The following is a 115,343-nucleotide window of genomic DNA, read 5'->3' as shown; positions in this document are numbered from 1 at the left end:
GCCCTTCTGATTGGTATTGGATTCATGCAGATTGGTCAGGATATGATGCCCCGCCAAAATCATGCACATCAGTTTCAGCTTCGTATTGTTGGGCCGCAGGGTTTGCGTATTGAACGGACTGAAGAACTCACAAAACGGGTAATCAAACAGATAAACGACATTGTTGGTGCCCAAAACGTGGCCATTTCATCGGCTTTCGTTGGCATGACCCCATCCAGTTACGGCACGAGTGCCCTCTATGTCTTCAATGCCGGACCACACGAAGCTGTTTTGCAAATCAATCTTTCCGACGAATACAAGGTAGAATCGCTGGATGCGCTGAAAGAGCAGATTCGCCAGCGGGTTCGCCGGAAAATGCCCAACGTGCGGCTTTCATTCGAACCCATCGACCTGACCGACAAGATTATGAGTCAGGGAGCACAAACACCCATCGAGATTCTGGTGGGGGGTAAAGACCTTATTGAAGGACAGCATTACGCCAATCGGTTGCTGACTCGCCTGCGCGAGATTCCGTACCTGCGCGACCTGCGTATTAATCAGCCACTTAGTTACCCAACCGTAACAATTCATGTAGACCGGGAGCGAGCCGCCCAGCTGGGTCTGAGTACCGACGAGATTTCCAAATCGCTGGTAGCCGCCACGGCGTCCAGTCGCTTTACGGCCAAAAACCTATGGCTCGATCAATCGAAAGGGTTTGCCTATCAGGTGCAAATTCAGCTTGAACAGGATCAAATGAAGTCGGTGGCCGACATACAGGCGATTCCATTGGTAAAAGGGCAACTCCGACCCACGCTTGGCGATGTAGCCACTATTACCCCAACGACAGTGCCGGGCCAGTATGATCGAATCGGCCCACGCCGGATCATCACAGTATCAGCCAACATGGTTAACCAGGATCTGGGCACGGCTACGCGCGATGTGCAGGCCGCCATTGACGCAACTGGCGAGCCACCAAAAGGCTCTGTAGTTGAACTGAGAGGTCTGGCTCAACTGCTCAAAGAAACGCTCAGCAGTTTGCAATTCGGATTAGGGCTGGCCATTGTGGTGATTTTTCTGCTGCTAGCCGCCAACTATCAATCGTTCAAAGTTGCCAGTGTAGTGCTGGTCAGTATACCGGCTGTACTGGCCGGTTCGCTAACACTGCTCTTAATAACTGGCCAGACACTCAACCTGCAATCGTACATGGGTATTATTATGTCGGTGGGTGTATCGGTAGCGAATGCGCTCTTACTGGTTACGAATGCCGAATTTCTGCGGCTTCGGTATCGCGATGCCCGATCGGCCGCCCGAATGGCGGGAGCTGCCCGTTTACGACCTATTTTGATGACGGCGCTGGCGATGATTGCCGGAATGATTCCGATGGCCAGCGGCCTGGGCGAATCGGGTGAGCAAACCGCCCCATTGGGCCGCGCAGTGATTGGTGGATTATTTTTCTCGACAATTGCAGCTTTGCTGGTTTTACCGGTGGTCTTTGCTGCTGTTCAACGGAAAACATCCTTCGATTCGCCCTCGCTCGATCCCGATGATCCCAATAGCCGTGTTTACGATGGACGGCCCTCTCCTCTTGCCGAATCATCTACCTCCACCCTCACCTACTAATCAATCGATCAGCATCATGCATTTATCTTCTAATTTTCGCTCAACAATACGGATAGCCATGCTGGCTGGGCTGGGGTTTCTGCTAACCCAGTGTGGCAGTTCCTCAACTGAAAAAAGCCAGCTAACTGAAACTCCGCCCGACGAAGAGATTCAGTATGAAGCCATCCGGCTTACGGCCTCCCGCCCAACCTCCGAGTTGAATTTACCCGGCGAACTCGAAAGCTATTACGAAACAGACATCTATCCGCGCGTCAGCAGTTATGTCAAAGCACTCTACGTCGACATTGGCGATCAGGTGCGCAAAGGGCAGGTTTTGGCCGAACTGGAAGCCCCGGAACTGACGGCGAACCTGACGGAAGCCTATTCGAAAGTAAAAGCTGCCGAAGCCGTTTTTGGAGCCAGTAAAGGAACCTTTCTGCGCGTATTACGTACCAGCCGCACGCTCGGCGCCATTTCGCCCGTCGATCTGGAAACCTCCCGCACCAAAGCCATATCCGACAGCCTGGCCGTTGTGGCGGCCAATGCGCATTATAGCTCGGTTCAGCAGTTGGTCAGTTACCTGAAAATAACCGCTCCATTTACGGGTGTCATCACCGACCGTCGGCTGTCGCCGGGTGCTTTTGTGGGACCGGGAGGGCAAAACAACGTACCCATGCTGAAAATTAAACAACTCGACCGGCTGCGGCTACGCATTGCGGTTCCCGAAGCTTATCTGGGCGATATTCGGCAGGGCAATCCGGTTCAGTTTTCTGTCCGCAGTTTTCCGCACCAAACCTTCACGGGGCACATCAACCGGATCTCGAACAGTGTACGCCCGGAAACCCGATCGGAGCTCATTGAAATTGATTTCCAGAACAAGGGAGGCAAACTGAAACCCGGTATGTTTGCCTCGGTTCGGCTCCCCGTTAATGCGTCGGGCGAAGGTAGTATTTACGTACCTAAAACGGCAATCATCAGCACGATGGATGGCGCATTCGTTCTGAAAGTTGTAGATGGAAAAGCTGTTCGAACGGTCGTAGAAAAGGGCGATGCCTCTGTTGGGCAAACACAGATTTTTGGTGATTTAAAACCAGGAGATATTATCCTGAAAACAGCCAGCGAAGACCTTGCCGACCGGGCCGAAATTAAAACGCAACTGGTGAAATAATGATTGAATTGTTGAATTGAAAAAATTCATTCAATGTCGTAAAGCACCCGAATTTTGCCGGTTTCACCCCCTATTAACGTTGGTTTTGAGTGGTACATTTGTCTTGTTAGTTAACCAAAACAACAAATACACCATGACACAAATCAGCGCTCAGAACGGCAAAACGACAGCCCCGAAAAAGACTAAAATCACGTACTGGATCTTAACCGGTTTATTTGCTTTCGTTATGATTGGTTCGGCCATTCCCAACATTATGGTCGTACCGATGTCGGTACAGGGATTTCGGGAAATGGGGTATCCGGCCTATATCATTCCCTTTCTGGGCTGGGCCAAACTATTGGGGTCGGTGGCCATTCTGGTTCCGGGGTTTCCGCGACTTAAAGAATGGGCCTATGCTGGCCTTATGTTCGACCTGCTGGGGGCTACATATTCCGTCGCGAATAGCGGTAAAACTGTCGGCGAATGGGCGCCTATTTTTCTCTTTGTGGCGCTGGGTTTTGCTTCGTATATCTTCTATCATAAAAAGCTGAATGCTGAAACGGTAACCATGCAACCCAGCTTTTCGAGCAACAACCCGCTTCAATCCATCATCTGACAAACCGATTCGCCAGTTCATACTTTATTGTCCCCAGAGCTTACAAAGGCTATTTGCTCTTACTCTTTCGTAGCCTCTGTCTACATCTCATAAACAGACAATCCCGAACGCCAGTAGCATTCGGGATTGCTTTTTTCTAACCCACTTATTCTTTCGGTATTCGGTTTATGGTTGCTCCGCAGGGCAGGAGACTAACAGGCGGAGCAACCGTAAATCGAATACCGATCACCCTCCTACTGCAACGGGTCGAACGCACCACCCCATGTATTGTTCTGAATCAGTTTGGGGTTGTTGTCGATGGCCGATTGTGGAATAGCGAAGAAGTAATATTCGGGCTTCCAGGCAATGGCATATTTAGTATCGAGCTGCTTAAAGGTCAGCGTAAAGTAGTTGGTATACGCCGAGTCGAGAGAAATATTGTCGCGATTGGCTGCGAAATCGGCGGGCACGCCCGTTGCGTTCAGGTTGATAATAACGCCCGTCCGACGTGTGCCGTTTAGTGTTTGTTCGATCCGTTTCCAGCGACGCAGGTCCCAAAACCGTTTTCCTTCGAAGGCAAGCTCGATCTGCCGTTCGTAAAGAATGGCACTGAACATTTCGGCACGGGTCATATTGGCTTTCAAACCATACATCCCGTCAGTTCCGGCTTCGATACCCGCCCGTTTCCGAAGCGCTTTCAACTGCGTATAGGCTTCGTCCAGTTTATTAATCCCGGTAGCACTTTCGGCCAGATTCAGCATAACTTCGGCAAACCGAATTTCGATCCAGTCGGTACCCAAATACTGCACATCGCCCGCAGCAACCGATGGGTTGATAGCCTTGCGCGTGTAGAAGCCCGTATTGGTTGCTTTGGGTTCAATGGTTTTACCATTTACAAAATAGGTCCACAATTTGTAGGCCGTATTACCATTCAGGGGCCAGTTAGCGCCATTGTAGGCGATGGTTTTGTCGAAACGTGGATCACGGTTTTTGTAGAATAACTGATCTGAATAGGCGTATTTGGCCGATTCGCCCGGTTTTTTACCATCCAGCATTGGAAAGGCTTTCACCATTTCCCACGATGGCTGATTGGAGCCTCCACCCGTTCCGGCATACGATGGGCGGGTGGCATTGTCGTAGCCGTTATTTTTTCGGAGCTGGTCGCCCGTTTCGGTGTTGTAGCCCGTAACCAGAACAGCCTCCGGGTTATTTACTTCCTGGAACCACAACTGATCGAACGATGCGTGCAAACCATATCCATTGGCCGTTAGCAAATCATAAGCCTGTTTGTTGGCATCATAAGCAGCCTGCCAGTCGCTTTGCTGATCGTTTGGGTTGAACTGCGGACTGGCCGCATACAACAACACCCGACCTTTGAAGGCAGCGGCTGCTCCTTTTGTGATGCGTCCCCAATCGCTCGACGACGGCCACCGACCCGGTACCGATGCAATGGTTGAGTCGAGGTCTCGCACAATCTGCGCAAAACTTTCGGTGGTGCTGTTGCGGGGCAGAAACGCCAGTTGTTTAGCTTCGACACCTACGGCATTCAGCGGGCTGAGCACCAGCGGCACCCCGCCATAAATCCGTACCAGATCGAAATAGCGCCAGGCTCTGAAAAACTGCGCCTGCGCCCGGAGTTTATTTTTCGTGTACTGCGGTAGCGATCCGTTATTGACATCGTTCAGAAACATATTGATGACCCGGATCTTACCGTAGTTGTTGGTTGCACTAAGGGACGTTCCGAAATCGCCAATGTCGTTGATCTGTACGGTACCCTGCAAAATTTTGCTTTCGCCATACGATTCGTCGGATAAGCTGGTGATACTTGACCCTTCCGGTCCAAAACTGCCAATTGGTGTAGGCAGATTCTGGTCGTAGATGTAGTTGAGGTTCATCTGGGTCAGCGTCGAATCGCTGAAGATCAGCGCGCCCGACGTTGCGCTCAGATCGGTTTTATCGAGCACTTTCATGCAGCTTGTGAGTGCAAGCGACGAACAGAAAGCGAGAACTATTTTATTGACGAGTTTCATGCTATCGGAGGGTTTTAGAGGCCGAGGTTGATACCCAGCGAATAGGAACGTAATACCGGATACGAGTCAAAATTGCCCAGGTTCGATTTCCAGCTATAAGGGTTATAGAGATTCAGCGGATTTGTAGCCACCAGATAGGCCCGTACGCTACTTAGTTTCAGCTTGCTGGCAATTGAATTAGGAAGCGAATACGATAGATTCAGGTTCCGGACCGACAGTTGCGTAGAACTCATGAACCAGAAATTCGAATCGACGGTGTAGGTGTCTTTGTAATAGGGGCTTGGATAGGCGGCATTCGTATTATCGGGTGTCCAGTGATCGGCCCAGAATATAGGCCGGTTCGAGGTTAGCGTTCCCTGATTACGAGCCGATCCCTCAACCATTCCCTGTCCACCAAACGAGCCACTAATAACAGCCGCCAGCGAGAGGTTTCGGTACGACACGTTGAAATTGAAGCCCACCGAATAGTGATTACTGGCCTTTCTGGTCAGATAATCCATATCGGCATCCGTGATTTTTCCGTCTGGAGCCGTATACTGCCCCGATGCATCTTTCGGCCCCCGAACGTCCTGGTAATAAAGCATACCGGGTTTGGGAGCAACACCGAAAATGGTATAACCTGGGTTCTTTTCCAGATACTGATCAACATCCTGCTGCGTTCTGAACATACCCAGATAATGATAGCCCAGTACACCCCGATCACTCGATTTGCCGGTTGGGTCCAGATACGTTCCTACTTTACCTTTGTCGACATCGACCAGCACCTGCCGGTTATCGTTCCAGACAAAGAATGTATTGACTTTATACGACCAGTCGCTGCCGACTTTATCGTTCCAGCCCAGCGAAACTTCTGTTCCAAATCCGTTCACCGTTGCATAGTTTTCGGAGGGCAGTGTTGCGCCCACCAGCAGCGGTACCGACGATGTCAGGGTAGTAAGCATGTTGTAGCGATGATCGTAGAACGCGTCGACCGTAAACGACAGTCGGCTTTTCAGGAACTGAGCATCGATACCGATGTTGTATTTGGTGTTGTCGTCCCAGCGAGCCTGCCGGTTAGCCATGGCGTTGTTCGGTGTAACAACCAGTGGTCGACTCGAGTTACCGCCAAATACGGCTCCTTTGCCCTGCTGAATGGAATAGTTCGATAGCCAGTTATAGGCTTTGGTGGCATCACCGCCCAGAAAACCGAGCGAACCCCGCAATTTCAGGAAATCGACCCAGCGAACATTATCCCGAAAAAACCGCTCCTCCGACATTACCCAGCCCAGCGAAAACGATGGGAAAAAGCCCCAGCGGTATTCGGGAGCGAAGTTGGTCGATGCGTCGTACCGAATTGCGGTTTCGAACAGGTATTTGTTGGCGTAGTTGTAGTTAACCCGTCCGGCATACGACAGAAAGCCCGTTTCGCTTTCGGTTTCTGAAGTCGTTTGCGTGCCGGTGGCATAGCGCATATTGTCGAGTCCGCCAATAATCACCCCTTCGGCCATAGCCGCAATCAGGTCGGAATGGCTCTCGGCCTGCTCGAAGAAAGCAATGGCCGTAACAGAATGCTTACCAAACTGACGGTCGTAGTTCAGATAGCCATTGAACTGATAGGTATCCGTATAGCCAGGATTGATACGCACACGGTCGCCGTTGTTGAGCGTGGTGGTTTTGATTACATCGCCCCCGTAAATGTGCTTATGCTCGCCCAACATCGAAAAACTATAGACGTTGTATTTGGTACCATACTGTTTTCCAAAGCTATTATCGAACGTACGGCTGTAGAGTACACGCGCTTTCAGACCTTTTACGAACGGAATCGAGTATTCCAGATTGGCCGTTACGTTCAGCCCCGTGGTTTTGGTCTGGGTGTAGTTGTTGGAGTTCTGTACGGCAAAGAAGTTAAAGGCATCGATGGTGTTGGTGTTGCCCGAAGTTGAGAGCAGAACAGGTAAACCATCAATATAGGGCGGAGCAAACTGCGGAGTATAGAGCAGGCTCTTCATGTCGTTTTCCGGATTTTCGCCCCCCTGTTTCAGGAAGTACATGCGTTTGTTACCCAGATAGCTGCTCAGCGAGATAGACGCCTTCAGGCTCCTGGTCACCTGCATATCGGTGCTGGCCCGGAACGTCCATTTGCCCGTATTGATGTTGTCGAAGTTGGCATTTTGTGCGTTGTAGCTCACACCGGCAAAGTAGGTCGCCTTGTCGTTACCTCCGCTTACGTTCAGCGCATGGCGCACCACCGTCGAAGGTTTCCAGGCAGTTCGCAACCAGTTCGTATTATGCGTCTTAAAATAGTCCAGCTCGTCGGGTGTGTAGATGAGCGGGTCGGTTGCGGCTTTACCAGCAGTCGTATTCAGGTCGTTCAGGTACGTAGCCTGCTGATAGCCATTCATCATGGTAGGCAGCGTAGCGTCCGAAATCCCCGTCGACCCGCTATAGCTGAATTTAGGCGTACCGGCCTTGCCCCGCTTGGTCGTTACGACCACAACGCCCTGGTTCGAGCGGGCACCATAGATCGCAGCGGCTGCATCTTTCAGTACCGAAATGGCTTCTACTTCCGATACGTCGAGCGCATTGAAATCATCGACCGAACGAACCACATTGTCGATTACATACAACGGCTGAAGTGTACCGCCATCTTTCGAGAGCACAACCGGAGTCCGAACCGTAATTGTTGCATTATCGCCCGGACGGCTTGTTCCGCCCGAAACGCCAACGCCCGGTAGCTGGCCAGTCAGCGCTGCCGACAGATTGTTGACCGGCAAATCCTGAACGGCTTTCATATCGACAGCTACAACAGCCCCGGTCAGACTTACTTTTTTCTGAACCCCATACCCTACCACTACTACCTCGCTCAGCGCGGCCGCATCTTCTTCCATCTGAATCTCCAGCGCCGTGCGTCCTCCTACCTGAATTTCCTGCGTTTTAAAACCGATATAACTAAAAATCAGGGTTTCATTTCCTGTCGGCAAATTCAGCCGGAACGTTCCTTTTATGTCGGTTACGGTTCCGGTTTTTGTGCCTTTAAGAAGCACGTTTACCCCCGGAATGGGCTCACCGGTTTTGGCGTCCTTAACCGTTCCGGTGATATTCTGCATAGGTGCCTTGGCGATTGTCGAAACCGCTGTCCTACCGGCGTTTGCTTCGGCAAAACATAGAGTTTCGGAAAGTCCCCCCAGCAAGAGTACACCCAGTAGCCTACTGGTGCCAATGAGGAGGCTCTGATTTCGTAAAACGGTCATCATAGAGTTAAGAGTTGCTTGCGTGAAAAGAGTTTATCAGGACTAGGAACAGGTTATGATTTCTTGAGTTTTTCGGCTTCTTTTTCTTTGGCGATACGTTCTTCCCATTCTTTACTCGCCTTTTTCATGTCGATGCCAGCCGCCGACAGATAATTGTTGATCCGACCTTTATACTTGCCAAACATGGCGTGTTTTTCTTTCGATGAGCCTTCATCCATCGCTCGTTCGCGCGCTTCGGTCAGATAGGCCAGAATTTGTTCTTTTTGCGCATCGGTCAGGTCGGGTAGCATCGCCTGATACCCTTTGTAGGTAATAGGCAGCACCCCATAGGTCATTCCGTCTTTTACCTGCTCCACCTGCTGCGGAGTTAACTCACGGGCTAGCGAAGCCAGATAGGTTTTATGCAGATCGGTCAGCTTGCTGGCAGCATCGGCTTCAATAGCTGCCTTATTGTTGTTGGCATCGGGCGCAGACAAAGCCATTTTCCAGCTTTCGTGAATCGCATTTAAGCCCTGATATTGATTGGCAATAAGGGTCTGAACCCGTGCCAGTTTCTGCGGATCGCTGATGCCTAGTTTTTCTACAATTTTAGCTGCCCGTTCGGTAACGACCCGTATATACGCAGCCTCATTATGACCCCTTGTCGTCTGTTGCCCCAGCACCGGTAAGAGGCTAACTACTGTAATAACTGCATAAATCAGAGCGCTTTTCATAAGTAATTTCATAAGGGACTTTTCTATCAAAAAAACGTTCAACCCCATCCAGTCCGATTGCCTGACGAAAGCCACAAAAAACACGTAGAAAATCAGTGAGAAAGGAGATTTAAACGAGAATTTACAATACTTTTCTACAACCGCATACAAAAATATGGTACATTTTTAGGGTGTAACTGCATTTTTTTGCCAATTTATTATAGGAAATTATCACAGATTAAATATGAATTATTTACGTTGTTTCGTTTAAGTTTGTATAACGATTTCCAGAGCACTTTGGGCTATGCCCAGAAGCGGCAAAAACGAAGAAGAAGTTACTTATAGTATATCAGCAAACAGGCTGGTCAATTCGTATAACACCCAACTGATTCAGGTCTGTAATTATTGCTCAAAAATATGAAGCCCTTATTCCGCAAAGTGACGGCAAAACTGGAGAGTTCATTCACCGTCCGGCACGATGTCTTACCGCATTTCAAGAACATCTGGCATTATCATCCCGAACTTGAATTACACTATATTATCAAGGGAGAAGGCGTTCGGTTTATTGGCGATAAGATCAGCAATTTTTCGCCGGGCGAGATTGTGTTTGTGGGCGAAAATTTACCCCACACCTGGCGTAGCAACGAAGAGTACTTTTATAATGACCCCGACCTGAATATTGAAGTCATTGTCATTCAGTTTTTGCCCGACTGCCTGGGTGAAGATCTGTTAAAACTACCCGAAGCGTATTTGATTCCGAAGCTTTATGAGAAGGCGAAAAGCGGGATGGTTATTAATGGTAAAGCCAACGCGAAGCTTGCTGAACTCATGCACCGGGCGCTGAACGCCAGCAATCTTGATAAAATCATTATCCTGCTCTCGATTCTAAAAACCCTGGCCGAAACGGATGAGTATGAGCCAATTGTAAACGGCCGTACTGTTTTTTATCAATCGAATGAAACCGATTCGCTGCGGCTGAATACCGTATGCAGCTATACATTATCGAATTATAAAAAAGAAATTACGCTGGAGGAGATTTCGGCCATCAGCAACCTGAGCGTTACATCGTTTTGCCGGTACTTTAAGTTGATGACCAACAAAACGTACTATGATTTCCTGATCGAAATCAGAATCAGCCATGCCTGCCGGGCGCTGATCGAAGACAAAACGCCGACCGAGGTTATCTGCTTCGACTGCGGCTTCAACAACGTGTCGAATTTCTACCGTCATTTCAAAAAAGTGACGGGCATGACTCCGCTCGAATACAAGCGCCAGTACCTGAACAAGTCGAAAAACCTGCTGGTCAGGGCCTGATCCTGTTCTGAAATCCCTGTTTCAGTTTTTTCATTTCGGTACCCTTTTCTCAGGAAAAGGGTATTTTTTTGAAAGACAACGCTCCATTCAGAATACGGCCGGTAGGGAGATCACAACGTTTGCTTTTTAGAAAAAGACGGGTTCCTATGCCTACACCTTCTAAAAAAGAGCCGAAAATCTGGCCATTTATCCCATTAAGAGCGTATCCGGGCCGACAGGCCATCAGACTGGCTCTATTGGTTTGGAGTTTAGTGCTCAGTGGTTGTAACATTCGGGCTGGCAACTTACAAAAACCACCCAACATCATTGTTTTTCTGGTCGATGATATGGGCTGGCAAGATACGTCGGTACCATTCTGGACGCAGCCAACGCCATTCAATACCCGCTATCGTACTCCCAACATGGAGCGTCTGGCGCGGGAAGGCATGAAATTTACCAATGCTTACGCCACACCGGTCTGCACCCCCACGCGCGTTAGCCTGCTGACGGGCATGAATGCTACTCGCCACCGGGTAACCAACTGGACATCACCTAACCGAAATACCAATACCGACTATCCCGATTCGAGCCCGAATCCGGTGAACTGGAACATCAATGGCTTTAGCCCAGTAGCCGGTGTTGACCGAACCGTTTATGCTACTCCGCTACCGGCCATCCTTAATGCCAACGGGTACTATACCATCCATTGCGGGAAAGCGCATTTTGGCTCGGCCGGAACGCCGGGTTCCAATCCCATAAATATGGGGTTTCGTGTCAATATTGCCGGCAGTGAAATTGGCCATCCGGCCAGCTATCTGGGAACCGACAATTATGATCGTCCGATAAATGGCAAACCAAATCGCAATGCCGTACCGGGCCTGGATGCCTATCACGGTACCAACACTTTTTTGACCGATGCCCTGACGCGGGAAGCTCTCAAAGCGCTGGAACCGCCCCTGAAACAGGAGCAGCCGTTTTTTCTCTATATGGCACACTATGCGGTTCATACACCAATTATGGCCGATCAACGGTTTGTCGATAAATATCGCCAGATGGGACTCGGCAACACAGAGGCCAATTATGCCTCCCTGGTGGAAGGGATGGATAAGAGCCTGGGCGATATTCTACAGTTTCTGGACGACCACAAGCTTGCCGACAATACCATTATTCTGTTTATGTCGGACAACGGCGGACTGAGTACAAGCCCATTGCGGGGCGGCCAGGCGCACACCCAGAACTTACCTTTACGGGCCGGAAAAGGTTCAGTGTATGAAGGCGGCATTCGCGAGCCCATGCTGGTACGCTGGCCTGGTGTTGTGAAACCCGGAAGCATTGCCAATCAGTACCTGTTGATCGATGATTTTTTCCCGACCATTCTTCAAATGGCGGCTGTTCAATCGCCTAAACTGATTCAGCCGGTGGATGGGAAGTCGTTTATGCCTCTACTCAAAAACCCGAACTGGTCTGATCCATCGCGGTTGCTGATCTGGCATCACCCTAACCGATGGATTGCAGAGGAAGGACCGGCTCTGGCATGGGCCAGTGCCTGCCGACAAGGCGACTGGAAACTGGTTTATCACCATAAAACTGGCAAACTGGAGCTGTATAATCTGAAAAACGACATCGGCGAACAGCACGATCTATCGGCCCGGAAACCCCACCAACTGGCACGACTGGCAATGCTATTTACGGAACAGTTACAGAAACTGGGCGCTCAGATGCCTACTTGTAAGCCAAACGGACAACCTGTTCGCTGGCCCTCGGAGGTATTGTCTATGCCTAAGTAAGGCATTGAGCGAATGATCCGTTAAACATAGTGGCAACCCATACCTGGGTGAATTACCTCAACCACTGCGGCTAATTACTTTAAAACTTCTTCGCTGTAACAGCTTCCAGCCTATTGGCTTTAATCACTTCCCTACCATTCGAAAACACCCGAAAGCCTTTTCCTTTTCCGTAATGTTTCCCGGTTTTGTCATACAGAATGGTCAGTGTTTTGCCGTGGTAGAGCACATTGTCGAGACAAAACCAGTCCCATTTGTTGTCGGGAACGAGCGGATGAATTTCGAGTACGTTATCGGCCCGGGGTTTTAAACCTATCAGATCGCTGATGATAAGATCTGCAAACCCGGAGTGATTATAGAACTTACTTCGTGGGTTGTCGCCTTTCAGCCATTCGCCAGTTTTTTCGTCCTGATATTCACCTACGTATATCTGCCCGTTCATCGTATGCGATCGGGCATATTTCAGCAGTTCATTGAAAAATACCAACTTGGTCATTCGCCCCTGGTGGCGGTAGTTTGTAAGCAGGTTCGACAACCCTTTCAGCGTCTGAGTGGTGGCAAAAGGCCAGACGGCACCGTCCCATTCGCATCCGTGCCCAGAGCCATGCGTACGAAATCCCGGGTGCCGACGTTCGGCCGTTGTAATGCCCCAGGGCGCTTCGAAACCGGTCGTGTCGGTGAGCTGGTCCCACTGGCTGGCATATTCCGGCGTGTCGGTGGGCAGATTAAAATACCAGGGAATAAAACCAATCGCTTCACGGGCGTTGGCGAAGGCTCCATTGGGGTGTTTAACTTCAAAAAAGTGGGCATCCCGGTTCCACAAACTATCCAGCGTCAGTTTTTTTAAGGCCGTTGCCAGTTGCTCATATCGACGCTGTAACGTATCGTTGTTGACAAGTGCCGCCATTGCGGCCAGGGCTTTAGCATTGCCATACATATAGCTATTGATGGTTGGCCGCCGGTTTTTTTCCCTGCGCGATCCACTAATGGATTCTTCCATGGCATCCCGTACGTCAAACTGCCAGAAAAGGCCGCTCGGTAACTGCTTTTCCTGCTGCCATTTCCGATAGTCGGCGTCGAGAGCGGGCAGGTTTTTCTGAATAAACGGCTTGTCGAGGTTGACGAGGTAGCGGTTATACACAGCATCATCGACCCAACTGCTGAAGGCATGAAAACGGGGTGCGCTATGCTTCGGATCGACGTAGAGCCAGAATGAAATGTAGTCATCCACGTACTGTGATTGCCGGAGCCAGCGTCCTTCGTAAATATGATGCCCGAGCGCACTGCTGATGGCATTGTATTTACCGGCATGGTTCATTTTGGTGATAAACTCCGTAAAAATATAACCCTCGGGCGTTTCTTTCAGGTGCTTGCGAAAGGCCCACCACCGGTAGTAATAAATTTCGTTCAGTACAGAATCCGGACAGTCGAATAGGGGAATGTTTTGGGAAAGCCAATCAAATGACTGATCATTGGGCACATAATTTTTGACGGCTTCTTCCTGGTCGATCTGATTGAAGTAAGTGACGTATTCGTTGAGCTTATTTGTCGACAGAACAGCCGCCGGTTGCGCCAGACAAACCGTTGTCTGAAGTAGTCCGATCAGCCAGACAAATGTGATGTTTTTTCTGTAGTTCATTCTTCCGTAGTGAAGTCGGATTCTTTTTTGTGCCGTCAGGTTATTTCTGTGAGGTTGGATTCTTTTCTGTGCGGTCGGATTCTTAAATCCGACCTTGTGAGGTTTCTCAAAACCTCGTGTACGTAGTAGCAGTGTCTCAAAAACCTTCCTCCACATAAACCGTAGCTTCACAAATTTACTCTCTAAATTTGACGGTGATCTCTACTATTTTCTCCTTTAATTATACCATATTAGCCTTGCCACGTACTCCATTTTTTTCCACCCTTCGCCGATTCTTAGCCAGTGCACTCTTCATTAATGCGCTGTATGTTAGTGCTTTGTCGGAAGGTTTTGCTCAGTCTGCTCCGATTGATCGCTATAACGTAGTGTGGAATAGTCAAAGCAAGAATTCATCAGAATCGATGCCTTGTGGCGGTGGCGATATTGGTCTGAACGTATGGGTTGAAAACGGTGATCTGCTGTTTTATGTTGCCAAAAGCGGTACGTTCGATCACAACAATACCGTTCTAAAGCTGGGCCGGGTTCGGCTCAAACTGTCGCCAAATCCCTTCGAAGCGGGGGGCAGTTTTCGGCAGGAGCTGGTATTGAATAAAGGGCATGTTGAAATAAAGGGCGAAAAAGCCGGGCTATCAGCAACCATCACTGTGTGGGTCGACGTGTTCCGGCCAGTTGTTCATGTAGAGGTGATGAGCAACAAAGCCCTCAAGGCAGAGGCTGCCTTTGAAAGCTGGCGCTATCAGGACCACGTAACGAAGGGCAAAGAAAATAACGCCAATTCCTATAAATGGGCGCCCCAGGGCGAAGTCAAAACGCTGAAAGATAGTATTCAATTTGTGGGGAGCGACCTTGTTTTTTTTCATCGAAACGGCTCAGAGCCCTCGGCTTTTGATCTGACGGTGCAGCAGCAGGGGCTGGATAGCGTGAAAAATCAGCTGTTTAATCCGCTCCAGAACCGGACGTTTGGGGGCAGTCTGTCGGGTAAGGGCATGATTCCAGCCGGTACGTATCAGGGCAGCTATTTGAATACCCGTTTCCAGGGCTGGAAATTAGCCAGTACGTCAGCCGCCCGAAATCATTCGCTTATCCTGGCCCTGCATACCGACCAGGCTGACCATATTGACGACTGGAAGCGGGGACTGGACAAGGTACGAAAAGGGGAACGTTTGTCGGTAAAAACAGCACAGGCAAAAACTCAGGCCTGGTGGAGCGATTTCTGGACAAAAAGTTATGTCTACATCACCAATCCGCCAAACTCGCCCGAATGGCAGATTGCCCGAAACTATCAACTGTTTCGCTACATGCTCGGCTGCAACGCCTATGGCAACTACCCGACCAAATTTAACGGTGGCCTCTTTACCTACGACCCCGCTCTGGTGGACACCAGCCTGGCGTTTACGCCCGATTTTCGGAATTGGGGTGGGGGTATTCATACGGCTCAGAACCAACGGCTGGTGTACTGGCCCATGCTAAAAAGTGGCGACTGGCAGCTGATGAAGCCACAGTTCGATTTTTATCTGAATATACTGAAAAACGCCGAACTGAGAACCGCCGTGTATTGGCAGCACAAAGGCGGAAGTTTTACGGAGCAGATCGAAAACTTTGGCTTACCAAACTCCGCCGAATATGGCTGGAAACGGCCCGCCAGTTATGATAAAGGCATGGAATACAACGCCTGGCTCGAATACGAATGGGATACGGTGCTGGAGTTTTGCCTGATGATGCTGGAAACCGAACGCTATGCCGGTCAGGACATTGCGAACTATCTTCCGTTTGTGGAAAGCTGCCTGACATTTTTCGACGAGCATTACCAGTATCTGGCTAAAAAGCGGGGCAGCAAAGTTCTGGATGGCGACAAAAAGATGGTGCTTTATCCCGGATCAGGGGCGGAAACCTACAAGATGGCTTACAACGCAACTTCGACCATTTCGGGCCTGCGTAGCGTACTGACCCGCCTGCTGGAGCTACCCAACACGTATCTGACGAAGGAAAAGCGGGATGCCTGGAAAGCAATGCTTGAGCGCATTCCGCCGATTTCGTTCCGGTCTTTCGACGGTCATCCGACCATTGCACCCGCGAAGGTTTGGGAACGTATCAACAACGTTGAGTCACCCCAGCTATATCCGGTTTTTCCGTGGGGACAATATGGTATTGGTAAACCCGGCCTGGATACGGCGCTCAATACGTACTGGTATGATAAAGATGTCCTGAAATTTCGGAGTCATGTCGGCTGGAAACAGGACAATATTTTTGCGGCCCGGCTGGGGCTAACCGACGAAGCGTCGCGCCTGAGCCTGTTAAAGCTGGGTAATTCAGGCCGTCGTTTTCCTGCCTTCTGGGGACCCGGTTTCGACTGGACACCCGATCATAACTGGGGTGGAGCAGGCATGATCGGGCTTCAGGAAATGCTGTTACAGACCGACAATAAGAAAATTTATCTGTTTCCGGCCTGGCCTAAAACCTGGGATGTGCATGTCAAACTCCATGCGCCTTACAACACCACCGTTGAGGCCATCTTGAAAAACGGCAAGCTGGAATCGCTGAACGTAACGCCCGCATCCCGCCGGGCCGATGTAGTAAATATGCTGAAGTGAGCTGTATTGGTTAAAAGTTCTCTGGCTCTCTATGCTCATCCGCGATACAATCGCGGACGGGCGGCTAATGGCCTACTCCACTACTATAGGTTAGCAGACCAGCTAAGTCGATAAACGCGATCATGGTCATGTATCACACAGTGACTCTTCCGTTTTATGATGTACGGTTGCGCTGCCAGAGCAAGCTGTATGCTGATAGGCAGCGCAACCGTAAACCGTAAACGACAAACCATCCCCCTTACTTCACCGAAAACCGATATACGGTGGTACTAGTAAATGTTTCGCCAGGCCGAAGAACGGTACTGGGAAAATTCGAGTGATTAGGAGAATCGGGGAAATGCTGGGTTTCCAGACAAACGCCAAACCGACGGCTGAGCGCGACCCCATCTTTATTTTGCAGTTTACCATTCAGGTTATTGGCCGTATACACCTGCACAGCCGGTTCGGTCGTGAAGGTTTCCATAAACCGCCCGGTAGTTGGATCGTACAGAGTAGCGCCCAACTTTAATTTCTTCGACTGATCGGTGAATACCCAACAGTGGTCGTAACCTTTGCCGTATTTGATCTGAACGTTGGTGGTGTCGTTGATGTGTTCACCGATGGGTGTTGGCTTCGTAAAATCGAACGGGGTGCCCGCCACCGATACCATTTCGCCGGTTGGAATCTGTTTAGAGTCGGTATCCAGTACTTTATCGGCTGCTACCATCAACACATGATTCATCACATCGTGTTTCATACCGCTCAGATTGAAATACGCATGATTGGTTGGATTAAACACCGTGGGTTTGTCAGTTGTCGCTTTATAGTCGATCCGAAGGCCATTATCCTTTTGAAGCGTGTAGGTAACCGTAACGGCCAGATTGCCCGGATAGCCTTCTTCTCCATCTTTAGCGGTATATTCCAGCACAACAGCAGGCTCTTTACCATCTTTAGGCGTCGCTTTCCAAAGCCGCTTGTCGAAACCGGTAGGGCCACCATGAATGTGATTGCCATTATTGTTCTGAGCCAGTGTATATTCCTGCCCATCCAGTGTAAACTTCCCTTTTGCAATCCGGTTACCGTAGCGACCAATGATCGGCCCCAGGCTTGGCGTTCCTTTTATATAATCGGCAAAGGTCGGTACACCCAGCGTTACGTCGTCCAGCGTTCCCGATTTGTCAGGCGTTGCAATAGAAACAATATAGCCGCCATAGTTTGTAATTTTCACGACCATGCCCGCAGCATTCCGAAGCGTAAACAAGTCGGCTTCCCGTCCGTCGGGGAACGTGCCGAAGTGTGTTTTTTCAATACCGGCTTTAGGTGGATTAGGTGTTGTGTTTTGAGAAAGTTCGGGCGTCATGCTGCTAAAAAAAAGCGATCCAGCTAAAAAAAAGAAAACAGATTTCATGTAAACGGGCGGTTTAGGCAGGGCGGTAAAAAACAGCCCTCATGCCAATAAGCCGAAAAAGGGATTGTTTTACCCGATTGATACCACTGCTCGTCCGCGATTGTATCGCGGACGAGCAGTGGGCTAACTTTTATTTCGTAATCAACTCAATTATAGCCTCCTTTAGCCCTTCAGACGTTGCTTTCAGGACGATCTTTCCTGTCTTTTCGGTTGTCTGGATGATGGCCAGGGCTTTGCCATTATAGGCTTTTCGATAGTTCGCTTTAAACGGTTCCAGACTGGCCTGATAGCCGTTATCGACACCTGCAATGAAACCTTCCCCTTCGATTGTAAACGTAATCAGATGATTGGCGTCGGGGACAGTATTACCCTGTTCATCCAGTACGTTAACCGTGATGAACGACAGGTCTTTCCCATCGGATTTCAGTGCGTTTCGGTCGGCTACCAGTTGAAGTTTAGCGGCTTTGCCGGCCGTTGCAATCGTTTGGGTTAGTACGGATTTTCCATCTTTTCGGGAAACGGCTTTCAACGTGCCGGGCTCGTACGGTACACGCCACATAACATGCAGATCGTCGCCGGATTTCTTTCGGCTACCCAGCGATTTATCGTTCAAAAATAACTCCACTTCGTCGGCCTGATTGTAGTAGGCCCACACATCAACGGTCTTGCCTTTTTGCCAATTCCAGTGCGGAAAAATGTGCAAAACCGGCTTGTTCGTCCATTCCGACTGATACAGGTAATACACGTCTTTCGGGAAACCGGCCAGATCAAGAATACCGAAGTAAGAACTTCGGGCAGGCCACGGATAAGGGTGCGGCTCGCCCAGATAATCGAAGCCCGTCCAGATAAACAGCCCCGCCATATGAGGCAGTTTTTTTATGACTTTCCAGGTCTGCTCGTGGGTAGAACCCCAGTAGGCCGCTTCGTTGTCGTAAGCTGAGGCTGTCCAGTCGGGGTTGCCGTCGGTGAACTTTGCCGGGCCCCCTTTGCCCCACATCCGCACCGAATCCGACGGCATGTCGTAGTGGCCACGTGTTTGCAGGGATGAGCCCGTTTCGGAGGCCAGCACGGACTGCCTGGGAAATGTTTTCGGGAAATCGGCGTACGCTTCGTGTTTGTAATTGAAACCCAGCAGGTCTAAGGCGCCCGAGCGATAGATGAAGTTTTTCTCCGGTATATTTTCGGTTAGCGCCGACGTAACGGGGCGCGTAGTATCCAGCTTTCTGACAATAGACGCTAACTCTTTGGTGATCGTCAGTCCCGTTGAGTCAAACTGCTCACGAATCTCGTTGCCGATACTCCACAGAATAATAGACGGGTGATTTCGGTCGCGACGAACCATATCCTCCAGATCGGTTTTATGCCAGGCATCCCAGTTGAGGCCGTAATCCTGCTTCGACTTTTTCTTTTTCCACATGTCGAAGGCTTCGTCCATCACAATAAAGCCCATTTCGTCGCAGAGGTCCAGCAGTTCTGGCGCGGGCGGGTTATGCGCGGTGCGGATAGCATTGCCACCCATTGCCTTCAGTAGTTCAAGCTGGCGTTGCATAGCCCGTCGATTCACAGCCGCTCCCAAAGCCCCCAGATCATGATGCAGGCAAACGCCCAGAATTTTCAGGGGTTGGCCATTTAGCGAAAAGCCTGTGGCTGGGTCAAACTTGAAATAGCGAATGCCCAGTGGCGTTACGTAGCTGTCTTCCAGTTGATTCTGATTGTAAATCCTCGTGACGATTTTGTACAGATACGGTTTCTCAATCGTCCAGAGCGTTGGATTTTGAAGCGTGAACTGCTGCGCAACGGCAGTGAGCGTATCCGTTAATCGCACGTCATCCAACGTTTGCGAAGCAACCTCTTTGCCAGTCGCATCCAGAATTGTGCTGGTGATTTTAACAGTCTCTGGCTTTCCGTTGAGCTGCCAACTACCCGAATTTCGGATGCGCGTCTGCAATGAAACACTGGCTTTCTCTTTTGAGACACCAGGCGTCGTTACATACGTTCCCCAATGACTAACGGCGATTGACGAGGTAGTTACTAAACGAACATTCCGATAAATACCTGAACCCGTATACCAGCGTGAATTGGGCTGCGCTGAGTTATCGACCCGCACCGCCAATACATTTTTCTCGTTGCCATACTTGAGGTATTTTGTTAGTTCATACCGAAAGGAGCTGTAGCCATAGGGCCTGACGCCCAGCGAATGTCCGTTGATCCAGACTTCGCTATTCCGATAAACGCCATCAAACTCAATAAAGACGTTTTTGCCTTTTGCTGTAGTCGGAACGCTAAACGTTTTTCGATACCAGCCAATACCCGTGGGTAAAGCCCCTTCCTGTGTGGTGGCCATATGATGGTCACTGAATTGTCCTTCAATGCTCCAGTCGTGGGGCAAGGTCAGCGCTCGCCAGTTCACGTCTGCAAAAGCAGGTTCTTTCGCGCTGGCTTCATCACCCTGGTGAAACCGCCAGCCTTTGTTGAAGTCCAGAACAGTACGGGGTTCGGTTTGGGCGAAAGAGACAGTTGTAATGAATGCGATTAGCAAAAAAGTTATTCGACAGGATTTACAGCCGGGCCGACGTTCGGATAAATATGATTGTACGAAAAAAATAAGCCTGTCAATCTTGTAAATCCTGTCAAAAAGAAAATAGTGGAGGTTTCTCATTTCTTCGGAGATGCAGGTACGAAACTCTTCTTGCTCTTCCCCAGATCGACCGACGTAGCGACGGCAATACCCCGCTGATCGGCTTTATTCACTGCGCAATAGAAATGATATACTACACCTTTGTGCTTGACAACGAATGACTTATGCGCATACAAATTGTCGTACGGTTCAGAAGGTTCGATGAGGCTATCCCCCGTCCAGTCGGTCCAGTTGACCAGATCGGTGGAAACGGCAAAGCGGTTGAACGCTCCTTTGCGGTCTTCCCAGAACGCGCCGAAATAGAACATGACGTAGAGATTTCCCATTTTCTGGACAACTGCGTCGCCCGTAATACCCGCCGAGTGCATAAGAACCGGCTCTTTCCCGAACCGCTTCCAGTTCAGCATATCATCGGAAACGGCCATTCCGATCCGTTCGAACCAGCGTGTTTTTGGGACGCCGGTCGTGTCGCCGTTGGCATTGTAGTACATGACAAACCGATGGCCTGTCAGCTTCTGTTTGTCCTCGATGATTGTGCTTTTATACAGCTTCCGGTTTTCCCACCAGCGCGTATCCGGGTCTTTAGCCGTCAGCACCGGCGTCGACTTCCGTTGCCATTCGTGCGGTTTGGTCGGGTCGCCCGTTGTATAAGCAATGCCAATTGACAAATCACCGGCTTCATAGCCTTTGCCGTTGCCGCCAATGTACGACATCCAATACTTGCCATCATACTTATTCAATTCATAGCTGCCACCCCATTGCCTATCCTGCAACGCGTTGTAGCCCGCTTTCTGGTTTGCGTCCCAGCGTGTGGTTTTTGTGGTATCCGAAAAGGACATGATCCGTCCGAGCGTATCCCAGTTCAGGAGGTCTTTGCTTTGCGCCAGCCAGGTTTCGTAACCGCGCCCGTCGTAAATCAGGTAGGTCATATACCATTGACTGCCTTTGCGAAATACCGTTGGACAGTCCATCTTCTGCGAATTGTCTGAAGGAGTCATGATCAGGCCGTACTTAAACGGTGTGCTGACCGCCTGGTATACGTGCTGCATATCCGCATCGGAAACACAGCGCGTTTGGGCAAAAAGCGATGTGGTTAGAAGAGAAAAAAGTAGAATTCGGATGTTCAATACAGTCATGGCAAAAACCGGTTACATCGCTCGACCGGTTAAATGGGTCGAACGGTTATCCCAGAGTACAAAACTATCCGCGATAAAGACTATTGCTATCTATGATTTTCCCGAATGATTGTATGATGTTAGCGAGACGATTTTACCTTCCCGATGCCTGAAGTGTGTCGAAGCAGGAAGGCTATAATAAACTAAAGTTGACTTTACAGCTATTTCGCTTTACAGAGCTACCTGACGACCAAACTGCGGGCTCAATACAGGCCGGTTACTCGACAATCCAGCGGTTCAGGTTGTTGTAGCGACCTTCGAGTACTATTTTATAGAATGAAGACGGGTAACCCGATACATCGAGTGTGGCTTTGGCATCGGTTATAGGAACTTCCTTTAAGAGATAATAAAGATCATGGCCACCCGTCTCGAACTTGTTGGTTGTGCTGATCCAGATTTTTGCAGTGCCTTCTTTATCCTGAGGAACCCAGCTAAGCTCAATTTTAGGCCCACTTTTTTGCAACGCCATATTTGTTAGCGACAGTTTACCCGTAAAAGCAACACCATCCACTTCAAAAGCCTGTTCTTTCGGAATATGAATGCCCAGATGATTAGCTATAGCAGGCATGATATCGACAATAGCCGGATTATTTTTAAAGCTGGTATTCAGGCTCTTGGCATTCGTAACAATCCAGGTACCCCGTTCGCGGTCCGATTGGCCGCCATGCCCCTTTCCAGTCCTGGGATCACGTCCGTGGTCGGTCGTTACTACCATAAGCCAGTCTTCGTTGAGTTCCTTTTCGCGGTATTGAATGGCCTTCCATAAACGACCCATTTGATCATCCATGATGCCTACTGCTTTGTAGAATTGTTCGCTGTCGCCGTATTTATGGCCCATATCATCGGTATATTCCAGATATACCCACGAGAGATCGGGGCCTTGCAAACGAATGAAAGAGGACGCTTCGTTCACCACCAATTCATCAATAGAATGAATATACTCAGCCTGCTTGTCGTGCGGAAACCGAACGGTATCGTGCTCAAATCCATCGAAGTAGTAATCGAGCCGGAGGTGGTTTGTTTGCGGAAGGTCTTCACCAATTAATTTGGTACGATTGTCGAGCCAGGTAGAAAATACCGCGCTTTTTTTCTGAGGATATTGCTCTTCGAAAAACCGGAAAATTGTCCAGTAGTGATAATTGGGGTCTTTAATATCGTTATCCCAAACGTTGTGTTTGTTTACCCATGTCCCGGTGAGCAGGCTGTTATAACCTACAGCCGAGATTGTGGGTGTTTGCGAATAGGTGCCTTTGTCGCCACCTACATGCGCGCGGGTGTAGCCACCTGTTTTGGCAATTTCGTCCAGATTGGGCGTAGCAATTTGCTCTTTGGTATTACTGGAAATACCATCGACGATTACAAAGAGGACTTTTTTGGTTTTCTGCGCCAAAACGGGTGCAGAAAAGGCTAGTGCGAAGCATACTCCGGCAGCTACTACTTTTATGATGTTCATTTTATTGAAAAACGGGATGGATAATAAATCCCATCCGTAGCGATTATGAATTAATTGGTATACGGGCCTTACCAGCCGAAATCTATTTCAGACGTGGTTTCAGAACAACCTGGGTCAGTACTATAGGCCATACTATTCTTTACGTTCTTCACCCTTTCAGATGATTGTTTCGGTAACCAGGGTGCCTCCGCACAAAGTTACGTTTTCGCCAATCGAACCAGCTTTATTATAACCAAGGTCCTCCATAACGAAAGCTATGTGCGTTTATGCTTTTCCTGAAAATTTATGCAAAATTAGTGTGTCATACTATCCCGACTGTCGACCTGCAACCCATGACGGCAAGCCGTATTTTTTCAGGGGCAACCTGAGCGACATATCCTTCCAACGAACTTACCAGCAAACCTACACCGGCTAAAACTGTTTGTTCCAGAAATTACCGACGCAAAAATTCAATCATAATCTATTGGTTTATGGTTTACAGTATTCGATTTATGGTGGGCTGGCGCATGAGGATTGCTGACGCACCAGCCCACATAAATCGTAATCACTTCAAAAGCCAAATTTCGTCGTTGATAGTTTCATTGGTGGTGCCAAACTGCGCCTGAGTGGATGTTTTCACATTATCATTGTTGTTATCGTATTCCGATTGTGGATAAATCCAGCGTTTAGGCACTTTTTTGTCGTTATAGGTGCCAGGGCCTACACTAAGCGTGGGTATACCGGTCCGGCGTTGCTCATAAAACGGCTCCAGCCCCGAATGCAGGAACATGGCTATGTATTTCTGCAACGCGATGTTTGTCAACGCATTATCCGGCGTCAGCTTTACAGCCGTTCCGGCCAGGTAGTCGGTAATGGTGGCATCGGCAATGCCATAAAATTTCATAGAAGCCCGGATGCCATTTTCATAATGTTCACTGGCAGTTCCGGCACTCGTTATCCACCCCCGGCTGATGGCTTCGGCTATCAAAAACTCCTGTTCAGGATAGCCCAGAAAAATCAGAGGTTCATTGATTCGGTCGTCGTAATAGCGTTTTTTGATTTTTGAAGCACTACCGGCCAGTACAATTTGTTCACCAATAGTTAGCCCGGCATCTACCCCTTCATAGTTTTCAAACTTGCCAGCTTCTTTACCTGAAATGGGCTCTCCAAACGCAAAAAGGCGGACATCTTTGGTGTCTTTCAGTAACTTGACAAAGCTTTTTTCGAGCGATACCAATGAGGCTATCGACAAGTTTCCAAAACCCGGATACGCGTTGTTGGCAGCCGAACTATTAAACACAAGCTGCGCATTGTCGGCGGCACTGCTCATCAATGGGTATTTGGTCGGATTGCCCACAATGGCCTGAAACTGGCTTTTGATGTTCAGGTTTGTATTGCTTTCCTTTTTGCTCAGATGAATTAGCAGCCGCAGATGAAGGGCATTGGCCAGTTTTTGCCACTGAGAGGCTTTTCCGTCGAAAATAATATCACCACCAATGGCACCATTGGCATCGCTCAGGATGCTATTGGCCTCTTCCAGTTCCTGCAATATGCCCTTATAAACGGCTTCCTGTGTGTCGTAGGCCGGTTTTACATTACCGCTGCTGGCACCCAGCGCCGATGAATAGGGAATATCGCCAAACTGATCGGTCAACTGGCTGAACAGAATGGCCCGAAACAGTTTGGCCAGTCCTTTGTAGTTTTTCATATCAGGCGTGGCAGCCAGGTCGTCCATTGCCTTTACCTGGCTCAGTGTCTGATAATTACCAAAGGAACCTTCTCGCCAGGCATAGCCTACGTAGTTGTTTACCCGTTCATAATAGGTAAGCTGGCGAACGGCATAGGCTGGTTCCGTAATCAGAAACGATGATGAACGGAAAATGCTGTAACAGATATTGGTCAGCAGCAGAGCCGGAGTAGCCGTAGATGACTGGTTTGGGTTGACCTGAAACTCTTCGTATTTCTTACAGGAGGTTACCAGCAGGCTCCCGACAAGAGTCAGCGCAATCGTTGTTCTGAGGTTACGAACGAATCTATTTTTTCTGAGTAAGTGCATGGTATTAAAATTTCAGGTTGAGGTTGAGACCAATGTTCCGGTAGGTAGGTTCAGACAAGCCCCCATCGCCCGAAAATCCGTCAGGATCGAGGAACGGGGCTTTGGTAAACAGAAGCAGGTTACGACCAATCAGCGATACGCTGGCGGTTTTAAAAAAAGCCGCTTTGCCCCGCAATGCAGGCAACTGATACGCCAACACCACCTCGCGTAGCTTCACAAACGTCCGCTTGTTGATGTTGGCCCCAGGCACACCCGCCACATAGGTTGCATTGACCCAGTCGATATAGTTAACAGCCTGGGCATTGGGCGAAAACGTACGGGTATCACTCACAATTTTTCCCTGCACATCGTACTCAACCAGCCCTCCCGTCACCACTACACCCTGCCCGACATAGGTCTTTTTGCCTTCGTAAGCATCATCGCGGTAGCTGTTGGCCGTACCGGGGTGCATACCGCCTTCGTAGAGTTTTTGCTCCAGGCTGTTATACATCACTCCGCCCACACGCCCATCGAAAGAAAAGCTGAGGTTGAAATTTTTGTACTTCAGGGTGTTGGAAAGGCCAAAAATGAAGTCCGGGTCGGTGAGGCCAATATTGACAGGGTGGTTGACGTATTGCGGAAACCCATTGGAACCGTACACAATCTGCCCATCGGGCGAACGCTCCCAGTCCCAGTCGCGAAGTACATCGGTCCGGTCTCCCACTTTTACGCCGTTCCGATAGGTAGCCCCACCATACCATTCTTTCACATATTGATGCGCTACACTGTAGTTGGCCGACACATCCCACCGGAAATCGCGGGCGATGATGGGTGTTCCAGAAACCATTATTTCGATTCCTTTCCGGCTTTTCCGATCGCCATTAACAAGTAGGTTCGAATAGCCCGAAGCCAGCGAAACCGGAATCCGAAGGGCAAAATCCTTTTCGGTATAGTTAAAATAGGTAACGTCTAAACCGATCCGATTTTTCAGGAAGCGCAGGTCAAGGCCATACTCCTGCGAGATAGTGGTGTTGGGTAAAATACCACTCGAAATGAGCGTTTCGCCCAACTTTAGGGACGAGGTATTACCGTTCCACTTGGGGCCATTCTGATAGGTTGGTAAAGTGGCATACCAGTTTTTGTAATACGATTCGTAACCACTGATTCCATCGCTCTCGCCAGCATACAACGAAATGTTATCGGTTGAAACCTGTGCCCACGAACCCCGCAGTTTCATGTACGAAATCACTTCAGGCAGGGTAAACATGGCCGTTGGCACCACCCCCAGCGATACCGATGGATAGAAGTACGAATTATTGGGTCGTTGCAGCGAGGTTGTCCAGTCGTTACGTCCGGTTATTCCCAGAAAAATCATCCGTTTATAATCGAAGTCAGCGTATCCATACACTGAGTTGATCATTTTTTCGGCAGTTTGATTGGCGGTTAATACAGGATTTATGGAGTTACTGAGTGTATATAATGCCGGCACATTTAATCCCTGTGTTTTCGCTTTGATGTAGTTGCTCGAATTATAGCGGCTGCTTCCCCCTATCGATGCGGTCAAATTAAAATCAGGGCCAAAATTTTTCTTATACGTCAGCAATGCGTCAGTAACGATCTGGAAATTGTTCCGACGGTTTTCCTGATAATTCCCCCTGAACTCGCCATTTCCATAATAAATATAGCTGTATGGGGTCTTGATGGCATCGGCTGACGTGTTGGTGATTACCCCCGACCGCACAAAAGCCGACAAATTTGGCGTAATGTCGTAGGTTCCGTTGACCTGCCCCGTCAGCACATTGTTCGTATAGGCATTGGTGGCTTCATAGGCTATATACCAGGGGTTGTTATACCAGGTATAGTTATAGTTAAACTGCTGCACGTTGGGCTGCCCATACGCTACAAAACCCGCACTGGTCGAACGCCCTCCGCCGGGTTTCCAGTAATCCCGCAAATCGTTGATATCGACATCGGGCCCCATCCAGAGCAGAATATTGTAGAAGAAATTGTTGGCACCATAGCCCGTTTGTGGGTAGTTGGGCGAGTATTGCCGGTTATACGACAGCGTACTCTCGACTCTAAATTTGGGCGTAATTTTGATACCACCGGCCAGGTTCAACGTTGTGGAGTTCAAGCGTGTATTGGGCACCTGTCCTTTCTGATACAGATGGCTCACCGAAATCCGGTAATCAGTATTGTCGCTTTTTCCCGAAATAGTCACATTATTATTGAGCAGCAACTCATTGTTCAGGAAATTGGTCAGGTTGTTTTTGCCGCGTGTAATCCAGGGCAGTGGCTTATAGTGCGACTGGTCGGTATAGCCTGCCTGCGTAAAGGTGTATAACTCGTTTGGATTATAGGGGCTGTTGTATTGCGGGTATTCTTCGTAGCCGCTGGCCGTACCGGGGTTTTTTACGTTCAGTTTTGGCCCCCATACATACCCATAGTCGTCGTTCCAGCCCCCGCCACTTTTCCCGTCGATGAAAGCGTAGTACCCGCCATACCCCATTCCATACTGGTCCTGGGTTTCGGGAACACGCAGGAAACCCGATTGCAACAGGTTGGATGAGTTGACGGTAACTTCCATGCCATTGCTCCCCTGCTTGCCTTTTTTGGTAGTTACCATAATCGCCCCATTGATGCCAGCAGCACCATACAGAGCAGCCGCAGCCGTACCTTTCAGCACATTGATGCTTTCGATGTCGTTGGCATTCAGGTTCCAGAGATCATAGTTCCCACTGGTAGTCGGAACACCATCAACTACCAGTAGCGTGCTGGCACCCCGTAATTGGATTTCGGGCGATTGATACAGGTTGCTACTGTTAAAAACGGTCAGACCCGCTACTTTGCCAGTCAGGTTACCAGCAACGTTGGCATCGGGGGCTTTGTCGAGCACGGCCCCTTTTACCTCCTGAGTAGCATACAGGATTTTCTCCTTCTCCTTTTTAATTCCCAGTGCCGTAACTACCACTTCGGTAAGAGCACGGGCATCTTCGGCCAGCGAAATCGTAAGAACCGATGCATTCACCTTTACCTCCTGGCCTTCGTAGCCTACCGCCGAAAAAACGAGAACTTCAGCCGTTTTGGCTTCGATAGCGAATGCGCCCTGGGCATCCGAAATCGTCCCTCTTGTTGTTCCTTTCACCAGAACACTCACTCCTGGCAATGGCGAGCCATCTGCTTTTGAGATGACCTTCCCTGTAACTAGTTGCGCCTGAGCATAAACAGGGAAGAACAACAAGGAGATTAAAATTAGCTTAAAACAAGTTTGTAGATATTGTGTCTGCATAATGTTAACACTTAAAAAAATAATAATAGAACTTATCCATATAATTATAATTTTTTTATTATTTATCCAAAAGTTTATTATATATTTTTTTATTATTAGTATATTAAAATTCTATATTGATATGGTATATATTGTAAATGCCATAGCGTATGCCCTACTAATAATGAGGAATGTCGTGTCGATTTTACGGCCGGAGAATTCCAACGTTTACTATTTATTATATTGGATGTTTCTAGCTGGCCAGACCTATCGACAAGGGCACATTTCGGGTAAAGACTTCTCACTAAAATACTGATGATGAGATCCTGTTTTTTCATTGTTCTAATCTTACTGGCCACCAGACTGACTTCGTGCGCACAGGTTCCTGCGGTGCCTTCAGTCAGCCAAACCACACCCTTTGTTTTAGGTGTAATTCAGCAAGTTCATTCCGACCAATTGGGAGAAAACAGGCTCCTGAATATTTACCTGCCTGAAGGCTATTCGTCCGATTCAACAACAACGTATCCGGTTATTTACCTGCTGGATGGCTCTGCCAACGAAGACTTTATTCACATCGTCGGCCTTGTTCAGTTTTTAACGATGATCGGGGTTATGCCTAAATCAATTGTAGTTGGGATTGCCAATGTCGATCGAAGACGGGATTTCACCTATCCAACCACCATAGCGAAGGATAAAAAAGACTTTCCTACTACTGGCGGTTCGGCACCATTTATGGCCTTTCTGGAAAAGGAGCTACAGCCTTTCATTCGGTCTGGATACAGAACCAGCGGGGTCAAAACGCTGATTGGGCAGTCGCTTGGCGGATTACTGGCTACTGAAATCCTGCTACATCATCCCGATCTGTTCGATAACTACATCATTGTTAGCCCAAGCCTGTGGTGGGATAATGAGTCACTGCTAACGGCTCTAAAAAGTCAGAACAAACAATCCATCATGAAGCCAACCAATGTATATGTATCGGTCGGTAATGAAGGCAAACAAATGGAAAATGACGCGCAAACGCTGGCCGACCTGCTTCAACGAACCAATCCGTCCAATCTAACAGTGCAGTATGTTTATCTGCCCGACGAAAATCACCTGACCATTTTGCACCGCAGTGTTTATCGGGCTTTTGAACTGTTCTACCCTAAAAAGAAATAAATCAGGCGACCAGTTGGCGTAAGGTCTGGGCATTGCGGACGGCATTACCCGCGCCGTCGTTATTAAAATAAGCATATACATCCTTTCCCAACTTCGTCCATTCCCGAATTCGGTCAGCCCACCAGTTCAAATCAGCATCGGAATATGAACCACCGTATAAATGCTGAAAATCGGGGCCGTGTAAGCGTATGTATACAAAGGGGGCCGTTGTTCGGAGCAAACAGGGTAGTTGAGCCCCACTCATAATGCAATAGGCAACCTGATGATGTTCCAGCAACTGGAAAACCGTTTCGTTATGCCAGCTCTCATGTCTGAACTCAACCGCCGTATCCATCCAGACCGGCAATTGTTCCAGAAAGTAGGCCAGGCGGTCATAATCGTAGGTTTGTTGAGGAGCTAACTGCACCAGCAGCACCGCCCGTTTATGATGCAATTCGTGCCAGCAGCTTTTAATCCGTTCCAGCCACACCTCCGGCGCATATAGTTTTTTACCATGCGTTAAGCCTCTGGGCGCTTTCACCGACAGACGGAAATGATTGGGTAAGCGTTGATACCAGTGAACAAATGTTGTTTGTCTGGGCCAGTGGTAAAAACTACTGTTTAGTTCAACCGTGTCAAATTGTGGGAGATAATAATCCAGGCGGAGATGAACTGGCGTATGTTGCGGATACAAAACGCCCTGCCAATGATCGTAGCTCCAGCCCGAGGTGCCGATATAAATACTCATAACGTGTAAGGCAATAGCCAATAAACGTCTTTATGAGCAACTATGTTAAAAATAGACCGGGCCATTAAGTCTGTAGCAGGCAACTTTTAAGTTGATTTCCCCGAATGATAATATCCTATAAATTGCCGAGAAAATGATATAGATATTGCCCTATTTTTTAGCCTTATTTTGAGCTTGATATACAATCTGATCATTGATCACCGCGATTGTTTGGTTTTGACCGATTGGACCTGACAACTCGCTCACTCAACAGAACCCTCGTCTCATGAAAAAGCTTACTATTCCTATTTTCCTGTCGGCTGCTCTGATTTTCGCCCAGCAGTCTGCATCGGCGCAGTACCCGACCATTCCGGCAGATGTTCAGAAACAAAGCGATGAACTGCTTAAAGAGACCTGGCGGAAGTCGAATATTGCCTGGGAAAAGGCTAAACCCATCATTGAGAAGGAAGCGAAAGAAGGCAAACCGTACGTTCCCTGGGCCGCCCGCCCGGTCGATCTGCCACAGGCCAGCATCCCGGCTTTTCCGGGTGCCGAAGGGGGTGGCGCCTACACATTCGGCGGACGCGGTGGTAAAGTCATTGTGGTAACGAGCCTCGAAGATAGTGGTCCTGGCACACTTCGCGATGCCTGCGAAACAGGTGGCGCACGTACCATTGTGTTCAACGTAGCCGGTATCATCAAATTAAAAAGTCCCCTGATTATCAGAGCCCCTTACATCACCATTGCGGGTCAGACGGCGCCGGGCGATGGGGTTTGTATAGCGGGCGAATCGGTCTGGATCAACACACACGACGTACTGATCCGGTATATGCGGTTCCGGCGGGGCGAAACCTTTGTCGGACGTCGCGACGATTCGATTGGCGGCAACCCAATCGGCAACATCATGATCGACCACGTATCGGCCAGTTGGGGACTGGACGAAAACATGTCGATGTACCGCCATATGTACAATGACAGCACAGGCAAAGCGCTGGAAGAGAAGCTGCCGACCGTCAATATCACGATTCAGAATTCGATTTTCTCGGAAGCGCTCGACACCTGGAACCACGCATTCGGCAGTACGCTGGGTGGTGAAAACTGTACGTTCATGCGTAACCTATGGGCCGATAACGCCGGGCGGAATCCGTCAATTGGCTGGAATGGCATTTTCAACTTTGCCAACAACGTTATATTCAACTGGGTACACCGTTCTACCGATGGGGGCGACTATACGGCTATGTACAATATTATCAATAACTATTACAAGCCAGGGCCGCAAACGCCCAAAGATTCGCCCATTGGGCACCGGATATTAAAACCCGAATCAGGACGTAGCAAGCTGCCGTATCGGGTTTACGGACGGGCGTACGTTCATGGTAATATCGTGGACGGAAATGAGAAGGTTACGAAGGATAACTGGGATGGTGGCGTTCAGGTTGAAGAAATGCCCGATGCCGGTCAATACATGGCGAGCATGAAATGGAATGAGCCGCTTCCTATGCCTAAACTGACGATTCTTCCCGCCAAACAGGCGTATGAGTTTGTGCTGGCCAACGCAGGTGCAACCCTGCCCAAACGTGACCCGGTCGACACTCGCGTTGTTGAGCAGGTACGTACCGGAAAGATCGCCTACAAAGAAGGGGTTAAACTGCCCGAAACGCAGTTCAAACACCGTCGCCTGCCCATCGATTCCTACAAGAATGGTATTATTACTGACCCGATGCAGGTCGGTGGCTATCCAGACTACAAAGGCACGCCTTACGTTGATTCCGATAAAGACGGGATGCCCGATAGCTGGGAAACCAAAAACGGCCTGAACCCGAAAGATCCGTCGGATGCCAGCCAGGATAAAAATAAGGATGGCTACACCAACATCGAAGATTTCCTCAACAGTGTGGTATCGGTTCAGCAGGTTCGGCCAAGAACGTAGTACTCTTTTTGTTATTCGATTTTTGTCAACCCGCTTTTTTGTCATTCCGAGGAACGAGGAATCTCAACGTCGCTTTTAAGTCAAGCTTGAGATCCCTCCTTCGTCGGTATAACAAAACAAAAAATCAATCTTCTCCGAAACCGTGCTCAGACTCAACCATTTTGCCGTCGTACTTTCGCTGGTATTCGCTCTTGGGCGTATCGGGGCTACGTATGCGCAGAAAAATAAGCCGGTTCCTCCAAAACCAGTTTCAGTAGGCGCCGATGGGCATCTGGTCTATAGCCCCGACGAACGCGGCAACCGCATTCCCGATTTTTCGTACTGCGGTTATAAAGCTGGCGAAGAGGCTGTTCCAACCGTTGCGATTAAAGTGGTTATTCCGTTTCGGAAAGGAGATGCCACCCGACGCATACAGGCGGCTCTGGATTACGTAGCCTCCTTACCCTTGGGGAGTGATGGTTTTCGCGGATCGGTTTTGCTCGAAAAAGGCGTATACGAAGTGGCTGGCAGCTTACGAATCAGCGCGTCAGGCGTCGTATTGCGGGGAAGTGGCATGAACGCAGGCGGCACAACCCTGCTCGGAACAGGGTTGTGCCGCGACAATCTGATTAGCATTTCCGGCAGCAACGACCGCCAACTTACTGCTGCTGTACCCATTACGGATGCCTACGTACCGGTCAACGCGTTAAACGTTCGGGTTGCCAATCCAACTGACTTTAAGACTGGCGATTACGTACAGATCCGTCGGCCCGCTACGAAAGAGTGGATTCAGAAGCTCGGTACCGATACGTTCGGTGGCGGCCTTTCAGCGCTGGGCTGGAAACCCGGACAGCGTGATCTTTTCTGGGATCGGCAAATTACAGCGGTCAACGGCGCTGAACTTACCCTCGATGCTCCCCTTACTACAGCCCTGGATTCCGCGTATGGCGGTGGGACCATTGCCCGTTACGCATGGCCGGGCCAGATAGCGCAGTCGGGTGTCGAAAACCTACAGTTGGAGTCAACCATTGACAAAACCAACCCAAAGGACGAAGCCCACAGCTGGATGGCTATCGGCCTCGAAAACATACAGGATGCCTGGATTCGGCAGGTCGTTTTCCGACACTTTGCGGGTTCAGCCGTCTACGTTCATGAAACGGCCCGACGTATTACGGTCGAAGATTGTCAGTCGCTGGAACCCGTTTCCGAAATCGGTGGGGAGCGTCGGAATACGTTCTTTGTCAGGGGCCAGCAGGTACTTTGCCAACGGTTGTATGCTGAGTCGGGTATTCATGATTTTGCGGTTGGATTCTGTGCAACCGGCCCCAATGCCTTTGTGCAGTGCGAATCTCATTTGCCTTACAGTTTCAGCGGCAGCATCGACAGTTGGGCGTCGGGGGTGCTGTTCGACATCGTAAACATCGACGGCAACGCCCTGCGGTTTGCCAACCGGGGACAGGATGAACAGGGCGCTGGCTGGAATGCGGCAAACAGCGTCCTCTGGCAATGCACAGCCGCCCGTGTTGAGAATTATCAGCCACCTACGGCGCAGAACTGGGCATTTGGTACGTGGGCGCAGTTTGCCGGAAATGGCTACTGGGATATGTCCAACGAACACATTCAGCCCCGGAGTTTATATTACGCTCAATTAAAAGACCGGCTCGGCGATAAAATTACCAGTCGCGCCATCCTCCTGCCGGTTGAATCCGAGGCATCGAGCAGCCCTAAAATTGACGTAGCGGCTGCCCTGACAAAGCAGGCGGTTAACCCCGCCCCTACGTTATACGATTTTATCAGCGCGGCTCCTAAACGTCAACCCATTCCCGCTACGTCGAATGCTACGTCCATTGATGCCATTGGTGTACCTAAAGAAACCCCGGTTTCTAAATCGGACCGCCGACCGGCCGAACCGATGCAGATTCTGCACGGAAAGCTGGTGCGAGGAGTCAAACTCATTACGGGACGCAGGCAGGAAGTGCCCTGGTGGAACGGCAGTGCCCGCCCCTACGGCCTGACTGGTGCCAAACCCCACATCACCCGCTTTGTGCCGGGCATGACGGGCCGGGGCCTGACCGATAATCTGGACGCCATGACCGATTCGATGAAGGCTGACAACCTACTCGCCATCGACCACAATTACGGACTCTGGTACGACCGTCGGCGGGACGACCACGAGCGGATTCGCCGGATGGATGGCGAGGTATGGCCTCCGTTTTATGAGTTACCATTTGCCCGCAGCGGAAAAGAAACGGCCTGGGACGGTTTGAGTAAATACGACCTGACGAAATACAATCCCTGGTACTGGAGCCGCCTGAAGCAGTACGCTGATCTGGCTGATCAGAAAGGACTGGTGCTCATTCATGAGAATTATTTTCAGCACAACATCATCGAAGCGGGAGCGCACTATGCTGATTTCCCCTGGCGTCCGGCCAACAACATCAACAATACGGGCTTCCCCGAACCGGTTCCGTATGCGGGCGACAAGCGAATTTTTATGGCCGAACAGTTTTACGACGTATCGCACCCGGTTCGGCGGGCGCTGCATCGGGCCTATATCCGCAAATGCCTTGAGAATTTCGTGGGCAATACGGGCGTCATTCAACTGATTGGAGCCGAGTTTACCGGGCCGCTGCCTTTTGTGCAGTTCTGGATCGATACCATCAGCGAATGGGAGAAGGAAACCGGCAAAAAAGCCATTGTGGGGTTGAGCACGACTAAAGACGTACAGGATGCCATTCTGGCCGACGCCAAACGTGCTTCGCTGGTCAATCTGATCGATATTCGGTACTGGCATTACCAGGCCAATGGTATGGCTTATGAACCCGCTGGCGGGCAAAACCTGGCTCCGCGTCAGCACGCCCGACTGACCCCGCCGAAAAAGACATCGTTCGAACAGGTGTACCGCGCCGTACGGGAATACCGGCAGAAGTTTCCTGAAAAGGCAGTGACCTATGCGGCCGACAGTTATGATTCAATGGGCTGGGCAGTGCTAATGGCGGGCGGCTCCATGCCGAACGTACCACCCGTAGCTGACCCACAGTTTCTGGCCGATGCTGCTCAGATGCAGCCGGTGGAGTTAGCGAAAAAGCAAACTAATCAATGGGCACTCGGCAGCGAAAAAGCAGGCTATATCGTTTACACCGAAGCCAATACGTCCGTTGAACTTGATCTGACTAAATCAGCTGGTTCATTCTCGGTGAGTTACATCAATCCGAAAACAGGGCAGATTACCAAATCGAAAGACGTAGTAAAAGGTGGCAGCGTGGTGAACCTGAAAAAACAGACGGAGGGTGCTGAAGTGATTTGGGTTAAAAAAAGCAAAGGATTATGATCGGGTCTTATTTTACCCCCAACCGACCCGTCGGACCGCCCCTAAAGGGGGCTTCTTGTAAGCGAGCTTTAGCTCCCTTTAGGGGGTTGGGGGTGATTTTATTTTTTTTCTCCCAGCTCCACGCCCAGGACACGGTTCGCTACATCGGCACTACGCTTGCCAACGTCGATTATCACCACGGACAATTGAGCCCGGCTGTGGGGGTACATAATATTCAGGTTTTTCGGGCGAACCGCGAACACCCCGAACTGGCGGGCGGAACCAACTGGACCTACAACCACGCGCCCATGCTGGCGTACTGGAACAATACGTTTTATCTGCAATACCTCAGCAATCCGGTTGGCGAACACGTACCACCGGGACAAACGCTGTTGCTAACCTCGAAAGACGGCTATACCTGGCGGAGTGCCGCCCAGACGAAACCTACCATCCTTTTTCCACCTTATAAAATTCCGGATGGCTGGAAGAAGGAAGGGCGGCCGGAGGTGGCCAAAGACCTGTACGCAGTGATGCACCAGCGCATGGGTTTCTTCGTGGCGAAGAACAAACGGCTGCTAACACTGGGGTTCTACGGCATTGTGATGGGGCCGAAAGACGACCCGAACGACGGGAACGGCATCGGTCGGGTCGTTCGCGAAATTTACCCCGATGGGAAGTTCGGGCCAATTTACTTCATTCGGAATAACTCGTCCTGGGATAAATCACAATCCACCTATCCGTTCTACACCCGTTCAAAAGACAAGGGTTTTGTAGACGCCTGCAACGAACTGCTTGCCAATCCGCTGATGATGCAGCAATGGATTGAAGAAGCCGACCGCAACGACCCATTGATTTCGCTCAAAAAGGACGTAAAAGCCTTCAGTTATTACCATTTGCCCGATAACCGGGTAGTTGGACTCTGGAAACACGCCCTCACCACCATCAGCAAAGACGACGGTAGAACATGGCTGTACAATCCCCTTCGCGCACCGGGCTTTGTCAACAGTAACGCCAAAATCTGGGGGCAGCGCACGTCTGATGGCCAATACGCTATGGTCTATAATCCGTCCGAATTCCGCTGGCCGCTGGCCGTTTCAACCAGCAAAGACGGGCTGAATTATACCAATCTGCTGCTGGTGAACGGCGAAATCACCTCACTGCGCTACGGCGGTGCCTATAAGTCATACGGGCCGCAGTACGTGCGGGGCATTGAAGAAGGCAATGGCACGCCACCCGACGGTAACCTCTGGGTGACGTACAGCATGAACAAAGAAGATATCTGGGTTTCTAAAATTCCGGTACCCATCACCGACGAGGTAAGTGCTCACCCAAACGAAACCTTTGCCCTGATGCCTGCCGGAGAGGAACTGAAATACTGGAACATCTATAGTCCTATGTATGCAACGGCCAAAATCGAAGCAACGGCTGGCACCAAAGCACTGGTGCTGCGCGATAAAGACCCGTTCGATTATGCCAAAGCGGAACGGGTCATTCCCGATTCAAAAAAACTGGCGGTCGAATTTACCGTAGTACCGCAGCAAGCCAATAAGGGCACATTGCAGATTGAATTTCAGGACGCCAAAGGCAACGCGGCCGTCCGGCTGATGTTCGATGCCGACAGTACGTTCAAAGCGAAAGTGGGGTACCGGGATTCGAACATACAGAAATACGAAGCGGGTAAACAATACGATGTGCGCATCGAGCTGGACCGCGACAAACGGATGTTCACCACCTTCGTCAATGGGCAAGCCAAGGGCACCAGGCTGTTTTTTGCGCCGGTGGCTTCCTTCCGTCGGGTTGTCTTCCGAACGGGCGGTGTCCGTCGATTCCCCGATGCCGATACGCCTACCGACCAGAATTATGATCTGCCCAAAGGTGGTGAGCTGGATGCGGAGGCTATATATGTCATTAAGTCTTTTAAAACGAGTGGATTGCAAAGCCGGGCGGAATGATAGGTAAATCCGGGTCATTTCACCCATAAATCCCCTGAAGGGGACTTTGTCTGAGAGTAAGCCAAGTCCCCTTCAGGGGATTTATGGGTAAGACTCAGCTGATAAAAACTCAAGTAATCGAATGCCCAAACACGCTCTGTTAGCTACCTTTCTCATACTTCTTTCATTTCAACTGAAGGCAGCGATTGTATTGCCCCGGATTCTAGGGCATAACATGGTGCTGCAACAGGGTAAACCGCTGGTTATCTGGGGAAAAGCATCGGCTGGCGAAACGGTAAACGTACAGTTTGCCGGACAAAGTCAAACAACCTCGGCGGATGCTGCTGGTAAGTGGAGCGTTACGTTGAAACCGCTGAAAGCGTCGGCTGTTCCGTCGGAGCTGATTATGTCGGGAACGAATACGATTCGACTGCAAAACATTCTGGTGGGTGAAGTCTGGCTGTGTTCGGGTCAATCGAACATGGAGTACACGATGCGAAAAAACAGCAAAGTGAACCCTTCTCTAGCCACGAAATCTGTTGATGGGCACAATCCGGTCGATGAGCTAACCTATGCCAATAACCCGCAGATACGTATTTTTCTGGTCAACCGAAAAGAGCTGAGCAAACCCGATTCGCTGCATCGGGGCTGGGCTATGGCGCAGGATTCGGCACTACGTTCGTTCTCGGCTCCGGCCTATTTCTTCGCCAAAGAACTCTACAAAAACCTGAACGTACCGATTGGTGTCATTTCGTCGGCTATACCGGGCAGCCGGATTGAGCCCTGGATTTCGGAAGCGGCTTTCCGCGACGATACGTACTACGAAAACCAGAAAATCGAGGGCGAACCGGGGAAATTCTACGAGCCCATGATTCGGCCACTGGCTCCCTTTGCGCTGAAAGGTTTCCTGTGGTATCAGGGTGAATCCAACTGCTTCTTGAAAGAAACCATTACGTATTCGCACAAGCTCAAAACACTCATTACTAGCTGGCGAAGTGCGTGGAACGAGCGGGAACTGCCATTTTACTACGTCTCCCTGGCTCCATTCAACTACTCCGAATCGAAAGGGAAAATTATCCTGACAAAAGAAACATTACCCGAATTTCGGGAAGCGCAGGAACTGGTATTGGGCCTGCCACAAACCGGTATGATCGTTACGACGGATCTGGCCAGCGACCTGTCCGACATTCACCCGCCGTTCAAGTGGGAGATCGGTCGGCGGCTGGCGCTGCTGGCACTGGCCAATACGTATGCCAAAAAAGAGATCGTTGGGGAAGGGCCGGTCTTCGAAAAAATGAAAGTAAAAGGCCGGGCCATTGAGCTGCATTTCTCACACACAGGCAGCGGCTTACTCAGCAAAGACGGGCAGCCACTGACTGACTTTTCGATTGCCGGTACTGACGGTGTTTTTGTTCGGGCTCAGGCTCTGATTGAAGGAAAAAAAGTAATCGTTTCAGCCCCCAACGTAGTGAGTCCTGTGGCCGTTCGCTTTGCCTGGGATGAAGCGGCCCAGCCGAACCTCTTCAATAAAGAAGGATTACCGGCTCGTCCCTTCCGCACGGACAATCCCTTAACGAATCAGCTTGCGATAAAACCGGGCTCACCTGCTACCTGGAGCCGCCAGTCTGATCCCGTTTCAGGAACTACAAAATCTGGCATTCCAAACCCAAAATAACCAATGAACAAGATACTCAACCTGTATTTAATCGTAGCTGCCATTGCCGTAACCTCACCCGCTTTCGGCCAGGATCAACCGGCCAAAGCGGTTCCTTCTGCCGAAGCAAAAGTGAAAGCCGATGCTGAGCTTGAGAAGAAAGCAGCCGAATGGATTGCATCCCTGAATCTGAACGATGCCGAAAAGGAAAACCGGTTAACCGACGTAGTGGCAACCCACCTGAAAGCCATCCGCGACTGGCACAATGACCACCCGGCCAGTACGGTTCCGGCCGGTATCAATCCAGTAACTGGCAAGCCGTTGTCGGAGCTTGACCGTCAATTGATTGCTGATTCGGCCATTCCCGCTTTGGTTCATCAGGACTTGATGGCGGGCTTGCAGAAAGATCTGGCGAAAAGTCAGGTCGACGCTATTCTGGATAAATACACCATTGGCAAAGTGGCCTTTACGATGAATGGGTATCGGGCTATCGTACCGAACCTCACCCCAACCGAAGAAGCCACCATTCAGGGCTTTCTGGAACAGGCTCGCGAACAGGCTGTCGACTATAAAAGCATGAAAGAGATCTCGGCCATTTTCGAAATCTACAAGACGAAATCGGAGCAATTTCTGAACGCCAACGGCCGGAACTGGCGCGAGATGTATAACGCCTATACGGCGACCATCAAAGCCAAAAAAGCAGCGGAGAAAAAACAGTAATGGTCATTCAATTTCATTGGGAAGTTTGTCATTTCGACCGTAGGAGGAATCTCGATTTTCCCATTACGCTGGCTTGAGATTCCTCCTACGGTCGGAATGACAAAAGACAGGAATAAAAAAAAAAGAAAATGATAATCAAATCTCTATCTATAACCTTACTCATCAGCCTTACCGCACTCAATCTGTCGTTTGCCCAACTGGCTAAATGGCAATCGGGACTGGTAGTCGATGAGTTTGTGGTCGAGAATCCACCGTTTCCGGAGAGCCATGCTGCCACCATTGCCGAAACGCCGACGGGTCTGGTTTCAGCCTGGTTTGGCGGTACCAAAGAGCGAAACCCGGATGTGTGCATCTGGGTGAGTCGGCAGGAGAAAGGAAAGTGGATAGCTCCGCAAAACGTAGCGAATGGCATCGTCAACGATACGTTGCGGTACGCCTGCTGGAATCCGGTTCTGTATCAGGTTCCGAAGGGAGATCTCATGCTGTTCTATAAAGTTGGGCCAAGTCCGTCGAAGTGGTGGGGGTTACAGAAAACGTCGTCGGACGGCGGACGGACGTGGTCGGCGGCCAAGAAACTACCCGAAGGATATATTGGCCCGGTTAAAAACAAGCCCGTTCTGTTGGCCAATGGTAACTTGATTTGTCCGTCCAGCACGGAAGGTGATGGCTGGAAACTGCATTTTGAAGTAACGCCCGACTTTGGCAAAACCTGGCGGAAAATTGGCCCGATCAGCGATGGAAAGTCCCTCAATGCCATTCAACCGAGTATTCTGACGTATGGCAACGGTAAACTGCAAATTCTGGCCCGTAGTAAAGACCGCGCTATTGTGGAGTCCTGGTCAGCGGATAACGGCGAAACCTGGTCGGCACTGGCTAAAACATCGCTCCCGAATAACAACTCTGGAACCGACGCTGTCACGCTGAAAGATGGTCGGCAGGCACTGGTTTATAACCACGTACTGCCACCGGGCAATCTGGCCAAAGGTCCGCGAACGCCCTTAAATCTGGCCCTATCCAAAGACGGCAAAAACTGGCTGGCCGCCCTTATTCTGGAAGATTCCCCGATCAGCCAGTACTCATACCCCTCGATTATTCAGACCAGCGATGGGATGATTCATGTGATTTATACCTGGCGTCGGCAGAAGATCAAACATGCCGTCGTTGATCCGGCCAAACTGAAATTAAAACCCATTGAAAACGGCATCTGGCCTTCGCTGGACGGCTATACGGCACCGGTAGCGAAGGAAATAACGAAGGACTAGAGAATTTTCCTTTTGTCATTCCCTCTACGGTCGGAATGACAAGATACTAAAAGCAAATGATGCAGAATTTAACCATCCATTTCCCCGGCAAACTGGTCTTCGGTAACGGGTCTCTTGGAAATCTGGCCGACGAGATTAGACAACTCATGCCCAAAAAGGTGTTAATCGTCACGATCAATCCCCTCTTGCCGCAACTGGAAAGGCTGATCGATACGCTGGACGATAACGGAATTGGCGTCTGGGTTGATACCAGCATTGTTCAGGAACCATCGTTTGCCGACTTCAACCGCCTGATGCAAACCGTTATGCCCTTCAATCCGGACGTAGTGCTGGGCATTGGCGGAGGCAGCGTGCTGGATGTGGCCAAATTAATAGCCGCTCAACTGGAAAATGAACAGACCCTGACGGACATGCTCGGCATCGGCAACCTGACAGGGCGCCGGAAGAAACTGATCTGTGTTCCCGCTACGTCGGGAACGGGCAGCGAGGCATCGCCAAACGCCATTTTAGTGGACAATGCCGATAATCAGAAGAAAGGGATCATCAGCCCGTTTCTGGTACCCGACATTGTGTATGTTGACCCGCTGCTGACGTTGAGCGTGCCGCCATCCATCACAGCCGCGACGGGAATTGACGCCCTGACGCACTGCCTGGAAGCGTACACCAACAAGTTTGCGCAGCCGTTCATCGACATGTATGCCTACGAAGGCATTCGGTTGATTGCCAGTCATATCGTGCAGGCGGTACGTAACGGCAACGATGAAGAAGCGCGTACGCAGGTGGCCATGGGGAGTTTGCTGGGCGGTTTTTGTCTGGGGCCGGTCAATACGGCCGGTGTGCATGCGCTCTCCTACCCGCTGGGCAGTATGTTTCATCTGGCACATGGCCTTTCCAATGCACTGCTGCTACCCTATGTGATGGAATTCAATATGCAGGCGGCTGTTTGCAAGTATGCACAGGTGGCCGTGGCGCTGGGCTGCGAACGTAGTGCCGACTGTGCAGAAACAGCGGCCAACGGTATCCGGAAAATCAGAGAACTGATTCGGGACTGCGGTATTCCGGCGCGTTTGCGGGACGTCAATATTCCGAAGGAGGCTATTCCGCAGATGGCCGATGATGCCCTGAAAATAACTCGTTTATTAAAAAATAATCCCCGTGAAATCACTCGCGAGGATGCGATTGCCATTTATACAGCCGCTTTTTAGGTGGTCAACTGGTCATTCGACAAAATGGTCCATACAGATTCTAATGACTACTGACCAGTGACAAGCAAAGGAATTTACGTATGCATATGAAAAAGAAATACCGGGGTGTTGTGGTTCCGCTGGTTACGCCCCTGACCGAAACGTATCGACTGGATGTGGCGGCCGTTGAGAGGATGATGGAAAATTTGCAGGCTGCCGAAGCGATGCCGTTTGTGATGGGGACGACCGGTGAAGCTACGTCGTTGCCCATGTCAGTTAAAAAGGCATACGCCAAAGAAGCCGCCCGGCTGAAATCGGCTAATACGGTGCTGTACGCTGGCATATCGGCAAATTGTCTGGAAGAGTCCATTGAGTTGTCGAACTATTGTTTCGATATGGGTGTCGATGCGGTATGCGCTACGTTGCCCTGCTATTATGCGCTGTCGGAATCCCAGATGAAACGGTATTTCGAGCAACTGGCCGACCAGATCAACGGACCCTTGATCATCTACAACATCTTCGCTACAACGCGCATGTCGATTCCCATACCGGTAATTGACGAGCTGAGTTATCATCCGAATATTGTGGGGATAAAAGACTCGGAACGCAGTACCGAACGGCTGGCTGATTCGGTGGCTCTCTGGTCAGGTCGGCCTGATTTCAGCCACTTTATGGGCTGGGCGGCCCGGTCGGCACACGCGCTGATGGCGGGTAGCGACGGGCTGGTGCCCAGTACCGGAAACCTGTTTCCGGGAATATACCGCGATATGGTTAAGGCCGTTGAGGAAGGTGACGAAGAGAAGGCTTTTTATTATCAGAACCAATCCGATCTGTTCGGGCACGTCTACCAGTCGGGCCGTACGCTGGGCGAATCACTCTGGGCGCTGAAAGTGCTGATGCAGGAGTATAATTTGTGCGGTACCACCATGATGCCTCCCCTGCAATCACTGTCTGAACAGGATGCAATCGATCTGAAAACAGCCTTCGCCGAACTGCTGATGAAGGAGGAAGTACAGTTATAGGGCTCGGGATGGAATTAGTATAGATAGAGAAAGCAAGAAATTTCATTAGCCCCGGAGGGCCGCCGTTACGGTGGCACTCTTTTCCCCCCTTCGGGGCTACAAGTAGGTTGGTATCAACTTTTGCTATAATTATGACACCTCTTCGAGGTTGAAAAGAACAGCTTAGCCACCACCTGAAACATGTTAACCATGAACACAAATCATAAACCGACAGTCGGGATCACGATGGGCGACCCGGCAAGTATTGGCCCCGAAATAGCGGTGAAAGCCTTGCTTAACCCAAACATCTACGACATCTGCAACCCAATTCTGGTAGGCGACGCCGGTGTGTTTCAGGATATAATAGGTCGATTGAACCTTGCCGCCGTTATCCACCCCATTACGTCCGCTCAGGATGCAAAATGTCAACCGGGCACAATCGACGTGTATGATCTGGCTAACGTTGATCTGGCCAATCTGACATTCGGTGAGATTTCGGCGATGGCGGGCGAAGCGGCCTTTGCCTCCGTGAAAACAGTTATCGATCTGGCGCTGGCCGACGAAATCGACGCGACCGTAACGGGGCCGATCAATAAGAAATCGATCAACGAAGCCGGGCATCATTTTGCGGGACATACCGAGATTTATGCGCACTTCACCAATACCAAAAAATATGGTATGCTGCTGGTGGAAGACCAGATGAAGGTCATTCACGTATCGACGCACGTATCTCTGCGGCAAGCCTGTGATCTGGTGAAAAAAGATCGGATTCTGGAAGTCATTGAACTGCTGTATAACGGATTAATTTCATTGGGCGAAACGAATCTGAAAATTGGTGTTGCCGGTCTAAATCCCCATGCCGGTGATTCGGGCCTGTTCGGTACCGAAGATGATGAGGAAATCCTTCCTGCAGTTGACGAAGCGAAACGCCGGGGTTATGACGTAGAGGGACCGGTTCCGGCCGATACCATGTTCTCGAAAGCGGCCACGGGCTACTATGGGGGCGTGGTAGCCATGTATCACGATCAGGGTCATATTCCATTCAAGCTGACTGGCTTTAAATGGAACGCCGACAAAAAGCAGATGGACAGCGTAAAGGGCGTAAATATCACCATGGGGCTGCCCATCATTCGCACCTCGGTCGATCATGGAACGGCTTTTGAAATTGCCGGAAAAGGCATTGCCAGCCCCGACGCGATGGTATTGGCGATTGAATCAGCGGTAAGATTAGCGAAGAACTCTATAATGAGTGAAAGAGTGATTGAGCGAATAGCTAACGTACGTTAAATCACTCTTTAAGTCATTCACTCTTTCGCTCTTTCACTCTTTCACTCTTTCACTCTTTCACTCTCTCACTCTTTCGCTCTTTAACCTATGCTTGCCGTCATTGCTGACGATCTAACGGGGGCCGCCGAACTGGCGGGGATTGGCATTACGTATGGTATGGCCGTAGAACTGGTTATTGGGCGGCATCCCGATTCCATTAATCCGCAGTCAAACGCTGATTTGCTGGTCGTATCGACGGATGCCCGGTCTGTTCCAGAAGCAGAGGCCGTGCAGGAAATGACCGGCGTAAGTGCAGCTATACGAACGATGAAGCCCGATCTGATTTTTAAAAAGGTCGATTCGGTGCTGCGTGGGCACGTCGTAGCGGAAACCAGCGCCCAACTGACGGTTCTTGGTCTGAAACGCGCCCTGATTGTTCCGGCTAATCCAGCCTTGGGTAGAATCCTGATCGATGGTCATTATTACGTCCAGGGGCAGCTTATTCATCAGACCCACTTTTCGAAAGACCCGGAATTTCCGATTACAAAATCGAATGTGCTGAAGCGACTGGCTGTAAACGACGCCCGGGTAATCGTACAATCGCCGACAGCGCCTATGCTTCAGTCGGGAATTATCATCGGTGAAGTAGGCACGCAGGGCGATCTGCTGACCTGGGCCAGCCGTCTCGATGAACATACGCTGCCGGGGGGTGGATCGGGCTTTTTTACGGCTATTCTGGAGTCTCGTTATGCCCTCAAGAAGACGGTCCGTTCGTCGGGTAAGCTGGGTATGTGCAGGCTGTATGTGTGCGGAAGCGCCTTTGGTCACAGCGTTGAGCTGGTGAAAAATGCAGCAATGGCCGGAAATTTCGTTTGCTATATTCCTAACGCGCTAATACGCACTGGCAAAAACGACAGTGCCGCCTTCGCCGACTGGGTGGCCTGCGTGGCGGCTCGTTTTCAGCGGCATGAGCAGGTTATTATGGCAGTCGATGCCGAATCGAAGGTGGATACCCAGGGGCTGGCGGGTCATCTTCGCGCAATCATGGCTAAAGCCGTGAAGCGCGTACTCGACCAGATACCCGTCGATGAACTGATTATTGAAGGTGGCTCAACAGCATCGGCTGTTCTGCACGAAATGGACGTTGCCCGACTGGTTCCAGTGCAGGAACTGGCTGCCGGTGTGGTTCGAAGTGCCGTTATCGGCAACCGTCATTTGCATATTACCGTAAAACCCGGCAGTTATCGCTGGCCAACTGATTTGTGGAAGTTTTGATTTTTCGACAGGATTTACAGCCGGGCCGACGTTTGGATGAACAGGATTGGATTACAGAAATAAAAAATCGTGTCAATCCGAACGTCGGCCCGGCTGTAAATCCTGTCGAAAAGAATAGCTCATAAGCCAAATGTCAAACCCGACCTTAAACGTAATTGATTACCTGATAATCGTCACCGTACTGATTATCAATCTGTATTTTGGGCTCCGGTACGCCAAAAATCAGCGGACAACGGAAACCTATTTTGCGGCCAGAGGCCGGGTACCTGCCTGGGCCATTGGCATGTCGCTGCTGGCAACGCTCATCAGCAGCGTTACGTTTCTGGGCTACCCAAGCGAAGGTTTTTCATCTAACTGGATCTTGCTGGTGCAGGGACTCATGGTGCCAATTGTTCTGCTCGGTACGATCTGGTTTATAGTGCCGCTATATCGAAAAGTGATCGGGCTCAGCACGTATGAATACTTCGAAAAACGCTTTGGCTCTTTTGCCCGCTACTACAGCTCTACCGCGTTCGTTCTCCGGCAGTTTTCCTCCATGGGAACTGTCTTTTTCCTGCTGTCAGTGGCGCTGACCAACATGACGGGTGGCGATACGTTCTACATCATTGTGGTGGTGGGCCTTATCATCATCACGGTCAATTTGCTGGGTGGTATTGAAGCCGTTATCTGGCTGGATGTGTTTCAGGGTTTCATGCTGTTTGCCAGTGGGATTCTGTGCGTGGTGGCGATTCTTCTTTCTGTCAGAGGTGGGTTTTCGGAAGTTATCAGCGTTGCTTCGGCCAACAACCGAACCGGATTCGGACCATATGATCTGGATTTCACGCAGTTAACCTTCGTGGTAATGGTTATCAACGGGGCATTCTACGCCGTGCAGAAATACGGCACCGATCAGACCGTTGTGCAGCGATACCTAACCGCAAAAACCGACAAAGCGGCTATCCGGGCGTCGATTCTGGGCATCTCGCTGACCGTGCCGGTCTGGGCATTGTTTATGTTTATCGGTACGGCCCTGTTCGTATTCTACAAGCAACAGCCCCTACCGGCGGGCATGCGTCCGGATGCGGTTTTTCCGTATTTCATCATGACCAAATTTCCGACGGGTGTGGTGGGGTTCATTCTGGCCGCCATGATTTCAGCCGCCATTTGCAGCCTCAGCGCCGACCTGAATTCACTGGCCGCCGTTGGTTTGGAAGACTTCTATAAAAAATTCCGTCCGGCACGTACCGACCGGGAGTATCTGACTGTCAGCAAGGCCATTGTCGTCATTTCAGGGCTTATTGCCATTGGTATTGGAGCCATCTATTTACAGGCTGGCAATGAGGGCGTTCTGGGCATTGTCTTTACGTTATACGCCATTTTTTCGGGGGGTATCGTCGGTATTTTCCTGCTGGGCATTTTCAGCGCCCGCGCCAACCGACAGGGCGTCAATATTGCCATTGTCGCTTGCGTTCTGTTTACGGCCTATGCTTTTCTGACCTCCACCAAAATTGGCTATGGCGAGGATAAGCAACTGCTGCTGGATTTGGGACCCTACAACTTCACCCACCACAAACTGATGCTGGGTGTATACAGCCACCTGGTTGTTATTGGCGTTGGCTACGTGGCCAGTCTGTTTTTTCCGAAACCGGAACTGGATGCCAATCTGCTGTACAGCGGCTGGCGGAAAAGTTCGAGGGAAACGACTTCAACGCTTAAAGCGGTCGGGAGAGCAGGAAAAGTGGCGGCCGCTTTCCTTCTGCTCAGCAGTTTATCCGTCTACGCCCAAACTGCTGACAACCAATTCAGAAAACCGCTGAAAGACGTCATCAGTCAGATTGAAAGCCGGTATTCGGTGAAGATCCGTTACCCCGAAGAGCTGGTTAAAGACAAATACGTTACGTATGCCGACTGGCGCTTTCGGCCTGCCGACGTAGAGAAAACGATGGCGAATATTCTGGCGTCGCAGGACATCACCTTTGCCAAAGAAGGCGATAAAAAATACAAGCTCCAGCCCTTTCAATACCACCTAAAAACACCCGACGAAGGCAAACAACAGCTTGACTATCTGGCTACCCTCTATTCCGATGCTGCGAGATGGGAAAAACGCAGGGCGGAGCTGAAAAGCTGTATGTGGGAAGCCCTGAAGCTGTCGCACCTGCCCGCAAAACCCAATAGCCAGCCCATTATCACTAACAAACGAACGTTTAATGGGTACACGGTGGAGAACGTAGCGATTGAAACGCTGCCGGGTTTATACGTAACGGGATCACTCTACAAGCCCCTGAATACCAAAGGGCTGATGCCGGTAATTCTCAATCCCGATGGTCATTTCGGGGATGGGCGTTATAGGGCCGATAGTCAGTATCGCTGTGCGATGCAGGCGCGTATGGGGGCGATGGCCTTTAGCTACGATCTGTTTGCCTGGGGCGAATCAGCCCTGCAGTTCAAGCCCGACGATCATCGCCGGAGCCTCGCCCAAACCATTCAGATTTTGAACGGAATGCGAATTCTGGACTGGATGCTTACCCTCAAAAATGCCGACCCCAAACGGGTGGCCATTAGTGGCGGTTCCGGGGGTGGCAGTCAGACGATGCTGCTCACGGCGCTGGACGACCGCATTGCGTTGAGCGTACCCGTGGTGATGTTATCGTCGTATCATAGTGGCGGCTGCCCCTGCGAAAGTGGCATGGGTGTTCATCTGTGTGGCAACGGCACCAACAACGTAGAGATCGCAGCCATGGCTGCTCCCCGCCCCCAACTGGTCATTTCCGACGGCAAAGACTGGACGCAGCACGTACCGGAAACGGAATTTCCCTTTTTGCAGCGTATTTACGGGTTCTACGGCAAAACCGACGTAGTGAAAAACGTGCATCTGCCGCAGGAAGGCCACGATTACGGCAAAAACAAACGATTCGCCTTGTATGATTTTCTGGCGAAAAACTTCTCGCTCGATCTCAGAAAAGTGCAGGATAAAACCGGCGCCATCGACGAGTCGACATGCACGATTGAGCCATACCCGGCCCTGTACGTCTTCGGCGAAAAAGGCGAAAACCTACCCGCCAACGCGATCCGAAAGTTTGACGATTTAGAGAAGCTGATTAATTGAGTGATTGAGTGAATAAGCGCTTGAGTATATAACTAGAGGCTTAGAAGCGCTCAAAACCCCGTTTGAGGCTGCTCTGTCAATCCCGAAGGGATGGAATTAGTATAGAAAAAGTAAATAGAGATATTTCATGCGCCCTGAAGGGGTGACACTATTTCATCCCTTCAGGGCGCAAAATAGGTTCGCTATTATCTTTTGCTATAAATATAACACCTCTTCGAGGTTGAAAAGTACGCTCTGCCACCGCTCATCCGCGATACAATCGCGGACGAACGATCATCAACGATAAACGATTCCATGCACTTTACCCGACGAAAATTCCTGGCGACCAGTTCACTGCTGACGGCTGGCTTATTTTTTGATGCGTTCGCTGCAACTGCCGACAGGAAACCCTACAAAATTGCCGTAGTCGATCTAATGATTCTGAAACGACAGAAGCTCGGCGCATTTCAGTTGACAAAAGAGATTGGTGCCGATGGCATAGAGATCGACATGGGTGGGCTGGGCCAACGAGAAACATTTGACAATCAACTGGCTAAACCGGAAATACGTCAACAGTTTCTGGATAAGGCGAAGGAGCTAAATCTGGAAATCTGTTCACTGGCCATGACCGGTTTCTATGCACAATCATTTGCCACGCGCCCAACGTATCAGCGCATGATTCAGGATTGTTTCGACACCATGAATGCCATGAACGTAAAGGTAGCGTTCCTGCCGCTGGGCATTCAGGGCGATCTGGTCAAAAATCCGGAGCTGCGCCCGGCCATTGTTGAGCGACTGAAAATGGTAGGCAAAATGGCGAAGAAAGCGGGCGTAATCGTCGGCATTGAAACCTCACTGGATGCCAGAGGAGAAGTGGCGCTGCTGGAGGAAATAGGTTTCAAATCCATTCAGAGTTATTTCAACTTTTCCAATCCATTGAAAGCTGGTCGCGATTTGCACGACGAGTTACGGATTCTCGGCAAAAAACGCATCTGCCAGATTCACTGTACCGACGAAGATGGAGTCTGGCTCCAAAACAACCCACGTATCGATATGAAGAAGGTAAAACAAACCCTGGTCAATATGGGCTGGAAAGGGTGGCTGGTCATCGAGCGCTCCCGCGACGCCAACGACCCCCGCAACGTCAAAAAGAATTTCGGGGCTAACGCTGCTTATCTGAAATCTATTTTTCAGGCGAGCTGATTTTCGCTGGCTTTGCCATTCCGACTGTTCATTCAGGTACCGAAAGAACCGCGTCAGGTTGTAAACCTAACACTAGTCCGCAGTAAAAACTCATCTGGCACACTCGTTTAGAGAACTGCCCATGAGAAAGCAAAGAAAAAGTAAGTCGTTGGCTTTTACTAGCATTTACCTACGACGATTCCTTTTAATCCCTTTCTGATGGCAACTTCACGACGACAATTTTTACAAAACACAGCCCAATTAACACTAGGCAGCGGGTTAAGTAATATACTGGCCAATTCGGCACTAGCCTCCCCTATTTCCTCGTCTGTTTCTGCTGCCGACACTATATCGGTTGGCCTTATTGGCTGCAACAATATGGGCTGGGCCGACCTGAATTCCATGCTTAAACACCCTGGGGTGCGTTGTATTGCCCTTTGCGATATTGATCAGAATGTATTGAACAGACGTGCTTCGGAACTTCAGAAACGAAATGCAGATACTGGTCAAACGCAAAACGTAACGCTCTATACTGATTTCCGTAAGCTACTCGAAAATAAAGACATCGACGCTGTTATCATTGGTACACCCGATCACTGGCACTGCCTGCCTACAGTCTATGCCTGCCAGGCGGGCAAGGATGTATATGTCGAGAAGCCGCTGGCTAATTCCATTCAGGAGTGTGATCTGATGGTAGCAGCCGCCCATAAACATAAACGCATTGTTCAGGTAGGTCAGTGGCAACGGAGCGGTAATCACTGGAAAACCGCCCTCGATTATGTTCATTCAGGTAAATTAGGAACTATCCGCTCTGTAAAGACATGGGCTTTTATGCCCTATGGCAAAACATTTCCCAAAGTGGCCAATGAACCCGTTCCGGCGGGTGTCGACTACACCATGTGGCTGGGGCCGGCACCCAGCCGCCCGTTTAACCGAAACCGGTTTCATGGCACGTTTCGCTATTTCTGGGACTATGCCGGTGGACTCATGACCGACTGGGGAGCACACATGATCGATATTGCCCTGTGGGGTATGCAGGTAAACGCGCCCAAGTCGGTAGCTGCTGTCGGTGGCCGGTTTGGCTTTCCAGATCATGATGGCGAAACGCCCGATACCATGCAGACGATTTATAAGTTCGACAACTTCCTGCTTTCGTGGGAGCAATCGCTGGGTACGGGTCGCGGCCCCTACGATCGTGAACATGGTGTAGCATTCATTGGCAATCGGGGTACACTGGTCATCGACCGGGGCAAGTGGGAAGTGTTGCCCGAAATCGATGCCGGAACCTATCTCGTTCCGGCCCAACCTCCTCAATACGGCGACGGCAAAGACCTCGACCGGCATACGCTCAACTTTGTTGAATGCATTCGAAACCGTCAGCAACCCAATTGCCCGGTCGATGCAGGAAGAGCTGTGGCCCTACATGCACAACTGGGTAACATAGCCCACCGGATGGGACATGAAATTGTCTGGGATAACGCCAAAAACCAAATTCTTAATGATACCAAGGCCAACGATCTGGTTATGGCGCACTACCACAATTCGTGGCAATTGCCCGTAGTTTAAACAAATAAGAACGACTCACCGGCCTATTCATCTTATCGAATAGGCCGATAAAACCGACCTTGAATGCAATCAAAATCTGTATTTTTGTGTTGGTCCGATAGCTGTATGATCTACGATAACCACAATCGCCCTATTTCCTATCTTCGGCTTGCCGTAACAGACCGCTGTAATTTGCGGTGTTTTTACTGTATGCCCGAAGAAGGTATTAAATACTTACCGAAGCATCACCTGCTTACGTATGAGGAAATGGAGCGGATTGTAGCCGTACTGGCTCGGCTGGGGATTCAGAAAGTCAGAATAACGGGTGGCGAACCGTTTGTGCGGGCGGGCTTGATGGACTTCCTGCACCGCCTGTCCCGAATAGATGGAGTAAACGAGCTTACTCTGACAACCAACGGTGTTCTCACAGCTCCTCATGTAGCTGATCTGGCGGCACTGGGTGTACAATCGGTTAATTTGAGTCTGGATACCCTCGACCGCGACCGGTTCCGGCAAATTACCCGGCGCGACGAACTGCCTGCCGTACTGAAAACGCTCGATGCTCTGCTACAGGCAGGTATTCAGACTAAAATCAATGCCGTTGTGATGGATGGGCAAAACACCCAGGATCTGATTCCGTTGTCGGAGCTAACCCGGACAATGCCCGTTGATGTACGGTTTATTGAAGAAATGCCATTCAATGGCGAAGGAAACCACTATCCGGTCTTACACTGGACCCATCGGCGTATTATCGACGAAATTCGGGCAACGTACCCCGATCTCAAAAAACTTCCTGATCCACCCTATTCCACATCGAATAATTACCAGATTCCGGGCCATCAGGGCACTATTGGTGTCATTGCGGCTTTCAGCCGTACGTTCTGTGGCACCTGTAATCGCATTCGGCTAACCGCTCAGGGAACGCTCAAAACCTGCCTGTATGACAATGGCATACTCGACATTCGGGCGCTTATCCGATCGGGAGCTTCGGACGAAGACCTAACGAAAGCTTTTTTAACTGCCTTTGCCCATCGACCCGCCAACGGATTCGAAGCTGAACAAAGCCGCGATGCCGTTACCGAATCGATGTCGACAATTGGAGGATAACCCTTCGCAAAAAATACGTTCTTACAAACGAATTACAACGGACATATTCTCCAGGTATTCGTTCGTAAACAGCGTTTCCGCATCCATATGAAGAATTAGTTCGCCGTTTCGGTCGGTTAACATCCGATTGCGGATCATCCAGTTCACAAAGGAAGTCCACACTCCTCTGTGCATAAATCCCCAGTGGCCTTCACCATCGAGGTAGTATCCCGAAACCATTTGCTGGCTTTGTTCCACAAAATTACGATCGGCCAGTGCTGGGTGGTTAGCTGTTTTCATCAGCAACCGAGCGGCTTCGTCCGGCTTTTTAACCGCAAATCGGAAACCAGCCGAAGTAGCAGCCAAAAACCGACGTAACGCATCGGCATTCTGTTCGGCCCAATCACGGCGGGCAGTCAGTATAGGGTTATAGCTATAGGGAATTTCGTAATCGTCGAACAAAAACTGGTTTAGATCGACCCCGTCGATATCGGCTCTGACTCCTTCCCAGGTTAACCAAAACCAGGCCGCATCGACTTCGCGCGTCAACAACGACCGCCAAATGCTCGACCAGGCCGTTTTATGAGCAACAAACTGACCGCGGCCCTCATCGTTCAAAATAAGTTGCCGAATAATATCCTCTTCATAACGGGCGCCATAGGAAGCGTAGACTTTCCCATCCAGTTGCCGTGGCCGTTCGATACCGCTTTCCTTAAGCGTCATAATGGCACTGATGTCGCGAGCCAGTACCGTTGCAACAGCCATGAGTGGCGTACCATTCGTCTGATAACTAATGATGCTCTCGGAAGGAGTTATGGCCAGATCGCATTTGCCATGAGCTACCCGGCGGGCAGGCATAATCTGGTAATTATCCTGATCGGGTGAAATAAAGTCAACGTCCAGGCCAGCCTCCTGATATAAGCCATTGGCAAGAGCGACGTAAAATCCGGTGTGGTTGGTATTAGGCGTCCGATCGAGCGCCAAACGAATTAAAGTATTCATACTATTTTGTACTGTTACGGCTTGTTTAACCACCCAGAAGATGGAAGGTTTTTTGCTAACGTATAGATTTTGTCGAGTAGTATCTGTTAAACAATTTTTATTCTCTGTTTACACCTAGTTCCCACGCTGCCAGACAGTTTTACGTAAGCCAACATAACCGCCAATACTATTGACATATAATTGCCCTACATCAGCCGCAACCGATGCCGTTAACGACATACCACCAAGCCAGGATAGCGGCATTCCTACTTGTACTAACGACGCCCACTGGGTTGGTGTTCCGGGCAGCGGTTCGCCAGGCACGCCCAGATTCCGGCTGTACGACATTTTCGCCAGCAACTGTAGCCGGTTCGCAACAGTTGCCCGAATGCCAATGTGCGCCATCTGAACTCGGTTATTGTTGATTGCCCACTTCGTATTGTTCTGCAGTTCGGGTTTCACGTCCTGTCGGCGGGTGATGAAAGGTGTACCAATAATGTGGCCTTTATAGACCCAACCCTCCTGATACTGACCATTGTTAAAGTAGTTATCGGCACCCTTTGTATGCGTATTATCCTGATAAAACGATGGCCCACTTTGGTTGAGTGTCGACAGAAATTCGATCAGTAGGTCGTCGACCCGAAACGCCGAAGATCCATGCTGACGCGGCTGAATTCGAAGCCCCGTTAAGCCATCTGGAATATTTTGCATCATTACCCCCGATGCATCATCGAAACTATGCTGGTGATAAAGCATAAGATGAACAGCCGCCAATCGCAATTCGAGACCAAAATCGGTACTACCAACGTGATTGCCGTACAAATTAACGTAATCAAACGATGTAACGCGCGGATTATTTACGCCACCGATCCGAATGGCAAAGAGTACATTCGGAAAATCGCGCAGTTGATTCGGCAACTGGCCATCCACGGCATAATGATAGTCCAGATAATTGGAATGGCCAGCCCACTGTGCATTATGATTAAGCCCTATGTAGGCCCGTACTGTCGATGAGGGTTTTCCAACCCGAAAAATAACTGATTTCTGATGCAGGTATGAATGCTGCATATAGTTCGTATTGGCAAACCAGCCGTGTGCTATAAACGCATTAATAGCCAGCCACTGCCTTCGGCCCAGCGGTGCAAACCCCTTCGTACCGAACTGTATTTTCGGAATCGGCAACGCATTCCCCGACCAGGAATACGATCCCGACGTAAGCAGTGTATCGACTAACCCAATTACTTCGCGACGACGACCAACCACAAACTGAATTTGCCGATGCGCCAGTTTTACATAATATTCTGGTGCCAGCAACTGGCTTTCCTGAGTGGCATTAGCAATTGCTTCGGCACCATAGCTGAGTATCCAGGCCCGACTCGGCGCCTTCCGTGCATAGGCCCCCGCTGTGTCGGTTAAGAGAATAGAACCGGCAATACCGGTTCGAAGTGAGCCATTGGGAGCCGAATAGGGAACCGTTCCGAACTGATTGGCTCGCAACCAGAAGGGGGTTCGCTCAGATGAAGCAACCAAACCACCTGCTTCTACATAGACCTGATATTGACTTTTCGATTGTGCACAAGTTGTGTAGCAGGGTAAAACGTATAGTATAAAAAAGAGGAAATAGTGCTTCATCCCTCTAAAAAAGCATTTTTTCGGGGAGATAAATAAAAAAAAGGCCGTATTGAGTGTTCGGCAATGAGCTGCCGCACTTACATATTTATCAGAAATGACCCCCAGTATCAGAAGTGCCCTCTGCCTTACCCAACAAATAAACTCTCATCGGCAAGGGCTTTTTCATATTTTTCCTTATCGAAACGATATAGATAAGGAGCTTTATGGGCCCCCCCCGTTTTGCGTTCGTCCAACCGTTCCAGAACCCCATAGCCCAGCATTCGTTTCTGAAAATTTCGACGGTCGAGCGACTGGCCCAGAATGGTTTCATACAATTGCTGCAAATCGGGCATCGTAAATTTGTCGGGCAGCAGTTTATAACCAATTGGCTGATAGCTGAGTTGCCGACGTAGCGTTTTCAGTGCCAGACTAATCATCTCGTTGTGATCGAACAAAAGCAGCGGAATCTGATCGATATCCCACCAACGGCACTCATCCGTAAAAAAATCGGGCGTAGGCGTTGCATCGGCAAACTCAACCAGTGCATAATAGCCTACCGATACATCCCGATTAACAATCTCCCGACTGGCTTCTTCGGGTAGCCCCAGTTTGGTCAGCGTTTCCTGTTTGCTCCAGTTTTTATAGCGTTCTACATCGCCAAAAGTGTGAAACTGCTGCAAAAAAATTTCGCTTAGCCCGGTTCGCTCGCGGAGGCTCCGATGCGCAGCGTCGTCCATATTCTCTTCGTGACGAATTCTTCCGCCAGGCAAACACCAGTCGTTGGTTCCTTTCCAGCGTAATAACAAAACTTTTAGCTGCCCGTCATGAAAACCAAAGATAACGCAGTCAATAGATACCGAAGAAAGATAAAGCGTCCTAAACTCAGCAATCATACGCTGTAGTTCTTTTTTGTACTCCATAACGAAAAAGTAAAAAAATAAATAGTGTGTAACAAATACACATTGAAAAAATTTACTTATTATTGTGTTGAAACTACGCATTAATAATGAAAAGCAACGTCTTCCTGCTGAAGCCTTACCAAACGGTGGCAGCTTTGTGCATAGGTGCTTTTGGACTATGGGCCTATTCGGCCCGGCCCGCTTTCGATACGGGGGGACCTCCCGACGAAAATCGATTCACCAAAGTAGTGCTGGCCGAAAAACTGAACGAACCGCTCGAAATGGCCATCCTGCCCGACGAACGCGTATTGCTGGTTGAACGACATGGCGATGTTCGGATTTATTCGCCCACAACAAAGCAGTTGAAAACAATAGCAACCATTCCGGTTAGCACAAAGTATAAAGATAAAGAAGGCCATGAAACGGAAGCAGAAGATGGATTACTGGGGGTAACTATTGATCCTAACTTCGCAAAGAATCACTGGATATATCTATACTACTCACCAGCGGGCGAAGAACCCAAAAATAGCCTAACCCGCTATGAACTGATGGGCGACGAGTTGGTGATGTCGTCTAAAAAAGTACTGCTGGAGGTACCTGTTCAGCGCGAACAGTGCTGCCATACGGGGGGCTCAATCGACTGGGACCGCGAGGGCAACCTCTACCTCTCCACGGGCGACAACACCAGTCCCCGCGCTACGCTCTACGCACCTATCGACGAACGGCCCGGCCGCAGTCCATGGGATGCCCAGAAATCGTCGGGTAATACCAACGATCTGCGCGGTAAAATCCTGCGTATCCATCCCGAACCCGACGGCACCTACACCATCCCGGAGGGCAATTTATTTCAAGCCCCCTCCGCCCCCAAAGGGGGAACTAAAGGCTGGTCGGCGACAAATCCTCCTCCTTCGGGAGATGGAGGACATACCCGACCCGAAATCTACACGATGGGCCATCGGAACCCCTACCGTATTTCGGTCGATAAGCACAATGGCTATGTGTATTGGGGCGATGTAGGTCCCGATGCCGGCGTCGATTCGGCCGGTGTTGGGCCCACAGCCGAAGACGAATACAACCAGGCCCGCAAACCGGGTAACTTCGGCTGGCCCTATTTTGTGGGCGACAACAAAGCCTATAACGACGTCGATTTTGCAACTGGCAAATCGGGTGCAAAGTTCGATCCGGCCCATCCGTTCAACGATTCGCCAAACAACACCGGCCTGCGCGACCTCCCTCCTGCTCAGCCTGCGCTGATCTACTACCCAGCATCCGAAAGCAGGAAATTTCCAATTATGGGTACGGGTGGCCGGAGTGCAATGGCAGGCCCTGTCTACTATAAGGACGATTTCAAAAATGCCAAACGCCCTTTTCCCGACTATTATAACGGTAAGGTGTTTTTGTATGAATGGATGCGCGACATGATTCTGACTGTCAGTTTCAACGACAAAGGCGACATGACCAACCTGGAACGCTTCGTGCCCAAGATGCCGTTCAGCCATCCGATCGATATGGCTTTTGGACCCAATGGCGATTTGTATGTTCTCGAATACGGAACGGGCTGGTTTCTCAAAAACGACGATTCGCGGTTGGTGCGTATTGAATTCAACGCCGGAAATCGTAAACCGAATGTGCAGGTTACTGCCAATCAGACGGTGGGCGCCGTACCGCTAAAAGTCAATTTATCGTCGGCAGGAACGAAAGATTTCGACGGCGATGCGCTGACCTATCAGTGGAAAATCGTTAACAAAGCGGGTGGGCAACCTACGGTATTGAACGAAATGAACCCAAGCTTTACCTTCCAGAAAGCGGGGCAATACAAAGCGGTGCTTACGGTTACCGACTCCCACGGTCTGAAAGACTCACAGGAGTTAACAATCCTGGCGGGAAACCAGCCACCGAGTGTAACGCTGAACATTACGAAAGGAAATAAAAGCTTCTACTTTCCCGACCAACCGATAGCCTACAATGTTAACGTAACCGATAAAGAAGATGGCACGCTGGCTAAGTCGGGGGCTGGTTCAGGGAAAATTCTGCCCAAACAGGTATTAGTACGAGCCAGCTTCCAGAACGAAGCTAATGCTCAGGCTGTGAGCGAAGCTGGCCATAAATTTTCCGAAGCGACTTATCTGGGAACGGGTAAAGTGCTGATGGAGAAGAGCGACTGCAAAGCCTGCCACTTTACCGATAAAAAATCGGTGGGCCCTTCGTTTGCCGATGTAGCGAAACGCTATAAAGGAGATGCGAATGCCGTAGCCAGTTTATCGAACAAGATAATCAAAGGCGGTGGCGGTGTTTGGGGCGACGCTATTATGACGGCTCATCCTCAACTGGGGACGGGCGATGCGAGCGAAATTGTTAAATATATTCTGACACTGTCAGATAAACAGCTCGCAACACCCTTGCTACCTACAACCGGAACCTATACGCCCGACAAAAATGCAAAAGGCGATCTGGTCTTACAGGCATCCTACAAAGATAAAGGAGCCAATGGGTTGCCCGCTCAGACATCGGAACAGGTGCTGATTCTGCACAACCCGATGCTGGCCATGGGTTCGAGCAACAGCCAGTCGAAGGGAATTACGCTCTTTAAAATGGGAACTCAGCCCTATCCGCTGGTTGTCGTGATGGCTAGCGATACCTATGTGAAGTTTGATCAGCTCGACCTCACAGGCATCAAAGCAATGGAATTTGCGGTAGCCGTACCCAAAGCCCAACTCATTGCCGTGGGTGGACGGGTCGAAATACGGATCGACTCGCCAACGGGCCAGCTTCTGGGACAAACCGAGGAGTTGTTGCCTAACGAAAGCAAAGATCCGGCCGATATGTTCAAGCCCAGCATTGCCAAAGTGACGCTTACCCCTGTTTCCGGCCAGCACGATTTGTTTTTTGTTTTCAAGAACGAAAAAGCCGGAAAATCACCCCTGTTTGTGCCCATTACAGTCCAACTTTTCGATTAGCCTTTCTCACTACTCCACCCGCTGCCGACGTTGGCAGCGGGCCTTTTTCTACCAAAGCGATGAACCAATCACGCCGACAATTTCTACAGCAACTCGGTCTGTCAGCCGCTGGTCTGAGTATGGCCTCGGTTTTACCAACGCAAACGTTTGCCGATATGGCCGCTAAAAAATTCACGTTCGATATCTCGCTGGCCGAGTTTTCGTTTTTCCCCGAAATCATGTCGGGCAAGATGACCAACATGGATTTTCCAGCCCGTGCGAAAAACGACTTCGGCATCAATGTACTGGAGTATGTATCGATGTTTTTCAACAACAAGCATACCGATCAGGCGTATCTGAAAGAACTAAAACAACGCTGCGACGATCTGGGCATGAAAAACAACCTCATCATGGTCGACGGTGCCAATATTGCCGATCTGGACGCCACCAAGCGTCAGCAAGCTGTTGAGTCGCACTATCCCTGGGTCGATGCGGCCAAATACCTGGGCTGTACGGCCATTCGGGTCAATCTTGGCGATACCTCTAAAGCTATATCAGGAACCCCCGACGATCCGGCCGACGAAGCCGCCAAAACCGCAGCCGACGGCTATCATAAGCTACTGGAGTATGCGGCCAAACAAAACATGAACGTGATTGTTGAAAACCACTTTGGCAACTCAACCGATATCGACTGGTTGGTTGGTGTTCTGAAGGCGGTAAATATGCCAAATTCGGGCCTGCTGCCCGATTTTGGTAATTTCTGTCGGCAACGGAGCAAGCCCGAAACCAATGATATCAAAGGTATCATGAACACCAAATGCATTAAGGAATATGATCGGTATGAGGGCGTGAAGAAAATGATGCCTTATGCCAAAGGAATCAGTGCCAAAACGCATAAGTTCGATGCCAATGGTAATGAAACCGAAAGCGACTTCCGGCGACTGTTCAAGATCATTAAAGACGCGGGCTTTAAAGGCTACGTTGGCATCGAATATGAAGGAGGGCTGATGAATGCCTATAACCCAACGGGCGGCTATTTACCCGTAGCCGACGGCATCAAAGCAACCAAAACCCTGCTCGAACGCGTCCGCGCCGAACTTGCCTAACCTATACCAACCCGCCTATGATTTTGGTGCCGGTCACTACTAACCGGCACCAGACCATTCACCTGTTTCCTGACTCTTAACCTTATTTACCAAATGCTACGTAAAATCCTGAAAATCCTGTTGGGGCTGGTGGTCGTGCTGGTTCTGCTGGTGGGAGGTTTCTTTGTTTTTGCCATGTACGTAACGCGGCAGCTACCCTGGCAGAAACCTGAATTTGATACCGTTCGCCCGGCCGATCCGGGGCCGATTGGCGACAAAGGCGTGCTAATTTTTTCGAAAACCAACGGTTTCCGGCACGAATCCATTGAACCGGGTATCGAAGCCCTCAAAAAAGCGGGTAAGGAAAAAGGCTGGGATGTGAGAGCAACGGAGAACGGTGCTTTTTTTAATGACGATTATCTGCGCCGGTTTAAGGTCGTGGTCTTTCTGTCGACAACGGGCGATGTATTGACTTCCGATCAGGAAAAAGCCTTCGAGCGATTTGTGGAAAATGGTGGTGGCTATGTCGGTATTCATGCGGCATCGGACACCGAATATGCCTGGGAATGGTACGATCATATGCTCGGCACGCACTTCCGCGACCACCCGCTCTATCCGGAGCATACGCCCGTAGCCGAAATTATCACCGACGTTCGCGACCATCCGACGACCAAACACCTGCCAGCCAAATGGCGGAGAGCCGACGAGTGGTATAATTTCAAACAGAGTGTTCGGGGGAAAGACAGCATTCAGGTATTACTCACCTTAAACGAAGCAACTTATAAGGCAACCTGGCCCAAAGCAATGGGTGGCGATCATCCAATTTCGTGGACAAATAAGGTTGGCAAAGGCCGTATCTTCTATACCGGCATGGGCCATACCAACGAAACCTTTACCGACCCAAATGCCATGCCGCACATAGTGGCCGGTATCGAATGGGCGGGGCAGTTTAAGTAGTTAGCAGTCATTGATCACTGTTTTTTCTTCTAACCACCAATGACTAATACACTAATGGCTAGTAATCTGATTGTAGCCAATTAGTTGAATTCCCTTTTCTTTGATCAGTTGCTTCACACGCGGATGCGTCCAAACGTCGGTTACACCCTGTCGATCCTGAGCCACGTTTTCATAACCAATGTGATGAATGGCCCGGACTTCGGGGGTATCGAGACCGGGATGGTCGACAAACAGATAGGTTTTACCGGGCTCCAGGCTGTCGAGCATTTTTACAAAGCTCTTTAGTTTTTCGTCGGAGGTTACGTGATCGCCGATGTAGCCTGCCCGCATCACACCCGCGTCGCCAAGGTTCATATCATGGAGCGGAATATGGTATTCTTTTGCCAGTTTCTCAACCAGCGCTTTCACCTCATCGTTCAGGCTCGTACACCCCATATGGCCCGACAGATGGCTTATGTGCGGTATTTTCTCCATGGCCAGTTCGATCTGCGCCCGAAACTCCTTTTCAATATCGGCCAGTTTCCAGTCATTTTCAACTACCGACCGCTTCGGATAATTCTTATTGGGTCGAACCATCGGATAAAAATAGCCATCGGCATCGCGCAGGCTCGGACAATCGGTCAGCGGTCGCCATTTGATATTGTCCCATTCGCTGGTGAGCGTCAAGTGGATACCAATGTCGGCATTCGGAATTTGCTTCAGCATCTCAACCGCTTCCGGAAACCAGGGCGACGGAACCAGCACTTCAATCGATTTCTCGATACCGTCTTTATAGCATTTCATGATCGCTTCGTTGCCCGCGTGCGAATAGCCCATGTCGTCGCCCCGAACGATTAGCCGTGGTGAATTGGTCTGGCCAAACGTATATTGCAGGCCGAACAGCAGTATTGCCGCTCCCAGAAAGGTCTTGTAGTTCATAGGAGGTGAAGCTAAAATCTTAAAAAATTTACTACTTGTCTGCGTACGGCACAAGCGCGGACGAGCCATGAAGCTATCGACAGGGATGAACAAACAATCGTATAACAAAATTGCTCAGGAGTGGGCCGCTATAAGAAACAATGCCTTTGTCAGTAAGCTGGTGATAGACTTCGCCCAAAAAGTAAATCGGCACGGGCACATTCTGGACATTGGTTGTGGCACGGGGAGCCCGCTAGCCCAGTTTTTATCCGACAATCATTTTTTCGTAACCGGCATCGACGCATCAGACCGAATGATTGAAATAGCCCAGAGCGCCCACGTCAGGAATGCCGAATTTAGTAGCTGTGATTTTTTTGATTTCGAATCGCCCAGGCAATTCGATGGCGTTCTGGCATGGGATTCGTTTTTTCATTTTCCGAAAGACAGGCAACACCTCATATACCCCAAAGCCAGCCGTTTTTTAAAGCCCGGTGGCTATCTGCTTTTTACGCATGGCAATGGCAACGACGAACACGTAGACAGTATGATGGGTGAGTCCTTTTACTACAGTTGCCTACCAAAAGCCAATGTCTATCAACTACTTGTTGAGCACGGCTTTTCGGTTGAGTATATGCATAAAGACTATCTGGAAAACGGCACCCACCGCTCGTTGGTTGTCCTGGCCCGGAAGAAATGACCCCTGGCGTCGAAGCAATCGCCCATACTTTTGCCTCAGAAGGCTTACCCAACAGCCGTATTTTCACTTTATACTCTACAAGAACTTATATAAACCAATACAAGCTCATTTAGCCATATTTATAACCTTAAATTTCATTTTGGTATAACAAATAAGAACCATACTTTTAGATTTAAAATACAAATCTTAAAATAAAGACACCTATTAAATCTAAACAGCTATGGCAGCTATTGGTTTTGGTTATGATCTTTTCTCAGTAGTGAAAGGATCAACATTAATCGATCTTGGACAAATTTTTCCGGGAGCAGAAGTAATTTATTCCGACGGGGTTCCCATCGATCCGGAGCAGTACGGAAATTTTAGCACTGGCATTAAACGATACGGCGAATTACCCCATGGTGAATCGGGCGTTATTCCAATTGAAATGTTTGCCGAGCATTCGGTCAGTATTAAACCGGTTAGTTTAAAACCGTATGGTTTAGGCGATGGATATGCCGACTTTCATACCATCATAAACCTGGGAGGTATTCTACCGAATTTACCAAACACAGATGGGCTCGTAAGACCTTCTACAGGTGTCATGGCCATTCATCGCTCACCAACTGGCGGTGGCCGCTTTGAGTTAATGCTCAACATTAATCCACTTATTGTATTGACTAAAGTAGGCGGTAGCGTAGCCGATTTAGAAAGCGACGACATTATTAAGGTAATTGACGGATCGGGATTGCTCAACCCGGTAGGATCAATTGGCGGACAATGGTCAGAAGCCCCACCGGCTGCCCGAGGACTCCTACAGGAAAATTTGCGGGCAGAGGGATTCTTTGCCGCCACCGACAGGCTATCGTCCGAACCTTCGACCGCCGACTTAACGTCGGGGGGTGTGCGCGCGCAACGGCAGGTTCAGTGTGCGATCAGAATTGATTGATCGAAACACTCAGCTTTCTTCTATAATCCTGTTATGCCTTCGGCATTTTATAAGATTGTAGCCGAGTTGGTCAAGGCACTGGTCCGAAAAACCAGCAATGTCGGTTCGATTCCGACCCATACCACAAGTTTTAGTAAGAAGCGGTTTAGGTCAGGCTCATTCCAAAACAAAAAGGCGACCGAAGTCGCCTTTTCAATGTTTACAAGCGAGTAAATTTATTTATCGTCGAAGCTTTGGATCATATTCCGGTACATGGTTTTAGACTTCCACTGGCCACCGGCAATGATACGACGAACAGTATATAATGGCATCTGATCGTCGCGTTTGTCGGCCAGCGTAAAGGCCAGCAGATAGCCGCGCTTTTGTAGCTCAGGCAGCGCCTGCTTGTTCCAGAGTCCAAACGGATAGGCAAAATATTTAATCGGCTTTCCGACAATGCTTTCCAGCTTTTTATTCGGTTCTTCGATCTGAATTTTCCAGTCGTCGCCCTGATATTTTTTCACGTTGTGATGATCCCAGGTGTGCGCACCAATAGCATGCCCACGATCGGCCAGATCTTTAATCTGCGCTTTGTCCATATACGGCTGTTTACCATGTCGGCCAATGGCAACCGTCATGATAAAAAACGCACCTTTAAAGCCATGCTTTTCGAGTTCAGGAGCCGCTACTTCATATTGGTCGAGGTCGCCATCGTCGAAGGTCAGCATAACCGGTTTTGGGGGCAGGGGCGCGCCAGTGGTCAGATAAGCATACAACTGGTCGGGCAAAATTGTATGGTAGCCGCTATCGGCCAGCATCTGCATTTGCTCTTTAAAAGCAGCCACCGGAATAATGTAATCTTTCGACGTTTTTGAATCGCTTGGGCGCCAGTCGCGAATCTGGTGATAACACAGAATAGGTACTTGTGGCCGGGCCAGAATGGTGGCGGCATCGGCAATTTTGCTGGCAGGAATACTGGCAGGATCAATTACGGTAGCCTCAGCCTCTTTGGTAGTATCCGCAGTTACGGCGGTTTTCGTACCATCGGCATAAGCCGTTGAATCGACAGTTTCTGTCGTATCAGAGCCTTTCGACTGACAACCTGATAACGCACCACTCAACAACACACACAGGCAAAAAGCTGTTATAACAGAACTATATGTACGGGTAAACATAGCAATTTAGTATATCCCCAAACATACGTAAAAGAGTTCGGCTACCAACGGCATTGTTAACGACAAACTGAAAATTTAATGCAACGGCACTTATGGTTACGTTACTCTCCGGGCAAACAAAAAAGCCCTCCGAAGAGGGCTCTCAAACAGGAAACTAACTCAAAAACTAAACTTATTAACAATCAAGCCTATCCAGGTAAAAACAGGCTTAAGGAATGGTGGTATTGAAAACCTTTCGGTTGTAACGGCTCTACCCAGACCATTCAATCTGGCCAGCAGTTTCTCGCCTTTACCATAAAAGACAATCCGATCGGTATCGATCTCAATGATCGACAGAATATCGGTGGCGGCATTAGCATGAACACCAACCATGTTCATGGCCCGTAAACGGGCAGCTTCTACACTCTCAGAATAAACAAACCAGGGTTCGTTGTTTGTATAATACGCAATCAAGTAGTTTTGCATTCGTGAAAACAAGTATTGGTGGGTACTCCGATTAAAAAAGAAGGTACATTTTCTATACAACTCGCCAATAGTTCAAAGTACGTATAAACCAAAGTCCCTTCGAGGAAATCAAAAATTTACGTTATGACGCCCATGTTATAGAGATCGTCACATACCTGCGCAACTATTTGTTGGCGAACCACCCTATTGCCTAAACTGTTATCAATATGGCGACTATAACGCTCTTTCTCTGATTAAATGCTTTACCCTAATACACTAGAACAAAAACTAGGTTTCGATACCATACGCGAACGACTTAAAGAGTCCTGTATCAGCTCGCTGGGGCAGGATTATGTCGAAAAGATTCGCTTTACCGATAATGTGCAACTCATTGACAAACTGCTTCGCCAGACCGACGAATTTAAGCAGATTGTTCAATATGAATCTGATTTTCCTGGCAGCAACTACATCGACGTTCGGCCACATCTGAACCGGGCTCGCATTGAAGGGCTGGCCCTGACCGAAGCCGAGTTTTTCGATCTGAAACTCTCGCTTCGTACGGTACAGGACTGCCTGAAATTTCTGACCAAACACAGCGAAGGGAAGCGCGAGAACGAAACAACGTATCCGTTTCTGCGCGAACTGGCCGGTCCGGTTGGTGTCGATAAAAACCTGACTAACGCCCTCGAACGCGTCATCGACGACCGTGGACTCGTTCGCGATTCAGCGTCGCCCGAGCTGGCCAGCATTCGCCGACGAATTATCAGCGAACAGGCCAATCTGCGTAAACGACTGGACAGTATTATTCGGCAGGCCCGCCAAAACGGCTGGATTCCCGACGACCTGAGTCTGACGGTGCGCGGTGGGCGGCTGGTGATTCCGATTGCTGCCGAACACAAACGCAAAATCAAGGGATTCGTTCATGATGAGTCGCAGACGGGGCAAACGGTTTTTCTCGAACCGGCCGAAGTATTCGATGCCAACAACGAAATCCGTGAGCTGGAATATGAAGAACGGCGCGAAATCCACCGGATTCTGCTGGCACTAACAGATCAGATTCGACCGCACCTCGATGAACTGAAAAAGGCTATTAATTTCCTGGCGCAGATTGATTTCATTCGGGCCAAAGCCAAACTGGCGGTTCAACTGGATGCGATTATGCCGAAGCTTCAGGAGCGTCCGATTGTTAACTGGACCGATGCCCGGCACCCGCTGCTATACCTGTCGTTTCAGAAGCAGGGAAAATCGGTAGTACCGCTGGGTGTACGACTCGATGAGAAGACCCGTATTCTGATCATTTCGGGTCCTAATGCTGGTGGTAAATCGGTTGCACTGAAAACAATCGGGCTTATCCAGTACATGCTTCAGTGTGGGCTTTTGGTACCAATGGTCGACTACTCAGAAATGGGCGTATTCCAGAATCTGTTTATCGATATTGGCGACGAACAATCGCTGGAAAATGACCTCAGCACCTATTCGTCGCACCTCACGGCCATGAAGCAGTTCATGATTGGGGCCAATAAGCGTACGCTGTTTCTGATCGATGAATTTGGTACCGGCACCGAACCCGGTTTGGGTGGCGCCATTGCCGAGTCGATTCTGGAAGAGTTGAACAAGTCGGGCGCATATGGTGTGATCAACACGCACTACACAAACCTGAAAGTATTTGCCGACAAAACACCGGGGCTAATCAATGGAGCCATGCGTTTCGACGGTGAGCATCTGGAACCACTGTATCAACTGGAAATTGGTCGGCCGGGGAGTTCATTTGCGTTCGAGATCGCGCAGAAAATTGGCCTGCCCAAAACCGTTATCGACCGGGCGAAGGAGAAACTTGGTAGCCAGCAGGTTAATTTTGAGAAGCTACTGAAAGAGCTGGATATTGAGAAGCGCGTTTTCTCCGAAAAAAATCTGGAAATCAGCATTAACCAGCGTAAAGTGGCGCAGCAGCTTGCCGAATATACGGCTCTGAAAAATCGGCTGGATAATGAACAGAAACAATTGCTGAACAACGCCAAGCATAAAGCCAAAGCCTTGGTTCAGGAAGCGAATCAGCGAATTGAAAACACGATTCGTGAAATCAAAGAGAACAAAGCCGAACGCGACGCAACAAGGCAGGTTCGGCAGGAGCTGGAGCGGTTTGAGGAAAAAGAGCTAACGCCCGAAACACTGATTGTTGAAAAGCCCAAACAGCCTGAAGAAGAATTTGAAGCCGATGGAGGAGCTATCACCGTTGGTAGCTACGTTCGGATTGCAGGACAAAATGCAATTGGTCAGGTATTGTCGCTGCGGGGTAAAGATGCCGAAATTCGGATTGGCGATCTGAAATCGAATGTAAAGCTAAATCGACTCGAAAGGGTTAGCCGGAAAGTGTTTAAAGACGCTACCGAAACAAAAGATGAGCGCCCCCGTAGCCAGGGTGTCGATATGAACGAGAAGATGCAGAACTTCAGTTTCAATCTCGACATTCGGGGCAAACGCGGTGAAGAAGCGCTGGGCGAGGTTGATCGTTTTTTTGATGATGCCCTGATGCTCGGCTACCCCGAATTGCGAATTGTGCACGGCAAGGGCGACGGTATTCTGCGTACGCTGGTGCGGAACCATCTGCGCGGCTACAAGCAGGTAGCCCGTATGGAAGACGAACACGCCGACCGTGGCGGTGCGGGGGTTACGATTGTGAAAATGAAATAAATAGCGTGGGCTTAAGTCGCCCACGCTACTGTAGTCATTCGTCAGGAAAATATGTAGTATTGCGAAGATGAACGTAATCGACAAGGTCATGCCAGTAGCCGTAGCCACATCGGTCAGAAAGCGGAAGAAGCCCGGAGTGCCCTCCTACCTGATCTACGAGACGCTTAACGGACGTCCGCTATATTACCGCAACTATCAGGCTGTGCTGAATGGTCAGAAAACACCCGCCGAAATTATGGGCAGTAGTTCGCTTCAGGCTGCATTAGTAGCCACCCTCGTTATGTTTCTTGGCCGCACTATTAATCGCAAGAAGTATTTAGTCGTCACCAATGAATCCGGTGTACATCTTGAAAAAGGCAGCAACTTGTCGAATGACATTGCCATTTTCGATAGAGCCAACAACCTGACCTTAACGAACAAATACTTCGACACCGCTCCTAAAATTGCATTTGAGATCGATGTCCGTATTGAACCCAACGAATTTGAAGGCAAGGAATCGGGCTATGTTTACGAGAAAACTGAACGGTTATTGGCTTTTGGCGTTGAACGGGTGATCTGGATTATGACAGACTCCACAAAAATTTTCGTTGCTACGCCCCAAAAACCCTGGCTCACAGAGAATTGGGATGCCAGCATTCCGGTGCTGGACGATGTGGTCTTAAATCTGGCTGCGCTGCTTACCGAAGAAGGAATCGAGTTCTGATACTCGTCGTCAGACATCTATCGGCCTGGGTTGAACCGAGCAGCATCGATAATCGACCATAAATGAACGAGCCAGCCTAACAGGAAAAACCACAGTACAGCCGCGAGCACAAACTGCACAATTGCCATCAGCAAACGCCCCTGCAAAAGCTGACCTAAACCCGGTATAAAAAAACTACAAAGGGCTGCTAACACATTTCCGCCCGAACCTTGTCCTGCCATAGTGGTTGTTGGTAACTTATCGTATCTTCACTAAAAGCGTTCTAACTGATACTATAACTTATCTGATTCTATTTTCTCTTGTTCTGGTTGCCAATATTTTTCAAGTGACCAATCAAATTTGAGTTTTTCTAATTTAATTCTTTCATACAAGTGCCAATATTCGACTTCATTCAAGGCCGTCCACCCTTTTTCACATAGCTTTTTAATTTTATGTTCCTTACTGAGGTTTGTTAGAAGAATTCTATCAATTGGCGGATGAATAAATTGACAAATAACACCTTGTCCGGCCATCGGAATGATTAGTGACGTCTTTAAATAGATAGCAATAATCTTAGCTGCTCTACCGTAAGTAGGGTTTGCTACATTCGCTTTTTTTAAGGTTTCAATAATTTGATTCGAACACGATATATGAAAATTATTGAATTCTTCAGCAGTACTACATTCCCGAGATTCACTAAACTCCCGTAATGTAGACTGATCAATAGCTTCTTTAATCCTTTGAGTACTAGTAAACTTTCGTTGAACCGCACGTGCAGCCGTCCAAACAGCATAGTCATGTATATAATCCTGAAACGAGTATGCTTCTCTCATGAGTTTATCTCTATAATATAAAAGCCCCGACAAACTTTTCATAAAAGAGTCGGGGCACATTTATTACTGCATCCAGGGCTTTCTTATAAAAATTTTCAACCCTGAAAGGGTGTCATTTTTGTAGACATGTAACGGGTAATTTCCCTGTTAGAACTCCGAAGGAGTGATATAATAGACTAATTATGGCACTCCTTCGGAGTTCTAACAGGACTTGTCAACTTTCTTCTATAATCATTTCGTGCGGCATCGGCCGTCCGACGAAGCCTTTAATAAGAAAGCCCTGTTACTGTATCCAAACCTTACAGCCCCAGCACCTTCTTATTAAAGGCTTCGTCGGCACCAGTTCCGGCAAAATCGTCGAACGCCCGCTCGGTAACGCGAATGATGTGACTGTCGATAAACGGTGCGCCTTCGGCTGCGCCCTGCTCTGGGTGTTTCAGCGCACACTCCCATTCCAGAACTGCCCAGCGATCGTAATCGTACTGCGCCAGTTTGGAGAAAATACCCGAGAAATCGACCTGACCATCGCCAAGCGAACGGAACCGTCCGGCGCGTTCGACCCAGCCCTGGTAGCCGCCATATACACCCTGCTTGCCGCTTGGATTAAACTCAGCGTCTTTCACGTGGTAGGCAAAAATACGCTCGTGATAGAAGTCGATGAATTGCAGATAATCGAGTTGTTGCAGCACAAAGTGGCTGGGGTCATAATTGATACCAACACGGGGGTGATTACCAGTTTTTTCGAGGAACATCTCAAACGTAATACCATCGTGCAGGTCTTCGCCCGGATGCAGTTCGTAGGCCAGATCGACGCCGGCGTCTTCATAAGCATCCAGAATAGGCTTCCAGCGAGTCGCCAGCTCCGTAAAACCAGTTTCAACCAGTCCGGCCGGACGCTGCGGCCACGGATAAATAAACGGCCACAGCAACGCCCCCGAAAACGTCGGGCTGGCTTTCAGGCCAAGGTTTTTACTAGCTTTGGCTGTCATGATCAACTGATCGACAGCCCAGGCTTGCTGTTCTTTAGGCTTACCGGCTAACTCGGCCGGACCGAAGCCATCGAACATCGGACCGTAGGCTGGGTGTACGGCCACTAGTTGGCCTTGCAGGTGTGTAGCCAGTTCGGTGATTTCGACACCGATTTCGTTTAGTTTGCCTTTAAATTCATCGCAGTAGGTCTGGCTTTCCGACGCCTGTTTCAGGTCGATCATGCGCGGGTCCCACGTTGGAATCTGGATACCTTTGTAGCCCAGGTCAGCCATGTATTTGGCAATGGACTCTAAACTGTTAAAGGGTTCGGCATCTCCTAAGAACTGAGCCAGGAAAATGCCAGGGCCTTTCATTGTTTTCATGTTGTTAAAGAGCGAAAGAGCGAAAGAGCGAAAGAGTGGCTGACGCGACAAGATTCGCTCTTTCACTCTTTAACTCTTTCGCTCTTTATTTCAGTCGCTCGCTGTTTTACGGGATTTTGACAGAATTTTCAGAATTTGATAGCCCTCATCAATCAAATCTAGTAACCGGTTTTCAGGGACAATTTCAGTGAAAACTAATGTTTCCAGCCAGAAAAGAGATTCATCTAACTCTTCAAGAGTAACACTTATTTTAGCATAGTATTCTTTCTGACTTCTGCTTCTTCGTACTGCCCGAAAGTTAGCTGCCGCAGAGGAAGACGAACGAATAAGCTGATGAGCAAAATGTTGGGCATCATACTCCTGCGAAAGAGTACGACAAACTTTTACACAACGAAGCATAAAGAGTTTTAACCGTTTTTCGATGTCATCCAGAAACTGACTTTTCGATTGGCCAGAGTAATCCACCCAAGCCTCTTGAATAAGGTTTTCCGATTCCGGTATATTCTCGCTGTTGTAAATCGCTCTTTCACTCATTCGCTCTTTCGCTCTTTAAACTTCCACCCAGGCCTGCTTCCGGTTACTCTCCAGAATTTTTTCGCAGATGAGCAGTTCGCGGTAGCCATCGGCAAAGGTTGGGAACGTTGGGTTTTCGGGCTGTTTGCCAGCGGCAATGGCATCGTACACCTCTTTGAAAAGCTGCTTCGATGTATCGGGGAATCCTTCGTTATGACCACCAGGAAACGAAATCACCGAACGGGCTTCGGGATGCGCCAGCGACGGATCACGCATGAACGCCTGATTAGCACTATCGCGATTGCCAACCCACATTTCATTCGGTGCTTCGGAGTTCCAGGCATAGGTTTTCTTCGACCCGGCAATTTCGAGTTTCATTTGGTTTTTACGTCCTGCCGATACCTGCGACACCGTTATAACCCCCCGATTGCCATTATCGAACCGCAGCAACACGTTGGCATGGTCTTCGGTATTGATGGGCACATCGGCATAATCTTCCGGTTTCAGCATTTTACCCGAATACGTTTCTACAGGCTTTAGTGGCTTCTTGCGCACTTTATGAACCGTGTTGAAGTCGGCCATAACGGCTACGGTTTTCAGGCCAGTGATGTATTCCAGACTATCCATCAGGTGAGAGCCAATGTCGGCAATAGCCCGCGAGTCGCCCGATTTATCAGGTTCAAGACGCCAGTTGTAATCCGTATCGTAGAATAACCAGTCCTGCAAATATGAGCCAATCACCGAATACACATCGCCCAGGTCGTCCTGCTCCCGCATCACTTTCATCTGCCGAACCAGTGGATAATAGCGAAGATTGAAGTGAACGGCATTGACCAGCCCTGTTTCTTTAGCCAGTTTCACCAGCTCTTCGGCCTCGTGCAAATCTTTGGCCAGCGGCTTTTCGCACACAACGTGCTTACCTGCCAGTAGAGCAGCTTTCGACTGCGAATAGTGCAGAAAATTGGGCGTACAGATGTGCACGACCTGAATGTCGTCCATCGCCAGCAGTTCGTCAAATGTACACGACCGTTCGATACCCAGTTGATCGGCTTTTTGGCGGGCCAGTTCGGGGGTTACTTCGCAAAGCGCCAACACGTTTGTATTGGGCAAACGGCGGAGGGCCTCGATGTGTGCCGGCCCAATAAATCCGGTGCCTACGACACCAACATTAATTTTTTGCATGAAAAGGGTAATGATTGAATTGTTGAATGACTGAATGATTGAATTAGGGCTAACGTTGGCTGTTTCTTGAGTTTTTACGGGCAGATGAAAATATAGCTAATAGCTCAGATGCTTCATTCATGAGATTGTTCAGCTTTTCAAGTCGTACAATTTCTGCCTCTGTAAGTAATTCCATCCAGAATAGTGATTCATCGGCTTCTTCCACTACAATACTTAGCTTGGCAAAATACTCTGCCTGACTTCTGGCACGGCAAACCGCCCGGTAGTTCGCTCCAACAGATGTAGCAGAACGCAACAATTGCTTTCCAATTATTTTAGCCTCATCTGTTTTAGGTAAAGCTCGAAACAATCGTATCGTACGAAGCGAAAAATCTTTTGTTCGCTGTTGCATCTGCTGTACAAACTCAATTTTATCATTCATTACGGTAGGGTTTAAAAATGATTGAATTGTTGAATTGTTGAATTGTTGAATGATTGAATGATTGAATTGTTGAGTAGTACATCTCTTCGTTGATATACTCTCCCAACGGCGGACCGCAATTCAATCATTCAACAATTCAACAATTCAATCACTTAACTTATAAACTTCGTCCACTTCTCGTCCGACTGGTTCGAGGCAATGACGGTGTCGATAAAAGCCAGCCCGCGAACGCCATCGGCCACGCTCGGAAAATCGTAGATTGGATCGGCGGGTTTGCCTTCCATATGCGCTTTCACGGCGTAGGCAAAGTTGCGGTACAGGTTCGCAAACGCTTCGAAGAATCCTTCGGGGTGACCGGCTGGCATCCGCCAGTGCGCCTTGGCCGAAGCCGATAACTCGCCCACGTTAGGCCGGATGATACGCTGACCTTCCTGCGTTTTGTATTTCAGCGTATTCGGTTCCATCTGGTGCCACTCCAGACCACCCAGTTCGCCATAGACATAGATTTTCAGGGAATTTTCTTCTCCGTTGGCAATCTGACTAGCGTGCAAAACACCTTTGGCTCCGCCTTCGAACCGCAACAGCACATTGCCATCATCATCGAGCAACCGGCCGGGCACAAAGGCAGTCAGATCGGCGCAGAGTTCCTCTATTTTCAGGCCCGTAACATATTCAGCCAGATTTTCGGCATGCGTGCCAATATCGCCCATACAACCGGCCGCTCCCGATTTGGCAGGATCAGTACGCCAGATAGCCTGCTTGTAGTCGGTATCTTCTTCTTTCTTGGAGAGCCAGCCCTGCGGATATTCGACCACCACTTTACGGATTTTACCCAGTTTGCCGTTACGAATCATATCGCGGGCTTCTTTCACCATCGGATAGCCGGTATAGTTGTGGGTCAGCCCAAATACCAGCCCCGATTTCTCCACAATTTTTGCCAATTCTTTCGCTTCTTCCAGATTCAGGGTCATCGGCTTGTCGCACATGACATGAAATCCATTTTCGAGCGCCATTTTAGCCGGAGGGAAATGCATATGATTCGGAGTCACAATGGAAACAAAATCCATACGGTCGCCTTCGGGTAAGGCTTTCTCCTTCTCAATCATTTCTTCAAACGACGAATAAACGCGGTTTTCGGGCAGGTAGAGCGCGTGGCCGGTCGCTTTCGACTTGTCGGGCGAGGAGCTAAACACGCCACAGACCAGTTCGATCTCGTTATCAAAACCAGCCGCCCGGCGGTGAACGGCACCAATGAAGGCATCGAGCCCTCCGCCAACCATACCCATTCGCAATTTTCTATGCATTGGAGTTAGAGTTGATTGTTTACTATAATTGACTATTGATGATGAGCGTTTTTTGATATGTTTGCCAGCACTGGCTCACGACAACTAGCTCGCTGACAAAGGGATGCAAAATGGTTTGCCTGTCTTCCCTTATGACAAGACGGAAAAGCGGCTAACCTACTCTAACTTTTGCGGCCGGAAATTAGCGGTTTTCTATTATTTTTCGGAAATTTTACATAAATACGGGCTAGAAACGGGGAGTTTATTTCTTCTGACGCCTTTAGAAAGCTACAGGTCAATCCGGAAGAAAAGCCATACGGTCGGTATTTGCTGCTTCATCCGCCAACCTGCGTCCAAAACCCTTTAAACGTTCGAACAATTTACTAACCACTAAATCCCCTCTAGCAGAAAATGAATCAAACCGTTAACCCTTCGCGGCTGTTTCTGGCCAGTGTTTTTGCCCTGATTACAACAGCCTTTTCGTTTAGTATCCGGGCCGGCATTTTGCCACAATTAGGCGCCGAATTTGGGCTTTCGGCCGAACAGCTAGGGTTCATCAACTCCATGTGGTTCGTTGGATTTCCTATTTCCATGATTATCGGTGGATTAGTCTACAATTCGGTTGGCCCAAAACTCATTATGCAGATTGCCTTTGTATGCCATGTGCTTGGTATTTTGCTTACCATTTATGCACAAGGCTACACGACTCTGCTGATTTCAACATTGTTTATCGGTATTGGTAACGGCTGTACGGAAGCAGCCTGTAACCCTATGATTGCCGACATGTATACAGGCAGTCAGATGAACAAAATGCTGAACCGCTTCCATATGTGGTTTCCTGGCGGCATTGTGGTGGGAAGTCTGATTTCGCTGGCTATGACCAAAATGGGCATGGGATGGCAGGCACAAATCTGGTTTATCATGCTGCCAGCGTTGACCTATGTTTTCCTATTCTTTGGTCAGACTTTTCCAGCCTCGAAAACAGCCGAAGCCACTTCGTTAAGCAGCAACCTGCGGGCAATGTTTAGTCCGCTCTACATATTTATGTTCTGCTGCATGGCGTTAACTGCCATTTCAGAATTTGGACCACAACAATGGACAGCTCTTATCCTGAGCAAGAGCGGAGCCGAGCCACTGCTGATTTTAGCCTTAGTGACGGGTCTGATGGCTGTGGGCCGGTATTTTGGTGGACCTATCATCCATCGGCTCGACCAAACGGGTGTATTGCTGGGCGGTGCCTGTTTTGCAACACTGGGTATTTACCTATTCAGTACCCAAACTGGTGCAATGGCTTATGTTGCGGCTATTTTCTTTGCTATTGGCGTTTGTTACTTCTGGCCTACGATGGTTGGTTTTGTGGCCGAGCGGATTCCGGCAAGTGGCGCATTAGGCATGTCGATTATCGGTGGAGTCGGTATGTTCTCAACATCCATTTTCCAGCCTATTATTGGTGGCTGGCTCGATTCGGAACGAGTTGAGAAAGCTGCTTCCGGCCTTACAGGCGATGCACTTGAACTGGCTGCCGGCCAGGCAACCCTGGCTAAGATGACCACCTTCCCCATCATCCTGATTGTTGCCTTTACATTTCTTTGGTTCTGGATGCGCAACCGTAAACCCGGCCATATCGACGAGAAGTTAGTTGCCGAACAACCACAGTTGTAACCGGGATTTATATGATTTTGCTGACTGACTTTGGTTTTATTTCGCTTCTTTGAAGCACTTTTATCTTCTCAAATCAAAGTCAGTCAGCAAAATCAAATAAATCCTGGTTCAGACAGTTATCTATGGCACCACTCACCACCCGGCAACATCGTTATGCCCGGCTCATACTGGTTCCGGTGGCTGCTTTTATTGCCTCCCACGTAGTCTTCTACAAACACTATCCCTACGAAGGTGGCTACCAGTTTCCGTGGCCCTTTTTCCTAACCGTTGCTACGGTAATGCTTTCGTGCTGGGAAGTTAATCTGGCGGTATTTCGCCATCTCGATCAGCGATTCCCTTTTTATAAACATCCGGGCAAACGCATCAGGCTCCAGATTCTGCTGGGCGGTATCGCTACCTTGCTGACGTTTGCGGTGGTATTTCCCATCTCAATCCGGGTTTATTCAGGCAACTGGCCTACATTTCCTCTTTTCACGTCCGGCATTTTTGTCTGCACTACCATTGCAACCGTAGTTAATGGTGGCTATGTAGGCCTTTATCTGTTACAAACGATCTACTTCGAAAAGCAGCAAACGGCAACCGAACTGATAACAAAACAGTACCCGATTCAGCAGTCGGAAACAATATTCATTGAAGCAGGTAATCGCCAGCTACGACTCCCTCCCGACGAAATTGCCTATTTTTATTCTACTGGAGGGTTGGTACTGCTTGTTAAAATCGATGGACAACAGCAACCCACTACCTACACGTCGTTTGCGAAACTGGAGTCGCAACTACCACCATCGGTGTTCTTTCAATTGAACCGACAGTTTATCGCTCACCTTAATGCCATTCGTTCTGTTCAGGACGATGTCAATCAGAAACTTCTTGTCGAGTTAGCGCCAGCACTCCACAAAAATCAGCCATCCGAACAAGTCATGGTCAGTCGGTATCGAAGTGCCGAATTTAAGAAATGGTTTCGGCAGGTTGTCGTTAACTGACCATTCATGCCAAAACCATCTACCATTCATTAATTAGAGCATTTGGCTCCTTGTTATCAGCCTTTACGTATGGTTTCCTTTGCAGCACTGAGTATAACTCAATGCTCGGCCATCGAGACTCCATGCAACCCAACTTACAATACCTCACCGCCAACCCACCAACTGGGCTGGCAATCGGTTTCGCGCTAACTACGGCCTTAACATTACTGGGCTTTATGATGGCTGTTCGCCAGGCAGCACCACGAATTTCAGGCATTATTCTTATTGGACTGATTGCCTGGCTATTCGTGCTTGGCACCTTAGCCTCACAGGGCTTTTTTACGACCCTGAACACAAAACCACCTCGCCTATTTCTGGCCGTTGGGCCTCCCCTCTTGCTCATTGCTGGATTGTTTGTCTCCAGGTCAGGGCGTCGTTTTCTGGCTGGTTTACCCTTATCGACTATCACTTACCTGCACACGATTCGTATTGTGGTCGAGCTGGTTCTGTATGGGTTGTATGTGAATCATCAGATTCCCGAACTGATGACGTTTGAAGGCCGCAATTTTGACATTCTGGCTGGCCTAACCGCCCCAATCCTCGCTTATTTTTCCTTTAACCGGCCAATCTTATCCAAACGATGGCTATTCGTCTGGAACATAGCGGCCTTATTGTTACTTATCAACATTATTATTCATGCCATTCTATCGGCTCCGTCGCCCTTTCAGCAACTGGCGTTTGAGCAACCCAATGTTGGCATCCTGAAATTCCCATTCATCTGGCTCCCCGGTTTTGTAGTTCCGGTGGTGTTGCTATGCCATCTGGTAGTACTATGTCTGAACCGGGATTTATATGATTTTGCTGACTGACTTTGGTTTTATTTCGCTTCTTTGAAGCACTTTTATCTTCTCAAATCAAAGTCAGTCAGCAAAATCATATAAATCCCGGTTCAGACATACAGCCACTTCACTGCTTTGCGGACTATTCCGGGCAGGTTATCGGAAATATGATCGACCCAAATTGATTTGTTAACGCGACTGGCGGTTGGATAGGGATAAATCTTGTTGAAGAAATCACCCGCCGTCAGTTTCTGCTGAACCGCCAGAATCAATTCCTGAACCAGCTCTCCGGCATTGGGAGCAATGACCGTTCCGCCCAGAATTTTTGTTCCGAATGGGTTTATACCAGCAGGTTCGGTAAACAGAATCATACGGGCATATTCGTAGTCTTCAATTACGGCCCGATCGTCGTGAGCAAAGTCGTAATCGAGCCGTTCGTAACGAATATTGCGCGTCTTTAATTCAGCCTCCAGCAAACCAAACGTAGCTACTTCCGGATCGGTAAAGGTCACCCACGAAAAATGATCGTAGTTTACTTTTTTATCGAGTACTTGCCCCGGCGTAATGAAGTTCGTCACCAGCGTCGACACATGAAGCTCAGCCGCATGAGAAAAAAGTCGCTGTCCGGCGGGCAACCCGGCGGCTGCGTCGCCAGCCGCAAATACGTGTTCGTTAGTGGTTTGCAGATAATCGTTGAGTTTCAATCGGCCTTTATTGTCAAGCTCAATACCAGCCACCGACAGATTCAGATCATCGAAACTAAATGTTCGGCCAATGGCCACCAGCACAGCATCAAATTCGAGCCGTTCGGTTAAACCATTTTTCCGCTCAAGCTCAACGGTATTTGTACCATGAAATGCCTTCACGTTTCGATTCAGCCTGAACTCCATACCTTCGGCAGTTAATCGTTTCTGCAATAGATCCGAAACCTCAGAAAGTTCTTTATGTAAAATCCGGTCTTCGGTACCCACTATGGTTACCTGGCTACCAAACCGTTGAAAAGCCTGCCCGATTTCAATACCAATTGGCCCCGCACCAACTACCAGCAATCGGTCGGGCAGTTTTTCGAGCGAGAAAATAGTTTCATTGGTATAGGTCTTCACCTGCTCCACTCCCGGCACGTTCAACAGCTTTGGTCTGGAACCAGTACAAAGCACAATATTTTTAGCCGACGTAGTGCGTCCGGGCCCATCGCCGGTTCGGATTTCGAGTTCCCGCCGACCAACAAACCGGGCTATACCGAGTTCGACGTCCAGCTTTTCTACCTCGCGCAGATAGGCTGCATTTTCGTGCACCCGAATAATTTCCCGTCGTTCGTCTACATACTGCATCACGGCCGCCAGGTCGGTCTTGCCTTCCATTGTCCAGCCAAACGACTGTGCTCGTCTGGCTTGCTGAACCATCCGGCTAACATGAATTAGTGCTTTACTTGGCACACAGCCATCGTTCAGACAATCGCCACCAATCCGGCGGTCATATCGGTCAATCATCAACACCGTAAACCCTAGCCGCTTCATGGCAATTGCCACCCCTAACCCTGCCGAACCACCCCCAATTGCAATCAGATCGTAATGCGATTTCATATCAATACCTAAAACGTAAGGCCCCGTCGAACGTCGATGAAGTCTGTTATTTTTTCTTTTTAAAGTCGTCCAGTGTTCCTTTAATGGTTGCAATAAACTTGCTATTCTTAAAGGTGGGGTTATTATTCTTATCCAGAACCTTGCACCTGAAGTCAATTACATAAGGCGTATCTTTCTTATCGAACAGCATTTTGGGCAACACACTTAATGTTTTACCGGGCTTCCCTGATACCGGAAAAACTACGGGTGTCGTGGCCTGCGCTTTAATCAGGATTGGCTCTGGCTGATCGCCCTCCGCAATTTTTTTTCCGTCGATTGAGACCGTATAGTGCGTATCCGTGATGTTGTATGGAAACTTGTTTTTGTTTATGACACTAACTTTTGCTGCCACATCGGCCTCCTTTAAACCCAGTTTTCCAAAACGGATATTCTCAACCTTGACCTTCGGAATATAATACGTTGGCAAACGTTTCTCGGCGGTAGTTGCAAATGTTTTTTCGCCCAAAACAGGCAGGTCCAGTGCAAATGTAGTTCGTACTTTATAAGTCGTACTATCGATATTTTTTCGTTCCAGCGTTTTCAGCACTTCTGTCATCTTCTTGCTGAATAATTTAGCAGGCATGACAATCAGTGTGCTATCGCCCGGCTTTACTTCGATCGGTTTTTGGTAGGAATCAATCACTACGGGGGTGTTGGCGATATAAAACGTATAGTCGAGCCGATGCGCTTTAAAACCAACTGGTAGCGGGTTATCGACGAGCATATACATAGTCATGGTGATTGTGTCGTCGCTGATGTTCGTGAAATCAAACCGGGTTAATTCCAGCCGGGGTTTCAGTGTATTGTCGTAAGGTCCTGTTTCGGCAGCGGCCTCATGCCTAAGCCGACTATACCCTACATAAGCCCCAATCGCGGCCACAATGAGCACACCCAGAGCAATTATCCATCCTTTTTTCATAACGTGTCGCAATACGTATAAGAATGTGTAACGATGGATATAAACAGACTGTTTCGGAGTCGGTTAGTATGGTAGAATCGTTAACAAATGTTTTGAGAACCCAGCTTAAACTTTTGCGGCAACTATACATCTTAGTAATGAACTGTATTTACAACCGAATGCCATGCGTACGATTCTGTTCGGTATACTGCTGATGGTTACAGCCTGCAGACGCCCCTCGACCCAGTTTGCAGCCATGCTAACGCCCACGAACCAGCCCGAAATAGCTGACTATTCCAACTATCTGAAAGCAGGCGATATGCTGATAGCGACGGGCCATGAGCCTGCCTGGTCACTAACGATCAATTCGTCTAAAAATACCCTCCGCTTCAACGCCCTCGACGGCGACAGCCTGATTGCCCCCGTACCCAAACAACAAACCAATCCCAACGGCTCTTTCCATTATACGATACAAGCCCAGGATAATCAATTTACAATTGCCTTTACGCCCGATAGCTGTACCGATAAATTGTCGGGCCAGCGCTTCGATTACCGCGTGGAAGCGGTTTTTCGGGGCAAAACCTACCAGGGTTGTGGGGTTTCACTACAGCAGGTGGCTCTGTTGCAGGACATCTGGATTCTGACCGAGCTGGACGGACAAGCCATCAGCACCAGTCAGGAACGCGAAGTGCCACGCCTGGAACTTTCCCTCACCGAAAACCGCGTAACCGGCACAACCGGCTGTAATCGACTAAGTGGTAGTGTCCGGGCCGATACTCATCTGATTCGTTTCGGGCCACTCGTAACCACCAAAATGGCCTGTATTGGCAATGGCAATGCAATTGAAGCCAAATTTCTCAACGTACTCACCCAACCCCTCGCCTATCAAATCAGTACGGGCAGGCTTACGTTATGGCAACAGGGCAAAGCAGTTGCCGTATTAAAAAAAGGAGATTAAAGTAAATTAATGTAAGTAATTCGGGCAAAATGGGGTACCGTAGCGTTAGGATTTTCGCTATTTTTGCTTCTTATTAAAAGACAATCGAATACCCGAATAAGTTAACCTTCAATTGTCTTTATGGCTGTTACCAACCAATTTGCATAAATCCTGATTCTCTATGAAAAACTTCCGGCTTCCCTCCCGCGCATTGTTGCTGGCGGGCGTGCTGGCAGTGTCGTTGCCATCGTGGGCACAGACAACTGCCAAGCGCAAAACAGCCTCAAAACCAGCCGTTTCTACCGAAACGCCCGTTGCTCTCAATCGGGTACTGGTTTTCTCAAAGACAAAAGGTTTCCGTCACGCATCAATTCCTGTTGGCAAACTAGCCATCATGAAACTTGGTCAGGAAAATGGCTTTGCCGTCGATACAACTGAAGATGCCTCGAAAATTAACGAAGACAATTTAAAGCGTTACGGCGCCGTGATATGGCTCAGCACAACGGGCAACGTACTCGACGACGTGCAACAGGCAGCGTTTGAGCGGTACATTCAGGCAGGAGGTGGTTTCGTGGGTATCCACGCAGCCGCCGATACTGAATATGACTGGCCATGGTATAACCAACTGGTAGGTGCTTACTTCCTGAGCCATCCCAAGCAACAGAATGCCGAAATCGACATTATCGATAAAAACCACCCGGCCACCAAAATGCTGCCCGACCGCTGGAAACGCTGGGACGAGTGGTACAACTACAAAAGCATTCAGCCCGACCTGAAAGTACTCGGTAAGCTAGACGAGAAAACCTATGAAGGTGGCAAAAATGGCGACAATCACCCGTTCATCTGGCACCACGATTTTCAGGGAGGTAAAGCGTTTTATACGGGCGGTGGCCACACCGATGAGTCGTATAGCGATCCGCTGTTTCTGCAACACATTCTGGGCGGTATCAAGTCAGTAATGGCTACCAGCCTCAAATTTAGCCAGGCCACCACGCAACCGTTTCCGGAAGAAAACCGTTTTGAACGGCAGGTGCTGACCGACCACCTCGATGAACCAACCGAATTGGTTGTTCTCGACAATGGCAAAGTATTATTTGCCGAACGAAAAGGAGCGCTGAAACTCTGGGACCCGAAAAAAAAAACAGTAAAAGTAGTCGCTAATTTCCCCGTCTTCACCAAATTCGAGTATGGCCTGATGGGTCTGAACGTTGACCCAAACTTTAAGCAGAATAAATGGGTCTATGCTTATTACTCACCATTGACGGGCAATACCGTTGCCGATACAGCACAACACCTGTCGCGGTTTGTATACGATGACGTAAAAGACACCTTGCTGCTCAATACCGAAAAGGTACTGCTGACCATTCCCGTAAAACGGGACGGCTGCTGCCATACGGGTGGCTCGATTGCATGGGATCGGAAAGGCAATTTATACCTCTCGGCTGGCGACGACACCAACCCCTTCAACTCCGATGGTTATGCGCCAATCGATGAACGTCCGGGGCGCAGTGGCTGGGATGCCCGTCTGACATCGAGCAACACCAACGACCTGCGCGGTAAGATTGTCCGTATCCATCCCGAAGCCGACGGAACCTATAGCATTCCGGAAGGCAACCTGTTTCCGAAAGGAAACCCAAAAGCACGCCCTGAAATTTATGTGATGGGCAACCGGAATCCCTACCGTATTTCCGTCGACCAGCGGACGGGCTACCTGTATTGGGGTGAAGTTGGTCCCGATGCGGGTAACAACAGCGAGAAATATGGCCCGAGAGGACACGATGAAATAAACCAGGCTCGCCAGGCTGGCTATTTTGGCTGGCCGTTGTTTGTGGCCGACAATCGCCCCTACCATAGCCGGAGCTTTGCCGATAGCACAACCGGCCCTCTGTTCGACCCCCAACATCCCATTAACGATTCGCCAAACAACACCGGTCTGCGCGAACTCCCGCCCGCTCAGAAAGCTTTTATTTATTATCCATATGCCGAATCGCCGGAGTTTGGTGAAATTGTTGGCAAAGGCGGTCGAAATGCCATGGGTGGCCCCGTTTATTACTACGACGATTATCCAGAAACACCGGTGAAATTCCCCCGCCACTACGACGGCAAATTCTTCGCCTATGACTGGATGCGCGACTGGATTCATCCCGTTACGATGAAAGAAAACGGCGACTTCGTACGAATGGAAACGTTTATGCCGAGCACGAAGTTTTCGCACGTAATCGACATGCAGTTTGCCAACGATGGGTCGCTCTATACGCTCGAATACGGCCAGCAGTGGTTTGCCGCCAATGCCGATGCCCGACTGTCGCGCATTACCTATAATGCTGGTAACCGGAAGCCCGTTGCGATGGCAAGTGCCAACAAAACCGTGGGCGCAGCCCCACTGACCGTTAAATTCGATTCGAAGGGGTCGATGGATTACGACGGCGATGCGCTAAAATATGAATGGACCTTTGGCCAGGGAGTAGCCAAACAAACGTCGGCCAACCCAACCGTTACCTTCAGCAAACCGGGCCTCTATACGGCAACCCTGAAAGTGACGGATGCAGCCGGAAACTCGGCCACCAAAACCGTGGACGTAAAAGTTGGTAACGACGAACCAAAAGTGGAGGTTGCCGTTGCCGGAAACAAAACATTTTATTTCCCGAACAAGCCACTAAACTATTCAGTGAAGGTAGTCGACAAGGAAGACGGTTCGCTACAGAAAGGCATCAACCCCGACGACGTTACGATGACCATCGACTACCTCGAAGGCTTCGACAAAACGATGCTGGCGCAAGGCCACCAAGCCAATACGGGCTTCGCAACGGGCAAACGGATGATTGAACTCAGCGATTGCAAAGCCTGCCATGCCATCGATAAAAAATCAATTGGCCCGGCTTATATCGATGTAGCGAAGAAATACAAAGGTGTTTCGCAGATCGAGAGCAAACTGGCCCGCAAAATCATCAATGGTGGTGGCGGTGTATGGGGCGAACAGGCGATGAGCGCGCACCCGCAACTGAAAGAAAGCGAAGCTACCGATATGGTCCGCTACATTCTGTCGCTGGCCAATCAGAAGCCCGTTAACCGTCAGCCACTGGCTGGTAAATACGTACCAACCACTCAGAAAAAAGAAGGATCTTATGTGCTGACAGCCTCCTATACCGACCGTGGCAACGGTGCTATTGGGCCCGTTACTGGCATCTCAACGCTGGCCCTGCGGTCGCCGGTCGTGAAAGCCGTTTCAGCCGATGGAAAGCAGGATATTTTCCAATACGATATTCCTAAAATGGGTCCAGCCGCTATTGGTCTGAAATCGGGAAGCTATCTGGTGTTTAACAACATCGATCTGACCGGCATTCAGGGCCTGTCGCCAACGGTTTTTGCGGCCAACGATCAGGTAGCTGGTGGTAAACTCGAAGCTCACCTCGACTCTCCCACGGGCACGCTCCTGGGCGAAACCGACGTTAAACACGGAACAGCAGGCCCCGTTAGTTTACCGTTCCGGCAACCCGTTTCCGGGCAACACAAACTCTATCTGGTTTTTGTTAATCCAGAAGCGAAGCAAAAACCCCTGTTTGCTGTCGACACGGTTCAGTTTACTACTCAGGAAATGTAGTAGGTAATAGCCTAAAGGCTATTCATTCTGTAAAAAGTAGTCATCCCGAATGTTCAGGCGTCAATGAGTTGACGCCTGAACACACCTACCGAAACCAAAGCCCAGTGGGTAAACTATCGGTAGAGCAGTCCAAAAGAGCAACACTCCTAGCCCCGTTAGGGATGTAACAAGGTAAAAGCCTGTTACATCCCTAACGGGGCTAGGATTTTGGTAGGTTCCTGTTTTACTACCAACATTCGCACCCGCAAAGAAGACCGAATTTAGGCGTCTCTTACGCCAACTGGATGCCTCTACCCCCAAAATACCCCCAACTTACCCCTTTGGGGGTATTGAAACAGCCTAGTGCTACGCTCAACTTTGTCTCGTGTTATTGCCGGTACTCAAACCCGCACTTCCATAGCACGAGACAACTGTTGTCGTTAACTCTAGATGCCTGTGTATGAATCACTACTACCGTTGCGTCATCGTCCTATGCTATAGCCTCCTGGCTTACAGTGCCTGGGCTCAGTCCAGTACATTCATCATCAGCCGACAGTACAAAAAACCTAGCTCCACAGGCAACTTCAACGAAACATCGGCCAACTCGGCTCAGGCTGCCAGCCAGGTCACCTATTTCGATGGGCTCGGTAAACCCACCCTCAGGATCATGGCCTTCGAGGCTGCCTCTAAAGGTGATGTGCTCGCTCTCACCGAATACGACAACCTTAACCGGCCCACCAGAACCTTCCTGCCTGCCCCCTATACCACAAACGGGGCCGCCAGCCAGTCGGCGACCGATGTCAAAGCTAAAGCCAAAGCCTACTACGCCAATGGCAATAACGTCTCGACACCCATCAACGGCGGAACGTCCGACGAAACATTTGCCACGCAAACTACCTACGAACACTCTCCCCTCAACCGGATCGCTTCGCTGAAAGCCCCTGGGGCCAGCAACTCCGCTAACCGAACCTATGGGGTCAATACCCAAAACGAAGTCAAACGATTTCTGGTTACCGGTAACAGCCTCACCAACATCACCACTCAACCGACTAACTACCCCGCCAATACTCTCCAGTTCACCCGCACTACCGACGAAAACGGTGCCGAAACGACCGAGTTTACTGACCGTTATGGCCGAATCGTTCTCAAACGGGTCAAAGCATCGGGCGATGGCAGCACCCTGCTCGATACCTACTATGTCTACGACAATCTGGGGCAACTCCGCGCCGTGCTCCAACCCATGTTTACCCGTACCGACCAGAACGGTAATCCCCAGAACGATCTTAACAAACATGCCTTTCTCTACGCCTACGACGACCACGGGCGGCTCACCGACAAAAAAGTGCCCGGTGCCAATGCCACTCACATGACCTACAAAGGCGATACCGATCTGCTGGAAACCGCCACCGACGGCAACAGCACTGTCTTCTACTACAAATACGACAACCTCAACCGGCAAACCGAAATGGGGGTCAAACCCGGCGGTACCGAAACCCCACTGCTCTACACCTACTACGACAACTATACCTTTACCCCTTTTCAGGGCTATACCAACGAGCTGGGGCTGACCGGCGAGCAGTTTGCCGCCAACCCAAACCAACAACGGCTGGGCCTGCAAACCGGCTCCAAAGCCCGTGTCCTCAAACCCGATGGCACCTATGGCGACTGGCTGCAAACGGTCATCTACTACGACGACAAATACCGCGTAGTGCAAACCCTGCGCCAGTTGTATGGACTGGGCAGCAGTGCCTACGAACGGGTCAGCTATAAACTGGCCTTCGATGGTAAACCCGAACTGGAATGGACCACCCAGGCCACCAGTAGCAGCGCCTACCGACTGATCAAAACCTTCAGCTACGACCATGCTAACCGGCTCACCAAAACCGACCATGCGCTCTACCAGCAGGCACTCAATGAGAACTATACTCTCAAAAAGAGCTATACCCATGTCGAAAACCTCTACAACGAAGTGGGCCAACTGGCGGCCAAATCACTGCACGGCGGTCGCCACATCCGTAGCTACAAATACACGCCACGCGGCTGGCTGGGCGACCACCAGACCACCAGCGGGCAACCCTTCTCGCTGAAGCTGACCTATCAGGAAAACGGCAACATCGCCAGCCAGTCGTGGACGACCAAAGGCTACAGCGGTGGCATGAACCTGACCTACGACCCGGCCAACCGGCTAACCAATGCCACCGGAACGGGTAACTTTAGTGGCTACAACGAATCGCCGATTCAGTACGATGCCAATGGCAACATTCTCTCGCTGACCCGCAGCTATGCCAACACCACCATCGACCAGTTGAGCTACCAGTACAACGGTAACCGACTCACCCGCGTCGATGATGCCAGCACGAACGAAAGCCAGCCCGTGAAGGGGTTCATCAACGGGGCCAATACCAACGATGAGCTGGCCTACGATGCCAATGGCAACCTGACCAAAGACCTCAACCGAAGCCTGAGCAGCGTTTCCTACAACGTGCTCAACCTGCCCCGGAGCCTGACGCGCAACAACCTCACGGTGCTCTACACCTACGATGCCAGTGGCACCAAGCTCAAAAGCGAAGCTCCCGACAACCTCAACACCTTCTATGCGGGTGGCTTCGAGTACCGGGCCGACAACGCCCTGCTGCGCATCGGCCTGCAAGAAGGCCAACTGGTCAACGAGGCCGGGGTCTACAGCGTACAGTACTATCTGAAAGACCATCTGGGCAACGTGCGGGCGGTGATGGACGAAAACGGCACCATCATTCAGGAGACCGAGTACTATGCCTTTGGTTTGCCCATCCAGCACACCGGCAGCGATAAAAACAAGTATCTTTATAACGGCAAGGAGAAGCAGCCTCAGACGGAGTGGCTCGATTATGGGTTTAGGATGTATGATCCAACTATTGGCCGGTGGAATTGTGTTGATGCTGCTTCTGAAAAATCTTTAAGCATATCACCCTATGCTTATGTAGTGAATAATCCAATAAATCACATAGATATATTAGGATTAGACAGTATGAAAGTAAATAAAGACGGCACATATTCTCCTTTAAAAGATTTACCATCAGTCACGGTTACCCAGTACAGTAACCTTCAAGCTAATTATCCTGGGAGTTGGCTTTTATTCTCAAAGTATAACAATGAACAATACAACCCTTATATATATACTGCACAGGAAAATAGAAAGTATAGTATAGCTACTGTTACTACTTTGGCAACTATATCAGTTGCACCAGCAGCTCGAATCGTAGTACCATGGGTTTTACGAAATACTTTCTCTTTTGATCGAGCGGCAGCAACACGTAAGCTCGTTGTAAGTCTATCATCCCAAGTTGTCACAGGATGGTTAAAAGGTAATGGTTTAATGGAATCAATGAAATCGATAGATTTTGCTGATACATTTGCAGACTTAACAATGACTCCTCTTGCTGGTGCAGTATTCACCTCACAGGTTGACTTAACTGTCAATAACCAGGTCATAGGTAATATAAATCCAGCAGCCGGTTCTGATGTATTTTATGGCACATTTTCGAATTATTGGGAAAATGAATTGCAAAATCTAATGGGGCGTTATAGTGTAGGGGGGCAGTTATTACTAAATAAAGGCTTATTTAACACCACCAATGAGTTGAATAAAAACGAGTTAGATAAGTCTTTTTCTCAGAAATAGAAATAATGGAATTCTTAAAAAGTTTATCCCTTCCAAATAAAATTATTCTTGGATCACTATTGGCAATAATGTCTTACCTAACGGTGCATGGGATTATGAAGAGGCATTATATTAACAAATGCTATAAAGTTACTGTAGCTACCTTAAAAGAAACTTATTATAAAAAATCAGGAAAATTTGCCACACTTCAATTTAGCTACAAAAACAAGATAATAACTAAAGATTATCAATCTATTACTGGGTCTCAACGATATTATATAGGTAAAAAATATTATGTAAAAATCAGCTGCAATGACGATTCACTCTCACTAATAGACTGGGATACCCCCGTAATTGATAGCTTATCTATAAATCCTCCTAATGGTTGGCCTTCTCAATTGATTTACTCTGATTAAGTCTATTAAAGTACGAAGCCCCCGACAACCTCAACACCTTCTATGCGGGTGGCTTCGAGTACCGGGCCGACAACATCCTGCTGCGCATCGGCCTGCAAGAAGGCCAACTGGTCAACGAAGCCGGGGTCTACAGCGTGCAGTACTATCTGAAAGACCATCTGGGCAACGTGCGGGCGGTGATGGACGAAAACGGCACCATCATTCAGGAGACCGAGTACTATGCCTTTGGTTTACCCATCCAGCGCACCGGCAGCGATAAAAACAAGTATCTTTACAACGGCAAGGAGAAACAGCCCCAGACGGAGTGGCTCGATTACGGGGCCAGGATGTATGATCCAACTATTGGGAGATGGATGGTGGTGGATCCGTTGACATACAAAATGCCAGGCTGGTCACCGTATTCAATGAACTTTGATAACCCAATACGATTTATTGATCCGAATGGAGCTTCTCCAAAAGATATAATTGTTTTAAACAATCCTAAGGGGGCAACAGGGATTGCTGGCCTTGCAGCAGGGCATAGTGCTGTTTTAATAGGGAATGATAAAACAGGATGGACATTTATATCAAAAGATGGAAGACGAGATAAAGAATGGACTTGGAACTCAAATCCTATTATTGGAGGCCCTTCAGCTCGAACAAGATTACCTTTCGGTACTAAAGCAGAATTCGACAGAACAAATTTGTCCGCCGAATACTCAGAACAGATCAGATTCTCAACTGATACTGAAACTGATGCAAGGGCTGTTAAAGCCGCAAGTGATGAAGCTTTAAAAGATTATAATGTTATCAACTGCAATTGTGCAGATGTTGTTTCAAAGGCATTGGATGCTGCCGGCATAGACCCTGGATACACAAAAACGGGACCTACCGAATCTAAGGTTGGCCCCACTAAATCTACTCCTTCTGGAAACTTACCTGCTATACCTAACTACCGATATAAAAATATATTGTATAACAATATAGACAAAATTGCTCCAGATGTACCAAAAACATTAAACGCGAATGCAAATAGAAAAAATATTGATTCGAAAAAAATAAACGATTTAAACCCTGAAATCGAACAAGAAGACATAAGACACAATTAGGAATGTATGAGAAAAATAGTTGTTTTATTTTTAGTATTAATAAGCATTTTGGTGCTCATAGGGTATTTCATGACAATTCTTGAAGGGTCAATGGATAATCCAATTAGGATAATTTCACAATCTTCTCAAGAAGCCAAAGAACATGATGTTTTGCTGGGGAGATATGAGTTAATCTCACAGAACCTCTTCTTTCACATAAAAGAAGCTTGGGTAGAACAAAGTATACTATATAAAAACGACAAAAAGGAAAAAGTAAACAAAAAAAGCCAAACATTTGTCATTGTAGTTTCTTTTATGGGGAAAGCCGACAAAGAAAAAGATTACTCTTTTGAGCAATTACATGCGACGTTGCTTAACAAAGATACAACAAATGAGTATTCTAAATTTGCTGGATATATTAGAATAAAAGAGTTATATATGACATTTACCCAAAAAGCTTTTGGCGATTCAATAACAATTCAGGTTCAACCTGAGATTAGCGATAAAGAAGTAAGTAGGTTAATTTTTAAAAAACGCAAATAAAATGTACTACTCAAGACTTAATCTGAGCCAGCAGGCTGAACAATGTGCTGGTAGTCAATTATAATACTGGTCAGGTTTTCATCTTTTTACCTATGTCAAAGTCGGATTTAGTTAAGTTGATATAGTCTAATATCGGAATATCGGAAGGTTTGAAACTAGGAGCCTCATTGGAAAAGCCATATAAACATTAGCAAGCAACCCGCGAAATTAGTTTACTTAAAAATTAAACCATTATGCTTGCAGAAATAGTTTACTCTATTTTCTTTGGATTAATAGATTTGATATTATTCTCGTTATTAACACAGAAATTTAAAATAGATAAAAAATTGACTATTTTGTCAATTGCAATACTATTGTTAACAATTTTTATGCAAATTGGCCTATTAAAAATTAAATCACCGATGCCTAATAAAGATTTCTTAGGACTTTTAGGCTTCAGTTTCGGGTTATTAGTTCTCAACATAATAGGAAGATTTCAAGGAGCTTTTTTCGATGAAAAATTCAACAAACAACTATCTTCTGTTTATCCTGCATTTAAAAATACGATTGACTTTTTATTTAATAAACTTATTTACATAATGATCTACATATATCAGTTTCTTGCAATTTGGAGACCCGAACAAAGATAATATAACTGATAAAAAGGAGTGATAGGATAGAGACGACAGGACTGTATTACCTTGAATCTAGTCAAAGCTATAAAGTCTAATAGAATGGTGAGTTTTCCCTCCCCCTCTTCCAGTTGTAGAGCCCGCTACTTCTCCCCGACAACCTCAACACCTTCTATGCGGGTGCCTTCGAATACCGGGCCGACAACACCCTGCTGCGCATCGGTCTGGAAGAGGGCCAACTGGCCAACGAGGCCGGAGTCTACAGCGTACAGTACTATCTGAAAGACCATCTGGGCAATGTGCGGGCGGTGATGGATTCTAGCGGCACCATCATTCAGGAGACCGAGTACTATGCCTTTGGTTTGCCCATCCAGCGCACCGGCAGCGATAAAAACAAGTATCTTTACAACGGCAAGGAGAAGCAGCCTCAGACGGAGTGGCTCGATTACGGGGCCAGGATGTATGACCCGACTATTGGCCGGTTTTGTCCTTAGCCCAACAGACCGTTCCACAAATCCAGCCTATTTTCCTCTCATCATAGTTTACGAAAGCTAATTTGAAGATTGAGTATATTTAGCTTGCAGTAATTGTCTACCTGCAAAATATTGCATTCTTTTTGTATGATGAACAAGTTTTTCTGGGGCACCCTGATGGCCTGCTCCTTTCTGTCGACACCGTTGTGGGCGGCTGGCCCAGCCCCTCTGGTATATGAGGTCGATTTGCTGAATCGTACCGATGATCGGTTTAACGTTACACTCACGGTCGATGGCCTTAAACCCGAAAATGCGGTCTATCAGTTTGCGTCCACCGCTCCCGGTACCTATCAGGTCATGGACATTGGCCGGTTTGTGCATGGCTTTAAAGCCTTCGACAAAAAAGGCAAAGAGCTGGTCACCGAGCAGATTTCGACCAACCAGTGGAAAATTCAGCATCCCGAGCAGGTTCGGCGGATTCAGTACCAGATTGCCGAAACCTGGGACACACCCGTCAAGAAAGACGTTATTTACCGGATGTGCGGCACATCGATTGAAGACGATCATGCCCTCATCAACGGCCAGGGCGTGTTCGGTTTTCCGCAGGGTATGCAAGCTAGCCCGATTGCCGTAAAAATCAACTACCCCGCCGACTGGAAAGCCGGATCGGCCCTCGAAAAAAACAAAGACGGCTATTACCTGGCCGATAGCTACGACCGCATTGTCGATTCGCCGATTTTGCTGGGTCGGTTAACCCGCGCCGAAACCAGTATTGGGGGCGCAACGGTTGAAGTATATACTTACTCGAAAACCGATCAGGTCAATTCGCAGCAGTTGCTCAACAGTATGCAGTCGATGTTGCAGGCCGCCGGAACGTTTCTGGGGAAACTGCCCGTAAAACGATACACGTTCCTGTATCACTTCGAAGACGAAAGCTGGGGGGCCTGGGAGCATTCCTACAGCTCGGAATATATTTTTAAGGAAGCGCCTTTCTCCCCCAATCTGGCGCAGACTGTTACGTCTATTGCAGCGCACGAGTTTTTTCATGTGGTAACACCACTGAACATCCACAGCGAAATTATTCAGCAGTTCAATTTCGTAACACCCACACCCTCGGCCCATTTGTGGTTGTATGAAGGCGTTACCGAATGGGCAAACGGGGCCATGCGCCTGCGCGGTGGCCTGATCGACCTGCCTACTTACTGCCAGGAAATGAGCCAGAAAGTGAAAATTGACCAGCAACTCGACACGACCTACAGTCTGCTGAAACTAGCCATGACCTGCTACACGCCCGAAGGGCAGCGGCAATATGGCAATATCTACAACCGGGGTGCGCTGGTAGCTGGCCTGCTCGACATTCGGCTGCTCGAACTGTCGGGCGGAAAGCGGGGGCTTCGCGAAGTAATCAACGAACTGACCGCTACCTACGGCCCTAACCGCCCGTTCCCGGAAAATCAGTTCTTCGACATCTTCACGCAGAAGACCTATCCCGAAATTGGCGATTTCTTCAATCGGTATATCAAAAACGCCGAACACCTGCCGCTGGAAGAGTATTTCGGCAAAATTGGTATTTTATATAAACCGGCGGTAGCCAGCGGAAAGAAGCTTCCTTCGCTCGGTATGCGCCCTATTCCGGTTAACGATACACTGCGCCTGCGGCAGGTTAGTGAACCATTGCGGCAGGCGGGCATTCAGGAAAACGACGAATGGGTTAGTTTCAATCAGCAACCGATCAGTCTGTCGGCGCTGGCTGCCCTTCGGGAGCAGATTCGGGGATTAAAAGCGGGCGATCCGTATGAAATCACCGTGCGACGGAATGGTCAGCTAATTCCCGTAAAAGCTACGATGCAGGAGATCGACGAAGTGAACCGCTACATTTTTGAGCCCGACCCGCAGGCAACGGCGCAACAGCTTAAGCTCCGCGAAAGCTGGCAAAAAAATCTGTAATATTCCTGTCAGTTCAACATAAAACGGCGCTTGTTTGCGTAGAACAAGCGCCGTTTTATGTTGAACAAGTTACTGGTTGTTCAGTGTCCAGACACCAACAAATGACCAATGACTCATTATCTATCGTTTAGCTGTCAGATAAGCGAATGGGATAATCATTTCTTCCAGCGAAATACCACCATGCTGAAAGGTGTTCCGGTAGTGGTTGACGTAATAGTTATAATTGTTCGGATAGGCGAAGAAATAGTCTTCGAGGGTGAAAACGTAGGCCGTCGATACGTGTGGTTTGGGCAAAAACAACCGCTCAGGTTTACGACCGACAAATACATGGTTTTCCTCAAAGCCCAGGTTTTTACCCTGCTTATACCGAAGATTCGTATTGGTTTCACGATAACCAACGATCTTGGCTGGTTTCTGAACCCGAATCATGCCATGGTCGGTAGTAATGATTAACCGCCCACCTTTGGCCGAAATTTTCTGAATCAGTTCGAGCAAAGGCGAGTGTAGAAACCATGATCGTGTAATAGACCGGTAGGCCGACTCGTCGGGTGCCAGTTCTTTAATCATAGCCATGTCGGTGCGGGCATGCGAAAGCATATCCACGAAGTTATAAACGATCACGTTCAACTGATTCTGCATCAGATTATTGAAACTATCGACCAACGTTTTTCCCTGATTCACATTCAGGATTTTATGGTACGACATTTTCACATTCAGGCGGCTCCGTTCGAGTTGCCGACGCAGAAATTCGTCTTCGTGGTTGTTTAGCCCTTCATCTTCGCTATCGTCGTTTACCCACAGATCTGGATACTTACGTTCCATTTCGCTGGGCATCATTCCCGAAAAAATAGCATTCCGGGCAAATCCGGTTGTGGTCGGTAGAATCGAATAATACGACGACTCTTCTTCGAGTGTAAAATATTCGCCCAGCAGCGGTTCTATTACTTTCCACTGATCGTAGCGGAGGTTATCGATCAGGATGAAAAATAAAGGTGTTGAGCCAGGCGATTGATCCAGCAACGGAAACACTTTTTTCCGCATCAGTTGGTGCGACATCACCGGACTGTCCAGCTTCGGATCGTTGAGCCAGTCTTCGTAATTATCCATAACGAACTTACAGAATGTAGAGTTAGCCTCGCTTTTCTGCATGTTCATCACTTCGCCCATACTTCTGTCCTGCGAACTATCCAGCTCCAGCTCCCAGTAAATCAATTTTTTGTAGACGTCCGCCCATTCATTAAAATCCATGCGGTCGTTATACTGCATCGAAATATTCCGAAAATCCTGTTGATAACCAATGTTGGTCCGCTCGGTTACCAGCCGCTTATTGTCCAGAATTTTTTTAACGGAAAGCAGAATTTGGTTCGGGTTGAGAGGTTTGATAAGGTAATCGGCAATTTTAGACCCGATAGCCTCTTCCATAATGTGCTCTTCCTCGCTCTTGGTGATCATCACTACGGGCAGGTTTGGCCGCATCTGTTTAATCTGGGAGAGCGTTTCAAGACCAGTCATGCCGGGCATCATTTCATCTAAAAAAACAACGTCGTAGTTGGTCTGTTCAACCTCTTCGAGGGCATCGGCTCCGCTATTGACAGGCGTTACTTCATAGCCTTTATTTTTCAAAAATAGTATATGTGGCTTGAGCAGATCAATCTCGTCGTCGGCCCAGAGTATCGAATAATTTTGCATGTAGTCTACGTTTCTATGATTAATGAATTTGTTGGATAAACCCCTGAAATACGTTTACTGGACGCTACCACGTTTTACTAAAAAAAATGACAAAACGTGGCAATCCGGGCGAAAGTACGAAGCAGAAGGTTATCTTCTTCTAAACATCAAACGCCCGCTTGTGTTTAAGCCGTTCAGAATTAAGGTTTTTTAACAGCCTTCTAATTGTCATTTGTCATTAGTTACTGATCATTAGCAGTTGTAATTAAAACTACGACCCAATGGCCAGTAACTAATGGCGACGGACTAATGACCAGTATATAAAGTCGTTTTGATGAAAGTTAGCCCGATTTTTACGTTAATTTTACGATAAACTCTATTTTCAGAAACTCCCTGTTGGTTTTTGGTTCATACCAGCCCATGAAAAAATACATAGTTCTCACTACGCTACCCCTCCTGTTTAGTGGTATCGTATGTGCCCACACCGTGGCTGATTCAGTGGGTGTTGAAAAAAAAGATGGTAAACGTTTTATTCTTCACCGTGTCGATGAAGGCCAAACGCTGTATGCAATAGCCCGCCGATACGCCAGCTCGGTTGGCGCTATTAAAAGTGCCAATCCCGACCTCAATGAGAATGTGCGTTACGCTCAGATTATCCGAATTCCGATTCCCGACGGCGCATTAAGTCGAAAAGAAGCCAAAGCTATCGACAAAGCTATTCGCAAAGAGGAGAAAGAAAAAGAGCGCGAAGCTAAACATACGGCAGAAGCGGTAGTTAAAACGCCGGAGCAACATGCAGATAAAGAAATTAGCAAAGGTAATGACCCGGATAAGGCTGGCATTCATATTGTTGAATCCGGTCAAACGCTCTATAGTTTGGCCGTTCGGTATGGAGTAGATCAATCGGACTTGCGTAAATGGAACAACCTGTCGGGCAATAACGTCCTGATTGGGCAGGCCCTGATTGTGAGCGAAAAAGCCTATCTGGCCCGTACGCCGTCGGGCCCTACACCTACTCAGCCCATTAAAACACCCGCTCCAACGCATCCCGACACGCCCGCCCGAACCATTCCTAAAACAGAACGGCCAGCACCACGAAAAACAGAAGAGGTAGTAACGATAAAGACAGAAACCCCGGCCCCTCGCCCCGATAACCCAACGCCAACAAAACCCGACAACGCGCCTGCCGCGCCAGCAAAACCGGAGGAAGAAGTTGAACTACCGCGACCAGGCAATGATGCCCCAATGCCTGCCCGTGGCCGACGAGTGGCAACTAGCGGGGTGGCCGAAATGATTGAAGGCGATAATTCGGGAAAATATCTGGCTCTTCATCGTACGGCTCCTATTGGCACGCTCGTACAGGTTCGTAACGAATTCAACAACCAGAGCCTGTGGGTAAAAGTAGTCGGGCGTTTACCCAACACGGGTGTCAACGACAAGATTCTGATAAAGCTGTCGAGTCAGGCCTTCGCGAAACTTTCCCCCGAAGACCGGCGTTTTCGAGCAGAGGTAAGTTATATAGCGCCTTAATTTTTCAGTTTTCAGTTTATAATTTACGGTTGCTCCGCTATAGAAGAATGAAGACCAATGGGCAGAGCAATCGAAACCATAAACACCAACCTGAGTTTTATGGAAACAAAAACAGAACGCATTGCCCGACGCAATCGGGAACGGGACAGAAAAATGAAATCCTCGCCGGGCTATGTTACGTTCAGTATCATGTTTACGCTGGCATACCCGTTTATTGCAGTCTTTACATTTCTTATGTCGACGCTCCTGTCCATCTTTTCGGGAATTTCCCGTGCAATGGCCTGGGTCGTTAGTGGAGGAAAATCACATTGATATATACCGAACTTTCCGATTTACTCAACCAGAAGGCCGATCAGTATAATCGGCCTTCGTTTATTGAACGCGACCCGGTTAGCATTCCACACCGGTTTTCGCAGAAGCAGGATATCGAAATTATGGGGTTCTGGGCAGCAGTGCTGGCCTGGGGACAGCGACCGGTTATTCTGAAAAAATCGTTGGAACTGGTCGATTTGATGGATGGCGCACCTTACGATTTCGTGCGCCATCACCAGGAAAGCGATTTAAAACGATTTCTGGCCTTTAAACACCGTACCTTCAACGCAACCGACGCACTCTACTTCCTGCATTTTTTTCGTCAGTATTATCAAGCGCACGATTCGCTGGAAGATGCGTTTCTGGCCGCTGTCGATTCTAGTGAAACACTCATAACGGTCGAACCAAATCTGATTGCGTTTCACGACCGATTCTGCGGCCTTACCGATTTTTTTCCCGAACGAACACGCAAACACATCGCTACACCTGCCCGAAACTCGTCGTGCAAACGCCTGCTGATGTTTCTGCGATGGATGGTTCGAAAAGACGACCGGGGAGTTGACTTTGGGCTCTGGACTCGCCTGAACCCCAATCAACTAGTTATGCCGATTGATGTGCATGTTAATCGGGTAGCCCGAAAGCTTGGTTTGCTGACTCGCCCACAAACCGATTGGAAAGCGGCCCTGGAGCTTACAGAGCAGTTACGCCAATTTGACCCGGCTGATCCTGTTCGGTACGATTTTGCGCTGTTTGGCCTCGGCGTTGAAGGCGAAATGTAGAAAATTAGTCAGGCTCAGAAACGGCTATATGGGCTGGTCCCAGACTGCGATTCGATGTAGCCAGCAACGGCTTTTTTCGTGGGTAATAAAAAATCACCTGCGGGTGCCCATCCAGTTCTTCGCTGGTAGTAAAGTAACCATCGCCATTGGGCTCCCAGCCAACCGCTTCTCCCTGCTGTTCTTTAGCAACCGGCACCATGCAGGGCGGCCGTTTCAGGGTTTCGGCAATGGTTTCGCCATCGCGACGGTTGTAATAGAACAATTTTTCGTAAGTCCGCACCAGAATTTCGCGTCCATCGGGCGATAGTGCCGCCGACGTAACATCTTTAAAAGGAAGCACAAACAGCCGCGACATGGTAATCGCCTGCGTCCGCGACTTTGGGCAAGACGCCTTATAAACCACCGAATCGTCTCCTTTCGACAGAATAAACAATTCGTTCGCTGTCGAATCAACCAGCATCGCTTCGGCGTTCTGCGCTTTATCGGGCAATTGCAACCGGATTGTTTCTACATCCGTAATCTGCCCATCAACCGGAAGACGCATGCCCGCAAGCGAAGGCTCCGGAAACCGGTATATGACTTTATCGGCAAATCGGACTTTGTTATGACCAATGTCGGCCAGGTAAATATAGGGAACGCCAGCGCTGGGCCCGGTACCAATGGCAATATCTTCCCAGTCGTAGTTTGTTGCCCCTTCAATTTCAAAGCGGGCCACAACCTGGCCTGCCGGATTCACAAGCTGAATTTCATTGGGGTTACCAGAATCTTCTTCAACCCACAAATAACCCGGATTCAGCCGACTGGCAACCAGTCCTGACACCTCAAACAAAATCGGATTCGTTAATACACCCAGCGACTGCGGTTGCGCAAAAAGCGTTGTATCGTTAGTCAGCTCATGAAAAGCATAGGCAACTCGTGGCACAGAAGAATCGGCAATCCGATTGCCATGATGGCATCCAGACAACAACTCCATGAGTACCGTTATTATAAAACCAATACGCTTCATGAGCGATTCTTTACCTTGTATTTCAGACAATAATACCCTCTACAAAATGAATACCAATTATGTCATCTATATGGATTTACCGGGTTATTTACCCGAAAAAACCGTAGATTTTTGTACGCTGGCTGCGCAATGCATCTGCCTTAGCATTAGAATCAACTAGTCAATTCGAATCAAATCATAAAGCTTTCAAATTTAAAACGCTTATTCTTTATTCGATTGTTAAAATTAGCTTTAAAATAAAAATTTATTAGTAACAACATATTATTCTATTGATATCAGCTGTCCAATAGTGTTGAACGATTTATTCAATGAGCCAGACCAGAACCCTATTGCAAAACAGAGAGTCTATGAACGAACGTATGGGAGGCTGACAGAAAAAGAACCTATTTGCAAATTCCAATGGCCGGAATCGCCAGGGCTAACAATCTACTGACCACCATATAGGTCAACACACACACCGCTTAACCTTATCCTATAAAAGGAAAAAAAGCCTTCATCGACAGTAGCCCTCATGGGCTGGGAATACGTATTTTCTTCATAGAACGTACTCTACAATAAGAAATCTGCTGCGGTTCAGTAGACCATCGATTAATTTTCTTGTATTTTATGAGTAAAAAATAAAAATCGATTGGGGGATTGGAGGGGGGAAACTTGTCTTACCTCTACCAAACCCTTCGATTTAATGCCAGCTAACGCGTTTCCCTTTCGGCGACCTACTGACCCCGCACCCGGTGAGCCAACACCACTGCTGCGGAATCATCCCGAAGCCCCCGTTCCTATGCCTACCGATGGCGAATTATTTATTCGGAATGCGTTTGCAACCGACCCACGAATGGGTTGCGAACTCCTCTTCCGACAGTATTTTGCCCCACTCTGTAGTCATGCCGTACGCTTTGTCTACGACCGCCAGTTAGCCGAAGATCTGGTTGCCGACCTGTTCTATACCTTTTACACAAAGGAAATTTACAAACAGATTACAGGCTCCTACCGCGCTTATCTGTATCAGGCCGTTCGGAACCGCGCCTATAACAGCCTTCGCTGGGAACTGGGTCGGCAGGAAACGCTCCCCGACGATCTGGACCGGGCCGATACCGAAACCATTCAGCCCGACCGGCTTCTTCAACAGGACGAACTCTACCGGGCTCTGGAACAGGCCGTTCAGCAATTACCGCCCCAGCGGCAGCGGGTTTTTCTACTCAGTCGATTCGAAGGAAAATCGTATAAAGAAATTGCCGAAGAAATGAACCTCGCCCCCAAAACGGTAGAGAATCACCTGCTGCGGGCCATATCATCCGTTCGGCAGTCGCTTCGTCAGCAAAAGTTGATCAGTTGGGGACTGCTGCTTGTAGCTGCGTTTTCATAACACTCAACGCTCCACTACCTTCTCATGGAACCTCCTAAAGAATTAGTATTTACCTACTTTGCCGGACAGGCAACGTCGGTGCAGCAAAAAGCCATTGGCGAATGGCTGGCTAATCCCGAAAACCGGGAAACGTATTTTCAATGGCTCGATGAATGGGAACGTACATTTCCACAGTACGCCCCTGACACCGCTCACTACCTCGGTCAGTTTCGGCAACGGCTCGACTCGCCCAATACCGTTCAGCCATTATCGATACGCTCTCTAACCGAAGAATCCCGTTCATTCTGGCATCCGGGTCGATGGCTGGTAGCGGCTACCGTTACGCTGTCCTTACTGGCTGGCGGATGGCTGCTTCGGGACACCTTGTTTTATTCTACGATAGCCACTGGGCCCCGACAATTACGGTCGCTAAAACTACCTGATGGTTCTACAGTAGCCTTAAACAGCAATTCGACCATACGAATACCGCGTATAGGCTACGGCTGGCTGTCGCGTCGGGTTTCATTAACGGGCGATGCAGTTTTCGATGTAAAGCACTTGTCCGACGACCAACCGTTTCTGGTGCAGGCAACCGATGGCCTGACGGTTGAAGTACTGGGCACTGAATTTTCGGTACGAAGCCGGGCCGAGCGGACCGAAGTAGTACTAAAACGGGGCAAGGTCAACCTACATTATGCAGCCAGCGACAAACCGGCCCAGAATCTGCTCATGAAGCCGGGCGACCGCGTTACGCTCGACAGCCGTGGTTCGCTGCATTTGCAGGACCATTCTGACACAACCCGTTTTGCCAACTGGCGTTATCGTTTGTTTAGTTTCAATGCCACTCCCTTACGCGACGTTGCGTCACAGATTCAGAAAGTTTTTGGGGTAACGGTACAACTAGCCGACCCGGCACTGGCTCAGCGAACGCTCACGGGCACCATCCGCGCGGGCTCGTCCGACGAACTGGCCGAAGCACTGGCCGAACTCCTTGGGCTGAAAATCAGTCATCGCGATTCAAATCTTATTTTTTCAACTACTTCCGAAACCCAACTTACTCAATGAGCAAATCAATACCCATTGCGCTGGTAACCAGTTGTCTGCTTAGCGTAGGCTACGGTAATTCCGTAGCTCAGCCAGTGGCGTTTGTCCGAGTCTCCCAGCAAACCAGTATGGAACGCCAGGGCAAAACGACCCTCAATACCGCAAACCAAACCCTCAGGCAAACCTTACTCCTGCTAAAAGACCACTACGGTGTCGACATTTTATTTGAAGAATCGGTAGTAGCCCGCCATTCGAGCCCGGCCGAATCGCTCAATTTAAATGCAAAACTGGAAAGCAATCTGAATACGTTACTGAAACCTTCGGGCCTACGGTTTAAGAAAATGCGTTCGGGAGCTTACCTGATTCTCCCATCAAAAAACGCAGGAAAAACGTCCAATACTCAATCCGAATTACCCACAACGGCAACGGTCAACACTACCCCACCAGCCGGAATTGCCCCCTTACAACCTACCCAGCTTACCGAAATCGTTCCGGTAGACATTCGGGTCAGCGGGCGGGTAACGAGCGAAACCGGCGAAGGCTTGCCCGGCGTTAGCGTAGTTATTAAAGGATCAACCAAAGGAACGACCACCGATGTTCAGGGTCGTTATCAGCTTAGCGTACCATCTGAAAATGTAACACTGGTTTTCAGTTTTGTGGGCTATTTAAGCCAGGAGCAGCCCGTTCGGAACCGATCTACGATTGATATTCAATTGCAGCCCGACACCAAATCGCTGAACGAGGTAGTTGTGGTTGGCTATGGGCAGGTGAAAAAAACGGACCTGACCGGTGCGGTGGCCTCGGTGCCGGTTGAGGAAATCCGGAAAGTAGCCGTCACGTCGCTCGATCAGGCGTTGCAGGGCCGGGCGGCCGGGGTACAGATCACGCAGAACTCAGGCGCGCCCGGCGGCACCACCAGCATTCGGATTCGGGGTGGCAACTCGATTCAGGGCGATAACGAACCGCTGTATGTGATCGATGGAATTCCGTTTAAAAATGACGGCGCCGGTAGCGGATCAAACTTCAACGTGCTCAGCACATTGAACCCGAGCGATATTGAATCTATGTCTGTTCTGAAAGATGCCTCGTCGACCGCCATTTATGGGTCGCGCGGGGCGAATGGCGTCGTCATCATTACCACTAAACGCGGTAAGGCAGGCAAATCGACGGTCAATTTCGAAACCTACTATGGTATTCAGAATGTTCGACGAAAATACCCGGTGTTGAACGCCAGCGAATATGCGCAGTTTGTAAACGATGCCAATACAAACGAAGGCCGCCCTCCCATTTATTCGCAGGCGCAGGTCGACGCCTTTGGGCAGGGAACCGACTGGCAGGACGAGATTTTCCGGCAGGCGCCAATGGCTAATTACCAGTTATCGATGAGTGGCGGTGATGAGCGTACGCAGTATGCCATTTCGGGCGGCTATTTCAAGCAGAACGGCATTGTGGTCAACTCCGACTTCGATCGCTATTCGTTCCGAATCAACCTGGATCGCAAACTGACCAACAAGATTAAAGTCGGCAATAGCCTGACCGTTAGCCGAACACTTACCAACCAGTCGCGCACTGATGGCGACCTGGGCAGCGCAGGCCTTGTTACGATGGCAGCCCTGCAATTCCCTCCTATTCTGCCCGTCCGGAACCCCGATGGCACCTATCTGATTACGAGCCCCGCCCTGAATTTTACGGCCGACAACCCCGTAGCATTGGCCCGCGACAGCAAAAACCGTAATACGGCCTATCGCATTTTCGGTAACGTTTTTGGCGACTATCAGATCATCGACGGGCTGAGCCTGCGCGTTTCGCTCGGTATCGATGGCATCCTGCAAAAACAGGATGCCTATCTGCCCCGCTCCGTATCGAGCGGACTGGCACAGGGCGGATCGGCTTCGATCTATAATTCGCAAGCCATTACCTGGCTGAACGAAAACCTGCTGACCTATACCAAAACATTCAACAGTGTGCATAACGTAACGGCGTTGCTGGGGTATACACAACAGGCCAGCCGCACTGAAACTACCACGGCGTCGGCCCGTAATTTCGTGAACGACAATCTGGGATCTGGCAACCTGGGATCGGCGTCTGTGCCCCTGACGCCAGGATCGGCTATTGGCACCTGGGGACTGCAATCGTATCTGGCCCGGATCAATTACGGCTACAAAGACAAGTATCTGCTTACGGCTTCGTTCCGTTCCGACGGGTCGTCGCGTTTCGGTGCGAACAAGCGCTACGGTTATTTCCCATCGGCGGCTGTGGCCTGGCGCATTTCGGAAGAAAACTTCCTGAAAAACAACCGAATTATTAACGACCTCAAATTTCGGGCAACCTATGGTTCGACGGGTAATCAGGATGGGATTGGCAACTACCCGGCCTATTCGCTGCTGGGAACCCAGAACTACGTTTTCGGTAATGCCGTATCGACGGGTTTAGGGCCTAACCAAATCGCCAACCCGGATCTGTCGTGGGAAACCACCACGCAGGCCGATATGGGTATCGACGTTGGTTTTCTCAACAACCGCATCACCCTGACTGCCGATGTGTATCTGAAACGGACCAAAGATTTGCTGCTGAACGTAACGATTCCGAGCACATCGGGCTATTCGAGCGCTATTAAAAATCTGGGCAAGGTCCAGAACAAAGGACTTGAACTGAGCATATCGTCACGCAATATCGATGGAGCCTTCAAATGGAGTACCGACCTAAACTTCGCTCTCAACCGCAATAAAGTGCTGGACATTGGTGGCGCTCCGCAGCTTTTTGCGGGTAATGTGGCCAACATTGGTCAGAATCTCAATTCGGGGATTATTCGCGTGGGCGAACCGCTGGGTTCTTTCTTCGGCTACGTCACCGACGGTCTTTACCAGAGTACGGACGAACTGGCGGCCCTCAGTGATCCGCAAGCCCGCAAACCAGGCGACCGCAAATACCTTGATCTGAACGGCGACAAAAAAATCGACGATAACGACCGTACTATCATTGGTCGGGCACAGCCTAAGTTCATTGGGGGTATCAGCAATACGTTCTCTTACAAAGGCTTCGAGCTGACGGCTTTCCTTCAAGGCGTTTACGGAAACAATATCCTGAATGCCAACCGGTTTGAACTTGAATACCTCAACGGTACCAACAACCAGGACCGCGACATGCTGAACCGGTGGACACCAACGAATACGAATACCGATATTCCGCGTGCATCGACTACACGGCCGGCCAACCGAATCTCGACCCGCCAGATTGAAGATGGTTCGTACCTGCGGCTGAAGAATGTGCAACTTGCCTACAACTTCCCGGCAACGGTTCTCAAAAGTCTCAAAATCCAGTCGTTGCGGGTATATGCAACGGCGCAGAACTACCTGACCTGGACAAGCTATTCGGGCTATGACCCGGAGGTGAACCGATTTGGTCAGGACAGCCGCAGCCAGGGTTTCGACTATGCCAGCTACCCGGCCGCCAAAACCATTTTGTTCGGACTTAATGTAGGTTTTTAATCAGTCATGTGTGACGTTAGCCTCCATGACCCAACTTATACTCATGAAAAAGATACTATTCCTTCTCCCGCTTCTGATGGCAATGGCCTCCTGCGAAGTGCTGGACCAGAAGCCCGAATCGAATTTTACGCCGACGAATTTTTATAAAAACGCCGACGATGCCAAAGCGGCCGTCAGTGCGGTGTATGATCCGCTGAACAACGCGAATATGTATGGACAGGTGATGTGGATTTTGCAGGATCAGGCTACCGATGATGCCGAATGGGGCAATGGCCGGTCGACGGCTAACCAGCCCAAAAACGACCTCGACAAATACACCTTCACTCCAGCAACGAACACGTTTCAGTCGCTCTGGTCAACGGTATATGCCGGTATCAACCGGGCCAATACGGTTATTGCCCGCGTGCCAGCCATTGCAATGGACGATGCCCTGAAAGCCCGGTTTATAGCCGAAGCCAAGTTTATGCGGGGATTTTATTACTTCACGCTGGTGCGGCTGTTTGGCGGTGTGCCTTTAATTACGCAGGAAACAACCTCACTTAGCAACCTGAACGTATCGCGGGCATCGATCGATGAAGTGTATGCACTGATTGTTCAGGACTTTACCGAAGCCGAAAACGTATTGCCGGTCACCTATTCGGCGGGCGATAAGGGGCGGGCTACCCAGGGAGCCGCTAAAGCCTTTCTGGCTAAAGTGTACCTGACTCGCCAGGATTGGCCGAAAGCATCGGCTAAAGCCAAAGAAGTGATCGACCTGGGCGTTTATGACCTGTGGAGTAACTTTGCCGATGCCTTTCTGATTGCCAATAAAAACGGCAAGGAGGCCGTCTTCGAAATGCAGGCCTTGAGCGGAGGGTATAACGAAGGTAGCTGGATGCAGGGCTACATGCGGCCCAATTTCGACCGGGTCAACGGGGTGTCTGGATTCGGTGACGATCCCCCAACCGAAAATCTATACACAACCTACCGGGCCGACGATAAACGCCGGGACGTTACGCTAAAACTGTATTCGACAACGACTACGCCCGCAGCGCCAGCCAGTGTCCTGTTCCCGTGTTACGTCCACAAATACCTCGACCCGAGTGCAACGGCTAATGGCGATGGCGGTAACAACTACCCCATCATTCGGTACCCCGATGTGCTGCTGATGTATGCCGAAGCCCTAAACGAACAGGCGGCCAATAATGCAGATGCTTATGCTATGGTCAATAAAATTCGGAATCGGGCTGGCCTGCCAAACCTGACACCCGGCCTAAGTCAGGAACAGTTCCGCGATAGCTTACTGCTCGAACGGCGGCTGGAGCTAGCTTTCGAAGGACATCGCTGGTATGATCTGTCGCGCACCAAAAAACTGATCAGCGCCATGAAAGCCCAGAATCCGAGTATTTTAGTCGACGAGCATCACTACCTGTTCCCGATTCCCCAAACCGAACGCGACGTCAATCCACAACTCACCCAAAATCCGGGGTACTAAATGGTTTATGGTTGCTCCGCCTGTTCACGATCAAAATGAGCAGAGCAACCATAAACCATCTTCTCCTATGCAACGTCGAACTTTTCTACAGAGTACGCTGGTCGCAACGCCACTCATATCGCACTTTTCGTTGGGCACAGACTCCCAACCGGTTCCCGACCAAACGCCGGTGGTGATCAATGCTGGTGTTGGGGGCAACAATACGGTTAATCTGCTGAACCGAATCGACAAGGATTGTCTGGCGCAAAAACCAGATCTGACAATTCTGATGATTGGCACCAACGATATGAACACCCGCAATCATGTGCCCCTGCCCGACTACGAACGAAATCTTCGAACACTCTGCGCAAAGCTTGTAGCAGCGCGTAGTCAGGTTATGCTCATGAACATTCTGCCCGCTTATGAGCCGTATCTGATTACCCGGCATGACCCAAAGTTCTACGAACCCGAAGGTCATTATGCCCGTAAGGCGAAGGTGAACGAAACTATCCGGAAAGTCGCTGCCGACAACAAGTTTCCGTTTCTGGATCTGCACCATATTTTCGAAAAAGTGGGTAATATTAGTCTGGAATCCAGTAGCCTGATCAAGAATGAAGCCAACAGTAATAAAACCGACGGCATCCATCCCACCCCCGATGGCTACCGGGTAATTGCCGTAGCTGTTTACACCTTTCTGGTTCAGAATCAGCTACTCAAAAATCGCATCGTCTGCTTTGGCGACAGCATTACGCTGGGCGATGGCAACGGGCAGAATTATCCGACTTACCTTCAGCAATTAGTAGCGCCCTAATTTATCCTGTCTTACATGAAAAAGCTGCTTAGTCTACTGGCATTTTGTATTTTCAGTTCCCCTTTTTTATTGGCTCAAACGGCACCCATTACAGTCGACATCTGCGTTTACGGTGGCTCGTCGGCGGGGGTTATTGCTGCTTATACGGCTAAAAAAATGGGAAAGTCAGTCCTTCTGATCGAACCAGGCCGCCATTTGGGTGGGCTAACGACAGGAGGGCTCGGTTATACTGATATTGGTAACAAATACGCGATTTCGGGCATTTCCCGCGACTATTACCGACGCATTGGTAAGCACTATGGTAAATTCGAGCAATGGATTTTTGAACCGCACGTTGCCGAAGATCTGTTTAAAGACTATGTCAAACGGGCAAATGTCAACGTGCTGTATGCGTACAGACTGGCGTCGGTCAAAAAACAGAATGGCTCCATCCAGAGCATCACGGTAGAATCGTCGGCCCAGAATGGCCAGCCCCGCGTGATCAATGCCAAAATGTTTCTGGACTGTACATATGAGGGCGATCTGATGGCAAAAGCGGGCGTGAGCTACACCGTTGGCCGCGAAGACAATAAAACCTACGGCGAAACCTATAACGGTTTTCAACTGCTCGATAAACATCAGTTTGCCGATGGTGTCGATCCATACAAAATACCCGGCAAACCCGAAAGCGGTTTGTTATGGGGCATAAGCACGGCCGACGTACTCCCTACTGGCACGGGCAACAAACAGGTTCAGGCTTATAATTTCCGAATCTGCCTGAGTAGCGATCCGGCTAATATGATTCCCATAAGTCGCCCCGAAGGTTATGATTCAACGCGATATGAACTGTTGCTCCGCGCTATTGATAAAAACCCTAAGCTGGCGTTCAACACCATTCTGAAACCAGACCGGATGCCAAACCAGAAAACGGATATTAACAACAATGGCCCGTTTTCGACCGATATGATCGGTATGAACTACGACTTCCCCGAAGCCAGTTACGACCGTCGGGCGGCCATTCAGCGCGAACATGAGCTTTACAACAAGGGACTATTGTACTTTATTGGCCACGACCCACGAATGCGGAAAGACATTCAGACCGAAATGCTGAAGTTTGGGTATCCCAAAGACGAATACACCGATTCGGGCAACTGGTCGACGCAGATGTACGTGCGTGAAGCCCGGCGCATGATTGGCGATTATGTGATGACACAAGCCAACTGCCAGGGCCGCGAAGTAGTGAAAGATGGTGTTGGCATGGCGGCCTACACGATGGACTCACACAACTGCCAGCGGTTGGTAGTCGACAAGAACGGCGTTAAAATGGTTAAGAACGAGGGCGATGTGCAGGTAGGGGGTTTTCCGCCCTATCCGATCTCCTATCGCTGCCTGATTCCGAAAGCAACGGAATGTACAAACCTGCTGGTTCCGGTCTGTCTGTCGGCCAGCCATATTGCCTACGGTTCCATACGGATGGAACCTGTTTTTATGGTGCTGGCCCAATCGTCGGCAGTAGCGGCCAGTATGGCTATCGACAGCAAAACCTCCGTTCAGGCCATCGACGTTCAGAAACTGCAAAGTCAGCTCAAAACCAACCCACTCGCCGATGGTAGCACCCCCGACATTCTGGTGGATAATGACGATAACGCGCAGGTGACACATACCGGCGACTGGACGCGTGACAACAACCCGAAAGGGGCTTATGGCCCAAGTTATCTGACAACATCGGCCACGGGTGGCGAGAAAACCGTACGATTCAGTCCGGCCGTTAAGAAAGCCGGTAAATACCAGGTATACATTTATTTCCCTAAACTGAGCGGAGCCTCGTCAAAAACCAACCTGACGGTGTCGGATGGCAATCAAACCAAGCCCATTACGATTCGGGAGTCCGATATTCGGGTCGAAGGCCAAACCTCAGGCGAATGGGTTTCGCTGGGTACCTACAACCTGACGCCAGGAAAGAAAAGCTATGTTGATGTATCGACCAAAGATGCCGACGGAATTGTAGTCGCCGATGCAGTGTTGTTTGTGCCGAATTAAAAAATAGCACCCGGATTAGTATGATGGCGATGATTGGAATCAGTCTCAACCATAACCATCATACTAATCCGGGGCTATTCAGTATCAATAAAAGACCGTAAAGATCAGCAGTACCAGGCCCACTACGGCCGCCGTTCCGACCACAAACGGCCGGGATACTTCGAACCAGTTCGACCGGACTATAAACGCTTTAGGATTTTCCTTATTATGGGATTCGATGAGGCTGATTGTTACCTGAACCAGCACACAGGCCCAGAACACCATCCCCATCCGATTCAGGAATGGCACACTCGGCGCATTGAATTTCAGGAATGCCGAAAGCGGGATGCTCAACAGCGCAGCCGCCAGCGCCCCATTGGTTGTTGCTTTTTTCCAGAACATACCAAGCAGAAAAATGCACAGAATACCGGGCGAGATGAAACCCGTATATTCCTGAATGTATTCGAAACCCTGCCCAAAGTTTTTCAGAAATGGACTAATAGCCAGCGCAATGACAAACGAAACGATAATAGCCACCCGACCCAGCCAAACCGTCTGCTTTTCGCTAATGGTTGGATTGATAAATTTCTGGTGAATGTCGAGCATATAAATCGTGGAAATACTGTTGGCTTTTCCGGCCAGCGATGCTACAATAGCCGCTGTCAGTGCCGCAAACGATAACCCTTTCAGGCCAACCGGCAGAATATTCAGCAATACAGGATACGCGTTATCAGGTTTTACAACACTACCGTCGGTGATTCCCTGCACAATGGCGGCATCGGCATTTTCCTGAAACAGGACATAGGCCGCCAGTCCCGGCAGCACCACAATGAACGGCATCATTAGTTTCAGAAAAGCCGCAAACAATACGCCATTGCGGGCGGTGTTCAGATCAGCACCCAGGGCCCGCTGAATCATGTACTGGTTGCAACCGAAGTAGTTAAAATTAACGATCCACTGCCCGCCAATAATAAACATCATCAGTCCCGGCAACTGATTATAGGCATCAATTTTGCCACCCCGACCGTCGTGTACAAAATATTCGCCTTTCTGGAAAATCATGTGCATGTGGCTATCGGCCTTCTGCTTAATGAGGCTTAAGCCTTCAAAAACACCAGCTCCTGTTCCAACTTTGTCGGATAGCAGGCTTAGGGCCAGATAGGTTGTCGCCAGCCCCCCTACAACCAGACAAACTACCTGAATCACATCGGTATAGCCAATCACTTTCATACCGCCCAGCGTGATGAAAACGGCAAAAACCGTCAGAAAAATAGCGCAGGGCATAAAGGCCAGTCCCGTCATTTTTTCGAGACTTAACGCACCCAGATAAATGATAGACGTCAGGTTGACGAGGATGTATAAAAATAGCCAGAACACGGCCATAATGGTTGCCAGTCGCTTATCGTAGCGCATCTGCAAAAACTGTGGCATGGTGTAAATCTTGTTTTTGATGTACATCGGCAGAAAATAAATAGCGATGATCACCAGCGACAACCCACCCACGAGTTCATAAACCGAAATAGCCAGCCCTAACTGGAAGGCCTGACCACTCATACCGATAAACTGTTCCGCCGAAATATTCGACGCAATAATGGAAGCTCCTATGGCCCACCAGGTCAGCGACCCTTCGGCCAGAAAGAAGTCCTTAACCGCGTCGCCGTTGCGATCGGCGGCAAGTTTGCCTTTATGTTTGTAGACCCAGTAGCCATACGACGCAACAATTACGAAGTAGACCAGAAAAATAATGTAGTCTACCGTTTCGAGTCCGAGTTTCATGCAGGTTTTGGTTTAGGAAAATAAACGATTAGCAGCCCTGACCGTAGTAGGCGTTTTTGCCATGCTTACGCTCATAATGCTTCAGTCGGAGAGTGTCTTTAATGCGTGGTGTATTCGGGTTGATCTGAAGGGTCAGATAAGCCATTTTGGCGAGTTCTTCCAGCACAGCCGAGTTATAGACCGCTTTTTCGGCGGTTTTGCCCCATGTAAATGGGCCGTGATTCTGCAACAGCACCATTTCCATTTCGGCGTAGTTCAGGTTTTTATCGGCAAAACAGTTAAAAATCTGGTTGCCTGTTTCGTGCTCGTAGTCACCTTCAATCATCTCATCGGTCAAGGCCGGAGCACACGGAATATCCCGATGGGTATGGTCGGCATGGGTGGTACCAAAAATCGGAATGTCCAGCCCGGCCTGCGCCCAGGCTACGGCGTAGGTGCTATGCGTATGTGAAATACCGCCAATCGAATCCCAGGTTTTGTAGAGCAATGCATGGGTTTTCGTATCAGACGAAGGGCGCATGGTGCCTTCTACCACCTTTGCGTCGTAGTCGCAGATAACAATATCGCTGGGTTGCAATTTTTCGTAGGGAACGCCACTGGGCTTGATGGCAAACACGCCTTTGTCGCGGTCGACCGCGCTCACATTCCCAAATGTAAATAATACCAGTCCCAGCTTCGGAAGCTGCATATTAGCCTCGTAACATTCTTCTTTTAAGGAGGTATACATTTTTCAAATGATTGAATTGTTGAATGATTGAATTGTTGAATGATGCTCATACATTTTGATTCAATCATTCAGCAATTCAATCATTCAATCATTATAATTCCAACACTACCACCGACACGGGCGGCAGGCTGACAGTTAGGGTATTGCCATTGACTTTGGCACCGTTGAAGGCAACAGGTTTCACCTTGTTCAGATTCTCAAAGGTGTTGTGGTCATGCACATTGGCCGATGTCAGGATACGGCCCGTTATGGCCGACGCTTTCAGTCCTTTCAGGTCGACCGAGATTTCCTGCGGTTTCGCAGGATCGATATTGACCAGCGACACATGCACTTTCCCGGCTTTATCGCGGGAGGCCGACACCGATACGGCGGGCAGCTTTTCACTACCCAGCGTAAAATCGTCGGATTTTACCGATACGGGCAACATCGTTGCATCCTGGTGTACGTTATACATTTCCAGAACGTGGTATGTGGGTGTCAGCAGCATTTTATCGCCTTTGGTCAGAATAACGGCCTGCAACACATTGATGGCCTGCGCCAGATTAGCCATCCGTACACGTTCGCAATGCTTGTGAAAAATATTGAGCGTGGCACCGGCCAGCACGGCATCGCGCATGGTGTTTTGCTGATACAGAAAACCTGGATTGGTGCCCGGTTCAACGTTATACCAGCCCCCCCACTCATCGACAATCAGGGCAATTTTCTTCTCCGGGTCATATTTGTCCATGATCGCCGAATGTTTCTCGATCAATTCATCCATGAGCAACGCCTGCTGCATGGTTTTGAAATATTCCTGATCCGTAAACTCCGTAGCCGAGCCTTTCTTACCATCGCCCCACGACAGCACCGAATAATGGTGCATAGCCAGCCCTTCCATCAGGTTGGCCGGAATGTTTTTCATGAGTGTTTCGGTCCAGTTGTAATCATTGTCGCTGGCTCCCGACGCAATCCGAAAAATACGACCATTCCCCACACGTGTGTTCATGAAGGTGCTGTAGCGCCGATAAACGTCGGCATAGTAATCGGGCTTCATGTTCCCACCGCATCCCCAGGCTTCGTTAGCTACCCCCCAATAGCGCACGTTCCAGGGCTGCGCCCGTCCGTTCTGCTGACGAAGACTCGACATTGGGCTATCTTTCTCGAAATTCACGTACTGAACCCAATCCGACAGTTCCTGAACCGTACCGCTACCTACGTTCCCGGCCAGATAGGGCTCTGTTCCCAGCAGTTCGCACATGTTCAGAAAATCGTGTGTACCGAAGCTGTTATCTTCCGTTACGCCACCCCACCACGTATTTACGATTTTCGGGCGTTTGGCTTTCGGACCAATACCATCTTTCCAGTGATACGTATCGGCAAAACAGCCGCCCGGCCACCGCAGATTAGGAATTTTCATTTTTTTCAACGCAGCGACCACGTCCAGCCGAACCCCATTTTTGTTCGGAATTTTGGCGTTGTTTTCGCCCACATAAAACCCATCGTAAATACAACGGCCCAGATGTTCGGCAAAATGCCCGTAGATGTGTTTACTGATTACGTACTTGCCCTCATCGGCATTAATGGTGGCCTTGTTCTGTGCCGAAGCAATCAGGCTTAAGGCCAGTAAAGCAGGGGTTAGGAATAGCTTTTTCATCGTTATATCATTGGCTTTAGTCAATGATGGAGTGATTGAACAATGCACACGTCGGTCCATTCCATCACTCCATCATTCAATCATTCTATCTATAGGCAGCCTCGCTCCAGCGAAGCTCATTTTTCAACTGACGCAGGTTGGTATTTTTATCGATCACCACCAGTTCCACATTGAACATATCAGCGAAATCTTCGATGTGTTCGGTAGTCAGGTTCTGGCTGTATACGGTATGGTGAGCACCTCCCGCCAGAATCCAGGCCGCACAGCCTGTCTGCATATCGGGGTATGGTTTCCACAGCGCACGAGCAACCGGAAGTTTAGGCAATGCTTCGGTCACCTCGACCGCTTCTACTTCGTTGACCAGCAATCGGAACCGATTGCCCATGTCGATCAGCGATACATTAATGGCAGGTCCGGCCGGAGCGTTAAATACCAGCCGAACCGGATCGGCTTTGCCTCCAATGCCCAGCGGGTGAATTTCGCAGGATGGCTTATCAGCCGCTATCGACGGGCAGATTTCGAGCATATGCGACCCCAGAACCAGCGCATTCGTTGGATCAAAGTGGTAGGTATAATCTTCCATGAACGAGTTACCACCTTCCAGACCGGCTGCCATCACTTTCAGCGTTCGTACCATTGCCGACGTTTTCCAGTCGCCTTCGCCACCGAAACCGTAACCACTAGCCATCAGTCGCTGCGATGCAATACCGGGCAGTTGCGTCATGCCGTGCAAATCCTCGAACGTATCGGTATAGGCCGTAAAGCCACCATCCTGCAAAAACGCCCGTAAGCCAAGCTCAATTTTAGCCGCATCGCGCAGGGATGTATGTTGCGCTCCACCTTTTTGCAGCGAAGCCATCAGCGTATAACTATCGGCATATTCGGCCACTAGCTGATCGACTTCAGCATCGGCAATTTGGTTGATAACCGCCACCAGATCGCCAATGCCGTGGGTGTTGACCGACACGCCAAACGTCATTTCGGCCGCCACTTTGTCGCCATCCGTTACGGCTACCTGCCGCATGTTATCGCCAAAACGAACCACTTTCATCGTTTTCAGTTCATAGGCACCAACCGCAACGCGTGCCCAGGCGGCAATCTTGCTCAGAACGGCGCTTTCCTGCCAGAAACCCACTACGATTTTGCGGTTCAATCGCATCCGCGACATAATGAACCCAAACTCCCGATCGCCATGCGCCGACTGGTTGAGATTCATGAAATCCATATCGATCTCCGCCCACGGAATGTCACGGTTGAATTGCGTATGCAGGTGCAGCAAGGGCTTTTTCAGTACCGACAGGCCCCGAATCCACATTTTGGCGGGCGAAAACGTGTGCATCCAGGTAATAATGCCAACGCAGTTGGGCGCTACATTTGCCTCCTGACAGATTTTATAAATTTCGTCGGGCGTTTTCACAACGGGCTTGAACACAACCCGCACTGGTATTTGCGGAGCCTGATCGAAAAAATTGGCGATAATCTGCGAATGCGCATCGACTTGTTTCAGCGTTTCTTCGCCGTATAAATGCTGGCTTCCCGTTACAAACCAGACGTCAAACTGTTTCAGATTCAACATTGTATCAATTGTCATGAACTAGTGATTGGTGATTGGTTGACCAAACCTAAAAGGTCTCAAAGACCTTTTAGGTTTTCCAGGTGGAGTTTAACGCCCTTCTACAAACGCGCCCAGATTCAGGTAGTTCTTATAAAGCTTCTCGTAGACAGCAACCTGTGCTGGCCGGGGGTGATATTCGGCATCGAAACCCGATCCCATTGCCCGTTGAGCGGCTTCCATAGTTGAGTGAACTCCAGCCGCCACAGCCGCACACATGGCCGCGCCAAGCGCACATGCCTGATCGGAACTCGCCACCTGGATTGGTTTATTGAGCACATCGGCCAGGGTCTGCATCACAAACGGCGATTTTTTGGCCACTCCGCCAATGGCGATGACTTTCCTGATGGGAACACCCTCTTCGATAAACCGGTCGACAATGCTGCGTGAACCGAACGCCGTTGCTTCGACCAGCGCCTTGAAAATTCGGGGCGCATCGGTGCCCAGATTCAATCCGGCAATAGCGCCTTTCAGCGTATGATTGGCGTCGGGCGTACGCCGACCGTTGATCCAGTCGAGGGCAATGATATCGCTTTCGATAACTGGCAACTGAGCCGCCTGCTCCGACAAATGCGGAATTAACCGACGGCTCAGTGTATCGGCCGCTTCGTCGCCAAGCAGTTCGCGTACCGGACTGGTTATGAGCCGCGCAAACCA

Annotated in this window: 82 protein-coding genes and 1 tRNA gene (2 of these 83 only partly in view); 50 read left to right on the top strand and 33 right to left on the bottom strand. The window is 49.3% G+C overall.

Features of this window, described 5'->3' with window-relative positions:
- From WBJ53_RS06780 to WBJ53_RS06770, 3 genes are all read left to right on the top strand, one after another.
- Positions 1-1,599, top strand: the 3' portion of a protein-coding gene (locus WBJ53_RS06780) for an efflux RND transporter permease subunit (RefSeq protein WP_338875313.1). It extends 1,665 nt beyond the left edge of the window; 1,599 of the gene's 3,264 nt are visible here — the last part of the coding sequence; its start codon lies beyond the left edge, outside the window; the stop codon is at positions 1,597-1,599.
- 16 nt (positions 1,600-1,615) lie between these two features.
- A complete protein-coding gene (locus WBJ53_RS06775; protein ID WP_338875312.1) occupies positions 1,616-2,746 on the top strand; it encodes an efflux RND transporter periplasmic adaptor subunit in 1,131 nt (376 codons plus the stop codon).
- A gap of 133 nt (positions 2,747-2,879) precedes the next feature.
- Positions 2,880-3,341 carry a DoxX family protein gene (locus WBJ53_RS06770; RefSeq protein WP_338875311.1) on the top strand — a complete coding sequence of 154 codons (462 nt, stop codon included), beginning with the start codon at positions 2,880-2,882 and terminating at the stop codon, positions 3,339-3,341.
- A 233-nt stretch (positions 3,342-3,574) separates the two neighbouring features.
- On the opposite strand, the gene WBJ53_RS06765 is transcribed toward WBJ53_RS06770, so the two are convergent.
- From WBJ53_RS06765 to WBJ53_RS06755, 3 genes are read right to left on the bottom strand one after another with little or no spacing between them, the layout of a single operon-like run.
- Positions 3,575-5,350 carry a RagB/SusD family nutrient uptake outer membrane protein gene (locus WBJ53_RS06765; protein WP_338875310.1) on the bottom strand — a complete coding sequence of 592 codons (1,776 nt, stop codon included), beginning with the start codon at positions 5,348-5,350 and terminating at the stop codon, positions 3,575-3,577.
- Positions 5,351-5,364: 14 nt separating this feature from the next.
- Positions 5,365-8,583: a TonB-dependent receptor gene (locus WBJ53_RS06760; protein ID WP_338875309.1), complete on the bottom strand. Its 3,219-nt coding sequence runs from the start codon at positions 8,581-8,583 to the stop codon at positions 5,365-5,367.
- Positions 8,584-8,633: 50 nt separating this feature from the next.
- On the bottom strand, positions 8,634-9,293 hold the full coding sequence (locus WBJ53_RS06755; protein ID WP_338875308.1) for a DUF3826 domain-containing protein: 660 nt from the start codon (positions 9,291-9,293) through the stop codon (positions 8,634-8,636).
- 396 nt (positions 9,294-9,689) lie between these two features.
- Between WBJ53_RS06755 and WBJ53_RS06750 the strand changes: the two genes are divergently transcribed.
- Entirely contained in the window at positions 9,690-10,586 is an 897-nt protein-coding gene (locus WBJ53_RS06750) for an AraC family transcriptional regulator (RefSeq protein ID WP_338875307.1), read from the top strand.
- A gap of 146 nt (positions 10,587-10,732) precedes the next feature.
- A complete protein-coding gene (locus WBJ53_RS06745) occupies positions 10,733-12,352 on the top strand; it encodes a sulfatase (protein WP_338875306.1) in 1,620 nt (539 codons plus the stop codon).
- Positions 12,353-12,431: 79 nt separating this feature from the next.
- Here WBJ53_RS06745 and WBJ53_RS06740 read toward each other — a convergent pair whose 3' ends face one another.
- Complete coding sequence (locus tag WBJ53_RS06740) at positions 12,432-13,988, bottom strand: glycosyl hydrolase family 65 protein (RefSeq protein WP_338875305.1); 1,557 nt, start codon at positions 13,986-13,988, stop codon at positions 12,432-12,434.
- A 236-nt stretch (positions 13,989-14,224) separates the two neighbouring features.
- Between WBJ53_RS06740 and WBJ53_RS06735 the strand changes: the two genes are divergently transcribed.
- Positions 14,225-16,579, top strand: a complete 2,355-nt coding sequence (locus WBJ53_RS06735) for a DUF5703 domain-containing protein (RefSeq protein ID WP_338875304.1) — start codon at positions 14,225-14,227, stop codon at positions 16,577-16,579.
- Positions 16,580-16,817: 238 nt separating this feature from the next.
- Here the strand turns inward: WBJ53_RS06735 and WBJ53_RS06730 are convergent, their stop codons facing one another.
- From WBJ53_RS06730 to WBJ53_RS06705, 6 genes are all read right to left on the bottom strand, one after another.
- Positions 16,818-17,966 (bottom strand): aldose epimerase family protein, encoded by a 1,149-nt coding sequence (locus WBJ53_RS06730; protein ID WP_338875303.1) that lies wholly within the window; start codon positions 17,964-17,966, stop codon positions 16,818-16,820.
- 130 nt (positions 17,967-18,096) lie between these two features.
- Complete coding sequence (galB, locus tag WBJ53_RS06725) at positions 18,097-20,505, bottom strand: beta-galactosidase GalB (protein ID WP_338875302.1); 2,409 nt, start codon at positions 20,503-20,505, stop codon at positions 18,097-18,099.
- Positions 20,506-20,621: 116 nt separating this feature from the next.
- Complete coding sequence (locus WBJ53_RS06720) at positions 20,622-21,740, bottom strand: glycosylase (RefSeq protein ID WP_338875301.1); 1,119 nt, start codon at positions 21,738-21,740, stop codon at positions 20,622-20,624.
- 256 nt (positions 21,741-21,996) lie between these two features.
- Entirely contained in the window at positions 21,997-23,232 is a 1,236-nt protein-coding gene (locus tag WBJ53_RS06715; RefSeq protein ID WP_338875300.1) for an alkaline phosphatase family protein, read from the bottom strand.
- Positions 23,233-23,776: 544 nt separating this feature from the next.
- Positions 23,777-25,267 (bottom strand): SusD/RagB family nutrient-binding outer membrane lipoprotein, encoded by a 1,491-nt coding sequence (locus WBJ53_RS06710; RefSeq protein ID WP_338875299.1) that lies wholly within the window; start codon positions 25,265-25,267, stop codon positions 23,777-23,779.
- 4 nt (positions 25,268-25,271) lie between these two features.
- Entirely contained in the window at positions 25,272-28,487 is a 3,216-nt protein-coding gene (locus WBJ53_RS06705) for a SusC/RagA family TonB-linked outer membrane protein (protein WP_338875298.1), read from the bottom strand.
- 342 nt (positions 28,488-28,829) lie between these two features.
- Here WBJ53_RS06705 and WBJ53_RS06700 point away from each other — a divergent pair, with 342 nt between their 5' ends.
- A complete protein-coding gene (locus WBJ53_RS06700; protein WP_338875297.1) occupies positions 28,830-29,675 on the top strand; it encodes an alpha/beta hydrolase-fold protein in 846 nt (281 codons plus the stop codon).
- A 1-nt stretch (position 29,676) separates the two neighbouring features.
- Here WBJ53_RS06700 and WBJ53_RS06695 read toward each other — a convergent pair whose 3' ends face one another.
- The gene (locus tag WBJ53_RS06695) at positions 29,677-30,402 is read right to left on the bottom strand and encodes a DUF72 domain-containing protein (protein ID WP_338875296.1); all 726 of its coding nucleotides are present in this window, start codon (positions 30,400-30,402) and stop codon (positions 29,677-29,679) included.
- 265 nt (positions 30,403-30,667) lie between these two features.
- Here WBJ53_RS06695 and WBJ53_RS06690 point away from each other — a divergent pair, with 265 nt between their 5' ends.
- The 14 genes from WBJ53_RS06690 (at position 30,668) to moaA (ending at position 52,791) form a co-directional block, all read left to right on the top strand.
- Complete coding sequence (locus WBJ53_RS06690) at positions 30,668-32,311, top strand: polysaccharide lyase (protein WP_338875295.1); 1,644 nt, start codon at positions 30,668-30,670, stop codon at positions 32,309-32,311.
- 142 nt (positions 32,312-32,453) lie between these two features.
- Positions 32,454-35,621 carry a DUF6298 domain-containing protein gene (locus tag WBJ53_RS06685; protein WP_338875294.1) on the top strand — a complete coding sequence of 1,056 codons (3,168 nt, stop codon included), beginning with the start codon at positions 32,454-32,456 and terminating at the stop codon, positions 35,619-35,621.
- Positions 35,622-35,713: 92 nt separating this feature from the next.
- Complete coding sequence (locus WBJ53_RS06680) at positions 35,714-37,552, top strand: exo-alpha-sialidase (protein ID WP_338875293.1); 1,839 nt, start codon at positions 35,714-35,716, stop codon at positions 37,550-37,552.
- A 121-nt stretch (positions 37,553-37,673) separates the two neighbouring features.
- Positions 37,674-39,206 carry a sialate O-acetylesterase gene (locus tag WBJ53_RS06675; protein WP_338875292.1) on the top strand — a complete coding sequence of 511 codons (1,533 nt, stop codon included), beginning with the start codon at positions 37,674-37,676 and terminating at the stop codon, positions 39,204-39,206.
- A 3-nt stretch (positions 39,207-39,209) separates the two neighbouring features.
- A complete protein-coding gene (locus tag WBJ53_RS06670; RefSeq protein WP_338875291.1) occupies positions 39,210-39,905 on the top strand; it encodes a DUF3826 domain-containing protein in 696 nt (231 codons plus the stop codon).
- A gap of 128 nt (positions 39,906-40,033) precedes the next feature.
- Positions 40,034-41,167: a sialidase family protein gene (locus WBJ53_RS06665; protein ID WP_338875289.1), complete on the top strand. Its 1,134-nt coding sequence runs from the start codon at positions 40,034-40,036 to the stop codon at positions 41,165-41,167.
- Positions 41,168-41,223: 56 nt separating this feature from the next.
- Positions 41,224-42,372: an iron-containing alcohol dehydrogenase gene (locus tag WBJ53_RS06660; protein ID WP_338875288.1), complete on the top strand. Its 1,149-nt coding sequence runs from the start codon at positions 41,224-41,226 to the stop codon at positions 42,370-42,372.
- Positions 42,373-42,458: 86 nt separating this feature from the next.
- A complete protein-coding gene (locus WBJ53_RS06655; protein WP_338875287.1) occupies positions 42,459-43,373 on the top strand; it encodes a dihydrodipicolinate synthase family protein in 915 nt (304 codons plus the stop codon).
- A 189-nt stretch (positions 43,374-43,562) separates the two neighbouring features.
- Positions 43,563-44,639: a 4-hydroxythreonine-4-phosphate dehydrogenase PdxA gene (gene pdxA / locus WBJ53_RS06650; RefSeq protein ID WP_338875286.1), complete on the top strand. Its 1,077-nt coding sequence runs from the start codon at positions 43,563-43,565 to the stop codon at positions 44,637-44,639.
- Between the two features lie 87 nt (positions 44,640-44,726).
- On the top strand, positions 44,727-45,893 hold the full coding sequence (locus tag WBJ53_RS06645) for a four-carbon acid sugar kinase family protein (RefSeq protein WP_338875285.1): 1,167 nt from the start codon (positions 44,727-44,729) through the stop codon (positions 45,891-45,893).
- A gap of 130 nt (positions 45,894-46,023) precedes the next feature.
- Positions 46,024-48,978, top strand: coding sequence for a sodium:solute symporter (locus WBJ53_RS06640; RefSeq protein ID WP_338875284.1), 2,955 nt, complete (start codon positions 46,024-46,026; stop codon positions 48,976-48,978).
- A 294-nt stretch (positions 48,979-49,272) separates the two neighbouring features.
- Positions 49,273-50,160 (top strand): sugar phosphate isomerase/epimerase family protein, encoded by an 888-nt coding sequence (locus WBJ53_RS06635; RefSeq protein WP_338875283.1) that lies wholly within the window; start codon positions 49,273-49,275, stop codon positions 50,158-50,160.
- Positions 50,161-50,358: 198 nt separating this feature from the next.
- Positions 50,359-51,705 (top strand): Gfo/Idh/MocA family oxidoreductase, encoded by a 1,347-nt coding sequence (locus tag WBJ53_RS06630; protein WP_338875282.1) that lies wholly within the window; start codon positions 50,359-50,361, stop codon positions 51,703-51,705.
- A 105-nt stretch (positions 51,706-51,810) separates the two neighbouring features.
- On the top strand, positions 51,811-52,791 hold the full coding sequence (moaA, locus tag WBJ53_RS06625) for a GTP 3',8-cyclase MoaA (protein WP_338877162.1): 981 nt from the start codon (positions 51,811-51,813) through the stop codon (positions 52,789-52,791).
- Between the two features lie 21 nt (positions 52,792-52,812).
- On the opposite strand, the gene WBJ53_RS06620 is transcribed toward moaA, so the two are convergent.
- The 3 genes from WBJ53_RS06620 to WBJ53_RS06610 form a co-directional block, all read right to left on the bottom strand.
- Positions 52,813-53,772: an ABC transporter substrate-binding protein gene (locus tag WBJ53_RS06620; protein WP_338875281.1), complete on the bottom strand. Its 960-nt coding sequence runs from the start codon at positions 53,770-53,772 to the stop codon at positions 52,813-52,815.
- A 114-nt stretch (positions 53,773-53,886) separates the two neighbouring features.
- The gene (locus WBJ53_RS06615; RefSeq protein WP_338875280.1) at positions 53,887-55,383 is read right to left on the bottom strand and encodes a capsule assembly Wzi family protein; all 1,497 of its coding nucleotides are present in this window, start codon (positions 55,381-55,383) and stop codon (positions 53,887-53,889) included.
- Between the two features lie 125 nt (positions 55,384-55,508).
- Positions 55,509-56,282, bottom strand: a complete 774-nt coding sequence (locus WBJ53_RS06610; RefSeq protein WP_338875279.1) for an NUDIX domain-containing protein — start codon at positions 56,280-56,282, stop codon at positions 55,509-55,511.
- Positions 56,283-56,368: 86 nt separating this feature from the next.
- Here WBJ53_RS06610 and WBJ53_RS06605 point away from each other — a divergent pair, with 86 nt between their 5' ends.
- The 3 genes from WBJ53_RS06605 to WBJ53_RS06595 all read left to right on the top strand — a co-directional run bounded on the left by WBJ53_RS06605 (position 56,369) and on the right by WBJ53_RS06595 (position 61,239).
- Positions 56,369-59,218 carry a PQQ-dependent sugar dehydrogenase gene (locus tag WBJ53_RS06605; protein WP_338875278.1) on the top strand — a complete coding sequence of 950 codons (2,850 nt, stop codon included), beginning with the start codon at positions 56,369-56,371 and terminating at the stop codon, positions 59,216-59,218.
- 59 nt (positions 59,219-59,277) lie between these two features.
- Positions 59,278-60,303, top strand: coding sequence for a sugar phosphate isomerase/epimerase family protein (locus WBJ53_RS06600; RefSeq protein WP_338875277.1), 1,026 nt, complete (start codon positions 59,278-59,280; stop codon positions 60,301-60,303).
- A gap of 93 nt (positions 60,304-60,396) precedes the next feature.
- Positions 60,397-61,239, top strand: a complete 843-nt coding sequence (locus WBJ53_RS06595) for a ThuA domain-containing protein (RefSeq protein WP_338875276.1) — start codon at positions 60,397-60,399, stop codon at positions 61,237-61,239.
- A 51-nt stretch (positions 61,240-61,290) separates the two neighbouring features.
- On the opposite strand, the gene WBJ53_RS06590 is transcribed toward WBJ53_RS06595, so the two are convergent.
- A complete protein-coding gene (locus tag WBJ53_RS06590; RefSeq protein ID WP_338875275.1) occupies positions 61,291-62,157 on the bottom strand; it encodes a polysaccharide deacetylase family protein in 867 nt (288 codons plus the stop codon).
- A gap of 67 nt (positions 62,158-62,224) precedes the next feature.
- Between WBJ53_RS06590 and WBJ53_RS06585 the strand changes: the two genes are divergently transcribed.
- From WBJ53_RS06585 to WBJ53_RS06575, 3 genes are all read left to right on the top strand, one after another.
- The gene (locus tag WBJ53_RS06585) at positions 62,225-62,833 is read left to right on the top strand and encodes a class I SAM-dependent methyltransferase (protein ID WP_338875274.1); all 609 of its coding nucleotides are present in this window, start codon (positions 62,225-62,227) and stop codon (positions 62,831-62,833) included.
- Between the two features lie 220 nt (positions 62,834-63,053).
- Positions 63,054-63,758, top strand: a complete 705-nt coding sequence (locus WBJ53_RS06580) for a hypothetical protein (protein ID WP_338875273.1) — start codon at positions 63,054-63,056, stop codon at positions 63,756-63,758.
- 57 nt (positions 63,759-63,815) lie between these two features.
- Positions 63,816-63,882: transfer RNA gene (locus tag WBJ53_RS06575), tRNA-Phe, on the top strand.
- Positions 63,883-63,973: 91 nt separating this feature from the next.
- Here the strand turns inward: WBJ53_RS06575 and WBJ53_RS06570 are convergent.
- Both WBJ53_RS06570 and WBJ53_RS06565 read right to left on the bottom strand, forming a co-directional pair.
- Positions 63,974-64,912 (bottom strand): polysaccharide deacetylase family protein, encoded by a 939-nt coding sequence (locus tag WBJ53_RS06570; RefSeq protein ID WP_338875272.1) that lies wholly within the window; start codon positions 64,910-64,912, stop codon positions 63,974-63,976.
- A gap of 159 nt (positions 64,913-65,071) precedes the next feature.
- A complete protein-coding gene (locus tag WBJ53_RS06565) occupies positions 65,072-65,377 on the bottom strand; it encodes a hypothetical protein (RefSeq protein ID WP_338875271.1) in 306 nt (101 codons plus the stop codon).
- A gap of 237 nt (positions 65,378-65,614) precedes the next feature.
- On the opposite strand from WBJ53_RS06565, the gene WBJ53_RS06560 reads away from it, so the two are divergent.
- Together WBJ53_RS06560 and WBJ53_RS06555 are read left to right on the top strand one after the other, a co-directional pair.
- Positions 65,615-68,047, top strand: a complete 2,433-nt coding sequence (locus WBJ53_RS06560) for an endonuclease MutS2 (RefSeq protein WP_338875270.1) — start codon at positions 65,615-65,617, stop codon at positions 68,045-68,047.
- Positions 68,048-68,114: 67 nt separating this feature from the next.
- Entirely contained in the window at positions 68,115-68,750 is a 636-nt protein-coding gene (locus WBJ53_RS06555) for a Uma2 family endonuclease (RefSeq protein ID WP_338875269.1), read from the top strand.
- Between the two features lie 17 nt (positions 68,751-68,767).
- On the opposite strand, the gene WBJ53_RS06550 is transcribed toward WBJ53_RS06555, so the two are convergent.
- The 7 genes from WBJ53_RS06550 to WBJ53_RS06520 form a co-directional block, all read right to left on the bottom strand.
- On the bottom strand, positions 68,768-68,971 hold the full coding sequence (locus WBJ53_RS06550; protein ID WP_338875268.1) for a hypothetical protein: 204 nt from the start codon (positions 68,969-68,971) through the stop codon (positions 68,768-68,770).
- Between the two features lie 51 nt (positions 68,972-69,022).
- Positions 69,023-69,562: a hypothetical protein gene (locus WBJ53_RS06545; RefSeq protein WP_338875267.1), complete on the bottom strand. Its 540-nt coding sequence runs from the start codon at positions 69,560-69,562 to the stop codon at positions 69,023-69,025.
- A gap of 299 nt (positions 69,563-69,861) precedes the next feature.
- Positions 69,862-70,914, bottom strand: coding sequence for a sugar phosphate isomerase/epimerase (locus WBJ53_RS06540; RefSeq protein ID WP_338875266.1), 1,053 nt, complete (start codon positions 70,912-70,914; stop codon positions 69,862-69,864).
- 90 nt (positions 70,915-71,004) lie between these two features.
- Positions 71,005-71,448, bottom strand: a complete 444-nt coding sequence (locus tag WBJ53_RS06535; RefSeq protein WP_338875265.1) for a four helix bundle protein — start codon at positions 71,446-71,448, stop codon at positions 71,005-71,007.
- A 15-nt stretch (positions 71,449-71,463) separates the two neighbouring features.
- Positions 71,464-72,609 carry a Gfo/Idh/MocA family oxidoreductase gene (locus tag WBJ53_RS06530; RefSeq protein WP_338875264.1) on the bottom strand — a complete coding sequence of 382 codons (1,146 nt, stop codon included), beginning with the start codon at positions 72,607-72,609 and terminating at the stop codon, positions 71,464-71,466.
- Positions 72,610-72,658: 49 nt separating this feature from the next.
- On the bottom strand, positions 72,659-73,030 hold the full coding sequence (locus WBJ53_RS06525; protein WP_338875263.1) for a four helix bundle protein: 372 nt from the start codon (positions 73,028-73,030) through the stop codon (positions 72,659-72,661).
- A gap of 152 nt (positions 73,031-73,182) precedes the next feature.
- The gene (locus WBJ53_RS06520) at positions 73,183-74,316 is read right to left on the bottom strand and encodes a Gfo/Idh/MocA family oxidoreductase (RefSeq protein ID WP_338877161.1); all 1,134 of its coding nucleotides are present in this window, start codon (positions 74,314-74,316) and stop codon (positions 73,183-73,185) included.
- Positions 74,317-74,724: 408 nt separating this feature from the next.
- Between WBJ53_RS06520 and WBJ53_RS06515 the strand changes: the two genes are divergently transcribed.
- The 3 genes from WBJ53_RS06515 (at position 74,725) to WBJ53_RS06505 (ending at position 77,803) form a co-directional block, all read left to right on the top strand.
- Complete coding sequence (locus tag WBJ53_RS06515) at positions 74,725-75,975, top strand: MFS transporter (RefSeq protein ID WP_338875262.1); 1,251 nt, start codon at positions 74,725-74,727, stop codon at positions 75,973-75,975.
- A gap of 122 nt (positions 75,976-76,097) precedes the next feature.
- Positions 76,098-76,955, top strand: coding sequence for a LytTR family DNA-binding domain-containing protein (locus tag WBJ53_RS06510; RefSeq protein WP_338875261.1), 858 nt, complete (start codon positions 76,098-76,100; stop codon positions 76,953-76,955).
- A gap of 122 nt (positions 76,956-77,077) precedes the next feature.
- Positions 77,078-77,803 carry a hypothetical protein gene (locus WBJ53_RS06505; protein WP_338875260.1) on the top strand — a complete coding sequence of 242 codons (726 nt, stop codon included), beginning with the start codon at positions 77,078-77,080 and terminating at the stop codon, positions 77,801-77,803.
- Positions 77,804-77,883: 80 nt separating this feature from the next.
- Here the strand turns inward: WBJ53_RS06505 and WBJ53_RS06500 are convergent, their stop codons facing one another.
- Together WBJ53_RS06500 and WBJ53_RS06495 are read right to left on the bottom strand one after the other, a co-directional pair.
- Complete coding sequence (locus tag WBJ53_RS06500; RefSeq protein WP_338875259.1) at positions 77,884-79,356, bottom strand: NAD(P)/FAD-dependent oxidoreductase; 1,473 nt, start codon at positions 79,354-79,356, stop codon at positions 77,884-77,886.
- A 46-nt stretch (positions 79,357-79,402) separates the two neighbouring features.
- Entirely contained in the window at positions 79,403-80,314 is a 912-nt protein-coding gene (locus WBJ53_RS06495; RefSeq protein WP_338875258.1) for an LEA type 2 family protein, read from the bottom strand.
- Between the two features lie 163 nt (positions 80,315-80,477).
- On the opposite strand from WBJ53_RS06495, the gene WBJ53_RS06490 reads away from it, so the two are divergent.
- The 9 genes from WBJ53_RS06490 to WBJ53_RS06450 all read left to right on the top strand — a co-directional run bounded on the left by WBJ53_RS06490 (position 80,478) and on the right by WBJ53_RS06450 (position 93,507).
- Positions 80,478-81,251, top strand: a complete 774-nt coding sequence (locus WBJ53_RS06490; RefSeq protein ID WP_338875256.1) for an META domain-containing protein — start codon at positions 80,478-80,480, stop codon at positions 81,249-81,251.
- A 160-nt stretch (positions 81,252-81,411) separates the two neighbouring features.
- A complete protein-coding gene (locus tag WBJ53_RS06485) occupies positions 81,412-84,831 on the top strand; it encodes a ThuA domain-containing protein (RefSeq protein ID WP_338875255.1) in 3,420 nt (1,139 codons plus the stop codon).
- A 439-nt stretch (positions 84,832-85,270) separates the two neighbouring features.
- Positions 85,271-88,471, top strand: a complete 3,201-nt coding sequence (locus WBJ53_RS06480) for an RHS repeat-associated core domain-containing protein (protein WP_338875254.1) — start codon at positions 85,271-85,273, stop codon at positions 88,469-88,471.
- 5 nt (positions 88,472-88,476) lie between these two features.
- A complete protein-coding gene (locus tag WBJ53_RS06475; protein ID WP_338875253.1) occupies positions 88,477-88,866 on the top strand; it encodes a hypothetical protein in 390 nt (129 codons plus the stop codon).
- Between the two features lie 179 nt (positions 88,867-89,045).
- On the top strand, positions 89,046-89,954 hold the full coding sequence (locus tag WBJ53_RS06470) for an RHS repeat-associated core domain-containing protein (protein ID WP_338875252.1): 909 nt from the start codon (positions 89,046-89,048) through the stop codon (positions 89,952-89,954).
- Between the two features lie 6 nt (positions 89,955-89,960).
- The gene (locus WBJ53_RS06465; RefSeq protein ID WP_338875251.1) at positions 89,961-90,476 is read left to right on the top strand and encodes a hypothetical protein; all 516 of its coding nucleotides are present in this window, start codon (positions 89,961-89,963) and stop codon (positions 90,474-90,476) included.
- A 233-nt stretch (positions 90,477-90,709) separates the two neighbouring features.
- The gene (locus WBJ53_RS06460; RefSeq protein ID WP_338875250.1) at positions 90,710-91,105 is read left to right on the top strand and encodes a hypothetical protein; all 396 of its coding nucleotides are present in this window, start codon (positions 90,710-90,712) and stop codon (positions 91,103-91,105) included.
- Positions 91,106-91,398: 293 nt separating this feature from the next.
- Positions 91,399-91,581, top strand: coding sequence for an RHS repeat-associated core domain-containing protein (locus WBJ53_RS06455; protein ID WP_338875248.1), 183 nt, complete (start codon positions 91,399-91,401; stop codon positions 91,579-91,581).
- Between the two features lie 126 nt (positions 91,582-91,707).
- Positions 91,708-93,507 (top strand): peptidase, encoded by a 1,800-nt coding sequence (locus WBJ53_RS06450; protein ID WP_338875247.1) that lies wholly within the window; start codon positions 91,708-91,710, stop codon positions 93,505-93,507.
- Between the two features lie 120 nt (positions 93,508-93,627).
- Here WBJ53_RS06450 and WBJ53_RS06445 read toward each other — a convergent pair whose 3' ends face one another.
- Positions 93,628-95,196, bottom strand: a complete 1,569-nt coding sequence (locus WBJ53_RS06445) for a bifunctional response regulator/alkaline phosphatase family protein (RefSeq protein WP_338875246.1) — start codon at positions 95,194-95,196, stop codon at positions 93,628-93,630.
- A 399-nt stretch (positions 95,197-95,595) separates the two neighbouring features.
- On the opposite strand from WBJ53_RS06445, the gene WBJ53_RS06440 reads away from it, so the two are divergent.
- The 3 genes from WBJ53_RS06440 (at position 95,596) to WBJ53_RS06430 (ending at position 97,796) form a co-directional block, all read left to right on the top strand.
- A complete protein-coding gene (locus tag WBJ53_RS06440) occupies positions 95,596-96,705 on the top strand; it encodes a LysM peptidoglycan-binding domain-containing protein (protein ID WP_338875245.1) in 1,110 nt (369 codons plus the stop codon).
- 99 nt (positions 96,706-96,804) lie between these two features.
- Positions 96,805-97,017, top strand: coding sequence for a hypothetical protein (locus WBJ53_RS06435; RefSeq protein ID WP_338875244.1), 213 nt, complete (start codon positions 96,805-96,807; stop codon positions 97,015-97,017).
- On the top strand, positions 97,017-97,796 hold the full coding sequence (locus WBJ53_RS06430; protein WP_338877160.1) for a TIGR02757 family protein: 780 nt from the start codon (positions 97,017-97,019) through the stop codon (positions 97,794-97,796). Before WBJ53_RS06435 ends, WBJ53_RS06430 begins: the two co-directional genes overlap by 1 nt.
- A gap of 4 nt (positions 97,797-97,800) precedes the next feature.
- Here WBJ53_RS06430 and WBJ53_RS06425 read toward each other — a convergent pair whose 3' ends face one another.
- On the bottom strand, positions 97,801-98,769 hold the full coding sequence (locus WBJ53_RS06425; protein WP_338875243.1) for a hypothetical protein: 969 nt from the start codon (positions 98,767-98,769) through the stop codon (positions 97,801-97,803).
- 715 nt (positions 98,770-99,484) lie between these two features.
- Here WBJ53_RS06425 and WBJ53_RS06420 point away from each other — a divergent pair.
- The 6 genes from WBJ53_RS06420 to WBJ53_RS06395 all read left to right on the top strand — a co-directional run bounded on the left by WBJ53_RS06420 (position 99,485) and on the right by WBJ53_RS06395 (position 108,959).
- Positions 99,485-100,165, top strand: a complete 681-nt coding sequence (locus WBJ53_RS06420) for an RNA polymerase sigma-70 factor (protein WP_338875242.1) — start codon at positions 99,485-99,487, stop codon at positions 100,163-100,165.
- A 24-nt stretch (positions 100,166-100,189) separates the two neighbouring features.
- Entirely contained in the window at positions 100,190-101,209 is a 1,020-nt protein-coding gene (locus WBJ53_RS06415) for a FecR domain-containing protein (RefSeq protein WP_338875241.1), read from the top strand.
- Positions 101,206-104,676 carry a TonB-dependent receptor gene (locus WBJ53_RS06410; RefSeq protein WP_338875240.1) on the top strand — a complete coding sequence of 1,157 codons (3,471 nt, stop codon included), beginning with the start codon at positions 101,206-101,208 and terminating at the stop codon, positions 104,674-104,676. Before WBJ53_RS06415 ends, WBJ53_RS06410 begins: the two co-directional genes overlap by 4 nt.
- A gap of 43 nt (positions 104,677-104,719) precedes the next feature.
- A complete protein-coding gene (locus tag WBJ53_RS06405) occupies positions 104,720-106,150 on the top strand; it encodes a RagB/SusD family nutrient uptake outer membrane protein (RefSeq protein WP_338875239.1) in 1,431 nt (476 codons plus the stop codon).
- A gap of 67 nt (positions 106,151-106,217) precedes the next feature.
- On the top strand, positions 106,218-106,940 hold the full coding sequence (locus WBJ53_RS06400; RefSeq protein WP_338875238.1) for an SGNH/GDSL hydrolase family protein: 723 nt from the start codon (positions 106,218-106,220) through the stop codon (positions 106,938-106,940).
- A 15-nt stretch (positions 106,941-106,955) separates the two neighbouring features.
- Positions 106,956-108,959, top strand: a complete 2,004-nt coding sequence (locus tag WBJ53_RS06395; protein ID WP_338875237.1) for an FAD-dependent oxidoreductase — start codon at positions 106,956-106,958, stop codon at positions 108,957-108,959.
- An 84-nt stretch (positions 108,960-109,043) separates the two neighbouring features.
- Here the strand turns inward: WBJ53_RS06395 and WBJ53_RS06390 are convergent, their stop codons facing one another.
- The 5 genes from WBJ53_RS06390 to WBJ53_RS06370 all read right to left on the bottom strand — a co-directional run.
- Positions 109,044-110,714 carry a sodium/sugar symporter gene (locus WBJ53_RS06390; RefSeq protein WP_338875236.1) on the bottom strand — a complete coding sequence of 557 codons (1,671 nt, stop codon included), beginning with the start codon at positions 110,712-110,714 and terminating at the stop codon, positions 109,044-109,046.
- A gap of 28 nt (positions 110,715-110,742) precedes the next feature.
- Entirely contained in the window at positions 110,743-111,441 is a 699-nt protein-coding gene (locus tag WBJ53_RS06385) for an L-ribulose-5-phosphate 4-epimerase (RefSeq protein ID WP_338875235.1), read from the bottom strand.
- Positions 111,442-111,532: 91 nt separating this feature from the next.
- Positions 111,533-113,074: an alpha-L-arabinofuranosidase C-terminal domain-containing protein gene (locus WBJ53_RS06380; RefSeq protein WP_338875234.1), complete on the bottom strand. Its 1,542-nt coding sequence runs from the start codon at positions 113,072-113,074 to the stop codon at positions 111,533-111,535.
- An 85-nt stretch (positions 113,075-113,159) separates the two neighbouring features.
- The gene (gene araA / locus WBJ53_RS06375; RefSeq protein ID WP_338877159.1) at positions 113,160-114,650 is read right to left on the bottom strand and encodes an L-arabinose isomerase; all 1,491 of its coding nucleotides are present in this window, start codon (positions 114,648-114,650) and stop codon (positions 113,160-113,162) included.
- 87 nt (positions 114,651-114,737) lie between these two features.
- A protein-coding gene (locus tag WBJ53_RS06370) for a ribulokinase (RefSeq protein ID WP_338875233.1) crosses the window boundary here: on the bottom strand, positions 114,738-115,343 show its final stretch. Its footprint extends 1,029 nt past the window's final position; 606 of the gene's 1,635 nt are visible here — the last part of the coding sequence; the start codon falls outside the window, past its right edge — the gene reads right to left on this strand; it ends in the stop codon at positions 114,738-114,740.

It is taken from the genome of Spirosoma sp. SC4-14 (assembly GCF_037201965.1).
In the GTDB taxonomy this organism is placed as follows: Bacteria; Bacteroidota; Bacteroidia; order Cytophagales; family Spirosomataceae; genus Spirosoma.
The sequence above is the reverse complement of the archived record's forward strand: the minus strand, read 5'-3'. Positions and strand labels throughout refer to the sequence as shown.

Excerpts from the sequence above, each read along its gene's own strand:
- WBJ53_RS06665 (WP_338875289.1), top strand. The coding sequence starts at position 40,034 with ATGATAATCAAATCTCTATCTATAACCTTACTCATCAGCCTTACCGCA.
- WBJ53_RS06600 (WP_338875277.1), top strand. The coding sequence starts at position 59,278 with ATGAACCAATCACGCCGACAATTTCTACAGCAACTCGGTCTGTCAGCC.
- WBJ53_RS06730 (WP_338875303.1), bottom strand. The coding sequence starts at position 17,966 with ATGAAATCTGTTTTCTTTTTTTTAGCTGGATCGCTTTTTTTTAGCAGC.
- WBJ53_RS06525 (WP_338875263.1), bottom strand. The coding sequence starts at position 73,030 with ATGAATGATAAAATTGAGTTTGTACAGCAGATGCAACAGCGAACAAAA.
- WBJ53_RS06450 (WP_338875247.1), top strand. The coding sequence starts at position 91,708 with ATGATGAACAAGTTTTTCTGGGGCACCCTGATGGCCTGCTCCTTTCTG.
- WBJ53_RS06695 (WP_338875296.1), bottom strand. The coding sequence starts at position 30,402 with ATGAGTATTTATATCGGCACCTCGGGCTGGAGCTACGATCATTGGCAG.
- WBJ53_RS06485 (WP_338875255.1), top strand. The coding sequence starts at position 81,412 with ATGAAAAACTTCCGGCTTCCCTCCCGCGCATTGTTGCTGGCGGGCGTG.
- WBJ53_RS06590 (WP_338875275.1), bottom strand. The coding sequence starts at position 62,157 with ATGAACTACAAGACCTTTCTGGGAGCGGCAATACTGCTGTTCGGCCTG.
- WBJ53_RS06655 (WP_338875287.1), top strand. The coding sequence starts at position 42,459 with ATGAAAAAGAAATACCGGGGTGTTGTGGTTCCGCTGGTTACGCCCCTG.
- WBJ53_RS06755 (WP_338875308.1), bottom strand. The coding sequence starts at position 9,293 with ATGAAAAGCGCTCTGATTTATGCAGTTATTACAGTAGTTAGCCTCTTA.
- WBJ53_RS06405 (WP_338875239.1), top strand. The coding sequence starts at position 104,720 with ATGAAAAAGATACTATTCCTTCTCCCGCTTCTGATGGCAATGGCCTCC.
- WBJ53_RS06390 (WP_338875236.1), bottom strand. The coding sequence starts at position 110,714 with ATGAAACTCGGACTCGAAACGGTAGACTACATTATTTTTCTGGTCTAC.
- WBJ53_RS06645 (WP_338875285.1), top strand. The coding sequence starts at position 44,727 with ATGCTTGCCGTCATTGCTGACGATCTAACGGGGGCCGCCGAACTGGCG.
- WBJ53_RS06775 (WP_338875312.1), top strand. The coding sequence starts at position 1,616 with ATGCATTTATCTTCTAATTTTCGCTCAACAATACGGATAGCCATGCTG.
- WBJ53_RS06545 (WP_338875267.1), bottom strand. The coding sequence starts at position 69,562 with ATGAGAGAAGCATACTCGTTTCAGGATTATATACATGACTATGCTGTT.
- WBJ53_RS06435 (WP_338875244.1), top strand. The coding sequence starts at position 96,805 with ATGGAAACAAAAACAGAACGCATTGCCCGACGCAATCGGGAACGGGAC.
- WBJ53_RS06595 (WP_338875276.1), top strand. The coding sequence starts at position 60,397 with ATGCTACGTAAAATCCTGAAAATCCTGTTGGGGCTGGTGGTCGTGCTG.
- WBJ53_RS06475 (WP_338875253.1), top strand. The coding sequence starts at position 88,477 with ATGGAATTCTTAAAAAGTTTATCCCTTCCAAATAAAATTATTCTTGGA.
- WBJ53_RS06745 (WP_338875306.1), top strand. The coding sequence starts at position 10,733 with ATGCCTACACCTTCTAAAAAAGAGCCGAAAATCTGGCCATTTATCCCA.
- WBJ53_RS06440 (WP_338875245.1), top strand. The coding sequence starts at position 95,596 with ATGAAAAAATACATAGTTCTCACTACGCTACCCCTCCTGTTTAGTGGT.
- WBJ53_RS06540 (WP_338875266.1), bottom strand. The coding sequence starts at position 70,914 with ATGAAAACAATGAAAGGCCCTGGCATTTTCCTGGCTCAGTTCTTAGGA.
- WBJ53_RS06470 (WP_338875252.1), top strand. The coding sequence starts at position 89,046 with ATGGACGAAAACGGCACCATCATTCAGGAGACCGAGTACTATGCCTTT.
- WBJ53_RS06495 (WP_338875258.1), bottom strand. The coding sequence starts at position 80,314 with ATGAAAAAAGGATGGATAATTGCTCTGGGTGTGCTCATTGTGGCCGCG.
- WBJ53_RS06615 (WP_338875280.1), bottom strand. The coding sequence starts at position 55,383 with ATGAAGCACTATTTCCTCTTTTTTATACTATACGTTTTACCCTGCTAC.
- WBJ53_RS06505 (WP_338875260.1), top strand. The coding sequence starts at position 77,078 with ATGCAACCCAACTTACAATACCTCACCGCCAACCCACCAACTGGGCTG.
- WBJ53_RS06550 (WP_338875268.1), bottom strand. The coding sequence starts at position 68,971 with ATGGCAGGACAAGGTTCGGGCGGAAATGTGTTAGCAGCCCTTTGTAGT.
- WBJ53_RS06415 (WP_338875241.1), top strand. The coding sequence starts at position 100,190 with ATGGAACCTCCTAAAGAATTAGTATTTACCTACTTTGCCGGACAGGCA.
- WBJ53_RS06660 (WP_338875288.1), top strand. The coding sequence starts at position 41,224 with ATGATGCAGAATTTAACCATCCATTTCCCCGGCAAACTGGTCTTCGGT.
- WBJ53_RS06700 (WP_338875297.1), top strand. The coding sequence starts at position 28,830 with ATGATGAGATCCTGTTTTTTCATTGTTCTAATCTTACTGGCCACCAGA.
- WBJ53_RS06410 (WP_338875240.1), top strand. The coding sequence starts at position 101,206 with ATGAGCAAATCAATACCCATTGCGCTGGTAACCAGTTGTCTGCTTAGC.
- WBJ53_RS06580 (WP_338875273.1), top strand. The coding sequence starts at position 63,054 with ATGGCAGCTATTGGTTTTGGTTATGATCTTTTCTCAGTAGTGAAAGGA.
- WBJ53_RS06760 (WP_338875309.1), bottom strand. The coding sequence starts at position 8,583 with ATGATGACCGTTTTACGAAATCAGAGCCTCCTCATTGGCACCAGTAGG.
- WBJ53_RS06490 (WP_338875256.1), top strand. The coding sequence starts at position 80,478 with ATGCGTACGATTCTGTTCGGTATACTGCTGATGGTTACAGCCTGCAGA.
- WBJ53_RS06510 (WP_338875261.1), top strand. The coding sequence starts at position 76,098 with ATGGCACCACTCACCACCCGGCAACATCGTTATGCCCGGCTCATACTG.
- WBJ53_RS06670 (WP_338875291.1), top strand. The coding sequence starts at position 39,210 with ATGAACAAGATACTCAACCTGTATTTAATCGTAGCTGCCATTGCCGTA.
- WBJ53_RS06740 (WP_338875305.1), bottom strand. The coding sequence starts at position 13,988 with ATGAACTACAGAAAAAACATCACATTTGTCTGGCTGATCGGACTACTT.
- WBJ53_RS06425 (WP_338875243.1), bottom strand. The coding sequence starts at position 98,769 with ATGGAGTTGTTGTCTGGATGCCATCATGGCAATCGGATTGCCGATTCT.
- WBJ53_RS06710 (WP_338875299.1), bottom strand. The coding sequence starts at position 25,267 with ATGCACTTACTCAGAAAAAATAGATTCGTTCGTAACCTCAGAACAACG.
- WBJ53_RS06610 (WP_338875279.1), bottom strand. The coding sequence starts at position 56,282 with ATGGAGTACAAAAAAGAACTACAGCGTATGATTGCTGAGTTTAGGACG.
- WBJ53_RS06460 (WP_338875250.1), top strand. The coding sequence starts at position 90,710 with ATGCTTGCAGAAATAGTTTACTCTATTTTCTTTGGATTAATAGATTTG.
- WBJ53_RS06750 (WP_338875307.1), top strand. The coding sequence starts at position 9,690 with ATGAAGCCCTTATTCCGCAAAGTGACGGCAAAACTGGAGAGTTCATTC.
- WBJ53_RS06400 (WP_338875238.1), top strand. The coding sequence starts at position 106,218 with ATGCAACGTCGAACTTTTCTACAGAGTACGCTGGTCGCAACGCCACTC.
- WBJ53_RS06385 (WP_338875235.1), bottom strand. The coding sequence starts at position 111,441 with ATGTATACCTCCTTAAAAGAAGAATGTTACGAGGCTAATATGCAGCTT.
- WBJ53_RS06500 (WP_338875259.1), bottom strand. The coding sequence starts at position 79,356 with ATGAAATCGCATTACGATCTGATTGCAATTGGGGGTGGTTCGGCAGGG.
- WBJ53_RS06465 (WP_338875251.1), top strand. The coding sequence starts at position 89,961 with ATGAGAAAAATAGTTGTTTTATTTTTAGTATTAATAAGCATTTTGGTG.
- WBJ53_RS06640 (WP_338875284.1), top strand. The coding sequence starts at position 46,024 with ATGTCAAACCCGACCTTAAACGTAATTGATTACCTGATAATCGTCACC.
- WBJ53_RS06565 (WP_338875271.1), bottom strand. The coding sequence starts at position 65,377 with ATGCAAAACTACTTGATTGCGTATTATACAAACAACGAACCCTGGTTT.
- WBJ53_RS06535 (WP_338875265.1), bottom strand. The coding sequence starts at position 71,448 with ATGAGTGAAAGAGCGATTTACAACAGCGAGAATATACCGGAATCGGAA.
- WBJ53_RS06720 (WP_338875301.1), bottom strand. The coding sequence starts at position 21,740 with ATGACTGTATTGAACATCCGAATTCTACTTTTTTCTCTTCTAACCACA.
- WBJ53_RS06675 (WP_338875292.1), top strand. The coding sequence starts at position 37,674 with ATGCCCAAACACGCTCTGTTAGCTACCTTTCTCATACTTCTTTCATTT.
- WBJ53_RS06765 (WP_338875310.1), bottom strand. The coding sequence starts at position 5,350 with ATGAAACTCGTCAATAAAATAGTTCTCGCTTTCTGTTCGTCGCTTGCA.
- araA (WP_338877159.1), bottom strand. The coding sequence starts at position 114,650 with ATGTTGAATCTGAAACAGTTTGACGTCTGGTTTGTAACGGGAAGCCAG.
- WBJ53_RS06520 (WP_338877161.1), bottom strand. The coding sequence starts at position 74,316 with ATGGGTATGGTTGGCGGAGGGCTCGATGCCTTCATTGGTGCCGTTCAC.
- moaA (WP_338877162.1), top strand. The coding sequence starts at position 51,811 with ATGATCTACGATAACCACAATCGCCCTATTTCCTATCTTCGGCTTGCC.
- WBJ53_RS06380 (WP_338875234.1), bottom strand. The coding sequence starts at position 113,074 with ATGAAAAAGCTATTCCTAACCCCTGCTTTACTGGCCTTAAGCCTGATT.
- WBJ53_RS06480 (WP_338875254.1), top strand. The coding sequence starts at position 85,271 with ATGAATCACTACTACCGTTGCGTCATCGTCCTATGCTATAGCCTCCTG.
- WBJ53_RS06395 (WP_338875237.1), top strand. The coding sequence starts at position 106,956 with ATGAAAAAGCTGCTTAGTCTACTGGCATTTTGTATTTTCAGTTCCCCT.
- WBJ53_RS06555 (WP_338875269.1), top strand. The coding sequence starts at position 68,115 with ATGAACGTAATCGACAAGGTCATGCCAGTAGCCGTAGCCACATCGGTC.
- WBJ53_RS06570 (WP_338875272.1), bottom strand. The coding sequence starts at position 64,912 with ATGTTTACCCGTACATATAGTTCTGTTATAACAGCTTTTTGCCTGTGT.
- pdxA (WP_338875286.1), top strand. The coding sequence starts at position 43,563 with ATGAACACAAATCATAAACCGACAGTCGGGATCACGATGGGCGACCCG.
- WBJ53_RS06530 (WP_338875264.1), bottom strand. The coding sequence starts at position 72,609 with ATGCAAAAAATTAATGTTGGTGTCGTAGGCACCGGATTTATTGGGCCG.
- WBJ53_RS06585 (WP_338875274.1), top strand. The coding sequence starts at position 62,225 with ATGAAGCTATCGACAGGGATGAACAAACAATCGTATAACAAAATTGCT.
- WBJ53_RS06560 (WP_338875270.1), top strand. The coding sequence starts at position 65,615 with ATGCTTTACCCTAATACACTAGAACAAAAACTAGGTTTCGATACCATA.
- WBJ53_RS06770 (WP_338875311.1), top strand. The coding sequence starts at position 2,880 with ATGACACAAATCAGCGCTCAGAACGGCAAAACGACAGCCCCGAAAAAG.
- WBJ53_RS06420 (WP_338875242.1), top strand. The coding sequence starts at position 99,485 with ATGCCAGCTAACGCGTTTCCCTTTCGGCGACCTACTGACCCCGCACCC.
- WBJ53_RS06455 (WP_338875248.1), top strand. The coding sequence starts at position 91,399 with ATGGATTCTAGCGGCACCATCATTCAGGAGACCGAGTACTATGCCTTT.
- WBJ53_RS06690 (WP_338875295.1), top strand. The coding sequence starts at position 30,668 with ATGAAAAAGCTTACTATTCCTATTTTCCTGTCGGCTGCTCTGATTTTC.
- WBJ53_RS06620 (WP_338875281.1), bottom strand. The coding sequence starts at position 53,772 with ATGAATACTTTAATTCGTTTGGCGCTCGATCGGACGCCTAATACCAAC.
- WBJ53_RS06715 (WP_338875300.1), bottom strand. The coding sequence starts at position 23,232 with ATGAACATCATAAAAGTAGTAGCTGCCGGAGTATGCTTCGCACTAGCC.
- WBJ53_RS06605 (WP_338875278.1), top strand. The coding sequence starts at position 56,369 with ATGAAAAGCAACGTCTTCCTGCTGAAGCCTTACCAAACGGTGGCAGCT.
- WBJ53_RS06515 (WP_338875262.1), top strand. The coding sequence starts at position 74,725 with ATGAATCAAACCGTTAACCCTTCGCGGCTGTTTCTGGCCAGTGTTTTT.
- WBJ53_RS06635 (WP_338875283.1), top strand. The coding sequence starts at position 49,273 with ATGCACTTTACCCGACGAAAATTCCTGGCGACCAGTTCACTGCTGACG.
- WBJ53_RS06630 (WP_338875282.1), top strand. The coding sequence starts at position 50,359 with ATGGCAACTTCACGACGACAATTTTTACAAAACACAGCCCAATTAACA.
- WBJ53_RS06445 (WP_338875246.1), bottom strand. The coding sequence starts at position 95,196 with ATGCAAAATTATTCGATACTCTGGGCCGACGACGAGATTGATCTGCTC.